The sequence below is a fragment of the Clostridium taeniosporum genome, from assembly GCF_001735765.2.
GTDB lineage: Bacteria > Bacillota > Clostridia > Clostridiales > Clostridiaceae > Clostridium > Clostridium taeniosporum.
On the sequence record NZ_CP017253.2, the window covers coordinates 1 to 115,343 of the forward strand.

Sequence of the window (115,343 nt, forward strand, 5' to 3'; positions counted from 1 at the left end):
TGTTGATAAATTTTATTAAACATAATATTTTTTGTGGATAACTTATTGAATCTGCCTATTTACTTATGTTATTATAATTACTATAACTGTGAATAACTTAATTTAATATTTTTTTATCCACAGCTGTGGATAAGATTGTGAATAACTTGTTTACTTTTAATTTTATATTTTAAAATTATTTTATATTTTTCACTATAATTCAAATTATATACTATTTATATAGCTGTTTATATATATTTTTTATAACTGTTGATAAGTATATAGTTTAATTTTTTTTCTAAATAAGTTATCCACATGTGTATAAGTTTATTCTCTTAGTCAACAATTAAAATGTATTGTTTATTATATTGTTAATATGTTGTTGATAATTTATATATATACAATGAAAAAATTTTTTTAAATAATATTTGGAGGATAAAGATGGATGCTGACCTAAATAAATTATGGGAAAAAACCTTGAATATAGTAAAAAGTGAAATGAGTGAAGTCAGTTTTAACACTTGGATTAAAAGTTGTGAACCTATTTCTATATCTGATAACAGTATAAAAATAAGCGTTCCAAATTCTTTTACTAAAGATATTTTAGATAAACGATATAAAAGTCTAGTAGCTAATTCTATAGAAGCTGTTTGTTCTAAATTATATGAAATTGAATTTTTAATAGAATCAGACATTAATAATGAAGAGGATTTAAATGATTCTGATAAAATTAGCAAAAACGTAAATAAAAATTCTAAGAAAAATATAATTGTAAATGATGAAATGTCTTCAACTTTAAATCCAAAATATACTTTTGATTCATTTGTTATAGGTAATAGTAACAGATTTGCTCATGCTGCTTCATTAGCTGTTGCTGAAGCTCCTGCTAAAGCCTACAATCCTTTATTTATATATGGAGGTGTTGGACTAGGCAAAACGCATTTAATGCATGCAATAGGACACTATATTCTACAAAATAATACTAAAGCTAAAGTCGTTTATGTTTCTTCTGAAAAGTTTACAAACGAACTAATAAACGCTATAAAGGATGACAAAAACGAAGAATTTAGAAAAAAATATAGAAATGTAGATGTCTTACTTATAGATGATATTCAATTTATAGCTGGAAAAGAACGTACTCAAGAAGAATTTTTCCATACATTCAATGAACTACACGATGCAAATAAGCAAATAATCCTATCATCTGATCGTCCACCAAAAGAAATTCCAACATTAGAAGATAGATTAAGATCTAGATTTGAATGGGGGTTAATTGCGGACATTCAAGTTCCAGATTTTGAAACTAGGATGGCAATTCTTAAGAAAAAAGCTGATGTAGAAAATTTAAAAGTGGCAAATGAAGTTATGGGATACATTGCTACAAAAATAAAATCTAATATAAGAGAATTAGAAGGAGCATTAATAAGAATAATTGCTTATTCATCTTTAACTAATAGAGAAGTTACTGTTGATTTAGCTTCAGAAGCGTTAAAAGATATAATTTCTAAAAAACAAGGAAAACACGTAACTATAGCTTCAATTCAAGAAATCGTCGCTAATTACTTTAATCTAAAAATAGATGATTTAAAATCTCAAAGAAGAACTAGAAATGTAGCTTATCCAAGACAAATAGCTATGTATCTAAGTCGAAAACTAACAGACATGTCTTTACCCAAAATAGGAGAAGAATTTGGTGGTAGAGATCATACTACTGTAATTCATGCTTATGAAAAAATATCTGAGAATCTAAAGAATGATGAGAACTTACAGCATACTGTTTCTGACATTACAAAGAAGGTTACTCAAAATTAATTAACATATGTACATAATAAGTATTGAATAACTTGTGGATAACAATATTTTAATAATATTCTGTTGAAAACTGTGGATAAGATGAGGTTTTATTTACTGACTTATCCACAATCTTTTTGCATAAAATTCTGTTGATATTACTAAGTTTCAAGTACTTATCAACAAATTAACAGTCCCTACTACTATTACTATTAAATAATATATATATCTATTCTAATTAAAATAAAAAAATATATGTGAATAATTAAGGAGGATTTTTTATGATCTTTATATGTGAAAAACATAAATTATTAGATGGTATTTCTGTAGTTCAAAAAGCTATTACAGGAAAATCAACAATGAAAGTATTAGAAGGCATTTATATAAATGCAACTAATGATGGATTAAAATTAATAGGATCAGATATGGATCTTAGTATACAAACATTAGTTAAAGCAGATGTTTTAGAAACAGGTTCAATAGTTATTGATGCTAAAATATTTGGAGAGATTATTAGAAAACTTCCAAACTCTGATATAAAAATAGAAACAATAAAAGAAGATGTAATACAAATAACTTGTGAAAAGTCAGTTTTCAATGTTGTTTGCATGAATGCTGATGAATTCCCATCTTTACCTAACATTAATGAAGATTTAAAAGTAGAAGTTAATGAAGGTATTCTAAAAAATATGATTAAAGGAACATCTTTTTCTATTGCACAAGATGAAGCAAGACCTATTTTACAAGGTATATTGTTTGAAGTTAAAGATAGAACTTTAAATTTAGTCGCACTTGATGGATATAGATTAGCTATAAGAAGTGAATTTTTAGATAATGATATTGATTTAGATGTAGTTATTCCAGGAAAAACTTTAGTTGAAGTATCAAAAATTCTAGAAGATCAAGATAAAAATATTGATATAACCTTCACTAATAATCATATATTATTTAATTTAGAAAATACTAAAATTATATCAAGATTATTAGATGGAAAATTTGTAAATTATAAATCATTACTACCTCAAGAGCATAAATTATTAGTTACTGTGAATAAAGAAGAATTTCAAAATGGTATTGAAAGAGCATCTTTAATGGCTAAAGACGGAAATAATAATTTAATTAATCTAGATATCAAAGAAGAAATGATAATAATAACTTCAAATTCTCAATTGGGAAAAGTTAGGGAAGAAGTTTTAATAAATTTGCAAGGCGATGAAATAGAAATTGCATTTAATTCAAGATATTTATTAGATGTTCTTAAAAATATGGAAAGTGATGAAGTGATTTTAGAAATGACATCAGGGGTAAGTCCATGTGTTATAAAAGAAAAAGATGGAGAAAATTCACAATATTTAGTTTTACCAGTAAGACAAATGAGATAAGGAGGAAGTAAATATTTATTAATATTTATGCAAGAAAATGAATAAAATTGAAATTAGTACTGAATTTATAAAATTAGATGCATTTCTAAAATGGAGCGGAATAGCTTCTTTAGGATCAGAAGCTAAAATTTATATACAAGAAGGTTTAATAAAAGTTAATGGAGATATATGTCTTCAAAGAGGAAAAAAATTAAAAGTTGGAGATATCGTAGAATTTGAAAATGAAAAATATGAAATAGTTTAATAGAGTTTCTTAATTTTCTTAATAAACAGGCGATAACTTTTCTATTATGATATAATTAATTATAGGTGTATTTTATGTATATAAAAACGATAATGTTAGCTAATTATAGAAATTATAATAATTTAGAGTTAAATCTTAGTGAAGGTGTTAATGTGTTTATCGGTGACAATGCTCAAGGAAAGACTAATGTTTTAGAGTCAATATATTATTGTGCATTTGCTAAATCCCATAGAACATCAAGAGATAAGGATTTAATAAATTGGAAGCAGAACGAGGCATATATAAGTTTACTTGTAGGAAAAAAAAGATTAGATAAAAGAATCGATATAAAAATTTTAAGAGATGGTAAAAAAGCTATAAAAGTTAATTCTATAAAAATAAATAAAATAGGAGAACTTTTTGGAACTTTTAACGTAGTTATGTTTTCTCCAGAGGATTTAAAGATAATAAAAGAATCACCTGGAGTAAGAAGAAAATTTTTAGATATGGAGTTATGTCAAATAAATAAAAAATATTATTTTAATCTAGTTCAATATAATAAAATATTGAATGAAAGAAATATAATTTTAAGATCAAGAGATTTTAATAAGGATATTCTAGAAATATATGATTTACAATTAATAGAATATGCTGATTATATTGTAAAAGAAAGGTTAGAATATATAAATAAGATAAATAATTATGGAAAATTTATTCACGATGAAATAACTTCAGGAAAAGAAGAAATAATCTTTAAATATGATTCAGGAATAAAATTTAAAGATAATTTTAAACATGCGTTTTTAGAAAAATTAAAAAGTAATTTATTAAGAGACAGAGAACAAGGATTAACATCAGTAGGTCCTCATAGAGACGATTTTAATGTATTAATAAATAATATAGACGTAAAAAAATTTGGTTCTCAGGGTCAACAAAGAACTGCAGTTTTAACTATGAAATTTTCTTCGCTAAAGATTATCAAAAAAATTACAGGAGAATATCCAATTTTATTACTTGATGATGTTCTTTCAGAACTCGATATAAATAGAAAGAAATATGTATTGAGCACTCTTAATGATATACAAACAATAATTACTTGTACCGGTATAAATGATTTAGAAGATTACTTAGATAATAAATCTAGAATATTTAAGGTATGCAATGGAGAAATAGTTGATTAAAAGGAGGAATATATAGTGTTTTTGCATTTAGGAGAAAATGTTGTAGTTCCTATAAAAGATATTATTGGAATATTCGATTTAGAAAATACTATGTATAGTTCAGATACTATACAATTTTTAAGATTAGCAGAAGAAGATGGATTCGTAGAAAGAATTACTAAAGAAAAACCTAAATCTTTTGTTATTGCTGAGGTTAATAAGATGAGTAAGATATACCTTTCACCTATATCATCGGGAACTTTAACTAAAAGAACTGATATAGAATATAATTCATAAATTAAAATTTTAGTTATAAATATTTTTAAAATTTAGGAGGAGTCTGTTTTGGAACAAAATAATCAAAGATATGATGAAAATCAGATTCAAGTACTTGAAGGGTTAGAAGCTGTTAGAAAAAGACCAGGAATGTACATAGGTAGTACTAGTTCTAGAGGACTACATCACTTAGTATATGAAATAGTTGATAATAGTATAGATGAAGCTTTAGCGGGTTATTGTAAAAATATAGAAGTTGAGATCAATGAAGATAATTCTATTACAGTATCTGATGATGGAAGAGGAATGCCAGTTGGTATGCATCCTAAAATGCATAAATCAACAGTAGAAGTAATAATGACAATACTTCATGCAGGTGGAAAATTTGGTGGCGGAGGATACAAGGTATCTGGTGGTTTACATGGGGTTGGTGCCTCTGTTGTTAATGCACTTTCAGAGAAATGTGTTGTTACAGTAAAAAGAGAAGGACATATATGGAAACAGGAATATAGTAAAGGTAAAGTACTTTATGACTTAGAACAAGTTGGTGACACTGAAGAAAGTGGTACAACGACATATTTTAAACCTGATGCAGAAATTTTTGATGAACTTGAATATGACTTTGATATATTATCTCAAAGATTAAGGGAATTAGCTTTTTTAAATAAAGGAATTAATATAGTGTTAATTGATTCTAGAAATAATAAAAAAGATAATTACCATTATGAAGGTGGAATAAAATCTTTTGTATCTTACTTAAATAGAAATAAAACAACACTACATCCAGAACCAATATATGTAGAAGGATTAAAAGACAAAGTAACAGTTGAATTAGCGCTTCAATATAACGATGGATTCACAGAAAATTTATTTTCTTTTGCTAATAATATTGACACAATTGAAGGTGGAACTCATTTAATTGGATTTAAGACCGCATTAACTAGAGCATTTAATGATTATGCTAAAAGATTTGGATTTATAAAGGAAAATGATAAAAATTTTGCTGGTGATGATATAAGAGAGGGTCTTACAGCAGTAGTATCTGTTAAGATTGAGGATCCCCAATTTGAAGGTCAAACTAAAACAAAATTAGGAAATAGTGAAGTTAAAGGAATAGTTGATTCTATAGTTAGTGAGTATATAGGAACATTTTTAGAAGAAAATCCAGCTATTAGTAAAATAATTATAGATAAAGCTTTAATGGCAGCTAGAGCGAGAGATGCAGCCAGGAAAGCTAGGGAATTAACTAGAAAATCTGTATTGGAGAGAACAGCATTACCTGGAAAATTGGCAGATTGTTCATCAAAAGATCCTAGAGAATGTGAAATATATATAGTCGAAGGTGACTCCGCCGGTGGATCTGCAAAACAAGGTAGAGATAGAAAATTCCAAGCTATTTTACCTTTAAGAGGTAAAATAATGAATGTTGAAAAACAAAGATTAGATAAAATACTAAATTCGGAAACTATAAGATCAATGGTTACTGCATTTGGAGCGGGAATAGGAAAAGATTTTGATATTGAAAAAATTAGATATAATAGAATAATAATTATGACTGATGCCGATGTTGATGGTGCACATATTAGAACATTATTATTAACATTTTTCTATAGATATATGAGAGAATTAGTAGAGCAAGGTCATGTATATATTGCACAACCACCTTTATTTAGAGTAAGTAAAAATAAGAAAGAATCATATGCTTATTCAGATGCTGAATTAGAAGCAGTATTACAGGATATGGGTGGAAAAGATAACTCTGTAGATATTCAAAGATACAAAGGTTTAGGAGAAATGAATGCTACTCAATTATGGGATACAACTATGGATCCTGGAAAGAGAATTTTATTAAAAGCTAATATTGAAGATGCAATGGCTGCTGATGAAATATTTACTATCTTAATGGGAGAAAAAGTTGAACCTAGAAGAGAATTTATAGAGCAAAATGCTAAAAATGTTGTTAATTTAGACATTTAGTACTTAATATGAGGTGAAGTACATGGAATTTAATGAAGGAAAAATTATACCTGTAGATATAAAAAATGAAATGAAAAAATGCTATATAGACTATGCTATGAGTGTCATAGTAGGTCGTGCATTACCAGATGTAAGAGATGGTTTAAAGCCAGTTCATAGAAGAATATTATATTCTATGCAAGGTTTAGGATTATCACCTGAAAAAGGATATAGAAAATGTGCAAGAATAGTAGGGGATGTTTTAGGTAAATATCACCCACATGGAGATAGTTCTGTTTATGATGCATTAGTTAGAATGGCTCAGGATTTCTCTATGAGATATATGTTAGTAGATGGTCATGGAAACTTTGGTTCTGTAGACGGAGATGGTGCAGCCGCAATGAGATATACAGAAGCAAAAATGAATAAAATAGCTGTTGAAATGTTAAAAGACATAAATAAAAATACAGTTAATTTTGTGCCAAACTTTGATGGTGAAGAAGAAGAACCATCAGTTTTACCATCTAGATTTCCAAATCTTTTAGTTAATGGTTCATCAGGAATAGCTGTTGGTATGGCTACTAATATACCTCCTCATAATTTAGGAGAAGTAATAGATGGTACAATAATGCTTATAGATAATCCAGAAGCTAGCGTACTAGAACTTATGACTAAAATTAAAGGACCTGATTTCCCAACTGGAGCAACTATAATGGGTCATGCGGGAATTAGATCAGCTTATGAAACTGGAAGAGGTAAAATTGTAGTTAGAGCTAAATCAGATATTGAAGAAGAAAATGGTAGACATAAAATAGTTATTACTGAAATACCGTATCAAGTCAATAAAGCTAAATTAATAGAAAATATAGCTGATTTAGTAAAAGATAAAAAAATTACTGGAATATCTGATTTAAGAGATGAATCTGATAGAGAAGGTATGAGGATTGTTATTGAATTAAAGAGGGATGCTAATCCAAATATAATATTAAACTTATTATATAAACATACAAAACTTCAAGATAGTTTTGGAGTTATTATGTTGGCTTTAGTTAATAATGAAACAAAGGTATTAAACTTAAAAGAAGTATTAGTACATTATATAAACTTCCAAAAAGAAGTTATAACTAGAAGGACTACTTTTGAATTAAATAAAGCAGAAGCAAGAGCTCATATATTAGAAGGATTAAGGATAGCCTTAGATAATATAGATAGAGTAATAAGTATAATAAGACATTCAGCTACAAGTGAAATTGCTAAGAATACTTTAATAGAAGAGTTCAATCTTTCAGAAAAACAATCTCAAGCAATTTTAGAAATGAGATTAAGAAGATTAACAGGTTTGGAAAGAGATAAAATTGAAGCTGAATATAGTGAACTATTAAAACAAATGGAGTATTTAAGATCTATATTAGCAAGTGAAGAAAAATTACTAGGAGTTATAAAAGAAGAACTTTTAGAAATAAAGAATAAATATGGAGATGAAAGAAGAACTTCTATTGAACAAGATATGAATGAAATAAATATAGAAGATCTTATCCAAGAACAAGAAGTAGTTATAACTTTAACTAAGTCTGGATATATAAAGAGAATCTCAGCAGATGCATATTCAGCCCAAAGAAGAGGGGGTAGAGGAATACAAGCAATGTCAACTAAAGAAGATGACTTTGTAGATCATGTAATGGTAACTTCTACTCATTCAGATGTATTATTCTTTACTAATAGAGGAAGAGTATATAAATTAAGAGGATATGAAATACCTGATGCTGGAAGACAAGCAAAAGGAACTAATATAATTAATTTAATAGCTATTGAACCAAATGAAAAAATACAAACAGTATTAACAATAACGGATAAACGTAGAGACGGATATTTATTTATGGGAACAAAGCAAGGAATTGTTAAAAAGACTCACTTAAATGAATTTAAGAATCTAAGAAAAAATGGATTAATAGCTCTAAATTTAAGAGAAAATGATGAGTTATTAAAAGTTAAGATTACTTATGGTGATGCTAATATAATGATTGTTACTCAAAATGGTTATGCATTAAGATTTAATGAAAAAGATGTTAGACCTATGGGTAGAACTGCTTCTGGAGTTAAAGCTATAAAACTAAAAAATGATGATGTAGCTGTATGCATGGATATTGCTGTGGATGAAGAAGAATTGTTAGTTATTAGTGAAAATGGATTTGGTAAGAGAACACCTGTAAGTGAATATAAGATTCAACATAGAGGTGGCGTTGGTCTTATAACTTATAAGATTAGTGAAAAAACAGGAAAATTAGTTGGAGCTACAATTTGTAAGGTTGATGATGAACTAATGCTTATAAATACCAATGGCGTAGCTATAAGAATAAATGTATCAGATGTATCAACAACAAGTAGAGCTGCTATGGGTGTTACTTTAATGAGGACTAATGAAAAAGAAAAAATAGTTGCTATAGCTAAAATATTAAATAGTGATGATGAAGATTTAGATGAAAATGAAATTGAATCTAATGAAAATAATTTAGTAAATGAAGATAATAGCTTAGATGAATTATTAGAAAGAGCAGAAGAAGATAGTAATAATGATACGAACATATAATAGATAGTAAATTTATTATTAATAAAAAATCATGTGTAAATTTAGTTATTTTCACATGGTTTTTTTGTTTTTTATAAATAAAAATTGTAATTATAGTGTTGTTATATATGAATGAAGTAGATAAAATAAAGTAATATTATCCAGGCGTGTCCGTATAAGAAATAGTTATAAAATTAAAGAAAAAGATAGAATTATTAATATAATTCTATTTTTCTGATATATTTATAACTAGAACAGTATATTAGATATGATAAGATAAAATACGTCGCTGAGAGATGCGGCAAACAAGTTTAAAAATTAAGTTTTAGAAATTAAATTTCAACTTAAAAAAACTTGTTGACAAGAAAGAATTTAAATGATATACTTAAGAAGTCGCTTGAGGGCGACAAGATAAAACGAAAGTTGACAAAAAGGTCAACAATGAAAAATTGGTCTTTGAAAATTGAACAGAAGAAACATTAAAATAAACCAGCAATTCTTTATTAAAGTAAGTCAAGATTAAACTTTTTATTGAGAGTTTGATCCTGGCTCAGGACGAACGCTGGCGGCGTGCCTAACACATGCAAGTCGAGCGATGAAGCTCCTTCGGGAGTGGATTAGCGGCGGACGGGTGAGTAACACGTGGGCAACCTGCCTCATAGAGAGGGATAGCCTTCCGAAAGGAAGATTAATACCTCATAAGATTGTAGTTTCGCATGAAACAGCAATAAAAGGAGTAATCCGCTATGAGATGGGCCCGCGTCGCATTAGCTAGTTGGTAAGGTAATGGCTTACCAAGGCGACGATGCGTAGCCGACCTGAGAGGGTGATCGGCCACATTGGGACTGAGACACGGCCCAGACTCCTACGGGAGGCAGCAGTGGGGAATATTGCACAATGGGGGAAACCCTGATGCAGCAACGCCGCGTGAGTGATGACGGTCTTCGGATTGTAAAACTCTGTCTTTGGGGACGATAATGACGGTACCCAAGGAGGAAGCCACGGCTAACTACGTGCCAGCAGCCGCGGTAATACGTAGGTGGCAAGCGTTGTCCGGATTTACTGGGCGTAAAGGGAGCGTAGGTGGATATTTAAGTGGGATGTGAAATACTCGGGCTTAACCTGAGTGCTGCATTCCAAACTGGATATCTAGAGTGCAGGAGAGGAAAGCGGAATTCCTAGTGTAGCGGTGAAATGCGTAGATATTAGGAAGAACACCAGTGGCGAAGGCGGCTTTCTGGACTGTAACTGACACTGAGGCTCGAAAGCGTGGGGAGCGAACAGGATTAGATACCCTGGTAGTCTACGCCGTAAACGATGAATACTAGGTGTAGGAGCTGTCATGGCTTCTGTGCCGCCGCTAACGCATTAAGTATTCCGCCTGGGGAGTACGGTCGCAAGATTAAAACTCAAAGGAATTGACGGGGGCCCGCACAAGCAGCGGAGCATGTGGTTTAATTCGAAGCAACGCGAAGAACCTTACCTAGACTTGACATCTCCTGAATTACTCTTAATCGAGGAAGTCGCTTCGGCGACAGGAAGACAGGTGGTGCATGGTTGTCGTCAGCTCGTGTCGTGAGATGTTGGGTTAAGTCCCGCAACGAGCGCAACCCTTATTGTTAGTTGCTACCATTTAGTTGAGCACTCTAGCGAGACTGCCGTGGTTAACGCGGAGGAAGGTGGGGATGACGTCAAATCATCATGCCCCTTATGTCTAGGGCTACACACGTGCTACAATGGCTGGTACAGAGAGACGCAATACCGTGAGGTGGAGCTAAACTTTAAAACCAGTCTCAGTTCGGATTGTAGGCTGAAACTCGCCTACATGAAGCTGGAGTTGCTAGTAATCGCGAATCAGAATGTCGCGGTGAATACGTTCCCGGGCCTTGTACACACCGCCCGTCACACCATGAGAGTTGGCAATACCCAAAGTTCGTAAGCTAACCCGTAAGGGAGGCAGCGACCTAAGGTAGGGTCAGCGATTGGGGTGAAGTCGTAACAAGGTAGCCGTAGGAGAACCTGCGGCTGGATCACCTCCTTTCTATGGAGAAATCTAGTTAACAAGACGTTTAACTAGTAATTAAAATGAATGCTTACTTAATATAAGAAGGTTTATTTAATGATTTCTGTTCAATTTTGAAAGACTAAGTCTTTCAAAATGTTCTTTGAAAATTGCACATAATAAATTGTATATAATACAACAAGCCAAGAATTATTCTTTGTATTTACAAGAACTATTCATTAATTGTTAAAATTAGATAAATAGGTCAAGCTACAAAGGGCGCATGGTGAATGCCTTGGCATCAGGAGCCGATGAAGGACGTGATAAGCTGCGATAAGCTTCGGGTAGGCGCACATAGCCAGAGATCCGGAGATGTCCGAATGAGGAAACTCACATGGGAAACCCCATGTATCGTAAAGTGAATACATAGCTTTATGAAGGTAAACCCAGGGAACTGAAACATCTAAGTACCTGGAGGAAGAGAAAGAAAAATCGATTTTCTTAGTAGCGGCGAGCGAAAGGGAAAGAGCCCAAACCAAAGATTTATCTTTGGGGTTGCGGACAGAACATTAACGAGAAGTTATAATTAACCGAACACAACTGGAAAGTTGGACCGTAGGAGGTAATAGTCCTGTAAGTAAAAGTTATAACAATCAAGTTCTGATCCAGAGTACCACGAGACACGTGAAACCTTGTGGGAAGCAGGGAGGACCACCTCCCAAGGCTAAATACTACCTGATGACCGATAGTGAAGCAGTACCGTGAGGGAAAGGTGAAAAGAACCCCGGGAGGGGAGTGAAATAGAACCTGAAACCATGTGCCTACAACCGATCAAAGCACCTTATGTGTGTGATGATGTGCTTTTTGTAGAACGAGCCAACGAGTTACGGTATGTAGCAAGGTTAAGTACTTAAGGTACGGAGCCGAAGGGAAACCGAGTCTTAATAGGGCGACTAGTTGCATGCTGTAGACCCGAAACCGGGTGACCTATCCATGGCCAGGTTGAAGCGAGGGTAAAACCTCGTGGAGGACCGAACCACGTTGCTGTTGAAAAAGCATGGGATGAGCTGTGGATAGCGGAGAAATTCCAATCGAACTCGGATATAGCTGGTTCTCCTCGAAATAGCTTTAGGGCTAGCGTCGGAAAATGTGAGTACTGGGGGTAGAGCACTGAATGGGCTAGGGGGCATAGCGCTTACCGAACCTTATCAAACTCCGAATACCAGATACTATCAGTCCGGCAGTCAGACTGCGAAAGATAAGTTCCGTAGTCAAAAGGGAAACAGCCCAGATCGTCAGCTAAGGTCCCAAAGTGTAAGTTAAGTGGAAAAGGATGTGGGATTTCTAAGACAACTAGGATGTTGGCTTAGAAGCAGCCACTCATTAAAAGAGTGCGTAATAGCTCACTAGTCAAGAGATCCTGCGCCGAAAATGTCCGGGGCTCAAACTTACCACCGAAGCTACGGGTTCACACTTTGTGTGAGCGGTAGAGGAGCGTCGTAATCGGGCTGAAGTCGTACCGTAAGGAGCGGTGGACTGATTACGAGTGAGAATGTTGGCATTAGTAGCGAGATGTAGGTGAGAATCCTACAGGCCGAATACCTAAGGTTTCCTCAGGAAGGTTCGTCCGCTGAGGGTTAGTCGGGACCTAAGCTGAGGCCGAAAGGCGTAGGCGATGGACAATCGGTTGATATTCCGATACCACTATTATCGTTATTATCGATGGTGTGACGGAGAAGGATAGGATGTGCTAGCTATTGGATGCTAGTCTAAGCGTTTAGGGAGTTAGAATAGGCAAATCCGTTCTAACAATCCTGAGGCGTGATGGGGAAGGTTCTACGGAACCGAAGTATCTGATTCCATGCTTCCAAGAAAAGCATCTAGAAAGAGAAGTAGTGCCCGTACCGCAAACCGACACAGGTAGGTGAGGAGAGAATCCTAAGGCCGGCGGAAGAATTGCAGTTAAGGAACTAGGCAAATTGACCCCGTAACTTCGGGAGAAGGGGTGCCTGCGAGAGCAGGCCGCAGAGAATAGGCACAAGCAACTGTTTAACAAAAACACAGGTCTCTGCTAAAGCGAAAGCTGATGTATAGGGGCTGACGCCTGCCCGGTGCTGGAAGGTTAAGGGGAACACTTAGCGTAAGCGAAGGTGTGAACTTAAGCCCCAGTAAACGGCGGCCGTAACTATAACGGTCCTAAGGTAGCGAAATTCCTTGTCAGGTAAGTTCTGACCCGCACGAATGGCGTAATGACTTGTGCACTGTCTCAACTGCAAATCCGGCGAAGTTGTAGTGCGAGTGAAGATGCTCGCTACCCGCGATTGGACGGAAAGACCCCGTAGAGCTTTACTGTAGCTTAGCATTGAATTTCGGTATTGTCTGTACAGGATAGGTGGGAGACTAGGAAATCAGAGCGTCAGCTTTGATGGAGTCATCCTTGGGATACCACCCTGATAGTACTGGAATTCTAACTGGATGCCATGAATCTGGTGACAGGACATTGTTAGGTGGGCAGTTTGACTGGGGCGGTCGCCTCCTAAAAAGTAACGGAGGCGCCCAAAGGTTCCCTCAGAACGGTCGGAAATCGTTCGTAGAGTGCAAAGGCAGAAGGGAGCCTGACTGCGAGACCTACAAGTCGAGCAGGGACGAAAGTCGGGCTTAGTGATCCGGTGGTACCTCGTGGGAGGGCCATCGCTCAACGGATAAAAGCTACCTCGGGGATAACAGGCTGATCTCCCCCAAGAGTTCACATCGACGGGGAGGTTTGGCACCTCGATGTCGGCTCGTCGCATCCTGGGGCTGAAGTAGGTCCCAAGGGTTGGGCTGTTCGCCCATTAAAGCGGCACGCGAGCTGGGTTCAGAACGTCGTGAGACAGTTCGGTCCCTATCCGTCGCGGGCGCAGGAAATTTGAGAAGAGCTGTCCTTAGTACGAGAGGACCGGGATGGACCGACCTATGGTGTACCAGTTGTTTCGCCAGAAGCATAGCTGGGTAGCTAAGTCGGGACGGGATAAACGCTGAAAGCATCTAAGCGTGAAGCCTCCTTCAAGATGAGATTTCCCATAGCGTAAGCTAGTAAGACCCCTTGAAGACTACAAGGTTGATAGGTCAGAGGTGTAAGTGTGGTAACATATTTAGCTGACTGATACTAATAGGTCGAGGGCTTGACCAATAAATATTGTATACAAATTATGTGCAATTTTGAAAGAACATTCTTTCAAAATGATCTGGTGATGATGGCATAGAAGTAACACTCCTATCCATTCCGAACAGGATAGTTAAGATCTATAGCGCCGAAGGTACTGCATGGGAGACTGTGTGGGAGATTAGGACGTTGCCAGGTAAAGGATCTTTAGCTCAGTTGGTTAGAGCAACCGGCTCATAACCGGTAGGTCCGGGGTTCGAGTCCCTGAAGGTCCACCATTATGGGGGTATAGCTCAGTTGGGAGAGCACCTGCCTTGCACGCAGGGGGTCAAGAGTTCGAATCTCTTTATCTCCACCATTTATTTAAAAGCTATGAATTAAATTCATAGCTTTTTTTGTTATAATTAAAAGTAGTTAACTTTTTATTAGGAGAAACAAAAATGTTATATAGAATAAAACAATTTATGTTAGGAATTCTTTCATATTTTGAAGATGATAATATTAATTTCATAGATAAATATTTAAGTAAAAAAGAAAAAGAATTATTTATGAAATTAAAAAAACCAGACAGAATGCATTCTCTTAGAGTATGTAAAGAAGCTATTATACTGGTAAGGGATTATAATGATTTAGATGAGTATAAAATGGCTAAATGTGCATTATTACATGATATCGGAAAAATAGAAATTTCATTAAATATAATTGAAAAAGGAATAGTAGTAATATTAAATAAAGTTACGAAAGGTTCATTTTTAAAGTATAATAAATATAGTAGAGTGACTAAATATTATGATCATCCTAAAATCGGTAAAAAATTATTAGAAAATATAAAGTTTGATGATAATGAAGTATTATATTGTATAGAAAATCATCATAATAATTTAGAATTAATTGAAAAAAATATATATTTAAGTATATTAAATATATGTGATAATCGTAACTAATTTTAATAAGAGATAATTAAAATCATATAATTATTAAGCTATGGAGGGTAAAATTTTATGAATTCTACAGAACGAAGACAAAGTATATTAAAAAGTTTAATTGAAAATGAAAAGCCATTAAAAGGAATAGAAATAGCTGATAGTTATGGTGTAACAAGACAAATAATTGTTAAAGATATAGCTATTCTTAGAGCTAAGGGTAATAATATAATGGCAACACCAGATGGGTATATTATTAATAAAGAATTAAAGAAAGTAAAAGCTATAATAGCTGTTAATCATAAAGAAGAAGAATTAATTAATGAAATGAGTATAATTATTAAGTATGGTGGTACTATTGAAGATGTTATAGTTGAGCACCCTTTATATGGAGAAATAAAAGGAATGTTGATGATTAAAAATTATAATGAATTAAATAAATTTTTAGAAAAATATAAACAACAAGAAGGTAGATTATTATCAGTATTAACTAAGGGTGTACATATTCATACTATATCAGCAGATACTCAAGAAGATATTAATTGCATTATAGATGAATTAAAAGAAAAAGGTTTTATAGTATCTGATTAGGAGGAAAGTTTATATGGATTATGATGTACTTATTTTAGGCGGAGGTATAGTAGGATGCGCTGTAGCTTATCAATTATCAAAATATAATATTAACATAGCTTTAATTGAAAAAGATTATGATGTAGCTGATGATATATCCTTCATAAATACAGCTGTTATTTATGATGGTTCAGAAACTTCTAATAGTATGATGGCAAGACTTGAGAATATAGGCAGAACGCTTATTGAAGAGCATTGTAAGAAATTTAATGTATCATATAAAAAAACAGGAGCATTAAGGATTGCATCAAATAATAGTCAAGATTATAAATTAGACATTATGTATAATAGAGCTAAAGAAAGAAATATAGAGGGAGTTCATTTAATAGAAAATGATAAAGACATACTTAATAAAATTGAACCCAATTTAAATATAGATGTAAATAAAGCTCTTTATTCTGAAAATGTAGCAGTTATTTCTCCATATGATTTAGCAATATCTTATGCAGAAGTTGCAGCTGATAATGGAGTAAACTTTAAATTAGAGGAAGAGGTAATAGATATTCAAAACCTTGTTAGTGGATTTAAAGTAACTACAAATAAAAATAAATTTACTTGTAAGGTTGTAGTTAATACAATACCTGATGAAATATCTTTTAATCATGTTGAAGAAGACTATGATTATAAAAATATGAATTATATAATGTTTGAGAATAAATCAGAAAATAAATTAAAAACTATACTTATAGATGAGATAGATGATACCACTTTTGTTATAAATAATCCTAAATTACAGAATGGAAATTTAATAGGTATAAAGAGTGATCATATTTTATCTTTAGAGGAAGGTATTGAAATGTCTACAAGTATATTTCCAGAAGCTAAAAAGGATTTTGTAAGCAATATGTTTGCAGAAGTTTATAACAAAGATATAATAATAATTGATGATAGTAAATTAGATAATGGTTATATAAAAATTACTGGTACTCATTACGGTAAAATTACTATAGCACCAGCTATTGCACTTAAGATAAAAAATACTTTAAAACATAGCTTAAATATTATTAGAAAAAAGGATTATGTAGATAAAAGAAGAGAAGTATATAGATTTAAAGACTTATCAAAAGAAGAAAGAAATGAAGTTATCTCTTTAGATAAAAGATATGGAGATATAGTTTGTGTATGTAATAATATATCAGAAGGAGAAATAATTGATAGTATCAGAAGACCATTAGGAGCTCGTACTGTTGAAGGCGTAAAAAGACGTACTGGAATTGGTAGAGGAAATTGCAATGGTGCTTATTGTGATATAAAAATAATAAAAATATTAGCAAGAGAAATGGATAAAAATATTTTAGAGATAGTTGAAGATTCTAAACATTCTAATATAGTAGCTAGTAGAATTAAGGAATTTAATGAAATATAGAATTTAGGAGATGTATTTATGAGCAGTAAGGATATTTTTACTAGTTTAGTTAGAGTAAAAGGAGATCCCAATCATAAAGTTGTTTCTGTAAAAAGTAATAATCCTATAGAAAAGGAATTATGGAGGGAATTTTCTAAAGTTCTTAGCAGAATTTATGTTAGTGCACCTATAAATATTGGTGATATAATATGTAAAAATATAATGAATACAGGAATAGATATTATATGTACTAAAAAAATTGATAATAATAGATAAAAATTTGATAATATATTGACAAATATAAGTTTTTTAATATAATATATTTAATACAAGTTAATATGCAAACCTTAGATAAGGCTAGTAGTAATATTATGATTTTTAGAGAGTTAGTGGTTGGTGTAAACTAATATTTATGTATTATGAATCCACCTTTGAGGGACTGTGAATTAAGCAGTACGGTAATATCGTTAAATTTTAAGAGTGAATAACATTTTATGTTATTAATTAGGGTGGCAACGCGGAGTTTTTCGTCCCTTTTATAGGGGAGAAAGGCTCTTTTTTTATAGAAAAAATTAAAAGGAGAGAATAATAATGTTAGATTTAAAAAGAATTAGAAATAATCCAGAAGAGATAAAAAAAGCATTATCAAATAGAGGAGAAGATTTTGACGTAGCAGTTATAGATGAAGTTGTAACATTGGATGAAGAAAGAAGAAAAATATTAGTTGAAGTTGAAAGTTTAAAGAGCAAAAGAAATCAAGTTTCATCTGAAATTCCTAAATTAAAAAAAGCTGGCGAAGATGTTACTGAAATAATGAATGATATGAGGAAACTAGGAGAAGAAATTAAAAATTTTGATGTTAGAGTAAATGAAATAGATGAAAAAATAGAATATATAATGCTTAGAATCCCTAATATTCCAAATCCGGAAGTTCCAGATGGAGAAACTGATGAAGATAATGTTGAAATTAAAAAATGGGGTGAACCTGCTAAATTTGATTTTGAACCAAAAGCCCACTGGGATTTAGGAACTGATCTTAATATTTTAGATTTTGAGAGAGGTGGAAAAGTAGCTGGTTCTAGATTTACAGTATATAAAGGTTTAGGAGCTAGATTAGAAAGAGCTGTAATAAATTATTTCTTAGATAAGCATACGATTGAAAATGGATATACAGAAGTATTACCACCTTATATGGTTAATAGAGATAGTATGACAGGAACAGGTCAATTACCTAAGTTTGAAGAAGATGCGTTTAAAGTAGAAAATAATGGATATTTCTTAATACCAACTGCAGAAGTTCCTGTTACTAATATGTATAGAAATGAAGTTTTAAGTGGTGATATATTACCAATAAAACATGCAGCTTATTCAGCCTGCTTTAGAGCAGAAGCAGGTTCAGCAGGTAGAGATACTAGAGGTCTTGTAAGACAACATCAATTTAACAAAGTAGAATTAGTTAAGTTCTGTAAACCAGAAGAATCTTATGCAGAGTTAGATAAGTTAGTAAAAGATGCAGAATCAGTATTACAAGGATTAGGATTACCTTATAGAATAGTTAGAATATGTAAAGGTGATTTAGGATTCACTGCAGCTTTAAAATATGATATCGAAGTTTGGATGCCAAGTTATAATAGATATGTAGAAATTTCAAGTTGTTCTAACTTTGAAGATTTCCAAGCTAGAAGAGCTAACATAAAATATAGAGAAACACCAAAAGATAAACCTAAATTTGTTCATACTTTAAATGGTTCAGGTGTTGCAATTGGTAGAACAGTAGCAGCAATATTAGAAAATTACCAAAAAGAAGATGGAACAGTTGAAATTCCAGAAGCAATAAGAAGATTTATGAATGTAGATGCCATAAACTAATTAATTTATAAATAATAATAGTCTATATTAGCTTATTAAGTTAGTGTGGACTATTATTTATAATATTTTTATATTTAATGAATTGATATTAATCAGTAAAATTAATCATTTAAGTATAGTTTTAAATTTGTAGATTATGATTTATGAAAAAAATTAAAATTTTTTATAAATTGTATTGACATAGTATATATATGTTGATATAATAACTCATGTAGTCACGGAGAGATGGTCGAGTTGGTTTAAGGCACCGGTCTTGAAAACCGGCGTGCGTGTGAGCGTACCTAGGGTTCGAATCCCTATCTCTCCGCCATTTTTTTTTATAAAGAATTATTTAGAAGGCACATGGAGAATTACTCAAGTGGCTGAAGAGGCGCCCCTGCTAAGGGCGTAGGTCGGGCAACTGGCGCCCGGGTTCAAATCCCGGATTCTCCGCCAAAACATCTAGTAAAATACTAGATGTTTTTTTATTTTTTAGAGGAATTTATATTTTTAAACAATATATAGATAACTTAGGTTATATTTTGTTTAAAGATTAATTTAGTTGTGTCATTATTAAAGACGTATAAAATATATTTATTATAAATAATTGTAAAATATATGATTAAATTTCAAAAAGCATATTGACATATTAAAGTTTAATTGTTATAATGAATTTCGTAAGTTATGGAGAGATGGTCGAGTTGGTTTAAGGCACCGGTCTTGAAAACCGGCGTGCGTGTGAGCGTACCTAGGGTTCGAATCCCTATCTCTCCGCCATTAATTTTGATAAAAATTAAGTTAGAAGGCATATGGAGAATTACTCAAGTGGCTGAAGAGGCGCCCCTGCTAAGGGCGTAGGTCGGGCAACTGGCGCCCGGGTTCAAATCCCGGATTCTCCGCCAAAACACCTAGTAAAAATACTAGGTGTTTTTTTGTGTACAGAAAATTATAGAATTTTTAAATATATATTTTTAGAAAATCTTTAGGATTTTCAACTAAAACTCTAAGCTTTTCAACTATCCACTTTCAACTAAAAAGCATGGAACAGCCACTTTGGTTTTATTTAGTTATAATTTTTTATTAATATAGTACTATTTGTAGATATGATGTAGCAATCTTCTTTTAAATAGTATAATAATAATATAAATAGTTCTTAAAAAGGTGAATTATGCTTAAAGGAGAAAAGGTTTATCTGAGATTAATCAAAATTAGTGATATTAAACGCTTATATGAATTAGCTAATGATTATGAGGTAAAAAAATATAATGATAAAATGCTTGAAATGCATGAAAACATTGAAATTGAAAAAAGTTCTAGTAATTTGAGCATATATAAGAGAAAAGCATTAAGTATAATTAACAAAAAGAATGTTCTAGTTGGATTTATGACTTATAAACAAAGTGCTTATAGTAAAAATGTTTATTCAATAGGTATTACTATAGGAAAAAAATACTGGAATAGAGGATATGGACAAGATTCTATAAAAACATTAATGAAATATTTATTTGAGGATTTAGATGTCAAAAGAATACAAATAGAAGTTGTGGCAGACAACTTAAGAGCTATAAGATGTTATAAAAAATGCGGATTTATTAAGGAAAAAATTAAGAAAACTAAATATTATATAGATGGAAAGTATACTGATATAATAATTATGGGTATTCTAAAGAAAGAAAAATCTTTTTAGATTATTAAATAAAAAATATAGGAGTAATTATGAGTATAAGATTTATTTATGGAAGAGCAGGAAGTGGAAAGAGCTTATTTTGTATAAATCAAATAAAGAAGTTAATCGATTCACATGAAGAGAGCAATATAATTTTATTAGTACCTGAACAATATACTTTTACTACTGAAAATAAAGTTTTAAAGAATATTGGAGAAAGAGCATTTTTAAATACTCAGGTATTAAGCTTTAAAAGCATGTGCCAAAAAGTATTTGAAGAATGTGGCGGACGAGTAAGACAGATTATAAAAGATACTGGTAAGCACATGCTAATTAATAAGGTATTAAATGAGAAATTGGATGATTTAATTTACTTTAGGAAAATGTCAAAAGAACAAGGATTTAATAAAATAATTTCTGAATTAATTACAGAGTTTAAAAAATATAATATTAATATAGAATCTTTAAGAGAGTTAATAGACAAGATAGATGATAATGAATTAATAGAAAAGATAAAAGAGTTATCTTTAATATATGAAGAATTTAATGTAAAAATGCATAATTCGTATATAGATACTGATGATGAGCTTACTTTATTAGCAAAAAAACTATTAGTTAATAATATTTATGCAGGTAGTGAAATTTGGATAGATGAATTTACTACATTTACTCCTCAACAGTTAGAAATTATAAGAATTCTTTCTAAATCATCTGTAGTTAACATAACTCTTTGTATGGATAAAACTTCAAATAGTGATGTTGAAGATATAACTAATGTATTTAGTAGTATTGAAAGTACAGAAAATAGAATTTTAAAATTAATGGAAGAGAATAATATTGGGTATTTAAATCCTATTAATTTAAATTCTAAATTGCCATATAGATTTAAAAATAGTGAAGAGCTTGCTCATATAGAAAAATACTGTATAACTTATCCTTTTAAATCTTATAAAGGAAAAAATAAGGATATAAAGTTATATAAAGCAAATAATACTTATGATGAAATTGAGAGAGTGGCTCAAGATATAATTAGATTAGTTAGAGATAAAAATTATAGATTTAGACACATATCTGTGGTTTGTAGAAATATAGAAGATTATAATAAAATAATTTCTGTTATTTTCAAAGATTATGAAATACCATTTTTTATGGATAAAAAAATAAAGTTATTGAATAATCCATTAATTGTTTTAATAACTTCTGCATTTGAGATTTTATTAAAAAATTGGTCATATGAAAGTGTATTTAAATATTTAAAAAGTGGATTAACAGGATTTGGTACTTATGATATTGACAGGTTAGAAAATTTTGTATTAGAGCACGGGATAAAGGGCTATAAATGGAATAAAGAAGAGATTAAAAAACTTAAAGATATAAGCATAAAAAATGAAGCAACAGAAGAAGAACTTAGTATATTCGATGTAATGGAAGAAGTAAAAAATTCTCTTTTGCAATTTCACAAATCTATAGAAGGTAAACATAATGTTGGAGAAGTATGTAAAGCATTATATGAATTTTTATTAAAGATTAAAGCTTTTGAAAGAATAGATGAATGGATTACTAGATTTGAAGAGTTAAAGCTTGAAGATAAGGTAAAAGAATATAAACAAGTAGAATCTATTGTAATAGATATGTTAGATCAAGCTGTAGAAGTTATGGGATCTGATATAGTAGATACATTTGAGTTTTTTAAGATATTGAATTCAGGTTTTGAAAATGAGGAAATAGGTGTTATTCCAGTAGCTTTAGATCAGGTTAATGTTGGAGATATAGCTAGAATAAAAGGTAGAGAAGTTAAGGCATTATATATAGTTGGAATTAATGATGGAGTATTGCCAGCAGCACATAAGGATGAAGGAATTTTATCTGATAGAGATAGAATTGAACTTAAAGAACTTGGGGTGTTATTAGCTGCTGATGGTAGAAGTAAGGCTTTTGAAGAACAATTTGTAGTATATACAGCATTAACTATAGCTAGTGAATATTTAATGTTATCATATCCTATGGCAGATTTTGAAGGTAAGTCATTAAGACCCTCGATAATAATATCTAGGATAAAAAAGATATTACCTAATTTGATTGAAGAAAGTTCTTTATATAATTTGAGTAAAAGAAAAGATCATTTAAATAAAGTTATTTCACCAATACCTACTTTTAATGAATTAATATTTGCACTTAGAAGAGAATTGGAAAATGAAGAAATAGATGAGGAGTATTGGGCAGAAGTATATAATTGGTTTAAGGAAAATGAAGATTTTAAGTGGAAAATAGAAAATACATTTAAGGGATTTAAATATTCTAATACAGGAGAAAAAGTATCTAGGAAAAAATTACTTTCTCTTTATAAAAATGATTTTGGAAAATTATCATTTAGTGTATCTAGACTAGAAAAATATGCAGAATGTCCATTTTCATATTTTATTCAATATGGTCTAAAGGCTAAAAATCGTAAAGTGTATGAATTTACTCCTCCTGATTTAGGCTCGTTTGTACATGACATTTTAGATTCATTCACAAATACTGTAAAAAAAGAAGGCATTGATTGGTCTGATCTTGATATTCAAAAGTGTAAAAAGATTGTATCTGAATTAATTGATATTAAGTTAAAAGAAGATAGTGGTTCAATATTAAATAGTACTAATAAATATAAATATTTTTCAAAAAGGTTTAAAAGAGTTATATCAAAATCAGTATCAATTATATCTGAGCAGATGAGAAGAGGAGAATTTGAGGTATTTAATAATGAATTTTCTTTTGGAAGTTATAATGAAGGAGAAGCTATAGTATTAAATTTACCATCTGATGAAAAAGTTTATTTAAAAGGAAGAATTGATAGAATAGATACTCTAGATTTAGATGGGAATACTTATTTGAGAATAGTAGATTATAAAACAGGAAATAAGCATTTTGATTTAACTGAATTTTATTATGGACTTCAAATGCAGTTATTAGTTTATTTAGATGCTTTATTAAAAAATTCTGAATATATATTAAAAAAGCAAGCTTTACCTGGAGCGGTATTATATTTTAGAGTTGATGATCCTATAATTAAAACTAAAGGTAGTATAACCACTGAAGAATTAGAAAAAGAAGTTTTAAGTAATTTAAAGATGAATGGATTGATATTAAAGGATGCTAAAGTAGTTAAGTCTATGGATAAAGGTATTGAAACCACAGGATATTCACTAGTTATTCCAGCTGCATTTAAAAAGGATGGAGATTTTAAAGCAGGCAGTGAAGTTGTAACTGAAGAGCAATTTAAATTGCTTAGAGATTATGTAAATAAGAAAATGATTGATCTATGTGAAGATATGTTATGTGGAGATATAAAAATACAGCCCACTAAGGATTCTAATGGTACTTATTGTGAATTTTGTGATTATTCATCTATATGTCAATTTGACAGCTGTATAGAAGATAATAAATATAAAATCATAATGAAGAAATCAAAAGATGAGATTTGGAATAATATAAGGGCTGAATTGAGTAACGATGAGAAATAAAATTAGCTATTTAGATAGGAGTTTTAATTTATGAGTGGAACAAAATGGACTGATGAACAGCTAAAAGCAATTACAACTAGAGATTGTAATTTATTAGTTGCAGCAGCAGCAGGTTCAGGAAAAACAGCTGTTTTAGTAGAAAGAATTATAAAGATAATTACTAATGAAGAAAATCCTATAGATATTGATAAACTTTTAGTTGTTACATTTACAAGTGCAGCAGCAGCAGAGATGAGAGAAAGAATAGCTAATGCAATATCAAAAAAATTAGATGAAAATCCAACATCTAAAAATCTTCAAAAACAATTAACTTTGTTAAACAGGTCTAATATTATGACTATTCACTCTTTTTGTTTAGATGTAATAAAAAATAATTTTCATAAGATAGATTTAGATCCATCATTTAGAATATGTGATCAAACTGAAGGCATACTTTTAAAGATGGAGATAATAGATGAATTATTTGATGACAAATATGATGAAGAAGATGTGGAATTTTTAAGATTTGTTGAAGCATTTAGTAATTATAAAAGTGATAATCCATTAAAAGAATTGGTTTTGAGTTTATATAATTTTACTATGGCAGGGCCATGGCCAAAGAAATGGTTAGAGGAATCGGCAGAAGAATTTGATATAGACACATTAGAAGAATTAGATAGAACTAATTGGATAACTGTATTAAAAGATAGCATAAAAATAGAGTTAGAAGGCTATATAAAGATGATGCAAAAAGCTATTGAGTTAATTGAAGAAACTGATGGTTTAGAACCTTATTTTGAAGGATTTAGTAGTGAGTTAGATTTAATAGTTAATGCTTATAACAATATAGATTCTGATTTAAGCAATTTATATAATTCATTAAATTTAATAAGTTTTAAGAGATTAAAAACTATAAAGAAAAGTACTGTAAGTGATGAAAATGTACAAAGTTTAGTTAAACAAATTAGAGATCAGGTTAAAAAGAAAATATCAGCTTTAATTGAAGGTACTTTTATAGATGCTCCAGAAAAAATGCTTGAGAATATAAAGAAATCTTATTCATATATAAAACAATTAACAAAACTTACTTCTGAGTTTATAGACAGATTTAATGCAAAGAAAAAAGAGAAGAACATACTAGATTTCAATGATTTAGAGCATTTATGCTTAAAGATTTTAATTGAAGAAAATGAGAAGCATCAGATAGTACCATCAACAATAGCTTATAAATTTAAAGATTATTTTGATGAAGTTCTTGTAGATGAATATCAAGATTCTAATAGCGTTCAAGAAGCTATAATAGAGTTAGTATCAAGAAAAAATTCAGATATTCCTAACGTGTTTATGGTTGGAGATGTAAAGCAAAGTATATATAAATTTAGGCAAGCAAAACCAGAATTATTTATAGATAAATACAATAATTATTCTTTAAATGATGGACTTAACAGAAAAATTCAACTTTATAAAAATTTTAGAAGTAGAGAAGAGGTAATAAATGGGGTTAATTATATATTTAAATCAGTTATGTCTAAAACTATAGGAGAATTAGAATATACTGATGCTGAGGCTTTAAATTTAGGTGCAAATTTTCCTGAAAATAAAAATAATGAAGAAGTAGTAGGTGGACCAATTGAGGTTCATATTTTAGATAAAAGTAATAAGGAAGAAGTTAATGAAGAACCCAAATTAAAGGAAGATGAAGAGGAAATAGGTGACATAAATTTAGAGGCTAGAATTATAGTAAACAGAATTAATGAATTAATGTCTAAAAAAGATGGAACTACATTTAGAGTTCTAGATAAAGATACAGGTGAATATAGGGACTTAAAATATAAAGATATAGTAATTCTTTTAAGAGCAACTAAAAACTGGTCAGAAGTATTATTAGATGAACTAGGATTAGCAGGAATACCAGTATATTCAGATACAGGATCAGGGTATTTTGAATCAATTGAAATAAGAACTATTATGTCATTATTAAAAGTAATAGATAACCCAATGCAAGATGTTCCTATGCTTTCATTATTAAGTTCTCCTATTATAGGGTTAAGTGCAGAAGAACTTAGTGATATTAGGCTTGTAGATAACGAAAGGTATTTTTATGAAAATATAATTAGAATTACTACTGAAAAATTAATTTCTAAAGAGTTACAAGAAAAATGCGAGTATATATTAGCTAGTATTGACAAATGGAGAAGAAAATCAATATACATGCCTATAGATGAGTTTATATGGTATCTATATATGGATACGGCTTATTATGGTTATGTAGGTGCTATGCCTAATGGAGTGCTAAGACAAGCAAATTTAAAGGTATTATTCCAAAGAGCAAGACAGTTTTCAGATACCAGCTTTAAGGGATTATTTAATTTTATCAATTTCATAAATAAGTTAACTAAATCATCAGGTGATATGGGAAGTGCTAAAATATTAGGGGAAAATGAAGATGTTGTTAGAATTATGAGTATTCATAAAAGTAAGGGATTAGAATTTCCAGTAGTATTTTTAGCTGGAACAGGTAAAAACTTTAATTTAATGGATTTAAATAATAAGATACTTTATCATGAGGAATTAGGTTTAGGTCCAGAGTATATTAATTTAGAGAATAGAACTAGTATAACCACTTTACCTAAAGAAGCAATTAAAAAACGAATGAAATTAGAAACATTATCTGAAGAAATGAGAATTTTATATGTAGCATTCACTAGAGCAAAGGAAAAATTAATTATAACTGGAGCTGTAAGAAATACAGAAAAATCTATTGAAAAATGGATTAATTCATCAGTGTTAGATAAAGAGGTTGTATTGCCATATGAAGTGTCAAAAGGAAAATCATATTTAGATTGGATTGGAATGGCTTTATGTAAGCATAAAGATGGTGAGATACTTAGAAGAAAGCTAGGATTTTCTAGTGAAATGTGTAAAGATGATTTATCAAATTGGAAGATAAGCATTTGGAATAAGAACGAATTAAATATAGATGATGAAATAGAAGAAAATAAAGATGATGATGAAATGAAAATCTCAATCTTAGATAGGGATATAGATTCTAAAATCAAAAATGAAGTTTATAGAAGATTAAGTTATGAATATGAATTTAAAGAATCTACTAAACTTACAAGTAATGTATCTGTATCAGATTTAAAAAGAAGAAATATGGAAGAAGATATAGATACTCTTGAAATTTTTGATTTCAAGGAAGATACTGATGAAAAAAAAGATGTAATTACGCCTAAATTTCTTCAAGAAGAAAAGGGGTTATCGGCAGCTGAAAGAGGAACAGCTATTCACTTTGTAATGAAAAAAATAGATTTAAATAGAGTAAATACATTAATTGAAATCAAAAAACAATTAAATGAATTATACGATGAGGAATTTATATTACAAGAAGAATATAGCTCTATTAATCCATACAGGATATTAAATTTCTTTAAGAGTGATTTAGGAAAGAAAATGTTACAAATATATAATGAAGGTGGAAAAATTTATAGAGAAGTTCCATTTTATACTGAAATAAGTAGTTTAAAAGTAGATGAGTCTTTACCAGAAAAATATTCTAAAGAAAAAATAAGATTACAAGGTATAGTAGACTGTTTCTTTAAATATGATGATAAGTTAATTTTATTAGATTATAAGACTGATTATGTAGAAAACGAGGAAGAATTTAAAGAAAAATATAAACTTCAATTAGACTATTATAGTCAGGCAATATTTAAAATGATAGGAAAAAAAGTTGATAAAAAATATCTATATTCATTCTATTTAGAAAAGGAGATCTTAATATAAAAGTATTAATATTTTTATATTAAAAATAAGTGAATGACTTAATGTATGGGTAAATTATTAAGTCACTCACTTTTTATATATTTATTGGGGGGGATAATTAGCTATTTAATTATAACTTTAGTATCTCTTGGTATATTATTATATATCCATTTAGCGTCACTTAGTGCTAATCGGATACAACCATGAGAAGATTTTTTATTTAAAGTAGTATCAACTACTGTAGTTTTATCTTTAGCATATGGAACAGAATGAAATAATATGTCACCATCTATCTGAGTCCAATACTTTCCACCTTGTTTAAACTTATTTGAAAAGAACCATTTTCCTTTTTCTTTAATAGAAAAAGCACCACAAGGAGTTGGTTCAGAATCTATTCCAGTAGAACAGGAAAATGTTTTATTTAAGCTCCATTTATTAGATTTGCCTTTATAAATATTAGTCTTTTGGGCATTTATGTCTATAAATATTAAATAAGGAGTATTACTTACTAAATTTAATTTATTTATGTTTTGTGAAGAAATATTATTTATACAATAATTTGATACTGCTTTTGAGTCAACAGTTTTATTTAAATATTCTTGTTTACTAGATTTAATTTCAGAGATTTTTGTTTTTATATCTTCATCACTATTTAAAATAGATGGAAGATTAGATAATTGTTTTAATGCTTTACTATAATAATCTTTAGAGCATAATTTATCACATTGAGCGAATAAATCTTTTTTTATTTCATCTTTAGATTTTTTTAAATAAATGAGTGATTCACTATAATTTAAGTCTAATGGAGATAATGTTGAAAAATTAGTTATAGCTTCATAATATTCTTTATTATTAAAATGTTCTATTCCATTAGAATAATTATCTATTGAATTTTGAAGTTTTTCTATGGAATTAGCGAATTCAATTACCTCCTGAGAATTAAATCCATACCTATTTATTTCATTAACTTTGATTAAAGCTTCATTAGTATTTAATTTAGAGTCATCCAAACTACTTTTTAATGTATTTATATTATCTGAAAAATAGTTTTTTAAATCTTTTTTTAACATTAGGTTTTTAATTGGATTTAGATTTTCTCTTGTTAGTAATATATTGTTAGCTTCAGAAAATTTATTAACTTCAAAGTTTATTTTAAAATCATTAACTAATTTTTTATATTCATGCACTTGTAATAGTGTAGTTAATGAAACTAAACCAAATAATAAAGTACACATTATATATTTATTTATATGAATATATTTATTTATATGGATATTTTTAATTAATTTCAAAATATACCTCCTATTCTTAGTTAATATAAAATATATTATTTTTATTATTAACATAAATAACCAATACTAAACATTTATATTTTATAAAATAGGAAGTATATGTTAATATATTTAGTAGTGACATTCTTATTAAAAAAGGATATTGGAGGAAATCATGGATAATAGGGATAATTTTTTTAAAAAGTTTATTAATTGTACTTATAATTTAAAAGCACTAATGACATATCCTAAATATGGAATAGGAAAAGCTATATTATATGTATTTTTAATTACTATTCTTTTGGGTGGACTAAGGGGAATAACAATTGGATACAGAATGGATAAGGAATTAGGTAATTTAAATTCAACACTACAAAACAGTGAATATAAATTTAATATAGAAGATGGAATACTTCATGCAGAAAATTCACCATTAAAATTAGAAGGAATATCTAGCTTAATATATATTGATGAAAATAAAAGTTTAAATGAGATTGATGATTTAAGAGATTTAACAGTACATAATGATAATAATATATTGTTTTTAAAAGATGGAGTATATTTACAAGCAGAATCTTATAAGCAACAAGCTCATTATAAAGATTTAATTGGTGATAATAGATTAGATAATAATATTTTGCTTGGAGAATTATCTTATGTGTTAAAAATATTAGTGGCTATCGTAATTTTATATACAATATTAATAACATTTATAAATACACTAATAAATTGTTTATTTGCGACTATCTTTGCATCATTTGCACTACTTATTATGAGAATGTTTATGAAGTATAGCATATTATACTCATTAACTTTATATACATGTACATTACCACTTATTTTTCAAGTTGTATTGCAAATTATTTTTCCAAACATAGACTTAGATACTATGTTTATAGTTGGAACTTTAGTATATGTAATATTTATATTAAAGTATATAAAAGGTGAAATGATAAATAACAAAATAAATAAAGATAAAATATAGAAAAGATATATCATTAGGTTTTTTAAAACTTAATGATATATCTTTTTATTAAATTTATTTATCTTTAAATTTATTTACAAAATAATCTACTATTAATGATAAAGCACCATCACCAGTAATATTAGTTGCAGTACCAAAACTGTCTTGAGCTGCATGTAATGCAATCATTATAGGTTTTTCTATATTACCAAACCCTAGCATAGATTCTAATAAACCAAGGGCAGCCATAACACCACCTCCAGGAACTCCAGGTGCAGCTACCATTGTTATTCCAAGCATTAATATAAATGGAATCATAGTATATAAAGTAGGCATTTGTCCTCTCATTAGCATTAAACCAATTGAAGTTAATACTAAAGTTATAGTGTCTCCTGCTATATGTATTGTAGCACATAAAGGGACAACTAAATCAGCAACTTCCTCAGATACATTATTTTCTCTAGTACAATTTAATGTAACTGGTATAGTAGCAGCAGATGATTGTGTTCCTACAGCTGTAAGATATGCAGGAATCATATTCTTTAATAATTTAAAAGGATTTTCTTTCTTAAGTGCACCAGCTATAGAATACTGACATAATATATATAAAAATTGTAATATAAACAATATTAAATAAATAGTAGCGAAAGATTTTATAGTAGTAAATATTTCACCACTTAAACTTAATTTAGCAAATATAGCAGCAATATAAAGTGGAACAAGTGGAATAAGAATTTTAGAAATAATCATTGAAACTATTGAGCTAAATTCATGAAATCCCTTTAATAATGAGCTATTATTTATTTTTGAAAGTCCTATACCAAAAATAAATGAAAACACTAAAGCAGACATTATATTAACTATAGGTGGTATTTCAATAGTAAAATATGGTTCAATTTTAACTGCTTCAGTTGATATTAATGTAGCTGTCTTTATTATTTTAGGAAGAAAAGATATTCCTATAAAGTAAGCAACCATACCAGATATAATAGTTGATATGTACGCTAATATTGTAGTACCTACAAGCACTTTTCCAGAATTTTTTCCAAGTGAAGCTATACCAGGTACAATAAATGCTATTATTATCAATGGTATAACAAATGATAAAAAGCTTCCGAATAAAGCACTAAAAGTAGCAAGTATTCTTATTGGAAACATTATATTTAAATTTTTACATGTTAAACCTAATATTATTCCTAAAATTAAAAATGTAAATATTCTTTTGATTAGAGATAAATTCTTCAATTATAAATCCCCCTCTTATAATTAGTGTTCATATATAAAATACAAGTGTATTTATTATAGATACAACTATATCATTAAATTATTACTTAGGTCAACAGTTATATAAAATTTTACTGAAAATAATAAAATTATTGTATATTTTACAAATAGGTTGCATAGAATTTAAAAATAATATGCATCATTATGAATTATTTTTTATAATTTTAGATTATTTTTATTATTGAAGTTATATAAAAATGTTAAAAAATGGTTGTTACTAATTATAGTATGTGATAATATAAAAGTATGAAATTCAAAAATTTGGAAAAAATATATTGATTATAAGGAGAAACTGTAAATGAGTGTAGTAAAAAAAATTACAAACAATTTCATGGAAGAAAGTGAAGAATTAAGTAGATTAGAACTTTCAAAATTAACAAAAGAAGAGCTAATTGATAAGTACATGGATATGAACAATTGTAAAAATTTACAAGAAAATCTCCTTTTAAATATTTCTCATGATTTAAGATCTCCATTAAATGTAATTTTAAGTATACTTCAATTTTATGAATCAGGTTACATAAATGGTAGTGACAATATGAATAAATATATGACTAGTATAAAGAGAAATAGTTATAGGATGTTGAAACTTATAGATAATCTTATAGATACAACACGATTAGAAAAGAAATATTATAAGATAGAAAGAAGAAATTTAGATATTGTTAAATTAATTGAAAATACTATTACTTCAATAGATAAATATGCAAAGCAAAAAAATATATCATTAATATTTGATACAAATGTTGAAAAATGTATTATGGCAATTGATCCAGAAGCAATAGATAGAATAATTATGAATCTTTTATCTAATGCTATAAAATTCTCTTATAATAATGGAAATATATATATTAATTTATGGAAGAAAAATAATGAATTAAATATATCAATAAAAGATGAAGGTATGGGGATTCCATTAAAAGAACAAAATAAAATTTTTAATAGATTTATGCAATCATCTAATCATAAAAAAATAGAGCAATCAGGAAGTGGTATAGGCTTAGCATTAGTGGAAAACTTGACTAAAGCTCACAATGGAAGAATATCATTAAAGAGTGAAGAAAATATGGGAAGTGAGTTTATAGTAAAATTACCAATAATAAAATTAAGTGAAAATAATGAAAAGAATCATGTAATTAATTCAAAAACTAATGTTGAAATGTTAGAAATAGAATTTTCGGATATTTATTTATAAACTTGCTAATTATTATTGCTTGTGATAATATATTTATTGGAAATAAAATTAATATGGAGCGTTAGTTAAACGGATATAACTTACCGCTACGGACGGTACATTAAGGGTTCGATTCCTTTACGCTCTGCCACAAAAAGACTTAGCTATATTTTAGTTAAGTCTTTTTTTATAAATAAAAATAAGAATAAACCTTACAGAAGACTTATAATAAATAAACATATTAATAAATGCTAATAATAAGAGAAATGATAGTTATAGATGTAAAGGTGGAACTTATTGATGAAAAAAGATATTTTAATTAACTTAATAGATGAGCATAATGAAGGAAATTTATTGGCTACTGATAAATTTAGACCTGATAGAGTAATTTATTTAGGAAATAGAGAAGATTTTCAGTTATATGAAAAGTTAAAGAAATATCATATAGAGATTTTTCCAAGTATTGAAATAGAAAATTATAATATAGGCGAAGGAAATATAAAAGAAATAGAAAATTTATTAAATAAATTAGATGTAGAAAAAACTATAATAAATGTGACTGGTGGAAAGAGAATAAATTCATTAATTTTAACAAATAAAGCATTACTCAAAGGATTTAAGTCTATATATATAGATATATTAAATAAAAGAATATATGAATTTGGAAATGAAACTAAAAGCAACTTAGTAGAGTTTAAAGACATATATTTAGAGGATATATTGAAAATAACTGGTGTAAATATTTTATTAGATTCCAGTAAAATAAGTAGATATTCTGATGTAATTAATATAACAAAGAAGATATATTATAATTTAGGAATATGGTATAAATATAAGAAACTTTTATATGATAATAATTTATTTATTCATGATTATTCCCAAGGAAATAAAGTAACTATAAATATACTTAATTTACATGAGAATGATGAAAAAAGAATATTAAATTCTTGTTTAAATTATTTAGAAAATATTGGTGCAATAAAATATAGAAAAAATAAAAATAATATAGAAGTTTATTTTCAAAAAGATTATTTAAAGGGATTTATATTTAAGAGTGGTACTTGGTTAGAGGTATTAACGAATATAGTTGTTAGAGAAATTAAAGAAATTGATGATGTTAAGAGTGGAGTTACATTTGTATGGAATAATACTGAAAGTAAAGTTAAAAATGAATTAGACGTATTAGCTGTAAAAGATGATGTTTTAATATGCATATCATGCAAAGATAGTGCTAAATATGATGAAGATGCATTAAATGAATTAGATGTATATAGTAAAAGATTAGGTGGAAAAAATTCAAAGAAAATATTAGTTGCAACTCAAGAACCATGTAAAAGGTGCATTAAAGAAAGAGCTGAAATGATGGGGATTAGTTTAATTATATTAGATAAAGATATAGATAAATTTAAAAATGAGTTAAAAAGAGCAATTATTAAATAATAAAAAAGACTTAGTTACTATGTGTTTGTAGCAATTAAGTCTTTTTTATTATTTAGAGATTTTAGTTCCAATCTTTTCTCCAAATAATACTTTACATTCATAGCCTTGTTTTGATTGTTCTAAAACATCAGAATCTATTTGTACTTTATCTTTTTCTAAGAATAGGATAGTTGTAGATCCACCAAATTTAAAGTATCCTTTTTCTTCACCCTTTATTACTCTTTTATTAGGTGTATATGTTTGAATTATTGAACCAACACAAGTAGCCCCTACTTCTATTGTTAATATTTCACCAAAGTTTTCTGATTTAAATAAGCACCATTCTCTTTTATTTTCACAAAATAATTTTGGAATTGAATTAAGAGCTATAGGATTTACTGAATAATAATTCCCTTTTATCTTGTGAGTTTCACAAGGAATACCAGAATCTACAAAGTGAAATCTATGATAATCAGTAGGACATAATCTTAAAATTATGCAAATTCCATTTCGATATTTTTCTGCTATTACATCATTTTTTATTAATTCTTTTAAACTATACGTTAAGCCTTTTATTTGAACAATATTATTTAAATCTATATTATCATAAATAGTAATTCTTCCATCTCCAGGAGAAATAAAAATGTCTTTATTTTGATCTATTGGTCTTGAAGTAGATGTTAAATTTCTAACAAAGAAATCATTAAATGAATTAAATTCAGAAATATCTTTTTCTGCAATACTCATATCAATATTAAAGTCTTTAACAAAGTCAGGTATTTTTTTAGCACTAAATTTTGTATCACAAAATTTACCATAAATTTTTGAGAAAATTTTTCTTTTTGTAATTAATTCTGTTATGCTTTTTCCTATTGGTGTTTCATAAGTCCATTTAATAAATTTCTTACCAGCGATATTTTCTTCTTCATATTCGTGGGTAATTCTGTTATATACTTTAATCATAAATACCTCTTCCTATTAGTTTAATATATTTATATATTATATACTGATTCTATCATATATATTTTAAATATCAAAAAAATGCAATGAAAAAGTAATAAATAGTAAAATTTTAGTGATATAATATAATTATTATCAGTTATGAAAATGAGGGATTGGTGTGAATAAAACAAAGAAATTGATTTTTGATTCTGCAATAGAAGTTTTTTCAAAATCAGGGTATAGGGGAGCAACAATGGATGAAATAGCAACCAATGCAGGGCTTGCTAAGGGAACACTATATTATAATTTTAATAGTAAGGAAGAGATATTTAATTTTATAGTTGATAACGGACTTAAAATACTTAATGATGAGATTATAGCTATAGATGAATCAAATGATGATATAATAGAAAAGTTAAAAAAAATATGTAAAATACAATTAACTTTTCTTTATGAGCATAATAGCTTTTTTAGAGTGGTAATGAGTCAATTATGGGGAGATGAAGAGAGACAAGTTATTTTACGTGAAAAGGTAAGAAGTCATATAAAGCAAATAGAACTTTATATACAAATAGGTATAAAAGAAGGCTACATTAGAAACGGTGATAGTGAAGTTATAGCTTATGAATTTTTTGGAACATTATGCTCGGCAGCTATATATGAATTAATAAATATAGACAAAGTCAGTTTAGAAGATATAATCAATAAAACTTTAGGATTTATATTTAACGGTTTAATAAGTCACATTCAAATAAATAACTAGTCAGTATGCTAGTTTATTTTGTGAACTACTTTTTACTTAGAACCTACTAATAGCACAACTATTAGCAGAACTATTAGCAGAACTAAAGTCATTGTATTTCACAAAATATCCCTGGCATTTTTGACGTGTTATTTATTTTCATATTCTTAAATAAGGAATTATAAAAAAATTTTAATTGAAATATTTATTCTAAAAGATATATAATAAATTAGTCTATCCTAAAAATTGTTTTAGGATAGTTTTTTTGGTTTAAAATAAAAAATATTTAAGTCAATAAAATACATATATTTGATTTTTTAAAAAAATATATAATTAATACATTTTTTATCCAATAAAAATTATTAATTAATACTTATTTTTAATGAACAAGTATGTTAAAATTATAACGTTAATTAAAATATGTATTAAAATATAAATACGTATAGTTAAATAAAGTATATTAAAAACGGGGAGGTTCATTTAGTGGCATACATAGTAATGAATGAAAAAGAGGTTTCTGTTAAAGAAGAAGGTAAAACTATTTTAGAAGTGGCATTAGAGAATAATATAGACATACCAACCTTATGCTATTTAAATGATTGTAGTAACACAGGAAAATGTGGAGTGTGTGCAGTTGAAATAGAAGGACAAGATGAATTAGCATTAGCTTGCGAAACAGTAGTTCAAGATAAGATGGTTATAAGAACTGATTCAGAAAAGGTACAAGAATCTGTTAAATCAAGAGTAGCTGAATTGTTAGACAAGCATGAATTTAAATGTGGTCCTTGTAAAAGAAGAGAAGATTGTGAATTTTTAAAATTAGTAATAAAAACTAAGGCTAGAGCAAACAAGCCATTTATAGTCAAAGACAAATCAGAATACATAGATGATAGAAGTAAATCAATTGTTATAGATAGAAGCAAATGTGTACTTTGTGGAAGATGTGAAGCTGCTTGTAGTGATAGAACAGCTACAAATTCTATAAAAATTGTTGATGATAATGGTAATAAGAAGATATCAGCTGTTGATGGAAAATGCTTTGATGATACAAATTGTCTATTATGCGGTCAATGTATAGCAGCATGTCCAGTAGACGCGTTATCAGAAAAATCTCATACTGAAAGAGTACAAAATGCTTTAGAAGATCCAAGTAAACATGTAATAGTTGCAATGGCTCCATCAGTTAGAGCTGCAATGGGTGAAGCATTTAAAATGGGTTACGGTGTAGATGTAACAGGTAAGATATATACTGCTTTAAGAATGTTAGGATTTGATAAAGTATTTGATATAAACTTTGGTGCAGATATGACAATAATGGAAGAAGCAACAGAACTTATCAGTAGAATAAATGAAGGTGGTCCATTCCCGATGTTTACATCTTGTTGTCCATCGTGGGTAAGAGAAGTTGAAAATTACTTCCCAGAATTTATACATAATTTATCTAGTGCAAAGTCACCACAACAAATTTTTGGTGCTGCAAGTAAAACATATTATCCAGAAATAGAAGGATTAGATCCAAAAAATGTATTTACAGTTACTATAATGCCTTGTACTTCGAAGAAATTTGAAGCTGACAGAGAAGAAATGGAAAATAACGGATTAAGAAACATAGATGCTGTACTTACAACAAGAGAATTAGCAAAAATGATTAAAAATGCAAAAATAAATTTTGCTAGTTTAGAAGATAGTGAAGTAGATCCAGCTATGGGAGAATATACTGGTGCAGGTGCTATATTTGGTGCTACTGGTGGTGTTATGGAAGCAGCTTTAAGAACTGCAAAAGACTTCGTAGAAAATAAATCATTAGAAGAAATCGAATATAAAGAAGTAAGAGGATTAGAAGGAATCAAAGAAGCTACTGTTACAATAGGTGGAAAAGAATATAATATAGCTGTAATAAATGGAGCAGATAATGTATTTGAGTTTGTTAAGAGTGGAAAAATGGAAGAAAAACAATACCACTTTATTGAAGTAATGTCTTGTCCAGGTGGATGCGTAAATGGTGGAGGACAACCTCACGTAAATTCAAAAGATAGAAGTAAGGTTGATATTAGAACAGTAAGAGCATCAGTATTATATAACCAAGATAAGGAATTAGCTAAGAGAAAATCTCATGAAAATGCATCGTTATTAAAGATGTATGAAACATATATGGGTAAACCAGGAGAAGGATTAGCTCATAAATTATTACATGTAAAATACAAGAAAAAATAAGATGTTTATTTAAACATAATACATTTATAGATTCTATAGAGATATTAATACTAAAATAAGTTAATTGTTTTAATTATATTATTTAGTATAAAATATATTCTATAGGATCTATTTTTATATATTTTTACTTAAATGTTTTAGAATGAATTAAAGAACATTAACTAAAACATTAATTATATAAATTGATTCCTTAGTTTATTAAAATTATTTTAAAAGTATATATTATAAATTTAATTGTAATATAAAATTATAGAAAAATTTAATTAAGAGTTAGAAGAGGTGTACTATGAAGCTTTTAGCAAGTGATTTAGATGGAACTTTAGTAGCTGGAAATGAGTTACGAAATGATAAGGATTTAACTTTAATAAATAAACTTAAAGAATATGGACATAAATTAATAGTATCAACAGGTAGAAGCTATGATATGGTTATACCTTTGATGGAAAAGTATAATATAGAATATGATTATTTATTGCTTTGTAATGGAGGTTTAATCATGAATAGAGACCATGATAAGGTATTTGATGAATGGGTATCTAATAAAATTTCAAATAAAATAATAAATGATTATTATAATAATGAAACTTTAGTTTATCTTGATAATTATAAAAACTCTATTTTTATAGATAATCCTGAAATTTATAAATCTAAGGTTGGAGATATGATGGATTTCTTTACAAGAAAAATATATATAGAAGAGGCTTTATCATCAAAAGATAATTATAAAATAATAAGTTTAGCTCCTATAGATAAAGATCAAGTTAAGGCTGAAAAAATAAAAAATGATATAATAGAAAATTATGGGGAATATGTAGAAGCATATAGAAATAAATTTTTTGTTGATATAGTACCAAAAGGGTGTTCAAAGGGTAATGCACTTAAGAGGATATTAGAGGTAGAAAATATTTCAAAAGATAATCTTTATGTTGTCGGTGATTCATTTAATGATGTTTCAATGTTTAACATAACTTATAATAGCTATACATTTAATGATTCGGAAGATGAGGTTAAAGAAGTGGCTAATAATAAAGTTAACTATGTATATGAAGTTATTGAAGAGCTGTTGACTAAGTAAGTATAAAATTAAGGCTATTCCAATTAAGGAGAATGTAGAATAATTTGTGTAAATTAAATATTTTAATATATTGTATAACTGGAAATTATGTTTCCAGTTATATTTTTAATATTTTTACAAATACTAAAACTACGTGGTTTCATAATTTTAGTATGCACTAAAATAAGTATTATATACTGTAATTTTCTAATAAGTACAAGCTATATTGCTAACGCTTCCTCGATTCTATCTTTGAACATTATTTCTAATTTTAAAAGAGTTATTCCCCAATTAGCTATTGGTGAAGTCCATTTTTTCATAACTTGATCTGTTGCTAAATATAATGATTTTCGCAAAGAATCATCTGTTGGAAATACTGTTCTAATTTTAGTGAATTTTCTTAATTGCCTATTAAATCCTTCTAGTGCATTAGTAGTGTAAATCATTTTTCTAATTTCTTTAGTATATGAAAAATATGTAGACAATCTATCCCAATTTTCATACCATGAATCTATTACAGTACTATAAACATCATCCCATTTATTCTTTAGCCTATCGAGCTGCGTTAGCGCTATCTCCTCTGTATCTGCTTTATACACCAGTTTTAAGTCTTTCATAAATTCTTTTCTATTTTTATATGATACATATTTCATTGAATTTCTTATTTGATGTATTATGCAATTTTGAATACATACTTTTGGAAAAACAGCTTTAATAGCATCTGGTAATCCTCTTAAACCGTCCATACATGCAATTAATATGTCTTTAACACCACGATTATTTAAATCATTACAAACGCTAAGCCAAAATTTTGCTCCTTCGGCTTCGCCAATCCATATTCCTAATATATCTTTATAGCCTTCCATATCAACACCCATGCAAATATAAGCAGCCTTTGTAACTATTCTATGTTCGTCTCTCACTTTAAAATGAATAGCATCCATATAAACTATAGGATACACAGGATCTAACATTCTATTTTGCCATTCAGCAGCTGCAATCATTACTTTATCTGTTATTTTAGATATCATTGATGGAGATACATCTATTCCATATAATTCTTCCAGTTCGGATTGAATGTCTCTTGTAGACATTCCACGAGCATATAAACCAATTATTTTTTTATCTAATTCATTACAATCAGTTTCATATTTTCTTATAGTTCTTGGTTCAAACTCTGATTTTCTATCTCTAGGAATATCTATAGGTATCTCCCCGTAGCTGCTTCTAACATCTTTTTTTGAATACCCATTTCTATAATTCTTGTCACTATCGTTATCGGTTCTCTCATATTTTTCTCTACCTAAATGTTCTTCCATTTCAGCTTCAAGTAGTTGTTGCATAACATCTTTTAATAATCTTTGCATTAACCCATTCTTACCCACAACATCGTCCATACTTTTGCATTTCTTTATTTCTTCTTGATAATTTATATCTGGTACTCTCATTTGTAATCCTCCTCTAATATTCATAAGTATATTATTCCAAATCTACCATAAAACCATTCAAAAAAAGATGTAGTAGATTTGCTTTTACACAAATCTCACTACATCCCCCAATTAAGGAATAGCCTTTTAATTATAATATGCTTTATTTATTTGATGCAGCAAATGCTAAGTATTCATCAAAACTCATAGTTCTATCAACAATAGATCCATCATCTTTGATATCAATAATTCTATTTGCTATAGTTTGAACAAATTGATGGTCATGTGAAGCAAATAGTATGTTACTATTATAATCTCTTAATCCGTTATTTACTGCAGTGATTGATTCAAGGTCTAAGTGGTTAGTAGGTTGATCTAACATTAACACATTTGCGTTAGAAAGCATCATTTTAGATAACATACATCTAACCTTTTCTCCTCCAGATAATACATCAGCTTCTTTTAATGCTTCTTCTCCAGAGAATAACATTCTTCCTAAGAAACCTCTTATATAACTTTCAGATTTTTCTTCAGAATATTGTCTAAGCCAATCAACTAAAGACAGATGACAATCATCAAAGTATTCTGAGTTATCATTTGGGAAGTAAGAGTTTGTTATAGTTATTCCCCATTTATATTCACCACTATCTGGTTCCATTTCTCCAGCTAGTATTTTAAATAATGTAGTTACAGCAATTTCATTACCTATAAGAGCAATTTTATCACCCTTATTAACTAAGAAGTTTACATTATCTAAAACCTTAACTCCATCAATAGTTTTTGAAAGATCTTTAACAGTTAATATATCATTACCAACTTCTCTTTCAGGTTTAAATCCTACGAAAGGATATTTTCTACTTGATGGTTGAATATCATCTAATGTGATTTTATCTAACAATTTCTTTCTTGAAGTAGCTTGCTTAGATTTAGAAGCATTAGCACTAAACCTTGCAATAAAGTCTTGTAATTCTTTAATTTTTTCTTCTTTTTTCTTATTTTGATCTTTTGACATTTGAAGAGCTAATTGACTTGATTCATACCAGAAATCATAGTTACCAACATAAATCTTAATTTTTCCAAAGTCAACATCAGCCATTTGAGTACAAACTGAGTTTAGGAAATGCCTATCATGTGATACAACTATAACAGTTCCATCAAAGTTTCCTAAGAATTCTTCTAACCAGTTTACAGCCTTTAAATCAAGACCGTTAGTAGGTTCGTCTAGAATTAATATTCCAGGATTTCCGAATAAAGCTTGAGCTAAAAGAACTTTAACTTTTTCAGCTTCTTTTAATTCAGACATATTTTTAAAGTGGTAGTCAGTTCCTATTCCTAAACCTTGTAAGATTGTAGATGCTTCTGATTCTGCTTCCCAACCATTAAGTTCAGCAAATTCACCTTCTAATTCAGAAGCTCTAATACCATCTTCATCAGAAAAATCAGGTTTTGCATATATCTCATCTTTTTCTTTCATGATTTGATATAATCGTTCATTACCCATTATTACAGTTTCAAGAACTTGAAATTCATCATATTTATAGTGATTTTGTTCTAAAACTGACATTCTTGTATTAGGAGCGATTATAACTTCACCAGTATTAGCTTCAACTTCACCTGATAATATTTTAAGAAATGTACTTTTACCAGCACCATTTGCTCCAATAACTCCATAACAATTTCCTGGAGTGAATTTAAGGTTTACGTCCTCAAAAAGTTTACGTCCACCAAATCTAAGACTAACATTTGATACAGTTATCAATAAATTTCCCTCATTTCATAGAATATTTATTTCGTTATTATACCATATAAATCTACATAAAGAGAACATTTAAAGGAATTAAAAGAGTATTTATTATTGACATTTTTGTAATTAAGATGATAAAATTAAGAAAATTATAAAATTGGAGAGTAATTATTATGATATGTAATAGATTTATATTATTAAAATTAAATAATGCATATTACTGTAACTATTATAGATAAAGCTTGTATTAATAATTTTATTATAGATACAAGCTAAAGTAGAAACTTGAGTTTGTATCTATGATGGTTATAGCTATTTATTATTCTCAAATTTAACCACATGGATAATCTGTGTGGACGTAGAGTATTAGTATTGTAGGCAACCACATAGTAAAACTATGTGGTTTTTTTATTCTTTAGGAAATTATATCGTTAGAAGATATGTATACAATTTATAAAACACTGTATTTTGAATATACTATAAGTATTCCTAAAGAATAAAAAATAATCATATGCCTCACCATTATTCCTGCACTAAGCTTGGAAAGGGTGTATGGCTAAAAAAAAATCGACGCTACAAATTGGCTTGACGATTTTTTTATTCATTTATTTTAGGAGGACAGTAGAAATGGCTAAAAGAGAAAATTTTAAGAGTAGGACTGGTTTTATACTTTCGTGTATAGGGGCAGCAATAGGATTAGGAAATATATGGATGTTTCCATATAGATTAGGTCAAAATGGAGGAGCAGCTTTTTTAATTCCATACTTTATTTTTGTATTGCTATTAGGTTCAACAGGATTAATAACAGAGTTTGCTTTTGGGAGAGCATTTAAAGCAGGTTCAGCAACTGGAATTATAGCTACATTCGCTGAAAAAGGAAAAAAAGGTGGAAAGTTAGTAGCGCTAATACCTGTAGTAGGATTAGCTGGAGTATTTATGTTTTATAACATAGTTGTAGGTTGGATAATAAAATATTTTTCAATGAGTATTACAGGAGAGTTGTTTTCAATAGATGTTAATAATTTCTTTAATGGATTTTCAGGAACAGGTCAAACAATATTTTGGAATTTAATGGCTATAGTTATAACATTATCTATAATTTATGTAGGGGTAGCAAAAGGCATAGAAAAAATAAATAAAATAATTATGCCTGCATTATTTGTAATATTTATTTTACTTGCAATTAGATCACTGACACTTCCAGGAGCAATGGAAGGTGTTAAATATTTATTAAATCCTAAGTGGGAATTTTTATTAAAACCTAATACATGGATAATGGCTTTAGGTCAAGCGTTCTTTACAGTATCATTAAATGGATGTGGAATGGTTGTATACGGTAGTTATATAAAAGATGATTTTGATATACCAAAATCAGCTTTAAGTACAGCAATATTAGATACAATAGCAGCGTTACTTGCTTCATTTGTTATAATGCCAGCTGTATTTGCATTCAACTTAGATCCAATGGCAGGTCCACCATTATTATTTATAACAATGCCAACTATATTTAAAGCTATGCCAGGTGGAAGATTAATAACTATAATATTTTTCTTAAGTATATTATTTGCAGCTATATCATCATCAATTAATATGTTAGAAGGTCCAGTTGAAGCAGTAATTTCACAAACAAAACTTAATAGAAAAAAGGCATCAATTTTATTGGCTATAATAGCATTTATATTGTCAATTCCTTTAAATTTAAGTATGACTAGATTTGCTGATTTTACTAATTTTATTACTATAATAGTTTCACCATTAGCAGCACTTATAGTGTTTTTAGTATTTTACTATGTAGGAGATTCTAAAAAAGCACTTATAGAGATAAATAAAGGTGCAAGTAGAAAATTGGGAAATAACTTTATATATCTTGCTAAATATGTATTTGTAATTGTAACTATAATTGTCATATTACTTGGAATTATATATGGTGGTATTGGCTAAAGTTTTAAGATTATTTAGTTAAGGAACTTAAAAAATATAAGAAAAAGCACTACTATTTTTAGTTAAATAGAGTGCTTTTTTCATATATGTTTTTATTTTAATTATTTTTAACTACTTTTTTTAGTATAAGAATAGAATAAGTAATAGTAATAAAGACTCCTAAGAAAGAAAGTATTGTTATTATTCTTGATGACCAAGAAAGTAGAAAAATGCTTATTGTATTTAAATTAGTAGGATCAAATAGTGTAAATATAGAACCTAGGATTTCATGAACTAGATTGCTATTTAAAAGAGTTAAAACTATTCCACAAACCAATCCCATTATTAAATCTGTATATTTTTGCATACATATATCCCCTTTTTTAATTTCACGATATCATAAATTTAACACATTTACAATTAAATGTATGGTAAAATAAAAATAGATTTTTATTTTTAATTTTAAGGAGAATAAAATATAATGAAAGAATTTACTTATGATAAGAAAAAATTTGAATTAGAAAATATATTATATGATTATACAGCTATGTTTAATTCTAAGGAATTTTTACCATTAGCTTATGCAGATTTAAAAAAGATAAATTCTTCATTCCCAGATATAGAAGATAAAAATTTTTATGATAAATTAAACAATGTATTTTTAGAAAATTATAATATGAATTTGAACCAATTGGAGGAATATCTAACTAAATCATCAGAAGAGGCTGATGTTTATAGACGTATACGTATTTTTGAATTTATTAGACAAAAAAATATATAAACATGTTAGATTTAATTAATTTAAATCTAGAGTATATTTAACAATAGAGCTAATAAAAAAAAGAGCTATCATTGAAATGATTTTTTAATAATCATCCAATGATAGCTCTTTTGTTTATATAAAATTTTTATATTTAAATAATATAATTAAAAACACAAATAAAGTGACATAATGTTCCTAGCATTATAAAGATATGAAAAATTTCATGGGATCCGAAGATACCTATTTTTATTTTATCTTTCTTTAAGGCATATATTACACCACCTATTGTATACATCAAGCCACCTAATATAAGTAAGCTTACACCTACTGGTGAAAGTGCTATTGAAAGTGGATAAATTGCAAAAATGGCAAACCAACCTATAGCAATATATATAACACTACTTAACCATTTAGGACATGTAACCCAACAAATTTTAAATGCTATCCCAACTAAAGCAGATGCAGCAACGGCTATAAAAAGTTTATTTCCAATAGAATCTTGTAATGCAATTAAGCAAAATGGTGCATAAGATCCTGCTATAAGTACAAAAATCATAGAGTGATCTATTTTTTTTAGGTGTTTGATTATTTTTGAATCTGCAATCACAGAATGATAAGTTGCTGAAGCACTATACAATAAAATCATACTAATTCCAAAAAGTATAATAGATACATATTCTATTAAAGTTCCACTAGACATATTTACTTTAATTATCATTAAAATTAATCCCACTAGTGATAAAATAGCTCCTATAAGATGTGTTAATCCATTAACTGGTTCTCTTAAATATTTATTCATAAATACCTCCATACTCAATACGTAGTTTTTAAAACTATATAATAATATATTGATATTATTATATATAGTTATGTAAAAGTCAAAGGCTATTAGAAGTTATTTTTAGCCTTTTAAAGTATATTTTTAGCTATTTTCTTGAATTTTATAAGTAATACTATTAAAATTGAATATGAACAATATAACAAGTAGTTTTAAAAACTAGATTAGGAAGTGAAATAATGACAAATGATATAGAAAATATAATAGAAAACTTGAGTTTAGATAAAAAAATAAATTTAGAGGATATTCCTGAATTAGATTTATATATGGATCAGGTTATCCAACTTTTTGAAAATAAATTATCAGTTCTTAAAAGAAAAGAAGAAGATAAAGTATTAACAAAGACTATGATTAATAATTATGCTAAAGCAAAACTATTAATGAGTATAAAGAATAAAAAATATTCAAAAGAACATTTAATATTAATGAGTCTAATATATGATTTAAAAGGTGCGTTATCAATAAATGATATAAAACTTACATTAGATGATATAGTTAAAAAATATGAAAATAATGAAGAATATGATTTAAGATCTCTTTATAAAACATATTTAGAAATGAACTCTGAAGATATTAATGAATTTAGAGAATATATAAATGATAAAGAAGAGAATTTGAAAAGTCTTTTAGATAAAAATAATATATCTGGAGAATTTGAAGAAAAATTCTTACTTGTATGTTCAATGATTTCTATGAGTAATATGTATAGAAGAATGGGAGAAGCATTAATAGATAAATATTTTATGGAGGATGAAAAGTAAATGAAAAATTCTAATGATTTACGTAATGAATTAATAAGTATAGATGGGAAAGGATATAAATCATATAAGCAACTTGAAGGTATTTATAAGTTTAACTATTACACGTTATCAATAGATCATGTTCAAGGGGATCCATTTGCAACGCCTTCTAGAGTAAGAATAATAATGGATAAAAAAATTTCAAGTATTCCAGAAGAATTATTAAATAAAGATTTTAAAAGAATAGCTGTTCAAGACTATTTAACTAGAACGTTTTATAAAAATATATATTCATATAGTAGTAAAGTTTTTGGATCAGGAAAAAGTGGATTAATTTCTATAAGTAAGTGTACACAAGAAATTTTAGATAGAACTTCTATCGTAATAAGTGATAAAAAAATAGAAGCTAGAATAGAAATAGGCTTTCCAGCGAGAGGAAGAAGTGTTCTTTCAAAAGAACTAGAAAAGATTTTATTTGATTTTTTACCAAAGATAGTAGATTCATCATTAATTTATAAAAACATAGATAAAAACAAACTTATAAATCAAGTAAAATTAGTTGAAGATCAAGAATTTATAAGAAATGAGTTAAAAAGTAAAGATTTAATTGCATTTATTGCAAATGGATCTATATTACCTAGAGAATCAGGAGTATCAACTAAGCCTTTAAAGAATGGAATACCATTTAATTCACCTAAAAATCTAGAAGTTAAATTTAATTTGCCTAATAAGGGTGAAATAGTAGGTATGGGAATTAAAAAAGGTATAACAATTATAGTAGGTGGAGGGTATCATGGTAAATCCACATTATTAAATTCATTAGAACTTGGAATTTATAATCATATTGAAGGCGATGGAAGAGAATTTGTAATAACAGATAATACAGCATTAAAAGTTAGAGCAGAAGATGGAAGAGTAATTCTTAAAGATGATATATCATTATTTATAAATAATTTACCTAATAAAAAGGACACTACTAAGTTTTATAGTGAAAATGCAAGTGGAAGTACATCTCAAGCAGCTAATATAATAGAAGGAATAGAAAGTGGAACTAATGTGTTTTTAATAGATGAGGATACATCAGCTACGAACTTTATGATTCGAGATGATGTAATGCAAATGTTAGTTTCTAAAGATAAAGAGCCTATAACGCCATTTATTGAAGTTGCTAAAGATTTATATAATCAAAAGGGAATATCAACAATTATTGTTGTAGGTAGTTCAGGAGATTATTTTGATATAGCTGATACTGTGATACAAATGGATTGCTATAATATGAAAGATGTAACAAAAGAAGCTAAAAGTATTAGTCAAGGAAAAATACTTTCAAAAATACAAGAAAGAAATATTGATATAAATATAAATTTAAACAGAGTTATAAAAAAAGGTAGCATAGAAAAGAGTTATAAAGGTGTAAAAATAAAGACTTTAGGTGTAGATGGATTATCTATTAACAAAGAGAATATAGACTTAAGAGCAGTTGAACAAATTGTTGATAGTGAGCAAATTAATACAATTGGAGAAATAATGAAATGGGCAGAAGATAATGTTATAGATGGTAAGAAAACATTAATAGAAATAACAGATGAAATAATGAACTATATACAAAAGAATGGAATTATAACTATTAGTAATATAAAAGGTGGTCATGGTAGATTATCAATGCCAAGAAGACAAGAAATAATGGCTACATTTAATAGATATCGTAATTTAAAAATATAAAGTGTGTTGATATATGCATAAGTAAAGTGGACTGAGTAATTGAACTTAGGAATACTAAAATGAGTATAGTCCCATTTTAGCTTGTTCCCAATATAAAATTGTGACAAGCAGTAAATGTGAATATTAAAAGGAAACTCGACTTCGCTGAGTAAGTTCAAAAAGCAAAATATAAAATTTTGATTTTCACTTAACAATTCTCAAAGTCCAATTACAATGTCACTTTACCTATTGAATATATCAACACATATTTAAAATAATAAGTTTGCTATTAATACTATGACAGGTAATGTTATAATAGTTCTTTCTAAGAATATTATAACTAAATCTTTAAATGAAACTGGTATTTTTGAACCTAAAAGTAGTCCTCCTACTTCTGACATATATATTAATTGTGTTACTGATGTACACGCTATTATAAATCTAGTCATTTCATTTTGGATTGTTGTAGCTAATACAGATGGTATAAACATGTCTGCAAAACCAACAATTAATGTTTTAGATGCTGCAACAGCTTCAGGTACTTGTAATAACTTTAAAAATGGTATAAAAGGTAATCCAAGTATTGAAAAAAAGTTAGTATATTCAGCAATCATTAGAGCAATTCCACCCATAGACATAACTACTGGTAATACACCCATCCACATATCTACTACGTTTTTTAAACCATCTTCTATAAATGAATGAAAATTAAAGTTATCTTCAGCCTTATCAATAGCATTTTTTAATCCCCATGTAAATGGATTATATCCTTTTGGAATAAGATCTACATTTTTTTCCAATTCCCTACCATCAATATAAGCATTAGGTTTCTTTGAAAGTGGTCTTATTCTTGGAAGCACTATAGCAGCCACTATACCAGCTAAAGTAACTGTTAAATAAAAAGGAACAAACATATGTGAAAGTCCAACTTGAGTTATAACCATTAAACTAAATGTTATAGAAACAGCTGAGAATGAAGTACCAATAACAGCAGCTTCCTTTTTTGTATAAAATCCTTCCTCATATTGTTTACTAGTTAATAGTATTCCAATAGTTCCATCTCCAAGCCAAGAAGTAATACAGTCTATTGAAGAACGTCCAGGAAGCCCAAATAAAGGTCTCATTACTTTAGTAAGCAATGCTCCAACAAATTCTAATAATCCGTGATTAAGTAATAATGGTAGAAATAATCCAGCAAATAGGAACACAGCCGTTAACAATGGAAGAAGACTAAATAAAATCATTCCACCAGTACTATCAGACCAGATAAATTCAGGTCCTATTTTAAAGTAAGTCATTATAACTATTATCATACCTATTATTCTGGCACTTAACCAAGAATAGTTAACATTAAATAATGAATTTAATAATTTATTTTCGGTTTTTAAAATTTTTATTAATATACTTCCAATAGCAGAAATTGATATTAATACCAGAGATATAAGTGGTAAAACATTACCTAATGTGTCCACAACTAAATTTGAAAGAAATGCTATAGGAATTGTAAATTGTCCACCTAGCATTATTGGAGTCATAAATAATAAAATTCCTATAAGTGAAGGAATTATAAATTTCAATAATGATGAGATATTTAATCTCATAGTTGTATTTGTATTTTTATTCATTTTAATCCCCTTTTTCTTTATAAATATACAATTATTATTCTAATATATAAAAGATAAAAAAGATAGTATTATTTAAAATAAAAATTTAAATTTTATTCTTAAATGAATACTTAAATAAATATATGTTTATTTAAAAATTAGAAAATAATATGTAAAAACTTGCAGTTTAATGAACGTACTTACATATAATATATAGAAGAATTTTAGCAATATACTTTTAATTAATACTAATAACTAAGGAGGAAATCTAAATGTATAGAAGGATTAAAGAAAAGTTTAAAAATTTTTCTATAAGAAAAAAAGTTCGAAGAAGCTTTTCTATAGTATTAGCATTTACTTTAACTTTTATGATTATGTCAGTATTTAGTTTACATTTTGTATCTCAAAAGATCACAAAATTATATAACGAACCATTTAGAGCTGTTGATGTAACTTGGAGTATGAAAACTGAATTTTTAAAGATGGAAAGAGATATGTATCAAGCGTTAATAGAAAATGATGAGGAAAAAATAAAAAATAATATTTCTGGTGTAAATGATCAATTAAAAGCATTAGAAAGTGATACACAAAATTTAAGAAATATATATATAGAAAATGATAATTTAAATAATGTAATTGATAAATTTGAAAAGACTATTAATGATGTTAAAGATGAGAGAGAAGATATATATTCACTACTTTTAGGAAATAAAGATTCAGAAGCTTATGAATTAATTATCGGGAAATATAATAATGAAATAGAAAATGCACGAGAGTATTTAATAGATATTGGAGAAATTACTAATAATGATGCATTGGATTTTGTAAAAGATGCAGAATCAACAAAGAACTTAATATTAATATCATCAATTATAATATTAGTATTAATGCTCGGTTCAGTTATATTAATAAGTAAAGCTATTGAGTCAACTTTACTTGAAGGAATTAATCATGTTAAAAAAGTATCTAGTGATTTATCTAATGGAAATTTAGTTATAGATAATAGTTATGTATCAGATGATGAAATGGGAGAAATGAGTAGAGATTTAAATGAAACTATTCAAAATCTTAGTGATTATGTAAATGATATATCTAGAGTCATAGAAAATATAGCTAATGAAAACTTAGATGTAAAAACATTAATAGAATATAAAGGAAATTTCAAGCCTATACAAGATTCGTTAAATAATATAATAGATTCATTTAATAGTATATTTAAAAATATACATCAAGCAGCAGATTTAGTAGCAAGCAGTTCAGAAGAAATAGCATCAACTACTCAAAGTTTATCTGATGGAGCAGTAGAACAATCAAATGCAGTAGAAGATGTATTTTCTAAATTCAACAAAGTTTTAGAAAAAATAAATAAAAATACAGAGAGTACTAAAGTTGCAGAAGAAGTTTTTGAAAATACAAGAGAAATAGTTTTACACGGAAATGAAAAGATGGATGAATTAATGAAATCAATGTATAAGGTTAATGAAATGTCAAATGAAATTGAAAAAATAACTAATACGATTGAAGAAATAGCATCTCAAACTAATTTATTAGCATTAAATGCGGCTATAGAAGCAGCAAGAGCTGGGGAAGCTGGAAAAGGATTTGCAGTTGTTGCAGATGAAGTAAAATTATTAGCAGAACAATCATCTAAAGAAGTTAAGAATACAAATCAAATAATTCAAAATTCAATGAAGTTTATTACAAATAGTAATGTATTAGCTAAAGAAACATTAGAAGCCTTAGAAGAAATAGCAAAAAATGTAGACAATACAACAGAATTAGTAAAACAAATAGCTGATTCATCTGAATATCAATCAGAAGCTTTAGGAGATATGTCAGTTAGAGTTGATCAAATATCAGAAGTAATTCAAACTAATTCAGCAACAGCAGAAGAAACAGCAGCAGCAACTGAAGAATTAGCATCCCAAGCAGAGATTTTAGAACAAGAAATATCAAAATTTAGATTAAAAAACTAAGATTAAATTTTAATAGCGAATTTATATATGAATGAAAAGAGTTAGTAGATAATTTATTATTATACAAGCTATATCTTACAAAAAAGTTAAGATATAGCTTTTTTAGTTATCTTGATAAGATAAATAAGGTATAGTAATATAAATAGCATAAGAATTTAACTTTAAGGAGAGAAAAAAATATGGGCTTTCGTAAAAAAATAATTAATGCAAATAGAATAGTTGTAAAAGTAGGAACATCAACATTAACCTATGACAATGGAAACATACATTTAAGAAGAATAGAGAAATTAACTAGAGTTTTATCTGATATTGTTAATTCAGGAAAAGAAGTTGTTTTAGTAACATCAGGAGCAATAGGTGTTGGTGTGAGTAAATTAAAGTTAAAAGAAAAGCCCAAAAGTATAAGAGAAAAACAAGCAGTTGCATCAGTAGGACAATGTGAACTTATGCATATATATAGTAAATTCTTTGGTGAATATAGTCATACTGTTGGTCAGGTTTTACTTACAAGAGATGTAATAGAAGATGATCATATAAGAGAAAATGTATGTAATACATTTGAAACATTAATTGAAAATAAAATAATTCCAATAGTTAATGAAAATGATACAGTTTCAATAGATGAGATAGAGAATATTGTTAGATTTGGAGATAATGATAATTTATCAGCTATAGTTGCAACTTTAGTAAAAGCTGATTTGTTAATAATATTATCTGATATAGATGGATTTTATGATTCGGATCCTAGAAGCAATAAGGATGCAAAATTATTAAGAATAGTAGAAAAAATAACACCAGAATTGGAAAGTTGTGCCGGGGGTGCTGGTTCAAATTTAGGGACTGGTGGAATGGTAACAAAACTTACAGCAGCTAAAACAGCAGTAGCTTCAAATGTTGATATGATTTTAGCTAATGGAAGTGATCCAAGCATTATATTAAATGTTTTAGATGGTGAAGATGTGGGAACATTATTTATAGGTAAAAATTAATTTGGGGGTATAAAAATGAAAGAATTAATTTTAAAAGGTGAAAGAGCAAAAGAAGCATCATATGTTCTTATGAATGCTACAACAACTGAAAAAAATAATGCTTTAATAAAAATGGGGCAAAAATTATTAGAGAACAAAGATTATATTCTTACTGAAAATAAGAAAGATTTAGAAAATGCCGTGTTAAAAGGTACTTCAAAAGCTATGATTGATAGACTTTCTTTAGATGAAAAAAGACTTAAAGATATGGCAGATGGATTAAATCAATTAGTTAATCTTAATGATCCAATAGGGGAAGTTATTTCAATGTGGAAAAGACCTAATGGTCTTCAAATTGGTAAGCAAAGAGTTCCAATGGGTGTTATTGGGATAATATATGAAGCTAGACCTAATGTTACTTGTGATGCGGCTGGTTTATGTTTAAAATCAGGAAATGCTGTAATATTAAGAGGTGGAAGTGAAGCTATAAATTCTAATAAAGCAATAGTTAAAGCTCTTTGCGAAGGTATAAAAGAATGTGGATTACCAGAAAGTTCACTTCAATTAATAGAAAATACAAGCAGAGAAATTGCAAATGAAATGATGAGATTAAATAAATATATAGATGTTCTTATTCCTAGAGGTGGAGCAGGTCTTATTCAAGCTGTTGTTAAAAATGCTACTGTTCCAGTAATAGAAACAGGAGTAGGAAATTGTCACGTTTATGTTGATGAATATGCTGATTTTAAAATGGCAGAAGACATAATAATAAATGCAAAAACAAGTAGACCAGCTGTTTGTAATGCAGAAGAAAAGCTATTAGTTAATGAAAAAATTGCAGAAGAATTTTTACCTAAGATTATTTTAGCATTAAGAGATAAAAATGTTGAGGTAAGAGGGGATAGTAAAGTAATGAAAATAGTTAATGATGTAAAAGAAGCAACAGCTGAGGATTGGGATAAGGAATATTTAGATTACATTATTAGCATTAAAGTCGTAAATAATATAGATGAAGCTATAAAACATATAAATAAACATGGTTCAGGACATTCAGAAGCAATAGTAACGAATAATTATGAAAATTCTCAAAAGTTTTTACAAAGAGTTGATGCAGCAGCAGTTTATGTTAATGCTTCAACAAGATTTACAGATGGATGTGAATTTGGATTTGGTGCAGAAATAGGAATAAGCACTCAAAAGCTTCATGCAAGAGGTCCAATGGGGTTAAATGAGCTTACAACTACAAAGTATATTATCTATGGAAATGGTCAAATAAGATAATATCAATGGTATTTAAAATATAAGTTCAAGTTTATAAGGTTAATATAATTAATCATGTTGGTTTTTTACTTTTGAGTATAATATTGGCATGATTAGTTTTTTTATTCTTGATGAATTAAATATTTTTAGAATTATTTTATCTATAATTTGAGTTAAGGAGGATTTTGATGGAGTGGACAATAAAAAAATTTAATGATCTTACTTTAGATGAATTATATGAAATATGTAAAGTTAGATATGAGGTTTTTGCATGTGAACAAAAAATACATAAGGAAAATGATCTTGATTATATAGATAAAGAATCATTTCATTTATTCTTGCAAAATAAAAATGAAATAGTTGCATATGCAAGACTTATTCCAAAGGGGCTATTATATAATGAAGCGTCAATAGGAAGAGTTTTAGTAGTAAATGAATACAGAAGACAAGGAATTGCTAGTAAACTTGTTAAAAAAGCTGTAGAATGTATAAAAAAAGAATTTAAAGAGGAACATATAGTATTATCATCTCAACTTTATGCAAAAGATCTTTATAAACGTCATGGTTTTAAAGTTATTTCTGATATATACAATCAAGTAGATATACCACATGTTAAAATGAAATTATTTTAAATTTATAGTCTATAAATGTATTTTTGTAAAATTTATATATTTGTTGTAAAATTTATATCATTAATTATTCTATATTTCTAAATCAAATTTATTAAATTTATCACAATAAAAGGGAAGATATTTTATATTAGTTCTTTATTGTTTTTCTCTCTTTTTAATGGGTAGTATTTAGCTTTATAAATCTTATTATATTTTTTAAAATTGAGAAGAGCAATGTTCATATAACTTAATAAATAGGTATATAAATAAAGGGGGAGTTTATGAATAAATTACACAAAAATGCTATTAAATCTTGGATGATTTCTAGATTTATTGGAACAATATTATTTTTAGCTATATCATTAATAGTGTTTTATATTATGACGTCTAAATTTGAGATTCGATGGGTAATAGAGAATGCTAATTATATTTTATTTGCAATAGGAATAATAGGATTATTATGTATTATAGATATTACTGTAAATCCAATAATAGAATATAAAACATGGGTATATGAACTTACTAATGATAAAATTGACTTTACTAAAGGGATTTTTATTAAAAAAAGAACTATTGTACCAATAATAAAAATAGAGCATATAAAAATTAATAAGGGACCTATAAATTCAAAATTAGGATTAGCTAATATTGAAATTTTCACAGCTGGAGGTGCACATGAAATTCCTAATATAGAAGTTAAAGTTGCAGAAGACATATGTGAATATTTAAATAATAAAATAAAAGAAAAGGTTAAAGAATTTAATGAAAAAAACAGAAATTTATAGAGGACATTGGAGCAATGTAATAAAAAATATATTTTCTAATATGTATTTGATATTTATAGCTCTATTTGCATTAATAAAAAATAGAGAAGACTTTAACTTTATTATTGGCATATTAATAATAGGATTTTTTATTGTGCTATATTCAATATTATTGTGGAGAAGTAGGTTCTTTTATATAGAAGATAATATGTTTGTTTATGTAAAAGGAATTATAGAGAAAACAAAAGAACAAATACCACTTAAACAAATAACAACAGTTGATATAAAGACAAGCTTATTAGATAGATTTGTAGGTTCTGTAACTCTAAAATTAAATAGTGGTAATGCAACTTTAAATGAAGCAGAGTTTGAAATGGTTGTAAAGAAAAAATATGCTTTATTAATACAAAAAGTTGTTTCAGGACAAGATATTGATAATGAAGACGTTGATAATGATAAAAATTATAATAATATTAGAGAATTAAAAGTGGAATATAGAGATATAGCAATTTATGCATTAACAAAGAATAAATTTGGATGGATTATGGGTTTGTTTTTTATATTTAATAAATTTAGAAAAATATTTAATGACGCTACAATTAATGATGTTAAAACTTATTTTTCGTCATTAAAAGATTATGTTTTGTATGGTAGTATACTTGATTTAATATTAAAAGTAGTATTTATATTTGCTTTTGTATATATTTTTTCAACAATAATTTCAATAGGAATAGAAATTTTAAGATATGGTAATTTTAAGATTTCTAAAACTAAAGATTTGTTTAATATAAGATATGGAACAATTAATTTAAAAGAATATTCTATACCATCAGAAAAAATTCAAGGTATAAAGTTTAGACAAAATTTATTACAACAATTATTGAATTTATATAAGATAGAAGCCATAGTTATAGGTGATGCTGAAATAAATACATTATTATTTCCATGTTTAAAGGATTCAAATAAAGATAAGTTTATTAATGAATTTTTACCAGAATACAATATTAATAAACAAATAGATAGGGCACCTAAAAAATCAATTTTTAGATTTATATTTAAGAGATTTTTAGTTTCTATGGTAGTTTTATTTATATTAATTTTATTAATTAAACAATTTTTACCTAAGTTATATGTGATCAGTTATTTTAAAGTTTTACTTCCATTAATTTTAGGAAGTTATCAAATTATATTAGGTTATATTGATTATTTAAATAATGGTATAGCAATAGAAAATAATAATATCTTATTAACTAATGGTTCAAGGATAAGAAACACTTATATAGTGAGAAAGTTTAAAGTTCAGTCATTGCAAATTAAGCAATCTATATTGCAAAGATATAGGAATATTTGTAGCTATGAGATAGATATTGCTACTAGTTCTTTTGGTGAAACAATAAAGATAAAAAATATAGACATAAATAAATATGAAGATGTATTATAGAGATAAAATGTGTAGATTTAATATAGATAATCTGCACATTTTTTAATATATTAGAATTATGTTATTTGATATAATTTTATTAAGAAAATTACTTTGGTAATACTAAGTTATTTTGAGGAAAGAGGATGTTAAGAATTTGAGAAAGTATGCATTAATTACTGGTGGAACAGAAGGAATAGGATTAGAACTAGCTAAATTATTTGCTAAAGATAATTGCAATTTGATTATAGTAGCAAGAAATGAAGAAAAATTATTACAAGTTAAAAATCAAATAGAAAATAATTATAAGGTTGATGTTTATATTTTATCTATAGATTTATCTATCCACAGTTCTTGTAATAAAATATTTAAATTTGTGGATAAAAAAAATATTTCTGTGGATTATTTAATAAATAATGCTGGAATTGGATCTTTTGGTTTTTTTCATGAGGATAAAGTAGGATTTGAAGAAAATTTAATAAATATAAATATAGTTGCTTTAACAAATTTAACAAAATATTTTATAAGACAAATGATAGATAAAAAAGACGGTGGAATAATGAATATAGCTTCAACAGCAGCATTTGTTGGAGGACCAAAGATGGCAATGTATTACGCTAGTAAAGCATATGTATTAACATTGACTGAAGCTTTATATGAAGAAGTAAAAAATTTAGGTATAAAAGTAAGTTGTTTATGCCCTGGACCTGTAAAAACGTCTTTTCAAAATAAGGCTGGAATAAAGAAATCTGAAAAAGCTAAAAAGTATTTAATGGATGCAGATAAAGTAGCTAGAATAGCATATGAAGAATTTTTAAAAGGAAAAGCTATTATAATACCAGGATATAAAAATAAATTATTAGTATGGGGAACAAAATTAATTCCAAGATCAATAAGTAGAAAGATAATATTAAAAAATAACACTTAGAATGTTGATATATGTATACATAAAGTAGACTAAGGCACATTCAAATAAATAACTAATTAGTATGCTAATTTATTTATTTGAATATGTCATAAGTAACTAGGGGGAGAAAATTATGGAGAAGTTTTTTTATGGATATTTGTTGGTTTCAGATATGGATGGAACATTGTTAGATAGTAATGGAAAGTTATCTAAAGAGAATAAAGAAGCTATAGATTATTTTATAAGCAAGGGCGGGAATTTTACTTTAGCTACAGGAAGAACAGTTGAATCAGTTGGTAGATTTTTAAGTGATATAAATGTTACATTACCAGTAATATTGTATAATGGAGCCAAAATTTATGATTATAAAAATAATAGAGTTATTTATGAAAAGTTTATAGAAGATGAAAGAAAAAATATAATTACTTTAGTAAAGAAGGATAAACCTTCATTGGGCATAGAGGTTTATTCAGAGGAAAAGGTATATATTTATTCTTCATGCAAATATACAAATAGATTTTCAAAACTTGGGTATGAGGTTATTTATAATTTGCCAGAAGATGTGTGGAATAAAAAGTGGACAAAGGTTCTTATTGTAGGAGAAGAAAATGAAATAGATGTACTTGAAGAAAATTTTATAAGAAACTATGGAGAAGGAAATATAATAAGAAGTGGTGCTAGATATTTAGAGATAGTATCTAATGATACGTCTAAAGGCAAGGCCATAGAAAAATTAATTCATACTTATAATATAAAATCATACAATCTTATAACTATTGGTGACAATATGAATGATATTGAAATGATTAAATTAGCTGATTATGGATTTTGTATTAAGACTGGAGCGCAAAGATTGATTAATACATCTAAATTTATAGCACCAAGTAATGACGAACATGCTATAGATTATGTTGTTAAATGGGTTAATAAAAATATAGTAAGGTAAATAAAAATATTAATATTTATCAAATCTTATAATTAATTTAAGTTTTTTTCAAAAACAGTTACAGATAGCATGAATAATTAATATGGTTTAGATAAAAATAAATATATTCGTGCTTGACAGTAATTGTATGATAAACTACAATAGTAAAAAAGATAAATAAAATAAAGATCTATCTAAAGATACACTTTAAATTGGTCCAGTGAGGCCAGAAAGGAGTCTATTTCTATGATATATTATAAGTTAGAAAAAAATAATGTAGCTTTATTGAAGGCACTTAGTATACTTAATAAATATGCACGGATAGTAAAGAGACCTCTTTTTATGGTTGTCTCTTTAGTATCCTTTTATTTTATATAAAAATATAAACTTAACATAGATTAAGGAGGACTAAGTATGAAAGCAAAGCTTATATTAGAAAATGGTATGGTTTTTGAAGGTAAAGCGTTTGGTTATTTAAAAGAGAGTATTGGAGAAGTAGTATTCACTACTGGAATGACAGGATATCAAGAAGTACTTACAGATCCGTCTTATTACGGTCAAATGGTGACTATGACTTATCCGTTAATAGGAAATTATGGGATAAATCTTGAAGACATGGAATCAGACTCAATAAAAGTTAGAGGGTTTATTGTCAGAGAAAAATGTAATTTACCAAGTAATTTTAGATGTGAATTAGAATTAGAAGATTTCTTAAAACAAGGCAAGGTTATTGGATTAGAAGGTATAGATACAAGAGCTTTAACTAAGGTTTTAAGAAACAGTGGAACTATGAGAGGAATTATTGCTCTAGAAGAATTAGATGAAAAAACTATAAAAGAAAAGATAAATAGTTTTACTAACAAAGAAGCAGTAAAGATTGTTACGACTAAAGAAAAATATGTGATTAACAATAATGATAATGGAAAACATGTAGCAATAATGGATTTTGGAATAAAACAAAATATAATAACTAACTTTAAGAAAAGAGGATGTAAATTAACAGTATTTCCTGCAACAGCAAGTGCAGAAGAAATTTTAAATGTTAATCCGGATTTAGTATTTTTATCTAATGGACCAGGAGATCCTGAAGACTTAGATTTTGTTATAAAAAATATTAAAAAAATAGTAGGTAAAAAACCTATAGTAGGTATTTGTCTAGGACACCAATTATTAGCATTAACTTTAGGTGGAAAAACTACAAAATTAAAGTTTGGACACAGAGGATGTAATCATCCAGTTAAGGATTTAGAAGAAAATATAGTTCATATAACTTCTCAAAATCATGGTTATGTAGTAGAAACATTACCAGAAGATGTTGAAGTAACTCATGTAAATATAAATGATGGAACTGTAGAAGGATTAAAGCATAAGACTTTACCAATATATTCAGTTCAATTTCATCCAGAGGCATCAGCAGGTCCTAAGGATAGTGAATATATATTTGATAAATTCTTGAAATATGCATTATAGGAGGTTAAGATAAATGCCATTAAATAAAGATATAAAAAAAGTTTTAGTTATAGGATCAGGTCCAATAGTTATAGGTCAAGCGGCAGAGTTTGATTATTCAGGAACTCAAGCATGTGAGGCATTAAAATCAGAGGGAATAGAAGTTGTTTTAATTAATTCTAATCCAGCAACAATAATGACTGATAAAGAAGTTGCAGATAAAGTATATTTAGAACCGTTAACATTAGAATTTGTAGAAAAAGTTATTGCTAAAGAAAGACCAGATAGCTTACTTGCAGGAATGGGAGGTCAAACAGGACTTAACCTTGCTGTAGAATTACATGATGCAGGTATTTTAGAAAAATATAATGTAAAAGTAATAGGAACATCTATCGAATCAATTAAAGAAGGTGAAGATAGAGAGCTATTCAGAGATATGATGAATAGAATAGAAGAGCCAGTTATAAAGAGTGAAATTGTTACTGATTTACAAGCAGGTATAGATTTTGCTAATAAGATTGGATATCCAGTTATAGTAAGACCAGCTTATACATTAGGTGGATCTGGCGGTGGTATTGCAGATGATGAAGAAGAGTTAAAAACTATATTAGAATCAGGGCTTCAATTAAGTACAATAGGTCAGGTTTTACTTGAAAAGAGTGTTAAAGGTTGGAAAGAAATAGAATATGAAGTTATGAGAGATTCATATGGAAATTGCATAACAGTATGTAATATGGAAAATATAGATCCTGTGGGAATACATACAGGTGATAGTATAGTTGTTGCACCATCACAAACACTTTCAGATAAAGAGTATCAAATGCTTAGAACAGCATCTATAAATATAATAAATGCTGTAGGAATAGAGGGTGGATGTAATGTTCAATTTTCATTAAATCCAAATACTTTTGAATATGCAGTAATAGAAATCAATCCTAGAGTTTCAAGAAGTTCAGCCTTAGCATCAAAAGCAACAGGATATCCTATTGCAAAGCTTGCAGCTAAAATTGCCCTTGGATATGGATTAGATGAAATAAAAAATGCTGTAACTCAAAAAACATATGCATGCTTTGAACCAACACTTGATTATGTAGTAGTGAAAATACCAAAATGGCCTTTTGATAAATTCTTTGGTGCTGATAGACAGCTTGGAACTAAAATGATGGCAACGGGAGAAATAATGGCTATTGGTTCTAATTTTGAGCAAGCATTTTTAAAAGGAATAAGAAGCCTAGAAATAGGTAAATATTCTTTAGATCATAAAAAGTTTAAAGAATATAGTATGTCTAAACTTAAAGAATTAGTAATGAAACCAGATGATGAGAGAATCTTTGCTCTAGCAGAAATGTTAAGACGTGATTATATGATTGAAAGAATAAACAAAATTACAGGCATAGACAAATTCTTCTTAGAAAAAATTAAATGGATAGTTGAAGAAGAACAAAGATTAAAGTTAAGTAAAATAGAAGATTTAGATAAAGAATGGTTACAAGATTTAAAGAAAAAAGGATTTTCAGACAAGGCTATAGCAGATATGCTAAAAGTTAATCCAGATGATATATATAGATTAAGAGGTATATGGGGAATAAAGCCATCTTATAAAATGGTTGATACTTGTGGAGGAGAATTTGAAGCATTATCACCTTACTATTATTCAACTTATGAACAATATGATGAAGTTGAAATATCAAATAGAAAAAAAGTAATAGTAGTAGGATCAGGTCCTATTAGAATAGGTCAAGGAATTGAATTTGATTATGCATCAGTACATTGTGTAAAGGCATTAAAGAAGCTTGATATAGAAACAATAATAGTAAATAATAATCCTGAAACAGTAAGTACTGATTTTGATATATCAGATAAATTATACTTTGAACCATTAACGGAAGAAGATGTGTTAAATATAATTGAAAAGGAAAATCCAGATGGAGTAATTCTTCAATTTGGAGGTCAAACAGCAATTAAACTTGCTAATTTCTTAAAGGAAAAAAATATTATAACTTTAGGAACTACAGCTGATCAAATAGACATGGCTGAAGATAGAGAAAAGTTTGATGAGTTATTAGAAAAATTAGAAATATCAAGACCTAAAGGAAAAGGAATATGGTCATTAGAAGAAGGATTAGAAGAAGCAGAAAGATTAGGATTTCCTGTACTTGTTAGACCATCTTATGTAATTGGAGGTCAAGGAATGGAAATAACTCATGATGAAGAGGAATTAACATTCTATTTAAAAAATGCTTTTGCAAAGGATAAAAAGAATCCAATACTTATAGATAAATATTTAATGGGAAGAGAAATTGAAGTAGATGCTATATCAGATGGAGAAAATGTTCTTATACCAGGAATAATGGAACATTTGGAAAGAGCGGGGGTCCATTCTGGAGATAGTATAACTATGTATCCAAGTCAGAATATATGTGATGAAATTAAGGGGAAAGTATTAGAATATACTAAGAAGTTGGCTTTAGCAATAGGAATAAAAGGAATGATAAATATTCAATTCATAGAGTTTGAAGGAAATTTATATGTAATTGAAGTTAATCCAAGAGCATCAAGAACTGTACCTTATATAAGTAAGGTAAGTGGAGTTCCAATAGTTGATATAGCAACACAAGTTATGCTTGGAGGTAAATTAAATGATTTAGGATATGGAGTAGATATATATAAAGAACCTGAACTTGTTTCAGTTAAAGTTCCAGTATTCTCAACTCAAAAATTACCTAATGTAGAAGTATGCTTAGGACCTGAAATGAGATCAACTGGAGAAGTTTTAGGTGTAGGTAGAAGTTTAAAAGAAGCTTTATATAAAGGATTCGTAGCAGCTAATATGTATCCATCAAAAGAAAAAGGAAAAATATTAGCAACAATTAATAAACATAATAAAGCTGAATTTTTACCAATAGCTAAAGAACTAGCTAAAATAGGATATAAGTTTATAGCAACAACAGGAACTTGTAATTTACTAAGAAGCGAAGGAATAGATGCAGAAGAAATTCGTAAAGTAAATGAGGAAAATCCAAATATTTTGGATATAGTTAAAAATAAAGAAGTTGATTTAGTTGTTAATACTCCAACTAAAGGAAATGATTCTAAAAGAGATGGATTCCTTATTAGAAGAGCAGCAGTTGAAAGGAATTTAGGAGTTATTACTGCATTAGATACACTAAGAGCTATTGCAGATGTGGAATTAGATGAATTTGATAAGAATAACAGCTTAGATGTATTTGATATAACTAGATAATATATAAATAAATATATAAATAAAAAAATGTTACAATAACAATATTGTAACATTTTTTATGCTTCATATTGTATACCTGAAATTACTAATGATAATTCATTTAATAAATTAACACTAGAACCTATAATTTGTTCATTATCACTTTTTAATATTTTAACTTGTGGTCTAAGAGGATAGTTTGGAAAAGTTTCTTCAACTATTCCTACATCTCCATTACTTAAGCATACTATAGTTCCACTAGGGAATGGTATTATAACTCTAGTAAAGACTTTAGCCATTTCGTAATCAAAGAAGGTTCCTGAATTAGACATTATGTACTCTAATGCATCACTAGGACACATTGCTCTTTTATATGGTCTATCTGAAGTTAAAGCATCATAAACATCTGCAATACTTACTATTTTAGCCATATAATTAATCTTATTTCCATTTAAACCATAAGGATATCCGAAACCATCAACTCTTTCATGATGCTGTAATATTATTAATTTACTATTAGTATTAATATCATATGAATTTTTCAAAAAATTATATCCTTTTTCAGGATGAGTTTTAATAATATTAAATTCTTCTAAATTTAATTTACTAGGTTTCAATAAAATATCTTTATCTATAAATGTTTTACCAATATCATGAAGTAATGCACCACTACACAATTGAACTAGTTTTCTCTTAGGAAGTTTTAAGCTTATTCCTAAAACTAAAGATAATACAGCTACATTTACTGAATGCTGATAAGTATAATTATCCATATTTTTTATATCTACTAACGATATTAATAAATTTTTATTAGATAATATATTGTCTAATAATTCTTCAGATATATTACTTATGTTTTCAAAATATTTTAGTTCATGTTTTGAATAATTGATTAAAGAACATTTTTCAAAGTTATGAAAGGAAGAAACTCTCTGAATATCATTAAAGGTCTCTTTAAGTATTTTAACAGCTTTTTGTCGTAGTTCTGGTTTTATTATATCTTCTATTTCGTAATCACTATATTCATCAATTATATATATTGAAAGTATATTTAACTCTTTAATTTTTTGTATTAAAAGTTGTGTTAATTTCACTCCTTTTTTCAACAAAATTCTACCTTCAGAATCATATATAGTTTTACCTAATACAGTGTCTTTTTTTACACATTCAATTGGTATTAAACGCATTATCAGCACCTCATAATTAATATCATAATACAACATTATTTTCATAAATTTAAATAAATATACGAATTATATTATAATAAATAAAAAATATTTTGTTAAACAATTACACTTCATTATATCATATATAGAATATTTAGACAAAAAATTAAGAAGAAAATGGGATATAATCTATATATTTATCCCATTTTTTTCTCAAAAAATTTGTTTTTAGAATTAATATTTAAATTTAATTTATAATATTATTACTAAGTTATATATCTAAAAGATTCTTCTTGTAAGAAGAGTATAGATCTCTAAGAAGTTTCATTTTATCTTCAAGTTCTATATACAATTCTGATGCTTTTGCATAGTCTTTATTTGAAAAGGCTTTTTTTATTTTTGTAAATAAACTTTCAGTTGTATAAGTATCCTTCATTATGTATAATCTTAAGTTATTTATTTTCATCCAATTAGATATATCTAAATCTAAAGCTTTATCTAAAGAATGAAGAGGAGAAAATGATCTTATTTCATCAATATAATTATTAATAATTCTATGAACAATTTCAGTAGTCCATCTTTGTAATGTAGCTAATTTGAAACTAGTTATTATTTCTGTTGTCATTACATCATTTTTCTTCAATATTTCAACTTTTTTAGGATATTCATCTAATTGTGATAAATTCTCATAAATAGTTGTAGGAGCTTTTCCGAAGAATTTATTTCTTTCTTCTTCTGAAAAATCTTCAAATACATCTTCTTCACTTCTATAAGCTCTTTCTTTTTCAAGATATTCTGCATCTTCACCAGGTTTCTTTGATAATTCAGCAAGTAATTCATCTTCTGTTTTATTTGAAGCATATAAAATACCATCTAACATTGACATGAAAGAAACAGCCATTGCAATATAAGTGTTTGTATGTGGATTTGGAGATCTAAGTTCAAATCTAGTAGCTAAAGGAGAATCTAAATCTCTAATTAACCCAACTAATATAGATCTATTTCTTGATGGATTTTCAGGACTCTTACCAAGAGAAGTTACTATGCATACTGGTGCTTCAAATCCAGGTTTTAATCTTTTAAGTGAATTATTTGTTGAAGAAACAAATGGATTTACAACTTCATAATTTTTAAGAATTCCCATTATAGCACCATATCCTATTACGCTTAAGAAGTGATTTTTAGGGCCATTAAATATGTTAATTATTTTTCCGTTCTTTAATTTTAAACTAATACTTAAATGAGTATGCATTCCAGATCCAGCTACTTCTTCTATTGGTTTAGCCATAAATGTTACTTCTAGACCATTTCTTCTGAAAGTTTCTTGAGCTAATATTCTTACAAATAATTCATTATCAGCAGCTTGAAGGGCATTTGAATATTTCCAATCTATTTCTATTTGTTCCATAACATGATCAAAATTACCAGATGAATTTAGTTTAGCTCTTACTCCACCAACTTCTTTATGACCCATTTCAGGTTCAAATCCGTAATGTTCCATTAAAAGAAGTGTTTCTTCAAGTGCTGTTCTGACAGCTCCTTTTGTTCTAGTCCAATAGTGCTCATGTAATACTTGAGAAGTTGATAGTTCTTCTACTTCGGCATTTTCATTAGGTGTTTTAACCCAAAACTCTAATTCAGTAGCAGAAGTAACAATTATATCATCTATATCATTTGGAGTAATTTCATATACATTTAGAAGTTCAGGTTTGTTTTTAAATAAATTAGAAAGGGTTTCTTTTACTGTAGAGACGGAGGCTTTTAAAATATGTCTAGAGTCAACAGGTTTATTATCGTGGTATAAGAAGCAAGGTATTCTTAATGTACCTACAGGTTTGTTTGTTTCAGAGTCAATAAAATTAAAGTTGTAATCAACAAACCATTTACTGTCTAAATCTGTAACCATATCTACTTTGGCATTATTTAATGTAGCAATACCGGGCAATACTACAGAAGAACCATCTGTTTGAACAGCAATTCCATTTAAATAAGAATCTATATTTTCAAGGAATAGTTTAACTGGTATTTTTTCATCAGTATCATTACCAGATAAATCAATACCAACAAATGAAATAAACTTAATTTGTTTATTTTCCATTAATATTTTATTTAGATCCTCAGCGTTATGATTTTCTTTTTTGATAATATAAAGTAAATTGTTCATAATATAAGCCATTACAGATAATTCTGCAAGTAGCTATTCACATCCTTTCAAAGTGTAGATTTAATTTCAACATATGTCGAACAAATAATTAAAAAAATATAAAAATATTCGGATTAATTAATTATAAAAATTCTATTACAAGTATAGTATACTGTCAATATTATACTGTCAATATATTTAAAGTTAAATTTAAAATTTAATAATTATAGTATAATTTTGAGAAAAACAAAGAATAAAAGTAAAGATAAAAATAATTCTGTATAGATTTATTCTTAATAAAGTAATAAAATGTTTATTAGATAATATAGGGAAATTGGAGTGTGAACACTTTGGATAATAAAAATAGGCCTATAGGATTTTTTGATTCAGGGGTAGGCGGATTAAGTGTAATGAGAGAAGCTATTCGTTTAATGCCAAATGAAGATTATATATATTTTGGTGATTCTAAAAATGCACCTTATGGAATTAAGACTGTGGATGAAGTTAGAACCCTTACAGTTGAAGCATTTGAATACTTACTTAAAAAGAATGTTAAAGCTATAGTAGTAGCTTGTAATACAGCAACTAGTGCTGCAATAGATTTAGTTAGAGATAAGTATAAAGATATTCCTATAATAGGTATAGAACCAGCTTTAAAATTAGCTGTTAAATATAACAGAAAAGGCAACATAATAATAATGGCTACACCTATGACCTTAAGAGAAAAAAAATTCAAAGCATTGATGAAAAGATATGCTAAAGATCATGACATAGTTTCATTACCATGTGCTAAATTAGTTGAATTAATAGAAAATGGAATAATAACAGGAAAAGAATTAGAAGACTATTTAAAAGAAAAATTCAAACCATATGATAATAAGGATATAGGAGTAGTTGTTTTAGGATGTACTCATTATCCATTTATAAAAGAAACTTTGCATAAATTAATTAATGAAGATATACCTATAATAGATGGTGGTTTTGGAACTTCACAAGAGTTAAAAAGAAGATTAAAAGAAAAGAATTTATTGAATACTAAAGAGAAAAAAGGTAACATAACTATAATAAACTCAAATGGAAATGAAGATATAATAGAACTTTCTAAAAGATTAATAGAAATTTCTTAATTAGCATATAAATGAATTTATGCAAATAATTTAGTTAATAATATATGTTATGAAATTATAACAAGTGAAAATATATATTTATATTATATAGATATATTTAATATATTTAATACCGTAATGTTTGAAAGGAGAATTTTTATGGCAAATCCAATTGTTACAATAAATATGAAAAATGGAGGAATAATAAAAGCTGAATTATATCCAGAGACAGCTCCAAATACAGTTAAGAATTTTATTGATTTAATAAATAGAGGATTTTATGATGGATTAATATTTCACAGAGTAATACCAGGATTCATGATACAAGGTGGATGTCCAGAAGGTACAGGAATGGGTGGTCCAGGATATGGAATAAAAGGTGAATTTACATCTAATGGATTTAAAAATGATTTAAAACATGCTAAAGGTGTATTATCTATGGCAAGAGCTATGCATCCAGATTCAGCAGGAAGTCAATTTTTTATAATGGTTGCTAATGCTCCACATTTAGATGGACAATATGCGTCATTTGGTAAAGTTATAGAAGGTATTGAAGTTGCTGATGAAATAGTTGCAACAAAAAGAGATATGCAAGATAGACCATATGAAGATCAAGTTATTGAAAAAATGACTGTTGATACTCAAGGTGAAACTTATGGAGAACCGGAAATAATTGAAGAATAGTTTATAAAATTTAAAAGGTTTTTAATTAAAATATAGGTGTTGATATATAATTATTTAAAAGTGTTTATTTAAATATATATCAACACTTTATTAAAAAATAATTTTCTAATAGGTTATTTTTGTTGATAAAAAGCGTATATGGCTAAAAAATCAACGCTCCAAAGTCGCTTAGAGATTTTTTTATATATAAGTGAAGGCGGTGATATTATGATTCCTAATATTAAATGTATATTAGCATATGGATTAGAGGATAATGAAATCAATAAGATAAAACAACGCTATGGAAAAGTTATAAAAGTTAACAAGGACATGGGCAATGTTAAGATAAAAGATTTAATATCAGGTTTAGAGCAAGTAGAAGAACCTGAAGATATGCCAGATGAAAAAATGATAATATTTAATAAATTTGCAGAAGGCGAATTAAAAGGTGCAATAAGATATATAAGAGGATTTACAAGTGATGGGGTATTAGCTGTAACAACTTCAGTTTCTTGTAATTGGTCACTGAAATACTTATTAGAACATTTAATTAAAGAGAGAGAATGGCATAAAGCAGGGCAAAAGGGGAGAGAATAAAGTGAGCCGTGTAGGAGAAAAAATAAAACAAGCAAGAGAAAAAAATGGATTATCAGCTAAAGTATTAGCGAAAAAATTAGGAGTAGCAGAAAAGTATATAAATGATATTGAATTAGGAAGAAAAGTAGCTAATGAATCATTTATAGCAAGAGCTTCTAAGTTTTTAAAAACAGATTTAAATGATATAAATATGGTTGTTACTGACGAAGAATTAATGAAAGAAAAAGAAATTTTGAGAAAGACACCTAAACCTAAGGCACAAAAATCAGAAGTATGGACTGATGCGTTTTCTTCAGTTATAAAAAATGTACCTATTTATAATTATTCTCTAACTAGTATAAAAGGCACAAAGGAATTGATTGTTCATTCTAACAAAGTTGAAGGATATCCTCAAGATAAGGTACTTTATCTTGAAATAGAAAATGATGAAATGTCTGGATTTAGAATATTAAAAGGTGATTTGGTCTTTGCACATAAGGTTAAGGAATTTAGTAATAATGGTATTTTTTTAATTGATCATAAAGGTGAAAGAAAAATAAGACAAATAAGAAGTCTTGGAAATTCTAAAGTTTTATTAATCAGTAATGGTGGTAGTTTATTTACAGAAACAACTGAAATAAAAGAAATAAATATAATAGCAAAATTAGAGAGAATTGAAATAAAGCTTTAAAATATTGGTTATTACCTAATTAAGTAGATTTAATTAGGTAATAACCTTTTATTTTAATATGCTTAAGATGATTTTAAGGTGTTTTAACTTCATGTAATAAATTTTTTAATCAATTAATTAATGTAGTAAGCATACAATTTATTATATAAAAATACTTGGAGTTGATTAAAATAGAGACCATAGAATCTAATAACATATCATCTAAACTTGGTGCTTCTATTGGTTTATTAACTAATGTACCACAAGATATATTAGATAGAATTAATAAGAAATTTTTTAAGGGGGAATTAGGAGAAAAAATTGAATTTACTATTTTGTATAGAGATACTCCACAAATATTAGAGAAATTAGCACAAGATCTAGAAGGGGAATTTGAAGATTTAGGCTTTAATTTTGGAATAATGACTATACCATTAAAAAGTGTAAATAAATTAGCTACAAGTGATAGTATTCAATATATAGAATTACCACAGAGTTTATATGAAGCAGATATGGAAGGAAATAGAGCCACTTGTGTTCCAAAAGCTGTTTCAACTTATAATTTATCAGGAAATGGTATATTAGTAGGGTTTGTTGATTCGGGAATAGATTATATGCATCCAGCATTTATGGATGTAGATGGTAAAACAAGAATAGAGTACATCTATGATTTAAGTTCAGGAAAAAAAGTTTATGATAAAGAAACAATTAATAGAGCTATAAAATCACCAAATCCATTTTCAATTGTTCCTGTTTTAGACAATACAGGTCATGGAACCCATGTAGCAGGAATTGCAAGCGCAGGTGGGAATATTAGTAGAACATATAAGGGGGCAGCGCCAGATGCATCTATAGCTATGGTAAAAGCAGCAAGAGGAGCATGGATATTAAGTTCTCAAATAATGAAAGGAATAAAATTCTTAGTAGATAAAAGTAAAGAATTAAATATGCCATTAGTAATAAATTTAAGTTTAAGTACTAATAATGGAGCACATAATGGAAGTAGTTTATTAGAACAATATATTTCAACTGTATCTAATTTAGAAAGAGTAACTATCGTTATAGCAGCAGGAAATGAAGGTGATGCATCTCATCATACAAATGGTAATTTTGATAGTGATTTAGATGAAGTTCAAATTAGAACATTTAATGTTGCTAGTGATGAAAACACAGTAGTTATAAATTTATATAAATCAATATTACCTGATGTATCTTTAAAAATAATATCACCTACTGGACAAATTAGTAGAAATATAGAGATAAGAGAAGGATATTTTAATGGAGCTATAGGGCGTGACAGATATGATATATATGTATCTGGACCAAAGCCTTTTGAATTAAATAATGAAATTAAAATAATAATATCTTCAATAGGATCAAATTATTTAATTTCAGGTGTATGGAAATTAGAAATAGTTGCTCTTAATGATTATAGGGGGAAATTTTCAATTTGGCTTCCTATATCTGAAGGCTTAAATCCTCAAACTAAATTTTTAGAACCTACTAATTATAATACATTAGGAATACCTGCAACAGTAGGAAATGTTATAGCAGTAGGAAGTTATAATTCATTAACAAATACATTATCTTCATTCAGTGGTAGAGGTCCTAGGTTGCCAGATTTATTAATAAGACCAGATGTTGTTGCACCAGGTGTTGGAATTTTAGGCCCTGTACCTAATGGTGGATATGATTCAAAGACAGGAACTTCTATGGCAGCACCTCAAGTATCTGGAATTTGTGCGTTAATTATGGAATTTGGAATAGTAAAAGGGAATGATCCTTATTTATATGGACAAAGATTGAAATATTATTTAATAAGAGGTGCGAATAGAGCAAGAACTGATATAGAATATCCTAATCCACTTTGGGGATATGGAGTAGTTTGTGCTTATGATACTCTTTATAACATTGAAATTATATTAAGTGAACTTTCAATAAGAAGTAGTATAAAATCAACTGGTTTGTCAAGAAAAATAAATAAAAATGATTTAGATAACGATTCAAATGATATAAAAAAGTATGTAAAATATAAGGACTTAAATTATGATAGAAGATATAAAAAAGCTAATGAATTTTATATAGGAAATTTATTTATTAGAATACCTAATAATTAATTTACTAAAAGGTACGAGTAACTAAATCTATTCTTATATCATATAGTATTCGTAGGAAAAATATTAAGGAGTTAGTTATGGCTGACAAAGGTAGTTTGAAAATTCAATGTTTTAATGGTGATGATTATATACCAGTAGATAATGCTAAAATAAGTATAAAGAAAAATTCTTCAAATAAAAATAATACATCAAATATAGAATTAGTTACAAATACAATTGGATTAACTGAACAAGTAGAGTTGGAGTCGCCTCCGATTGAATATTCTTTAGATGAAAATAGTAATGAAATTCCTTATAGTGTTTATGATATCTTAGTTGAGAGAGACGGATTTGAAACATTGGTAATAAATGGGTGTCAAATATTCCCTGAACAGGTGGCGTATCAAAGATGTAATTTAGTTGAACAAAAAGCTAAAGAGAGACAAAATGAAGTTATCAATATTCAACCAAATACTCTTAATGGAAATTTTCCTCCTAAAATTCCTGAAGAAGAGGAAAAACCACTACCACCACCAACTTCAGGAGTTGTATTACAAAAACCAGTAGTACCAGAATATGTAATAGTACATCAAGGAGGTCCTAATGATCCTTCAGCTCCTAATTACACAGTTCCTTTTAAGGAATATATAAAAAATGTTGCATCCTGTGAAATATATTCTACATGGTCTAGTAATGCAATAAGAGCTAATATATTTTGTATAATTTCATTTACATTAAATAGAATATATACAGAATGGTATAGAGGAAAAGGAAAGAATTTTGATATTACAAGTTCTACAGCTTATGATCATGCTTTTAATTATGGACGAAATATCTATGATAGTATAAGTGCAATAGTTGATGAAATCTTTTCTACTTATGTTAGGAGAGTAGGTAAAAAACAACCTCTTTTTACACAGTATTGTGATGGTAAAAAAGTGAGTTGCCCTCAATGGTTAAGTCAATGGGGAAGTCAAAGTTTAGGTTCTGAAGGAAAACCTCCATATGAAATATTAAAATATTATTATGGAAGTGATATTGAACTTGTAACAGCTGAAAAGGTTCAAGGAAGACCTAAATCATATCCAGACTATGATTTAACACTTGGATCAGTTGGAGAACCTGTTAAAACAATACAAAATCAATTAAATAGAATAGCTAAGAATTATCCTCTTATTCCTAAGATGGCTGAAGATGGGGTTTTTGGACAAAAAACAGTTGATGCAGTAAAAGTATTTCAAGGAATATTCAGTTTGCCAAAAACTGGAGTAGTTGATTATGCAACTTGGTATAAAATATCTGATGTATATGTTGGAGTTACAAGAATAGCAGAACTTAGAGGGGAAGACTCTAGTCAAAAGATATTTGTACCTCCAATAACTATTGAACAAGCCACTAAAGAAATTCCAAGTTTTAATTATTTTGCATAGTAAATTATAGAATTTTTTTAAGCTTGAAAAGTTTATAAAACCTAGGTTTGTGAGCAAATATTAGTTGAATATTAAGAGTGGAAAGTTTAGAGTTAAGAAAAAAATCTATATTAGAATTTTCAAAAATATATTTTTAAAAATATTTATAACTTTATACTAAAACTTTTAACTCTTATCTCTCCACTTTCAACTAAACAAGTGTTGTATAAACACTTTGTTATATTCCTTCACCATTAAAAGATGGAACAAAATCTGTTGTGTTGGTTCCTTGCTCTTGGATAAACCCATTTTTTAAACCTATATTTACAGCATAATCAATTAAACTATCATAATGCTTAGGATTTAGTGGTTTATTTATTTCAGGATAATCACAGGCTTTGAACATAGGAGTATACTGATTCATTAGACTAATATAAATTTTATCTCCATATCTATTGAATAGTAAATCTATAACTTTTTTTGAATCAAAAAGTAATCCTGGGAGAAGTAAATGCCTAACAATAACACCTTTAGTAATATGAGAATTAGAATCAAATTTAACCTCACCAGTTTGTTTTACCATTTCATCTATAATTTTTATAGCATTTATACTGTAGTTACTAGCCGTTGAATATTTAATAGAATATTTATTGTTAAAATACTTAAAATCAGGAAGATATACATCAATATATCCATCTAAAGCTTTAATTGTTTCAATTGAATCATAAGTATTTGTATTATATAGTATAGGTATATTTAGGCCCTTGTTTTTAGAAATATCTAATGCCTCAATTATTTGAGGTACATAATGAGTTGGTGTTACTAAATTTATGTTGTTAGCTCCTTTTTCCTGAAGTTCTAAAAATATTTCAGCAAGTCTTTCTATTGATATATTTATTCCTTTAAATTCTTGACTTATATCATGATTTTGACAAAATACACAGTTTAAATTACAGTGTGAAAAAAATACAGTACCAGAACCTTTGCCAGATGAAATAGGAGGTTCTTCCCACATATGCAATGCAGCTCGTGCAACCTTTATTTTTTCAGAGGCCTTACAAAAGCCTATTTCATTATTTAATCTATTAACTTTACAATTTCTATAACAAAGAGTACATTCTTTTAACATATTTGAATACTTCATAATTATCCCCTCGATATTTAAACATAAATAGAATTCTAATATTGTCTATTATATCATGAGATATTATTTAATAATTATGTTTTAAAATAATTACTTTATTAGTACATAAATATTATCTAATTTGCTTTCTATGTTTAAAGTAAAATATTATACTTTGAGATACAAATATTAAACTTAATACTCCAAAAGCAGGATATAATTTTGTTATTAAATTACTGAATCCAATTTGAGATATTGGAAGGGCTATGGCTAAAATTAAAAAGATACCTTTTTTAAAATCAATATTAAAAGCTTGTTCTAATGTTTTACTTATTGAATAGACATCAGAAACTTCAGTAGAAAACATTTCAAGCCATATAATAACCAATAATATAGCTTGTATTACACAACCAAATCTATTTGCTACAAGAAGCAATGGAATTTCAAATTTATAGATATAGGGTTGATTTACTGTTAACATAAGATTTATTGCTGAGCAAAGTAAGGTTAATCCAATAGAACCAAGAATGATTCCTATAAGCATGGTTTTAGTTTTTTTATTTTAGTACTAAGAGGAGCTAATACTCCTGTACAACAAAGGGTGTTGTAACCTGCATATAATATAGTTGATACAGCAAGTCCTTTTTTTACAGGTTTAAATTGATTCATGTTTGCTAATGAAAGGGCATCTCTAGAGAATAAAAAATATAAAATAGTTATTAAAGTAATTGTACAAATTAGAGATGGAACTATAAATGAATTTACTGCAATCAATCCATCGGTATCTCTTAATAAAAAAAATATAGCTATACAAACCATTATTATAGATCCTACTAATTTAGGAATTTCAAAAAATTGATTAATAAGAGCTCCACTTCCAGCTAAAATTATAGAAGCACTTGAAATAAGGTATAAAGTAGTTATAAAACCTGTAAATTTACCTAAATAATTAGGGCTTATTACATTAATTAAATCACTATAAGAATTTAATTCATAACTAATACTTATTTTGGAAATTATATATCCAATCACAATATAAAATATTCCACATGCCAAAATTCCAAAGAAACTTTTTAACCCAAAGGAAGTAAAAAATTCAGTAATTTCTTTTCCAGAAGCTAATCCAGCTCCAACAATTGTACCTATAAATACTACTGCAACTTGAAATATATTAACAAAATCTTTTTTCAATTCAAATTCTCCTTAACAATATTTTCACTAATAAGTATATAATGTAAACTTAATTTTTATTCTTAAATTATCTGCATAACAGTACATTTCTTAGGAAAAATAAATAAAGAGTTATATTAAGGGAGGAATTTAAATTTGAAGAAGATAATTTTAATATTAATATCTACATTGATGATTTTTATGTCTTTAGGATGTAGAAATAAAATTTCAAATAGTGAAAGCACAGATTTATATAACAGTAAGAAAGCTATTGAAACTGCTCAAAAATATTTAATGGAAGTTCAAAATGAAAATTTTGATGAGGCAAAAAAAATGTGTACTGACAGTTTTATTTCTAGCTCGAAAATAAATGATTTAGGAAATTCTAAAATACAAGTGTTTAAAATAAATAGGACAGTAGATGGCGGTGATAAAGTATCTATAATATTTGATGTACTTAGAGGGGAAGACTATTCTCCAAATAACAGTTTAGATAAATATAATATAGATGTCATAAAAGAGAATGATGATTATAAAATAAATAATTTAACTACTTCTGAAGAAGCGGAAATACATGAAATAGAAAATGAGTTAAGATTACAAACTTCAGGGATTGGTGAAAGTAAGCTTATTTTAAAACTTTTAGATATGCCTAAACAAGTATATAATAAAGATGGTAATCCATTAGAAAGAGTTAATATTCCTAATGAAAAATTTTCGAGTTGTGGATTAAATTATTTAGGAGATAAAGTAGCTTATTCAACAACTAATGGAAAAGATAGTTATATTGGAGTATTATACATAAAAACTAATGATTCAGTTGCTACAATAGGAAGTAATAAAGATGATGAGAAAAATGAAAATGAAGATAAGAGCAACGGAATAGAAAAAGTACAAACTGATAAAGTTAAAAATTTTGGAATATTAAATGATTGTCAAGTGGAGAGAATAGGCTTTAGTGCAGCAGAAGATAATGTGATTGTTTCTTACAGAAATTCTAATGGAGGGATAGGATTAAAAATATTTAATATAGAAGGTGGTAAAGAATTACCTATAAATGTAGAAAATAAATTCCCAACAGACAAATATAATGTAAGAGTTATGTATGTTAATGAAGAAGAAATTATGGTAAGAGTTACATTATTAGAAGGAGTTACTGAAGAAGATGATGACTTAACAGGTATATATTCCGTAAATACAAATAAATCTACAATTTTAAAAAAGTAATTGATATTAAAAATGTATTAAAAATGTATTATTTAAGTGTGTATGAGTAAAGTTTAGGAGGAAGAATGGATAATTTTTGGAATGGAAAGAGATATCATAGTTTGAATTATTTTTTAAGAGAAAAGTTTGGAGAAAAGGTATTTAAGATATCTTTAGATGGAGGCTTTTCATGTCCTAATAGAGATGGAAAAATAAGCAAAGGTGGATGTATATTTTGTAGTTCTAGCGGATCTGGAGATTACGCTGGAAGTAGAAAATTATCTATTACAGAACAATTTAATAATGTAAAAACTATGATGGCTAATAAATGGAAAAGTGGAAAATATATAGCTTATTTTCAGGCATATACAAATACATATGCTCCAGTAGAGGAATTAAGGAGAAAGTATGAAGAAGCTATAAATCAAGAAGGCGTTGTAGCATTATCAATAGCAACTAGACCTGATTGTTTAGAAGAGGATGTATTAGATTTAATAGAAGAATTAAGTAAGAAATTATATGTATGGGTTGAACTTGGATTACAAACTATAAATGATGATGTAGCAAAGAAGATAAATAGAGGATATGATTTAAATGTATTTGATGATGCTATGGATAGGCTTAAAAAGAGAAATATAGATGTTGTTGTACATTCTATATTAGGTTTACCAGGTGAAAGTAATGAAGATATGTTAAAAACTATAAATTATATTGCTCATTCTGGAGCAAAAGGAATTAAGCTTCATTTATTACATTTGATGAAAGATACTAAAATGGTTAAATTATATGAAAAAGGGGAACTTGAATTCTTATCACAAGAAGATTATATAAGTTTAATTTGTAAGGCAATTTCTATATTACCAAAAGAAATGGTAGTACACAGATTAACTGGTGATGCACCTAGAGATTTACTTATAGGGCCTATGTGGAGTTTGAAAAAATGGGAAGTTTTAAATGCTATTGATAAGTCATTAGAAGATAATGATATTTATCAAGGTAAGAATTTTAATGTGGGGGATATTTAAATGAAAATAGATGTTGTAATCTCAGCGGATTACTTAACTAATGATATTGTAAAAGATAGGATTGTTGTTGTTATAGACATGTTTAGAGCAACTTCCGTTATAACAACAGCAATTAATAATGGATGCAAAAAAGTGATACCATATTTAACTATAGAAGAAACTGTTGAAGAAGCAAAAAAGTATGAAAAAAGTGAAGTTGTATTAGGGGGAGAAAGAAGAGCTGTTAAGATTGAAGGGTTTGATTTAAGCAATTCACCTTTAGAATATACAGAAGAGGTAGTTAAAGATAAGACAGTTTTAATTACAACTACAAACGGAACTAGAGCATTAACTAAATGTCTATCAGGAAAGAAGATTATTATAGCAGCAATGATAAATGCAGAGGCTGTAGCTAAAAAATTATTAGAGCTTAATGAGGATATTGTTATAGTTAATGCAGGAACTAATGGGGAGTTTTCTATGGATGATTACATTTGTGGAGGATATATAATTAATACTATATTAAAAGAAAAAAGTAATATAAACCTTACAGATATAGCCAAGACTGCAAATATTATATATGAAAATAATCCAGGAATTATAGAATATGTTAAGGAAGCTAGACATTATTCAGTTATGAGGTCTTTAAATTTAGATAAAGATATAGAATATTGCGTAAAGAAAAACATAGTAGATGTAGTGCCAATTTATGATGGAAAGAAGATAGTAAAATTATAGAATTTTGAAAAGTGTATGAAAATCTAAGAGTACAAATAAATTTAGTTGAGAATTGAAAGAGAAAGTAGAGAATTAAGGTAAGAATTTCTCGATAGAATTTTAAAATATATATTTTTAGAAAAGCTTAGCTTTTTAATCCAAACTTTCAATTCTCCACTTTCAACTAATAAAGGGTGGCGTAAGCCACTTTTTATAGTTTTGTTTTATCAAATACTTGAAATATAAAGAATTTTAGATAATAACTTTCATCTGAATTCCAAAGTATTGGATGGTCACAAGACTGAGTTCTAAATTCTACTTGTCTTATAAGTTTATGAGCATCTTGGCAAGCTTCTAAAATAGTCTTTTTTAAAAGTTCTTCACTCATATAATGTGAACAAGAACAAGTTATAAAATATCCACCATGCTCAACTAGTTTTAATCCTCTTAAATTAATTTCTTTATATCCTCTTTTTGCAGAGTTAATAGTATTTCTAGACTTTGTAAATGCAGGAGGATCAAGAATTACAACATCAAATTTCTTTTCTTCTCTTGACCATGCAGGAAGAACATCAAATGCATTATGACATTCAAATTTAACTGTATCTTGAAGATTATTTAATTGAGCATTTCTATTAGCACAATCTACAGCGTGTTGTGATACATCTATTCCAAGAACTGATTTTGCTCCAGCAATACCTGCATTTAAAGCAAAAGAACCAGTGTGAGTAAAGCAATCTAGTACATCTTTACCTTTACATATTCTATGAATAGCAGCTCTATTTTCCTTTTGATCTAAGAAGAAACCAGTCTTTTGACCATTTGCTAAATCCACTATATATTTAACTCCATTTTCAATAATTTGAACATTAGTATCAAAGGCTGGAGTTAAAAATCCTTTAGTTTGTTCTAGCCCTTCAATTTCTCTAGTTGCTATATCACTTCTTTCATACACACCTTTAGCATTATACTCATTAACTAAAACCTTAACTATTAAATCTCTATATTGATCCATGCCAAGTGTAGAGATTTGAATTACATAATAATCTTCAAATTTGTCAACAGTTAGTCCAGGTAGAAAATCAGCTTCACCAAAGATAACTCTACAAGAAGAATAATCAATTATATTTCTTCTATATTCAAAAGCTGTTTTAAATCTCTTTTTAAAGAATTCGTCATCTATGTTTTCATTTATGTCTCTTGTCATTATTCTAATAGTTATTTTACTTCTATCGTTTATGTAACCTTTGCCTATGAAATAACCTTTATGATTGTAAACTTCTACTATATCACCATTTTCATATTCACCATCATATTCATTTATTTCATCAGTATAAATCCAAGGACGACCCTGTTCAGCTTTACCACTACGTCCTTTATGTAAATAAAATTTACTTGCCATACTATAAAAGACTCCCTTCAAAAATAATTATTATATTTAAATAATAGGCTTTATTTTTATAGATAAGAAAAGTCTTTTTAACAATAAATACTCAATTAAAATAAAGCCTAAAACAATTATAAACCAGAATAAAACTGGTTTATAATTGTTTCTTAAATATTCTATATGATTATAACATAATAGTCTAATTAGTATTTAATTATTTTAGTATTCCTAAGTTAACTCATTCAATTTAGTTCCACTTAAGCACATATTAGAATTTGTTCAAACATAGTAAATTAGCTTAGTTCTTTTATTAAAGTATTTATTTTTTCTGAACACCTTCTTCCTTTGCAGCATCCTGTTCCAGCACCAGTAGCTTTTTTTACGTCTTCATAAGTTGAAGCACCATTTATTATAGCTTCTTTAATTTTTGCTCTAGTTATACTTTTACAAGTACAAGTTTTTGTTATTTTATCTAAAATATCTTTATTTAAATTGTTATCCATATATACGTCTCCTTATATTTAATAGTTATTTATTAAATTAAAACACTTAAGTTTAAGATAGTCAATATTAATAGATAATTATTATCTATCATATAAAATAAAATTAAAATAGTTTTAGAAAAATATTTAGTTAAGTAAGTATTAAGAAAATTATTATATAATTAAAATATTATATTAAGTTTTAAAAATATAAGTATATTAGTTAAAGATAATGGCATAAGTACTGAGTAATATTAAAAATTAAATTTATTTTAATATTATTAACAGCATCTAAAATCAACAATATGGTTTTGTTGGTAAAAAATGTGATATAATTATATTCTAAACGGAATTTAATTGTTGTATAAAAAAGTAAGGAGGTAAATGTAAATGTTTAAACGTTTCAAAAACAAAAAAATTTTATCTGCTATAGTAGCATCTATGATGTTATTTACTTTATTTACACCAGTAAGTGTTAACGCAGATACTACAAAAGATAAAAATAAAGTAATCGATTTAACAGAAGAAAAAAATATTAATGATTCTACTAATGAATTAGGAAATAAAGGCGATAATATGACATTACAAATCTTAACAACTACTGATACTCATGGCAGATTTTCACCATATGATTATGCTATAAATATGCCTAATGAATCAGGAAGTCTTACTCAAATAGCAACTAAGGTTAATGAATTAAGAACTAAAAATCCTAATACAATATTGGTTGATGCCGGTGATATAATACAAGATAATTCAGAGTCATTATTTATAAATACTTCTGTAAATCCTATGATTTTAGCTATGAATAAAATAGGATATGACACTATGACATTAGGAAATCATGAATTTAATTATGGAATACCTGCTTTAAAGCATATAATGAAACAATTTAATGGTACTGTATTAGGCGGTAATGTATATGAAAAAGATGGCACTACAAGAATTGCAGCACCATATACAATAATAGAAAGAAATGGTGTTAAAGTTGGAATAATAGGTATGGTAACACCTAATATAAAAAAATGGGATTCAGCTAACTTAAAAGGATATAAAATTACAAATTCAGTAGATGAAACTAAGGCTGCTATTAAAGAACTTAAAAAACAAAATATAAATGTAATTATAGCTGTTGATCATATGGGAATAACAGGAGAATATGATGAACCAGGTTCAAGTGCTATTGAAGTATTAGAAGAATGTCCAGAAATAACTGCTTTTGTAGCTGCTCATTTTCATGTGAAGATTCCAGGAGATTATTATTATGATCACAAAGCATATTCTTTAAATGCTAAAAATAATACTGTTACAGCAACAACAAAAGATGGTGTTGTTACTGAAGTATCTATGAGTGAGTATGAAAAAGCCAAAGCTAATGGAACAGTAATAATTGAAGCATATAAATGGGCACAAACTTTAGGTCAAATAAACATTGATTTAACTAAAAATGCAGATGGTGAATATATAGTAGCTAATAAGGGTACTGATATTATAACAAAACTTTATGATATGGCTCCTAAAAATGGTACAGCTGTTAAAGCAAATAGTGAACTTATAAATACATTAAAACCATTTAATAAAGCTGCAATTGATGATGCAAATACACAAATTGGAGTTTTAAAAGATGGTAATTTAACTCCTCCAAATGAAGTTAAGGGAATAGATCAAGCTAAAATACAACCTACTCCTATGCTTAGTTTAATAAATAAGGTTCAAATGTATTATGGAGAAAAAGTAGCGAATCATAAAATAGATGTTTCATCAGCAGCAGTATTTAAAAATGGACAAAACATATTAGAAGGATCTATAAAGAAATGTGACACTGCTAATATATACAAGTTTGATAATACATTATATGTTCTTAAAATAACAGGAAGTCAACTTAAGAAGTATATGGAATGGTCTGTTTCTTATTACAATAAATATAATGCTGGAGATTTAACAGTTTCATTTAATCCAAACATACCAGGATATAATTTTGATATGTTTGCTGGAATAAAATACAATGTAGATATTTCAAAAGATGTAGGAAATAGAATAGTTAATTTAACAAGAATGGACGGAAGTAAGATAAATGATTCAGATGAAATGTATTTAACAGTTAATAATTATAGAGGAGCTACTCAATTATTAGCTCCGGGGGTTATCTTTAAAAACGGAGAACAACTTCCTGTACTTGTAGGAAAATCAGAAGAAACTCAAGATTTAGGTGACGGAAGAATAAGAGATTTAATTGGAAAATATATTCAAGAAGTAAAAGGTGGAACTATAACTCCTGAATGTGATAATAATTGGAGTATTATAGGAAATAATTGGGATTCGGAACAAAGAAAAAAAGCTGTTGAATGTATTAACAGTGGAAAAGTATCTTTATCTGGAATTTCAGGAGAACAAACATCTAATAATTCTAAATCTGTAACTTGGGATATGGTAAAAAATAAATAATTATTATCATATGAATTAAATTAAAAAATTTTATAATTAATTTAAATTGAAAGAAGTCATAGGGAAAATAATATTCTCTCTATGACTTTCCTTAATTAAGGCACATTCCAATAAATAACTAAGTAAGTATGTTAGTTTATTTTCATATGCCTTAAATAAAATATCTTTTAATGGTGGGAGTAACTATGAAAAAAATAGATAAAAATAGATACATATGTATAGCAGTTTTAGCTATTATGGTATTTGGATTATTTTCATTCGTATTAATACAGTCTAATAATCATAAATTAGCTGAAGAAGAACATTATTTTTTTTCAAAAGCTAGAGTAGATAAAATAACTTATGATGATACAGATAGATTAAATAATGATAAAACAGTGTTACAAACTAAACAAGAATTTGAAATTACTATACTTGATGGTAAACATAAAGGGGAAAAATATAAAATTAGGAATACTATAGAAGCAATAGATATGCATAGAATAATAGTTAATGAAAATGATGAAATAGTGATAAATTATACAATTTCGGATGAAGGGAAAATAAATTCTATACATTTATACGAAATAGTTAGAGAAAATTATTTATATCTTTTAATTGGAATATTTATAGTTTCAGTTGTATTAATATGTGGAAAAATGGGAGTTAAATCAGTATTAACCTTAGCTTTTACAAGTTTTATGATAATAAAAGTACTACTTCCTATATTAGTTAGTGGATTTAATCCATTAATAGCAACTATTTTAGTTTGTGTTGTAACAGTAGCATCTTCATTATTTTTTATTAATGGAATTAATAGAAAAACTATAATATCAGTATTAGGAACCATAGGTGGAATAGTAATTGCTACTGTAGTTGCAGTTTTTATAGGGAATATGTGTAAAATTACTGGGCTTGCAGAAACAGAATCTCAAATGATTGCATATACTAATTCAAGTTTAGGTCTTAATTTTAAACATATAATGTTTTCAGCAATTATAATAGGATCTCTTGGAGCTATTATGGATGTTAGTGTTTCAATTACTTCTGCAATGGATGAGATATTACAGGTAAAAAATAATATAAATAAAAGGAATTTTATAAAAAGTGGCATGAATGTTGGAAAAGACATAATAGGTGCTATGTCTAATACTTTGATATTAGCTTATGCAGGTGGTGCATTTAGTTTGATATTTTTACTTTATGCTCAACAAATGCCATATATAAATATAATTAATATGGAAATAATAACAACAGAAATAATAACTGCATTTTCAGGTAGCTTAGGTATTGTATGGACTGTACCTATAACGGTATTTGCAATGGCAAATTTGGTATTTAGGAATAATACAAAAAGTACAAATAAGCGTATAAAATAGAAAAATATGAATAGTGGATTTAATAATGTAAATAATAGTAATAAGCATCAATCTGACTCTCAATACAATATCTATAAAATATTTACAATAACTTTAAATGCATCAATTGACATTTAAATATGGTTAATATATAATGTTACAATAAAAGAAAAAACTATGATTAGGAAAAGTAACTTAGACTTAACTTTAAGAGAATAGCTGGTTGGTGCAAAGCTATAGGGAAGCTAAGAGAAAATCACCTAGGAGTTGGAAACTGAAAAGCTGTAGCTTATTAAGTTATCACGTTGCCTGCGTTAAAGGATAGAGTATGTTTGTACTTGAACTAAACACTATTTATGAAAGTGTTAACCTTAGGTGGTTTGCGATTTTAACTTCGTCCTGTGGGATGAAGTTTTTTTTATATTAAATTAAAATATATGAAAATTTATTAAGCTATGAAAGGGGAAAACAGAATGTACAAAAAGGTTGATTCTTCAAGAGGTTTTGTAAATATGGAAAAAGATATAGCAAAGCTTTGGAATGAAAGAAACGTTATAAAAAAGAGTTTTGATTCAAATCAAGATGGTGAATATTTTACTTTTTATGATGGCCCTCCAACAGCAAACGGAAAGCCTCATGTTGGTCATATATTAACAAGAGTTATGAAAGATATAATTCCAAGATATAAAGTTATGAAAGGTTATAGAGTAATAAGAAAAGCAGGTTGGGATACTCATGGTCTTCCAGTTGAACTTGAAATAGAAAAGAAACTTGGAATTTCAGGAAAAGAACAAATAGAAGAATATGGTGTTGAAAAGTTCGTTAAAGAATGTAAAGATAGCGTGTTTACATATGTTAGCATGTGGGAAAAGATGACTGAACAAATTGGTTATTGGGTAGATATGGAGCATCCATATGTAACTTACCATAATCCATATATTGAATCAGTATGGTGGGCTTTAAAACAAATGTGGGATAAAGAACTTTTATATGAAGGACATAAGGTAATGCCTTATTGCCCAAGATGTGGAACAGCTCTTTCATCTCATGAAGTTGCACAAGGATATAAAGATGTTAAGGATTTAACTGCTATTGCTAAGTTTAAAGTAGTAGGAGAAGAAAATAAGTTTATATTAGCTTGGACAACAACACCTTGGACATTACCATCAAATTTAGCTCTTTGTATAAATAAAGCTTATACATACATTGAGGCAAAGGTAGAAGAAGAAGTTTATATAATAGCTAAAGATTTAGCGGATAAAGTACTTGGAGAAGAATATGAAATAGTTAAAGAATTTAATGGATCAGAACTTCTTGGAACTAAATATGAACAACTAATGCCTTTTGGTAAAGTTGAAGGAAAAGCATTTGAAATAATTCATGGTGATTATGTAACATTAACAGATGGTACTGGTATAGTTCATATAGCACCAGCTTATGGTGAAGATGATAGCTTAGTTGCTAAAGCAAATGGAATAACTTTCATTAATTTAGTTGATAAAGAAGGTAAATTTGTAGAAGAAGTTACTCCATGGGCAGGTAAGTTTGTTAAGAAGTGTGATGAAAGCATTTGTAAATGGCTTGAAGAAAATAATAAGTTATTTAAAGCTGAAAGACATCTTCACTCATATCCACATTGTTGGAGATGTGATACACCACTTCTTTACTATCCAAAAGAAAGCTGGTTTGTAAGAATGACTTCTCTAAGAGATAAACTTTTAGAGAATAATAATAAAATTAACTGGTATCCTGATAACATTAGAACAGGAAGATTCGGAAAGTTCCTAGAAAATGTTATTGATTGGGGTATTTCAAGAGATAGATACTGGGGAACACCACTTCCAATTTGGGAATGTGAATGTGGACACAAAGAATGTATAGGAAGCATTGCAGAGCTTAAGGAAAAAGGAATTAATGTACCAGAAGATATTGAACTTCATAAACCTTATATAGATAATGTACATTTGAAATGTCCTCATTGTGCTAAGGAAATGACAAGAACTAGAGAAGTTATTGATTGTTGGTTTGATTCAGGATCAATGCCATTTGCTCAATTACACTATCCGTTTGAAAATAAAGAATTATTTGAAGAAAATTACCCAGCTCAATTTATATCAGAAGCTGTTGACCAAACAAGAGGTTGGTTCTATACATTATTAGCGATTTCAACTGCTGTATTTGATAGAAATCCATTTGAAAACTGTATTGTTTTAGGTCATGTTCTGGATAAGAAGGGCTTAAAGATGTCAAAATCAAAGGGGAATGTTGTAGATCCATTTGAAGTATTGGGTTCTCAAGGTGCAGATGCTACAAGATGGCATTTCTATACTGCAAGTGCTCCATGGCTTCCAACTAGATTCTCAACTGATGATGTAGGAGAATCTCAAAGAAAATTCTTAAGTACTTTATGGAATGTATATTCATTCTATGTATTATATGCAGATATAGATTCATTCAATCCACTAAATTATGCTGATTTTAAATCTGAAAATATAATGGATAAATGGATAATGTCTAAGTTAAATACATTAATTAAAAATGTTGATGAAAAATTAAATGATTATGATATAACATCAGCAGCATTAAGTATTGAAGAATTCACTGATGAATTATCTAACTGGTATGTAAGAAGAAACAGATCTAGATATTGGACTGAAACTATTACTGATGATAAAATTGGAGCATATGTAACTTTATATAGAGTTCTTGTTACTTTAGCAAAAGTTGCAGCACCATTCGTACCATTTGTAACAGAAGAAATTTATCAAAACTTAGTAGTTAATTTAGATAAGACAGTAGAAGAAAGTATTCATTTAACTAGATGGCCACAAGTTGATGAAACTGCTATAAATAAAGAACTAGAAAAGGAAATGGATTTAGCTTATACAATAGTTAAACTTGGTAGAAGTGCTAGAAATGGTGCTAATATTAAGAATAGACAGCCACTTTCAGAAATATTAGTTTCTGTAGCATCACTTCCTGAATATTATGGTGATATTATAACTAATGAGTTAAATATTAAGGAAATTAAGTTTGGTGCAGATCTTTCAGAACATGTTAACTTTGAATTAAAACCAAATCTACCTGTACTAGGTAAAACTTATGGTAAGTTAATACCTGGAATAAGAAAAGAAATTGCTGCTAAAAATCAAATGGAATTAGCTCAAAAGATTAAAGGCGGCGATGTTGAAGTTATAAATGTTAATGGAACAGAAATAGAATTAAATTCAGAAAATATTCTTGTAACTATGCAAGGCTTAGAAGGATATGCTTTTGCAGGTGAAGGTGAATTTGGGGTTGTTCTTGATACTCATATTACAGAAGAGTTGAGAGAAGAAGGTCATGTAAGAGAAATTATTTCTAAGATCCAAAACATGAGAAAAGATAAAGGTTTTGAAGTAGCTGATAAGATAAAGCTTTACGTAGCTAATAATGATTTATTATTAGGTGTAATTGAAAAGTTCTCAGAAACAATAAAGAAAGAAACTTTAACTACCGATATTGTTTATAATGAAACTTGTGATTATGCACAAACTATTATAAATGGTGAAAACTTAGATATGACAGTTGAGGTTGTTAAGTAATAATACATTTAATGGGCTAGAATCTAAGTTATACTTTTGACTCTAGCCTTTTATTAATAAATAATAGTTTTATATAATTACTTTGAAATATAAAGGAGGAAATGGTTATGGCAGCTTCTATTAAGGACGTTGCAAAAGAAGCAGGAGTTTCAATAGCAACAGTTTCTAGAGTGTTAAATGATATAGATGTAGTTAATGAAGACACTAAAAAGAAAGTATTAGACGCGATAAAATTATTAGGATATAGACCTAATATAATAGCTAGAAGTTTAAAAACACAAAAAACAAAAACTATAGGGATATTATTACCTGATGTATCAAATCAACTTTACCCAGAAATCGTAAGAGGGGCAGAAGATGTTTCTAATATATATGATTATAATGTAATCTTATGTAATTCAGATTTAGATATAGAAAAAGAAAAAGAATATTTAAGAGTTCTTAAAGAAAAAATGGTAGATGGAGTACTTTATATGAGTAGTTCACTTGAAGAGGAAATTTTAGAATTAATTAATGAATTAAATCTAAAAACTGTTCTTGTTGAAACTAAAGATAAAGAAAGTAGACTACCTAGTGTTACAATAGATAATATTAAAGGAAGTTATGATAGTACAAAATGTTTATTAGAAAAAGGTCTTAAAAATATTGCATTTATAGGAACTGAAAAGAATCATATGAATGCTTGGAGTGACAGATACATAGGATACGAAGAAGCTTTAAAAGAAGAAGGTATTGAATTAGATCAAGATTTAGTATATTTAGATACAGTAAAGGTAAAAACAGGATATGAAGCTATTGATCATTTTGTAGAAAAAAATAAGAAGTTTGATGGAATTGTATGTGCATCAGATGAAATAGCTATGGGTGCAATAAATAGATTAAGAGAAAAAGGATATGAAGTTCCTAAAGATGTTAGTGTTGTAGGATTTAATGATAATTATGCAGCTTCTATTTTCTATCCAAAGATAACAACTATTTCTCAACCAACATATGATATGGGATCAGTTGCTATGAGAATGTTAATAAAAATATTAAATGGTAATGAATTAGAAACAGCACATTATGTTTTAGAACATGAGCTAGTTGAAAGAGATAGTACAATTTAAGATAAAATGTGTATTATATAATAAGATGCAATAAAAGTATTATTTACTTTTACTGTATCTTATTTTTATATGTAAATTTATATTTAGCAAATTATTATATTTATTAAAAAGTAAATATAGTAATTTATTAAAAAAACTGATATGATTTTTACATAATAAATAGAGTTTCTAGAAGTATTATGTATAAAGGGGGAGGCTAAATGAATGAAGAAAAGAATTTTCATTTTAGTTTTTATAATAATAATTGTTTTATTATCAGTTATTTTTATAAATAAAATGAATACCAAAACGCAAGAAGAACAATTTAGCTATAGATTAGAGTATGTTAAATCACTTGATGATATAGATAAATCTAAGCCTACAGTTATATTTTTCAAAGGCTTAATAAATAAAGAAGAAAGCTTAGAATATGAAATAATGTTAAAAGAATTAAAGAATGAAATTAATTTTAATTTAGTACATATAAGCTTAGATTATGTGACTACTGATGAACAAAAAAACATTATAGATAAATATAATGTTACTAGAGTTCCAATGATAGTCGTAAAGGATAAAAATCAAAATGATGTAGAAACATATTATAATATTACATATGAAAAACTTAAAGAATTAATTAATAAGTTGAGTTAAATGTTTATATTGAGTTTAAATGAATGTAATTGGTGTAAAATCATGAATTGTAAAATTTTTTGTGAAATGTTAGAATAATTAGTATTCTAATTATACGAATTATAGGGACTATATAAATTATTGAAAAAAAGGAGGGGTTTTATTGAATAATCAAAAGAGATTAGGCGAAATAGGAATAGGAAAATTATTATTAGAATTTTCAATACCAGCTATTGTTGGAATGCTAGTAATTACTTTATATAATATAATTGATAGAATTTACATTGGTAATATTCCTGAAATAGGTAATTTAGCCATAACTGGAGTCGGGATAACATTGCCTATTATGACAATTGTTCTAGCATTTGGTATGTTAGTCGGAATAGGGACAGCTACAAGAATATCAATTAAATTAGGTGAGCATGATAAAGAAAGTGCAGAACATCACTTAGGAAATGCTTTTACATTAATAATTTTAATAAGTATATTTTTAACTGTAGTAGGATTAGTTTTTATGCGTCCACTTCTAAGTATGTTTGGAGCAAGTACAAACACTATAGGTTATGCAGTTGATTATATTAGAATAATATTTATTGGAACGATATTTAATATGATTGGTTTTGGTTTAAATCATTCTATAAGAAGTGATGGAAGCCCTAAAATTGCAATGCTTTCAATGTTGATAGGAGCAATTACGAATATAATATTAGATCCTATATTTATATTTAGCTTAAATCTTGGAGTAGCAGGTGCAGCAATTTCTACGGTAATTTCTCAAATAGTATCAACTATATGGATTTTATATTACTTTACTAAAGGCAAGGGTGTACTTAAAATAAGAAGAAAATATCTAAAGTTAAATAAGGAAGTTGTTGCTAGTATATTTTTAATTGGTATGAGTCCATTTAGTATGCAAGTTGCTCAATGTGCAGTACAAGTCGTTTCAAATAATTCTCTTCAAACGTATGGAGGAGATGCTGCAATTGGAGCTATGACAATAATAAATAGTTTAGTTATGATATTTTTAATGCCTATTTTTGGATTGAATCAAGGCATGCAACCAATTGTAGGTTATAATTTTGGAGCTAAAAAATATGATAGAGCTAAAAAGACATTAAAATATACAACAATAGTAGCTACTATAATAGTAATAATAGGATTTATAGTTGTAGAAACAATTCCTGAATTGTTAATCTCAATATTTAATAGAGATCCAGAGCTCTTAAGAATTGGTGTATCAGGAATGAGAATATTTTTAGTTATGTTACCACTAATAGGAGCACAAATAGTAATAACAAATTACTTCCAGTCAATAGGTAAAGTAAAAGTTTCAATGTTTTTAAGTTTATTAAGACAAGTGATAATTTTAATACCATTTTTAATAATAATTCCAAAATTTATTGGATTGACAGGAGTATGGGTTGCAGGATCAGCTTCTGATTTAATTTCATCATTAATAACTTTAATAGTATTTTTAAGATATAATAATAATTTAAAAAAAGATTTAATTAAACAAAATCATACTCAGATAGTAGAAGCTTAGATTAAAATAATCCCACATCTTAATTTTAAGGTGTGGGATTTTATTTTTATATTATACCTTCATTTTTTAAAATATTTTCTAAGTTTTGAACAGTTTCAGATAATTGCATAAATTTCTCTTTTATTTGTTTCTTTGAACTAGCATTTTCATTAAGAGATTTTTCCATATCTTGTACAGTCTTTAATGCAACTTCTATATCTTGTTGTACTATTTTTAAGTTTTCTTCTTTCATAAAGTTTCTCCTTTAAGTCAATTTATATTGAATACATATATCCTATCACTACTAAAAAATAAGTGCAAGGCATATATATGTAAAGAAGAATTACATTTTGGAGGAAAATATGATTAATTATATTTGGTTTGCTATGATTTTTTTTGGAATTTTGATTGGATTAATAAGTGGTAATGGAGATATAATTTCTAAATCAATAGTTAATTCATCAGGTTCAACAGTTACTTTTATAATTGAACTTACAGGAATTATGTGTTTTTGGTGTGGAGTAATGAGGGTTGCAGAGAAAAGTGGATTAACAGAAAAAATATCTAGATTATTAAAGCCTCTCTTAAAACTTATTTTTAAAGATGCAGCCAAAGATGAAAAAGCCTTAGGTGCAATAGTTATGAATCTTACAGCAAATATGATGGGGCTTTCTAATGCCGCAACACCTTTTGGAATCAAAGCTATGGAAGAAATGGATAGGTTAAATGATAAGAAGGAAAGGGCATCTAATGATATGGTGCTTTTTTTAGTTTTAAATGCAGCATGTATTCAAATAGTACCTTCAACAATTATATCTATAAGAGCAGCATGTAATTCAGCTAATCCTGGGGTTATTATAATTCCTGCCTTAATATCTACGGCAACAGCCGCAACAGTAGGAATAATATGTGCCAAAATATTACAGAAATATTTTTAAGGAGGCTAATAAGATATGCTCAATTATTTAAGTAAAAGTATAATTCCTATAATTTTTTTATTGATTATAACCTATGGGATGATAGAAGGTCGTAAAGTCTATGAATGGTTTATAGAAGGTGCAAAAGAAGGACTAAATGTATGTTTAAGAATATTCCCAGCATTATTAGCTATGATTATAGCAGTTCAAATTTTTAAAGAATCCAATTTATTAGAGGTTTTAAATAATTTAATTGCGCCAATAGGAAATTTAATAGGATTACCTAAAGAAATAATACCATTAATAATTATTAAACCACTTTCAGGTAGTGGTGCCATTGGAGTCTTTACAGATATAATAAAAAGTTTTGGACCTGATACAAAAATAGGATTAATTTCATCAGTTATAATGGGGACAACTGAAACTATTTTTTATACAATTACGGTTTACTTTGGTGCTGTAAAAGTAAAGAAAATAAGACATACATTGTGGTCAGCTATTTTTGCTGATTTAGTAGCAATAATAATGGCTGTATTTATGGTTAATTTATTTCTAATTAAATAATATTTATAAAAAAATATGTAATAACATTTAATTAATATTAATTCCCATTAGTAGAGTAATTTAATAATATATATTAAAAACAAATTTTAGGAGATGATTTTTGATGATTAAAGAAGCTAGAAATTTATTCATTGCTATGGTTGGAGCTACAACTATGACTTATGAAAAAGCTAATGAAGTTATAAATACATTAGTTGAAAAAGGAAAAGTAACAATGGAGGAAGGCAAAGAGCTTTCAGAAGAGTTGAAAAGAGAGATAAAAGAGAAAAAGGAAAATGTAAAAATATTTGCTAATGAAAAAATTAATGAAATCAAACCTATTACAAAAGATGATATATATGATATATTTAAAAAGTTTGACTTTATTACAAAAGAAGAATTCAATGAGTTAAAACAAAGAGTAGATAACATAGAAGAAAAATTAAGAGACAAGTAATTTTAAAAATAAGAAATTAGGCATATAAAAATAAATAACAAGTCAAAGATGCAACGTATATTTTGTGAAATACAATGACTTGGATTCTGCTAATAGTTGTGCTATTAATAGGTTCCAAAGAAGAAGTAGTTCACAAAATAAACTAATATACTGATTAGTTATTTATTTGAATGTGCTTTATTCTTCTAAGGAGGAGAAGGTATGTGACTAAACAATCTTCTGAAAGATTAAAAAAAATAATAAAAGTTTTTGCAAGTTATGGTTTCGGATATATATTTGATAGCAAAAAAGCTGAAGATAAAAAATCTCCTGCTAACTTAAGAAATGCCTTTGAAGAACTTGGACCAACATTTATAAAGTTAGGCCAAATAATGAGTACAAGGCCAGATATACTTCCAAAAGAATATATAGATGAATTAGTAAAATTGCAAGATTCTGCACCACAAGAAGATTTTACTATAATGAAATCTGTATTAGAAAATTCTTTAAAAATCTCTTTAGAAGAATATTTTAAATATATTGATAAATTTCCAATAGCTTCTGCATCTATAGCACAAGTTTATAAAGGTGTATTAAAAGATGGTAGGAATGTAGTTGTAAAAATACAAAGACCTAATATATATGAAGAAATACATTTGGATATAGCTATTATAATGAGAATATTTAAACTTACAAAAACAAAGATAAAACTACCAATTGATCCTATAGAAGCTTTACAAGAAATAAAAATAACGGCTGAAGAGGAATTAGATTTTATTTTAGAAGGAAAAAATGTTGAAAAGTTTAGAAATAATAATAAAAATGTAATTTCTATTTATACACCTTATGTTGTAAAAGGATTGTTAAGTAATAAAGTATTAGTATTAGAGAAAATAGATGGTTTTAAGATAAATGATTTGAAGCAAATTAAAAATAATGGATATAACCATAAAGATATTGCAAAAAAATTAGCACTATCTTATTGTAAACAAATTTTTAAAGATGGATTTTTTCATGGAGATCCTCATCCAGGAAATCTACTAATAAGTTGTGGGAAAATTTGCTTTATTGACTTTGGTATTGTAGGTCAATTAAATGAGGGAACTAAAAAAAATTTAAATTCAATGATGTTAGCAATAGCAACTAGAGATAAAGAAAAATTAATAGAATGTATATTAGCAGTTTCAATAAAAAAAGGTAAAGTAAATAGAATGCACCTATATGATGGGGTATCATATATGTTTGATACATATTTAACTACATCAATAAAAAATATAAAAATATCTGTATTAGTACAAGAAATATTTCATTTAACAAGAGAAAACAATTTACAATTACCAAGGGAATTAGTATCTCTAATAAGAGGAATAATAATACTTGAAGGTGTAATAGTTGAAATAGATCCAGAACTAGAAATTATAGATGTTATAGTATCTTTTATAAAAGAAAAAAATAAGGATATAATATTTGATACTCTAACAAGTGAAGAACTATTAGTATCATTATATTCTTTTGGAAGAGATGGAATTAGGATACCATCTAAAATGTTAGAATTATTAACTAAAATGTCTTTAGGAGAAAGTAAATTTCAATTTGTAGTTGAAGATAAGGAATATATATTTCAAGAATTGAATAAAATGATAAATAGAATAATAACAGGTTTATTAGTAGCAGCATTGATTATAGGATCATCATTAGTAATAAGTAAAAATGTAGGCCCTAAATACAATGGGGTGTCATTAATTGGTATTGTGGGATATAGTATTTCAATTATTTTTGCATTAATACTTTTAATAAACATGATAAAATATTGGTATTTTAATATAAAAAATAAAAAATAATATTTGAAAAATTTTTAATATGCTGTATAATGGATTATAAATAAAGTGAATATTTAAAAGAGGTAGAGGCGCAAAATTTAAGAGTATTATTATTGAGGTAAGCACGATGACGTAGTAAGAAAGGAAATTTTGCCGAAGCTTATAACTGATGTTTTAAGGTTATAGAGCTGGGCTTATGCAGAATATGTATAAGACTGTCACAAATTGGTTTGTGGTGAGCTATCATTCATGAAGTTTTTTAAAGTCTATTTGACTATTGTTAAACCTTGAGTGTTAATCACTTAAGGTTTTTTTATTTATAGTCAGCCTCAGCAGATGTTCACAAAACAAATGGGAGGATGTAAAATGAAAAAAATTAATAAGTATCATGTATTTTTATTAACATTTATGATGTTTTTTATGACATCAACAGTTGCTTTTGCTGAAGAGGTAGATCCTTCAGTAATTAATTCAACTAAATTTGGATGGTTTACTATATTACCACCACTTGTAGCTATAATATTAGCATTTATAACTAAGGATGTTGTAATATCACTGTTTATAGGAATTTTATCTGGATCTTTTTTATTAAATTTATCTGGAGGAAATCCATTTTATGCACTTATTCAAGCTTTCTTAGATTTTGTTCAAAGAGCATTAAATTCTTTAGCTGATCCATGGAATGCAGGGATAGTACTTCAAGTTATGGCTATTGGAGGAGTAATTAGTTTAGTTAGTAGAATGGGTGGAGCAAGGGCTATTGCAGAAGCTTTAGCAAAAAAAGCTAAAAGTCCTGTAAGTACTCAAATAATTACTTGGTTACTTGGTATTTTTGTATTTTTTGATGATTATGCAAATTCACTAATAGTTGGTCCAATAATGAAACCAGTAGCAGATAAAATGAAGATTTCTAGACAAAGATTAGCATTTATAATTGATGCAACAGCAGCTCCGGTAGCAGGAATTGCAATAATATCAACATGGATTGGTTTAGAATTAGGACTTATAAGAGATGGTTTTGCAAGTTTAGGACAACAAGTAGATGCATTTGGAGTATTTTTAAGTACAATTCCATATAGATTTTACAATATATTAATTTTAGTATTTGTTGTTGCAAGCTCTTTAATGTTAAGAGATTTTGGTCCAATGAGAAAAGCAGAAATTAAAGCAAGACAAGGAGAGTCTTTTAATAAAGAAGTTGCTTTAGATAAAGAAATGGAAGATGAAATCAAAGTAAAAGAAGGAGTAAAATTAAGTATTTGGAATGCTATTATTCCAATAGGAGCTTTAATTATTTCCGCTCTTGCAAGTTTTTATTATAGTGGTTATACAACAATAATGGGCGGCGAAGATCAAACTTTGATAAATATTATGAGTACTTCACCAGCGTCATTTGCTGCGATAAGAGAAGCTTTTGCAGCTTCAGATGCAGCTGTAGCATTATTCCAATCAGCTTTATTTGCTTCTATAGTAGCTATATTAATGGCAGTAAGTAAAAAAATATTTACATTATCAGAAGCAATAGATAATTGGATACATGGAATGAAAGGTCTTATAATAACTGGAGTTATTTTAATTCTTGCATGGTCTTTAGGATCAGTAATTAAAGAACTTGGTACAGCTGCATTTTTAGTAAGTAAGTTATCAAGTACAGTTCCAGGATTTTTATTACCAAGTATAATATTTGTTTTAGGTGCTGTAATATCATTTGCAACAGGAACAGCTTATGGAACTATGGGAATTTTAATGCCACTTGCAATTCCACTTTCATATTCAATTTCACCAGAAATGGGATATGTAGTTATGAGTGCTAGTGCAGTTCTTACTGGAGCCATATTTGGAGATCATTGTTCACCAATATCAGATACAACAATAATGTCTTCAATGGGGGCAGGATGTGATCATATAGAACATGTTAAAACTCAATTACCATATTCATTATCAGTAGCAGCAATAACAATATTATTTGGATATATACCAGTAGGACTTGGATTACCTATATGGATAGTATTACCTATTGCTATATTAGCAATAATAGGTTTGGTTTATTTTGTAGGAAAACCAGTAGAAAATTTTAATGAATAGAATTTTATAGGATTTTCAATTAAAACAATAATATTTCCAATAAAGGATTTATTTAAATTATGATATAATTAATAGGATATCAATAATAGTTGATATCCTATTTTTATTTTTGAGGAAATATATGGTTTTTAAAGCTTAAAAACTTGATAAAATCTAGATTTAAGTAAATATTAGTATAGAGTGGAGTATCCACTTTGCTCTATAAATAAAAAGGGTAAATTATAAAAAAGAAAGGTAATGAATTATATGAGAACTTCTGAAAAGCTAGAAAAATTAAGAGAAATAATGAAAAAAGAAAACATAGACTACTATGTGATTCCTAGTAGTGATTTTCATCAAAGTGAATATGTATCTGAACACTTTAAATCAAGAGCTTATATAACAGGGTTTACAGGATCAGCAGGAACTGCATTAATAGGAAAAGAAAAAGGAATTTTATGGACTGATGGTAGGTATTTTATTCAAGCTGAAAAACAATTAAAGGATTCAGGAATTGAATTATATAAAATGAGAATACCAGGATGGCCAACTTTAACTGAATGGTTAATGGATAATATGAAATCTGGAGAAACCTTAGGATTTGATGGAAGATTATTTTCTATAAAGGAATATAAAGAATTTAAAAATATAAAGAATAAAAAAGATATAAATATAGTTATGGATAAAGATCTAATTCAAGAAATTTGGAGTAATAAGCCACAACTACCTAAAGAAAAGGTTTTTTTACATGATATAAAATATTGTGGAAAATCAGCAAAAGAAAAAATTCAAGAAGTTAGAGCTGAAATGAAAAAAATGGGTGGATCTTCATATATAATATCTTCATTAGATGATATTGCTTGGCTTTATAATATAAGAGGAAATGATGTAAAAGATACTCCTGTTGCATTAGCTTATGCAATAATAAATGAAAAAAAAGCTACATTATATATAGATAAAGATAAACTATCAAATGAAGATGAAATAGAGTTAAATAAACAAGGAATTGAAGTAGAAGAATATAATAAAATATTTGATGATACCAAGCAGGTAGAAGATAGTGTTATAGTAGATTCAAATAAGGTAAGTGGATATATTTTTACATTAATAAATAGTAATGTAAAAATAATTGAAGAGGAAAATATAACAACAAAACTAAAAGCCATAAAAAATGGTGTTGAAATAGAGAATCTTAGAAATTGCCAAATAAAAGATGGCGTAGCTATGGTTAGATTATTAAAGTGGCTTAAAGAAAATGTAGGAAAAGAAAATATAACAGAACTTACTGTAGCTGATAAGTTATTAGAACTTAGAAGTAAAGGTGATCTTTTTGTAGAAGAAAGTTTTGGAACAATTGCTGGATATAAAGATCATGCTGCTATGATGCATTATTCAGCTACAAAAGAAAGTGCTTATGAATTGAAACCAGAAGGAATTCTTTTAGTTGATTCTGGTGGACAATATTTTGATGGAACTACAGATATAACTAGAAGTTTTATATTAGGAAAGTTAACAGATGAAGAAAAGAAAGACTTTACTTTAGTTTTAAAATCTCATATAAATCTTATGAAAGCAAAATTTTTAAAAGGAACAACAGGTTCAAATTTAGATATATTAGCAAGAACTATTTTATGGGATGAAGGTATAGATTATAAATGTGGAACAGGACATGGTGTAGGATTTTTCTTAAGTGTTCATGAAGGACCACAATCAATAAGACCAGTTCCTAATACTGTAATTTTAGAACCAGGAATGATATTAACAAATGAACCAGGAGTATATAAAGAAGGAAAACATGGAATACGTACTGAAAATGTAATGCTAGTAGTTAAGGATATTGAAACTGAAGAAGGTGGAGAATTTTATAAATTTGAAGTAATGTCATATTGTCCAATAGATTTAGAGGGGATAGATAAAACATTATTGACAGATGCAGAGAGAAAATGGTTAAACAATTATCATAAAGAGACTTATAAGAAATTAAGTCCTCATTTAAATGAAGAAGAAAAGAATTTTCTTAAAAATGCAACTAGGGAAATATAAATTTAAATAATTAAAAAAGAAACTGTTAATTTAGCAGTTTTTTAGGCACATTCAAATAAATAACTAGTCAGTATGATAGTTTATTTTGTGAACTACTTCTTCCTTGGAACCTACTAATAGCACAACTATTATCAGAACCCAAGTTATTGTATTTCACAAAATATTAGTTGTATCTTTGACTTGTTATTTATTTTCATATGCCTTATATAATTCAATATTATTTTTTATGTTTTTCTTTTGGAGGATGTATAAACTTATTTATAACAACAGCAACAACTATTCCAACTGTAGTATCCATACATCGTGTTACAGCATATATGTAAGAACCAGGTCCAGAAGGATGATTTACCATAATACTTATAAATACTATACAACATATAATTACTGATCCAGGTTTATTTAATAATGTACATATGTATATTGAAAAGATTATTCCAAGACCAGTAGTAATAGGAGTTATATTGTATAAAAAAGGAATTTGAATACTTGCAAATATGACAAATAGTCCAATTAATCCACCTAAGAAAGTACCTATTAACCTGTTTTTACCCATTGTAAAAGAGTTAGATACAGTATCTTTCATACAAACAACAGCGGCTATACATGCATAAAATGAATCTTGACGATGAAAAAATTCAAATATAAACATGCATAAAGAAACAGCTAATGCAGTTTTTAAGTTCCTTAGCCCTATCTTGGGAAGTTTAAAATTTTTCAAATATTAATCCCTCCTATTGTGTAATTATTATAGCATAAGAGTATTTTTATTTTCAAAATAATATAACTAGTATTACTTATAGATGAGAGGTGTATGCATGAGAATTGTTAGAGAAATAAAAATTAATAATGGTAATAAGTATTTAAATTTTAAAGCAATAGTGTCTATTATAAGAAATTTTTTTGCTTTAGAAGAAATATATAATGTTAAAATACTTCTCGATATTAAAGAAAAGGGTGAAATTCCAGCTACAATAATATTAGGTTATATACTTTTAAATATATCGAAAGTAAAAGAATTAACTTTAATAATAGATGGAAATAATGATTTAGAATTAGTATTTAAAAATATACAAGCTTTATTTCAAAATTATATTAATAAAGACAATAGTTTAAATAATATAAATGTATATAATACTTATGGCTTGGTCATTAACAATAAATCAGATGATGGTAAGATAACTAATAAAAACAATACAAATAATGCATTTAATAAATTTATAGGAAAAAGTAATAAGATTTTAGAGGTTTTAATTTTAGCCACTAAGTCAGCAAGGAGTTCTGCAACAGTACTTATAAGAGGAAAAAGCGGTACTGGTAAGGAATTAATTGCTGAAGGTATTCATAATGCAAGTGAACGCAAAAAAGGACCTTTTATACGCGTTAACTGTGCAGCTATACCAGAAAATTTAATAGAAAGTGAATTGTTTGGACATGAAAAGGGATCCTTTACAGGCGCAATAAAGAGAAAATTAGGAAAATTTGAATTGGCTAATAATGGTACAATATTTCTTGATGAAATAGGTGAAATGAATAGAAATACTCAAGCTAAAATTTTAAGGGTATTACAATATAAGGAATTTCAACGAGTTGGTGGAGAAGAAACTATAAAAGTAGATGTTAGAATTATTGCAGCTACTCATAGAAATTTAGAAGAGATGGTTAAATCGGGTGATTTTAGAGAAGATTTGTATTATAGATTAAATGTTATTCCTATATCAATTCCTTCTTTAAAGGAGAGGATAGATGATATTCCAATATTAGTAAATCATTTTATTAATAAATTTCAAAAAAAAGGAGAACACAAACAATTTTCAAAAGATGTAATGAATATTTTTATGAGTTATTCATGGAATGGAAACGTTAGGGAACTAGAAAATGTAATAGAGAGAATAATCGCATTAAATGAAAGTGATGTTATTACAATTAAAGATATACCATTATATATAAAAGAAGAAGTAAAAAAAGAAAATAAAAATAATATTAAAGTATTTACTGACAATAATATTTTAAATTCTTCTAAAAATGAAATTTTAAATATCATTCAAAATTCAGATGAAGTATTACCAATGAAGGCTTATGAAAAGATGATAATAGAAAAAGCTTTAAGAAAATATGGAAGTTTTAATGCAGCAGGAAAAGTATTAGGATTAAATCATAAAACAATAGCATCTAAAGCTAAGGAATTTGGGATTGAAAAAACTATAAATTGGAGAAGAAAATAATTGGAATGAAAATTGCTTCTAATTAAAAGTTAATTAGATAAATTAGAAGTTATATATTTAAAATAAAAATTAAGTTCTATATTTATTAATAATTAAATTTATTTAGGGGGAGTTATTTATGGGAATTAAAGAATCTAACTTTGAAATGAAAAGAGATGACGGAATAAGTATATATGTAAGAAAATTTTTAAATGAAGATGTTTGTTTAAAAGGTGCAGTTATAGTTTGTCATGGTTTAGGAGAACATGCTGGAAGGTATAAAGGATTTAATGAAATTTTGGCTAATAATGGTTTTGCAGTTTATGCACATGATTAAAGAGCACATGGGAAAACAGCAGTGAGAGAAGATGTGGTTCATTTAGATGAAAATGGATTTAATAGCACTGTAGATGATATGGAAGCTCTTTTGGAAATAGTAAAAATAGAAAATGAAAATGTACCGATATTTATATTTGCACATAGCATGGGAACTGTAATAACAAGAGAATTTATTCAAAAATATAATAATAATGAGATAAAAGGTGTTATTTTATGTGGTCCAGTATATTTTATTGACAGGGTAAATGAATTATGTGATGAATCAAAAAAGTCTATGCTTAAAAATGGATCTGATTACGTTGATTTTAATTTGATGAATTTAGCATTTGGAGACTTTAATGAGAGATTTCAGCCTAAAAGAACAGATTTTGATTGGCTTACAAGAGATGAAAAAGAGGTGGACAAATATATTAATGATCCATTTTGTGGAAAACCTCAAACGGTAGGATATTATTATGAATTTTCTTCAGGGTTTAATATATACAACCAAGAAGAAATTAATAAGATAAGAAAAGATTTAGCTGTATTCTTTATAACTGGTGGAGATGATCCAACAAGTGGATATGGAGAAGGCATTAAAGTAGCTAGCGAAAAATATAAAAAGGCAGGAATTAATGACGTTGATTCAAAAATATATTCAAAAGCAAGGCATGAATTATTAAATGAGATTAATAAAGATGAAGTTATTAATGATGTGGTTAACTGGATAAATAAGAGGGTATAAAAGAGACATATAAATTATGAAAAGATGGTTAGAGATGTTTTAAGTCTTTAATCATCTTTTTAGTACAATAAATTACTTTAAAATTAAAGTTATAAATCTTTATAAAACCTGTATTTAGAAAAAATGAACTCCAATATAAAAATAATAAATGTATTGAGATTGTAAAGATATTGTAACAATTTCCCAATAATCGTATATATAATAATTTGTATATTATAATATTATTAGTCTATAATTATTAAATTCAATGATATAAAAATAATGATATAAATGATTTTATATATTTAAAATAGATATTACAGAAATAGATATACTATATTGGTAAAAAAGCTCAATATAAACGTTTTCACTTGGTATTTTTAACCAAGAAGATAAGAAAACACCAATATATCTAAAAATGAAATATTGTGAAAAGGTACTATTTGTCCTAAATATAATAATTTGATATTTTGGCACAATTATTGCTATTAAATATTAATGTAAATAAATAATTTATAAAATGGGAGGTATTATTTATGTCAATTTTTATGTCTGAATTAATAGGGTCAATGTTACTTATCCTTCTAGGAGATGGCGTTGTTGCAAACGTTGTTTTAAAAGATTCAAAGGGTACAGCATCAGGTTGGATAGTTATTACAACTGGTTGGGCACTAGCTGTTGCTATTCCTGCACTAATATTTGGAGGATATAGTGGAGCACACTTTAATCCAGCATTAACAGTAGCTCTTGCAGCAATTGGAACTATTCCATGGTCAGCAGTTCCGGAATACTTTGCAGGTGAATTTTTAGGAGCATTTTTAGGAGCTATATTAGTATTTATTATGTATTATGATCAATTCAAAGCAACTGATGATAAAGATGGTAAATTAGGAGTATTCTGTACAGCACCAGCAATCAGAAACACAGGTATAAACTTTGTTGGCGAGGTTATTGGAACATTTATGTTAGTATTTGGTATATTAGGATTAGGTGCTGTTCAAATGGCACCAGGACTTAACACAGTATGTGTTGGTGGACTAATATTTGTAATCGGTTTAAGTTTGGGTGGTCCTACAGGATATGCTATTAATCCTTGTAGAGATTTATCACCAAGAATAGCACATGCTATTTTACCTGTACCAGATAAAAGAGATTCTGATTGGGGATATTCTTGGATTCCAGTAGTAGCTCCAATAGTTGGTGGTTTAATAGGTGCTTTCTTATGGCAAGCAATTATTTAATTAAATAGTTATTATAAAAATTAAAATAAAATTAAGGTCTTGCTAGACAACTTCTAGCAAGGCCTAAAATCATATATTTTAGGAGGCTTTTAATAATGAAGAAGTTAATAAATAATCCAGATAATGTTTTATCAGATATGCTAGAAGGTATTGTGGCAGCACATCCAGAGTATTTAAAAAAATTGGATAATGCAAATGTACTAGTAAGAAGTGAAAAGGCAGAAAATAAAGTCGCAATAGTAAGTGGTGGCGGTAGTGGACATGAGCCAGCACATGGAGGATATGTTGGCTTCGGAATGTTAGACGGTGCAGTTTGTGGAGAAGTATTTACTTCACCAACACCAGATCAAGTATATGAAGCTATTAAGGCAACAGATAATGGAAATGGAGTTCTTCTTGTTATAAAAAATTATACTGGAGATGTTATGAACTTTGAAATGGCAAAGGAAATGGCAGAAATGGAAGGTATAAATGTAGAAGAAGTAATAGTTGATGATGATGTTGCAGTTGAAAATAGTTTATATACTGCGGGAAGAAGAGGCATTGCTGGAACAGTATTTGTTCATAAAATAGCTGGAGCCAAGGCAGAAGCTGGAGGAAATTTAGAAGAAGTAAAAGGTATAGCAGAAAAAGTAATCAAAAATGTTAGAAGTATGGGAATGTCTTTATCATCTTGTATAGTACCAGCAGCAGGAAAAGCCAATTTTACTTTAGGAGAAGATGAAATAGAAATTGGTATGGGTATTCATGGAGAACCAGGTACTCATAGAGAAAAGATTTCAACTGCTGATGATGTTGCAGAACATTTATTAAGTAAGATATTAGATGATATAGAAATTTTAAGTGGTGATGAGGTAGCTGTTATGATAAATGGTTTAGGTTCAACACCATATATGGAATTATATATAGTAAATAAAAAGATAAATCAATTATTGAAAGATAAAGGAATAAGTATTCATAAAACTTTTGTAGGTGAATTTATGACTTCATTAGAAATGGCAGGATGTTCTGTTTCAGTATTAAAACTTGATAGTGAGCTTAAAGAATTACTTGATGCAAAAGCTAATACTCCAGGACTTAAGGTTATTTAGTAGCATTATATTAGAGGAGGGTTAATTATGGTAACAGTAAAAGAAGTGAAAAATATTATAATAGAAATAGGAAAAGTTATAGAAGAAAATAAACTGTATTTAAGTGAGTTAGATGCGGCTATAGGTGATGGGGATCATGGTTTAAATATGAGTAAGGGATTTAAGGCTGTTGTTGAAAAAATAAAAGATTTACCAGATGATGACCTGGGAAATATATTTAAAAATTCTGGTATGGCTTTAGTTTCTAATGTAGGAGGCGCATCAGGACCTTTATATGGAACTGCTTTTATGAAAGCTGCTATGGTGGTAAATAAAAAGAATGAAATGGATATAAATGATTTTATTAAAGTTTTAGAAGAAGCTTTAGGTGGAATAAAAATGAGGGGTAAAGGTCAAGAAGATGAAAAAACAATGATTGATACTTTATCACCATCAATAGAAGTAGCTAAGAAGTCTATAGAAGAAAATAAATCTGCTAAAGAAACATTACTTCAAATACAAGAAGCAGCTAAAAAGGGTATGGAACATACAAAGGATATAATTGCTACTAAAGGAAGAGCAAGTTATGTAGGAGAAAGAAGTATAGGACATATTGATGCTGGTGCAACTTCAATGTATTTGATTTTAAATACTATAGCAGAAGAATTAACTAAAGAGGAGAATTAATTATGGTTGGGATAGTAATAGTGTCACATAGTAGTTTTATAGCTAAAGGTGTTAAAGAAGTAGCTCTTCAAATGGCACCAGAAGTTTCAATAGTAGATGCAGGTGGGACTGGAGACGGAAGGATTGGTACAGATATTTCTAAAATAACTAATGCAATAGAATCTGTGTATAGTGATAGTGGTGTACTTGTATTATTTGATTTGGGTAGCGCATTTATGAATACAGAAATGGCTATAGAATTTTTAGATGATGATATTAGAGGAAACGTAGAAATTATAGATGCTCCTTTAGTTGAAGGGGTAATTACAGCAGCTGTTGAAGCAAGTATGGATAAATCTTTATCAGAGATTAAAGAAGTACTTAAATCTATGTCTTTAAATAAAATTTCTTAATAAAAAGGTGTACTATATCTAATTGAAATTTTATATAGTACATCTTTAAATTTTTATTATTTGACACGAAAATGTATTTATTCTATTATAATAAGTGTATAAATGCTATGAAGAGAAGAGTAGTGAAAAGGAATTCTTAAAGAGAGCTAATGTTTGGTGAAAGTTAGTAGAAGAAATTTTCATGAAGATGGACTTGGAGCATATTTCCCGAGCAATATTTGTTAAGGAATTACGGCAGCATCCGTTATAATGCAAGGTGATGATGGTCACCTAATGAGTTGTTTATTGTGAGATAAATAAGAAGTAGAGTGGTAACACGTATATACGTCTCTATATAGGTTTAATATACCTATATAGAGATTTTTTATTCTTTAGAAAATTATATTTTTTTAAATCTGTGAATAACTTAGATTATATTATTTCTTAAAGATTAAGAAATAAAACCTAAAGAATAAAAAATAATATTTATAGTATTGTTTAAAATAAGGAGGAATACAAAAAATGTGTAAAGAATGTAAAAAGCCATATTATATAACTACACCTATTTATTACCCATCAACAAAGTTACATATAGGAAATACTTATACTACAGTAGCTGCTGATGCATTAGCAAGATTTAAAAGATTAACAGGTTATGATGTGATGTTCTTAACAGGTACAGATGAACATGGTCAAAAGATTCAAAGAATAGCAGAAGAAAAAGGGATTACTCCAATAGAACATGTAGATGAAATCGTAGCTGGTATTAAAGATCTTTGGAAGATGATGAATGTAAGTTATGATAAATTTATAAGAACTACAGATGATTATCATGTAAAATCAGTTCAAGATATATTTAAAAAATTATATAACCAAGGAGATATATATAAGAGTTCTTACGAAGGATGGTATTGTACTCCATGTGAATCATTTTGGACAGATACTCAATTAGTAGATGGAAATTGCCCTGATTGTGGAAGACCAGTTGAAAAATCAAAAGAAGAAGCTTATTTCTTTAAAATGAGCAAATATGCTGATAGATTAATTAAGTATATAGAAGAAAATCCAAACTTTATTCAACCAGAATCAAGAAAGAATGAAATGTTAAATAACTTCTTAAGACCAGGTCTTCAAGATTTATGTGTTTCAAGAACTAGCTTTGATTGGGGAGTTCCAGTAACATTTGATGAAAAACATGTTGTTTATGTATGGATAGATGCTTTATCAAACTATATTACTGCACTTGGATATAGTCAAGACAATAAAGAACTATATGATAAATTTTGGCCGGCAGATGTACATTTAATAGGAAAAGATATATTAAGATTCCATACAATATATTGGCCAATAATGTTAATGGCATTAGATTTACCACTTCCAAAGCAAGTATTTGGGCATGGATGGTTACTTGTTGATGGTGGAAAAATGTCAAAATCTAAAGGTAATGTTGTAGATCCAGTTGTATTAGTTAACGAATTTGGAGTAGATCCAGTAAGATATTACTTATTAAGAGAAATTCCATTTGGTGCAGATGGTCTATTTAACAATGAAATATTCATAAAAAAGATAAATTCAGATCTTTGTAACGATTTAGGTAACCTTTTATCAAGAAGTGTCGCAATGATTGAAAAATACTTTGGAGGAGAAATTCCATCACAAGCTGAAAGTGGTGAATTTGACGAAGAATTAATAAACTTAGCATTATCTACTCCAAAGAAAGTTGAAGAAGCTATTGATGAATTAAATATTCCGTTAGCACTAGAACATGTATTTGAACTAATAGGTAGAGCTAATAAGTATATAGATGAAACAACTCCGTGGATTTTAGCTAAAGATGAAAGCAAGAAGGCTAGATTAGGAACTGTACTTTATAATCTAATTGAAAGTTTAAGATTTGCATCAGTAATGATTTCATCATTTTTACCAGATACAGCTAAGAAGATTAATAAGCAAATAAATACTGATGAAATATCATGGGAATCTTTAAAAGCATTTAATGGAACAAAAGTAGGAACTAAAGTTGTTAAGGGAGAAAATTTATTCCCTAGAATAGATGTGGAAAAGAAGCTTGAAGAATTAGAAGCTTTAAAAGCAGCACAAGCACCTGCTAAAAGAGAAATTATTCCTATAAAAGAAGAAATAACAATAGATGATTTTGAAAAAATTGATTTAAGAGTAGTTAAAGTTTTAGCTTGTGAACCGATAAAAGGAGCTAAAAAACTTTTGAAATTAAAAGTTGATTTAGGTAGCGAAGAAAGACAAGTGGTGTCAGGAATTGCAAAATACTATAAACCTGAAGAATTAGTAGGGAAAAATGTAGTTTTAGTGGCAAATTTAAAACCTGTAAAACTTAGAGGTGAATTATCACAAGGTATGATTTTATGTGCAGCAACTGATGATGATAGTGAATTAAAAGTTGTAGATCCAGGTGAAATTTTAAGTGGAAGCATTGTTAGATAAATAAAATTAAAAAAAGAACACCTCATTTAGGGGGTGAGGTGTTCTATAACCACTAATATATAATGGTTAAAAGGGGTAAATAATAATGCTTTAACTACTTTACAATTTAAATATACTATTTGAATATGTCAAATTTGTGACAATTTAAAATTAATTTAAAATTTAACATTAGATAATCAAAGTCTAAATTTAATAAATCACATATATTTAATGTTTGAAAGGATATGCTGTTATGGAAAAAATATTTAAAATAATAGATAGTCATGCTCATTATGATGATGAATCTTTTGAAATTGATCGTAAAGAAGTATTAGATGAAATTCAAAAAAGTGGTGTAATTGGAGTTTTAAATTGTGCAGCGTCTTATGAAAGTTTGAATACCACTTATGAGTTAACTAAAAATTATGATTTTATATATGGAGCATTAGGAATACATCCTGAAAATGCTAATGAATTTAAGGAAAATACATTAGATGAGATTAAAGATTATGTAAAATCTAATGAAAAAATAGTAGCTATAGGAGAAATAGGTTTAGATTATTATTGGGATGAAAATCCTTCAAAAGAGATTCAAAGAGAAATTTTTAGAAAACAAATGCAATTAGCAAAAGAGCTTAATTTACCAGTAATAATTCATGATAGAGATGCGCATCAAGATACTTTAGAAATAATAAAAGAGTTTCCTGATGTGACAGGCGTTGTACATTGCTTTTCAGGAAGTGTTGAATTTGCAAAGGAGTGCATTGAGCTTGGATATTATATAGGATTCACAGGGGTTGTAACATTTAAAAATGCAAAGAAAGTTGTTTCAGTTGCAAAAGAAATACCATTAGATAGAATGTTAGTAGAAACTGATTGCCCTTATATGGCACCTGAGCCTAATAGAGGAAAAAGAAATAAATCAGATTATATAGAATATATAATAAAAAGATTAGCTGATATTAGAGAAATTGATCCATATGAATTAAATATAAAGCTTAATGAGAACTTTTATAACTTGATTAAAAAGTAAAAATAGGGTAAAATATTAATTGGAATATTTTAACAAAAGGTTCTAATTTTATATTTTATTAAATAGTCATTTTACTAGAGATGATTTTTTAATTTAATAACATTGATAGGAAAAAATAAGCCATTAATCGCTATTATAATTATTATTTTTAATTATTTTAAAATTTTATGCACAAAGTGCATTATTATAAGGGTTTATAAGTGCAAGAGATTATCAAATTTGACAAGCATTAATGTTTAAGATATAATTCAGTATACGCTCTTGCCAAAGGAGGGAAATCAATGGTAGAAAAATTAAAAGATTATTTTAAGAAAAGTTTTTCTAACAGCAGTCCGAAGGCAAAAATTATAATAACAACGATTGCAGTGGCAATTGTTATTACAGCGACGATAATGAGTGCAAGAAAAACACTTACTATAAGTATAGACGGAAAAGAAGAAAGTTTTGTCACGTATAAATGGACTGTAAAAGATGTGTTACAAGATAATGGAATAGAGGTAACAGATAGGGATAAAGTAGAACCATCATTGGATTCTAAGGTATCTGAAAAAGAGCTAATTACAATAAAGAAAGCTATTCCAGTAAATATCACACTTAAAGATAAGACTGTAACACTAGAAACAGCAGAAGATACTATTGGAGAGATGCTACAAAAAGAATCAGGTACATTAAAAGAGCAGGGTGTAGAATTTGAAGAAGGAATAGATGAAGTATCACCTTCTTTAGACACAAAAATAGGACAAGATTTAAATGTTAAGATTGTAAATGTAGAGACTAAAGATATTGTAGAGAATAAAGATATAGAATTTGATACAGTAATACAAAAAGATTCTAGTCTTGATAGTAGCGCTCAACAAGTTAAGAATGAAGGAACTAATGGAGAAAAACAAATAACTTATAAAGTTACTTATAAAGACGGTGAAGAAGTTTCTAGAGAAATAAAAAGTACTAAAGTTATTGCAGAACCTGTAAATAAAATTATTGTTAAAGGTACAGGAAATGTATATGCAAGTAGAGGAGCAGGTAATATAACATATAAGAGAAAGTTATCTGTTTTAGCAACTGCATATAGTGGACACAGTACTACCGCTACAGGTAGAAGACCTGTTAGAAATTCTAATGGATTAAGTACAATTGCTGTTGATCCATCAGTTATTCCGTTGGGAAGTAAGGTTTATGTTGAAGGATATGGATATGCTATTGCAGCCGATACTGGTGGTGCAATAAAAGGGAATAAAATTGATTTATACTTAAATTCATCAAGTGAATGTACAAGATGGGGAAGAAGACCTGTCAATTTATTCATAGTAGCTTATCCGGGACAATGGTAGTCGATTTTTAGGAGATAACATGTAGGTTATCTCTTTTTTTTATCCGTTAAAATATGTATCATTAATCTGCTGGATTTTTTTTGTATACATTTGAAAAGGCAGATGTGTAAAAAAATTCACGATTCCATAGTTACATTGGCGATTTTTTTTATGTAAATAATATTAACTTTGATATACTATTAGTATTAGAAATACTAATCATATGGAAAAGGAAAGGAAGTAAAATAGTGATTAAAGAAGTAATTGTAGTTGAAGGAAGAGATGACGTTGATGCTGTTAAAAAAGCATTAGATGCTGAAATAATAGCTGTAGGTGGGTTTGGAATAAATGCTAAGGTTATAGACAGAATAAAGGAAGCTCAAAAAAGAAAAGGTGTAATAGTTCTTACTGATCCAGATTTTGCTGGAGAAAAAATAAGAAGAATTATTTCAAAGAGAGTTCCAGGAATAAAACATGCATATATAGCTAAAGAAGATGGATTAAAAGATGGGGATATAGGAGTAGAAAATGCTTGCCCTGAAGTAATATTAAACGCTCTTAAAAGTGCTAAAATAACTGTTGAAGAGAAAAGAAGCTTTTTTACTATGCAAGACATGTTTTATTTTAAATTAACAGGACATTCAACTTCTAAAATAAGAAGAAGTATATTAGGTAAAATTTTAGGAATAGGGTATTGTAATTCTGCTCAAATGGTTTCTAGATTAAATAATTATGGAATAACTAAAGAAGAATTTACAAATGCTATGGAGAAAATAGAAAAAGAATTGGAAGTAGGTAAAAAATAGATGGATTTAATGGATATAAAAACAAAAGATTTAGTTCAAAAATATAATTTTAAATTTTCAAAAAGTTTAGGACAAAATTTTTTACTAGATGAGTCTGTGCTTAGTGATATAGTAGAAGGCGCGGATGTTAATGAAAAAGATTTTATAATAGAAATAGGTCCGGGGGTAGGTACTTTAACAGCTAAATTATTACAAAAAGCTAAGAAAGTTACTTGTATAGAGTTAGATAATGATTTAATTCCTATTTTACAACAAGAATTAGGAGAGTATGATAAATTTCAATTAATACATAATGATGCATTGAAAGTAAATTTCAATGAAATCATGAAAGACGAGGATCATGTTAAATTAGTAGCAAATCTTCCTTATTATGTTACAACACCTATAATAATTAAATTATTAAAGGGAAATTATAAATTTCAATCTTTAACTATAATGATTCAAAAAGAAGTAGCTGAAAGAATAAATGCTAAGCCTAATTGTAAGGAATATGGAGCACTATCTGTTTTAGTTCAATATTATTGTGATACTACAATTATAAGAAAGGTATCACCAGAAAGTTTTATGCCAAGACCTAAGGTTGATTCTATAGTTATAAGACTAGATAGATTAAGTGCACCTAGAGTTAAAGTAAAAGATGAAAAACTTTTATTTGATATAGTGAGAGCGGGTTTTAATATGAGAAGAAAAACTTTATGGAATTCAGCAAAATTAACAGGAATTTCAAAAGAAAATTTACAAAAGGCTTTTGACCATTGCAATATAGATCCAAAAAGAAGAGCAGAAACATTAACAATTGAAGAATTTGCAGCATTATCAGATAGTATATATGATGTGAAGAAAAATAATTAAAATTATTTTAACATTATAGTAATTATCATAATCTATCAATAAAAGCATATACTTTATTGAATAAATATATGTGGAGGGATTATGGTAGTGGCACATAATAAGTTATATAGAAATTTTATAATTTTACAGCAAGATGAAAAAATCAACTCAGGATCTACCGAAAAAGCTTTGTCTGGATATGCCAAAGTAGAAGCAAAAGGAGATAAGTGTAAAATATCTTTTTACGCTCAAAATCTTAAGCAAGAAGAAAATTATTCTGTAGTACTTATCTGTTGTAAAAAGGACATGAAACAATTAATTAATTTAGGGTCTCTAAAAATAAATGATGTTGGAAAGGGAGATACAAGTAAAGAATACTATATAAATAACATAGCTGGTTTAGGCATATCTTATGATAAAATAAATGGCGCTGCTATTTGTAAAGCAAATTCCGGAGAAATTATCTTTATCATGTATGGTTTTATAAATGGAGAAGAACCAAAGGAAAATTGGAAGAAACTTAAAATAATAAAAGAAGATAATATCTCAGAAAAAGTTAATGTTAATGAGACTTTAAATAGGACAGATATTAAACTAGAAAATATGCAAAATAAAAAAGTAGAAGTTGATGAAACTAAGATAAAAGATAATAATACTGAGATTAAAAATGCTTCTAGTAAATCTGATAAACTAAACATAGATATAGACTTAGATAGTGATAAAGAAGACATTCGTAGTAAGGAAAAGAAATATAAAGACAAATGCGAAGATAAATGTGAAAAGAAATGTGAAGACAAATGCGAAGATAAATGTGAAGAGAAATGCAAAGACAAATGTGAAGACAAATGCAAAGACAAATGCGAAGATAAATGCAAAGACAAATGCGAAGATAAATGCAAAGACAAATGCGAAGATAAATGCGAAGATAAATGTAAAGACAAATATAAAGATAAATGTGAATACAAATATGAAGATAAATGCGAAGAAAAGTGTGAAGTAGAAAAGGAAAAGGAAAAATATAAAAAAGAAAAAGGATATTCTACTCAAACTGAAAAGTGTAAAAAGATTATTGATGAATTAAAAGATGAGTCATATTGTACAAAGACAGTAAATTACAAGAGATTAGAAGAAAATACAACAATTGATGGAGATGATTTTGAACAATATGAGAAAGATATTGAAAAATTAAAGATGGATTCATCAAATAGTTTTGGTATAAAAGGAAAAATTGGTGAATATTTTGAAAAAATTGCACAAGGATTTGAGGAGTTCAAAGAAGGACTAGATGGAATAAAATATTGTAAATGGTATAAGATACCTATAAATAGAATTGATGATCTATTTAATATATCAGATTACAATAAATATACATTAGTATATTATCCAATGCTAAATTATTATCCTTATATAAGCAAAAATAAATATTTCCTATTAGGATATAAGTGTAATTCAGCGGGAGAATTGACTCATATTGTTTATGCAATACCAGGAAGTAAAGATCTTTCACAACAACCATATGAGGGTAAAACAGGATATGTTACATGGACACATGATAATACTAGAAGTTCTGGATATTGGCTTATGTTTTATGATTTCCAAAATTCTACAGTAGTAGTTCCTATGAAGTAGAAGAGGTTATATGAATAAAAAACAGATATTAATATTATCTATTTTACTTTCATTAATGGTGGTATTAGGAATAACACAGTCATTTTTTAAGGAATCATTTACGGAAGTTGCTCTTGTAGAAAATGGGATAAACGAATTTAAGGATTATGGTTTTAATGAAGAAGGATATAAATTTTCATTACCAAGTGAATGGAGTATATCTGAAAAACAAAACAAAGGACAATATGTTAGTTATAAGGCAGATTTTAAAGATAAAAATAATAAAATTTCAGGGTACTTAGAAGTTATAAACACCAAGTCCGATTTAGGTAACTTTGCAGAAAGTGATTTAAAAAATTTACCTTTATCATATAAAAATGAGGAAATAATTCCTTTTAAATTAGAAAATATATCAGGAGTATTATCTCAATATAAAACTAAAGTAAAAAAAGGTTATACATTTGAAAATAATTGTTATTATATAAATAGTGACGATGGTAAAATTATAAAAGTTTTATTTAATATAAAAGAGGATGATTATAAAGAAAATGTAAAAACCGTTTTTAATACAATAATATCTAAGATAAACATACAAAGTTAATAAGATTTGATATTAATATGTATAAGTATTATAATTTAAGTATCATAGAGGAATTGATAATTCATCTATGATACTTAAATATTTTAAGGAGATACGCATGAAAATAATTTTATTTAAGGCGTTTGGTCTAGAAATAAAAAGTTATGGTTTAATGATTGCTATAGGTATACTTGTAGCATCCTCTTTGTTTTTAAAAAAAGGAAAAGAAAAGGGGTATGATGAAGATTCTTTATTAAATTTAATTATTTTAACTGTAGTTGGTGGAGTAATAGGTGGAAAATTACTTTTTATTATAACTGAATTTAATAGCATATTAAGTGATCCAAGTATATTGTTGAATTTTGGATATGGATTTGTAGTATATGGAGCTTTAATATTAGGAGCCGTTACAATATATTTATATTGTAAAAGAAAGAAATGGAAAGTTTTCGATGTTTTGGATTTAGTTGCACCATGTTTAGCCATTGCTCAAGGATTTGGACGCATAGGTTGTTTTTTAGCAGGATGTTGTTATGGCAAACAAACTAATCTTCCAATAGGAGTGGAATTTCCAATAAATTCACTTGCACCATCAGGTGTTCATTTACATCCAACTCAAATTTATTCATCTATATTTGATTTTTTACTAGGATTTTTTCTTTTATATTACTCTAAAAAAGGAAAGAAATCAGGTAAAGTTGTAGCTATGTATTTTATAATATATAGTATAGGAAGGTTTATGGTAGAGTTTTTTAGAAATGATCCAAGGGGAAATGTTGGTTTATTATCTACATCTCAATTTATAGCTATATTTACATTGATTCTTGGATTAATTATATTTAATTTTCATAAATTTTTTAAGGGAGCGAATAAATAAGTTGTTTAAGAAAAAAATTTTTATATTGATTTTGACTTTAATTTCTATTACCTCTATTTTAGTTGGGTGTAGTTCTTATGATAAATTGGCAATTAAATTAGGAATGAAAAATAATAATTTTGAATATATAAAACAGAATAAAGTAGATAAAATTATAATTCAAAGTGCTAGAGATACTGGGTTTAGATTTATAATTACTGAACCTAATGCAATAAATGATATGTATAAATTATTGTCAGATGGTAAAAAAGTATCTGAGAAAAGTTCAATGGATCCAGATTATTATTTTGAAATTTGCATGGGAGATGAAGTTAAAAAGTATAGTTATATAGTTGGTGCGGATGAAAGAGAAAAAGGTAATTTCTTTAGTGATGAAGAATATTTTTCAATTTCCAATCGTTTAGATGATATAATAATACAAAACTTATCATTTATAAGAAAACCTAGAAATTTTCAATAT

85 protein-coding genes, 7 tRNA genes, 3 rRNA genes, 2 pseudogenes, 1 riboswitch and 3 other annotated features (1 of these 101 running past the window's edge) are annotated in these 115,343 nt (G+C 27.6%); of the genes and pseudogenes, 81 read left to right on the plus strand and 16 right to left on the minus strand.

The features are described 5' to 3' along the window. Window positions 1–420: 420 nt before the first annotated feature. The 24 genes from dnaA (at window position 421) to addA (ending at window position 28,160) form a co-directional block, all read left to right on the plus strand. The gene (gene dnaA, locus BGI42_RS00005; RefSeq protein ID WP_069678389.1) at window positions 421–1,791 is read left to right on the plus strand and encodes a chromosomal replication initiator protein DnaA; all 1,371 of its coding nucleotides are present in this window, start codon (window positions 421–423) and stop codon (window positions 1,789–1,791) included. A gap of 260 nt (window positions 1,792–2,051) precedes the next feature. Beyond that, window positions 2,052–3,152: a DNA polymerase III subunit beta gene (gene dnaN, locus BGI42_RS00010; protein WP_069678390.1), complete on the plus strand. Its 1,101-nt coding sequence runs from the start codon at window positions 2,052–2,054 to the stop codon at window positions 3,150–3,152. 37 nt (window positions 3,153–3,189) lie between these two features. Next, entirely contained in the window at window positions 3,190–3,396 is a 207-nt protein-coding gene (locus BGI42_RS00015; RefSeq protein ID WP_069678391.1) for an RNA-binding S4 domain-containing protein, read from the plus strand. A gap of 74 nt (window positions 3,397–3,470) precedes the next feature. Then, on the plus strand, window positions 3,471–4,556 hold the full coding sequence (recF, locus tag BGI42_RS00020; RefSeq protein WP_069678392.1) for a DNA replication/repair protein RecF: 1,086 nt from the start codon (window positions 3,471–3,473) through the stop codon (window positions 4,554–4,556). A 15-nt stretch (window positions 4,557–4,571) separates the two neighbouring features. Further along, window positions 4,572–4,832 (plus strand): extracellular matrix regulator RemB, encoded by a 261-nt coding sequence (gene remB, locus BGI42_RS00025; RefSeq protein ID WP_069678393.1) that lies wholly within the window; start codon window positions 4,572–4,574, stop codon window positions 4,830–4,832. 48 nt (window positions 4,833–4,880) lie between these two features. Further along, window positions 4,881–6,788, plus strand: coding sequence for a DNA topoisomerase (ATP-hydrolyzing) subunit B (gyrB, locus tag BGI42_RS00030; RefSeq protein WP_069678394.1), 1,908 nt, complete (start codon window positions 4,881–4,883; stop codon window positions 6,786–6,788). Window positions 6,789–6,810: 22 nt separating this feature from the next. Further along, complete coding sequence (gene gyrA, locus BGI42_RS00035) at window positions 6,811–9,354, plus strand: DNA gyrase subunit A (RefSeq protein WP_069678395.1); 2,544 nt, start codon at window positions 6,811–6,813, stop codon at window positions 9,352–9,354. A gap of 506 nt (window positions 9,355–9,860) precedes the next feature. Continuing rightward, window positions 9,861–11,374, plus strand: a 16S ribosomal RNA gene (locus BGI42_RS00040). A gap of 224 nt (window positions 11,375–11,598) precedes the next feature. After that, window positions 11,599–14,507, plus strand: a 23S ribosomal RNA gene (locus BGI42_RS00045). A 54-nt stretch (window positions 14,508–14,561) separates the two neighbouring features. Continuing rightward, window positions 14,562–14,678, plus strand: a 5S ribosomal RNA gene (gene rrf / locus BGI42_RS00050). Together the 16S, 23S and 5S rRNA genes with 2 tRNA genes alongside form the textbook arrangement of a ribosomal RNA operon. A gap of 3 nt (window positions 14,679–14,681) precedes the next feature. Beyond that, window positions 14,682–14,758: transfer RNA gene (locus BGI42_RS00055), tRNA-Ile, on the plus strand. Window positions 14,759–14,762: 4 nt separating this feature from the next. After that, window positions 14,763–14,838 (plus strand) — tRNA-Ala (locus tag BGI42_RS00060). 82 nt (window positions 14,839–14,920) lie between these two features. Beyond that, window positions 14,921–15,424: an HD domain-containing protein gene (locus BGI42_RS00065; RefSeq protein WP_069678396.1), complete on the plus strand. Its 504-nt coding sequence runs from the start codon at window positions 14,921–14,923 to the stop codon at window positions 15,422–15,424. Between the two features lie 57 nt (window positions 15,425–15,481). Then, window positions 15,482–15,994, plus strand: a complete 513-nt coding sequence (locus BGI42_RS00070; RefSeq protein ID WP_069678397.1) for a transcription repressor NadR — start codon at window positions 15,482–15,484, stop codon at window positions 15,992–15,994. Between the two features lie 13 nt (window positions 15,995–16,007). Beyond that, entirely contained in the window at window positions 16,008–17,399 is a 1,392-nt protein-coding gene (locus BGI42_RS00075; protein ID WP_069678398.1) for an NAD(P)/FAD-dependent oxidoreductase, read from the plus strand. An 18-nt stretch (window positions 17,400–17,417) separates the two neighbouring features. Next, window positions 17,418–17,654, plus strand: a complete 237-nt coding sequence (locus tag BGI42_RS00080; RefSeq protein ID WP_069678399.1) for a DUF1667 domain-containing protein — start codon at window positions 17,418–17,420, stop codon at window positions 17,652–17,654. Between the two features lie 63 nt (window positions 17,655–17,717). Then, window positions 17,718–17,916: a binding site (T-box leader), on the plus strand. Between the two features lie 53 nt (window positions 17,917–17,969). Then, window positions 17,970–19,247 (plus strand): serine--tRNA ligase, encoded by a 1,278-nt coding sequence (gene serS, locus BGI42_RS00085; protein ID WP_069678400.1) that lies wholly within the window; start codon window positions 17,970–17,972, stop codon window positions 19,245–19,247. Window positions 19,248–19,466: 219 nt separating this feature from the next. After that, window positions 19,467–19,557: transfer RNA gene (locus tag BGI42_RS00090), tRNA-Ser, on the plus strand. A gap of 34 nt (window positions 19,558–19,591) precedes the next feature. Further along, window positions 19,592–19,682, plus strand: a tRNA-Ser gene (locus tag BGI42_RS00095). 230 nt (window positions 19,683–19,912) lie between these two features. Next, window positions 19,913–20,003, plus strand: a tRNA-Ser gene (locus BGI42_RS00100). A 34-nt stretch (window positions 20,004–20,037) separates the two neighbouring features. Continuing rightward, a tRNA-Ser gene (locus BGI42_RS00105) sits at window positions 20,038–20,128 on the plus strand. A gap of 266 nt (window positions 20,129–20,394) precedes the next feature. After that, window positions 20,395–20,913, plus strand: a complete 519-nt coding sequence (locus BGI42_RS00110) for a GNAT family N-acetyltransferase (RefSeq protein WP_069678401.1) — start codon at window positions 20,395–20,397, stop codon at window positions 20,911–20,913. A gap of 29 nt (window positions 20,914–20,942) precedes the next feature. After that, window positions 20,943–24,395 carry a helicase-exonuclease AddAB subunit AddB gene (addB, locus tag BGI42_RS00115; RefSeq protein WP_069678402.1) on the plus strand — a complete coding sequence of 1,151 codons (3,453 nt, stop codon included), beginning with the start codon at window positions 20,943–20,945 and terminating at the stop codon, window positions 24,393–24,395. A 30-nt stretch (window positions 24,396–24,425) separates the two neighbouring features. Further along, complete coding sequence (gene addA, locus BGI42_RS00120) at window positions 24,426–28,160, plus strand: helicase-exonuclease AddAB subunit AddA (protein WP_069678403.1); 3,735 nt, start codon at window positions 24,426–24,428, stop codon at window positions 28,158–28,160. A 101-nt stretch (window positions 28,161–28,261) separates the two neighbouring features. Here the strand turns inward: addA and BGI42_RS00125 are convergent, their stop codons facing one another. Continuing rightward, on the minus strand, window positions 28,262–29,431 hold the full coding sequence (locus tag BGI42_RS00125) for a L,D-transpeptidase (RefSeq protein ID WP_242984734.1): 1,170 nt from the start codon (window positions 29,429–29,431) through the stop codon (window positions 28,262–28,264). Between the two features lie 154 nt (window positions 29,432–29,585). Here BGI42_RS00125 and BGI42_RS00130 point away from each other — a divergent pair, with 154 nt between their 5' ends. Then, a complete protein-coding gene (locus BGI42_RS00130; protein ID WP_069678404.1) occupies window positions 29,586–30,395 on the plus strand; it encodes a DUF1189 domain-containing protein in 810 nt (269 codons plus the stop codon). 54 nt (window positions 30,396–30,449) lie between these two features. Here BGI42_RS00130 and BGI42_RS00135 read toward each other — a convergent pair whose 3' ends face one another. Beyond that, complete coding sequence (locus tag BGI42_RS00135) at window positions 30,450–31,619, minus strand: dicarboxylate/amino acid:cation symporter (protein ID WP_069678405.1); 1,170 nt, start codon at window positions 31,617–31,619, stop codon at window positions 30,450–30,452. 337 nt (window positions 31,620–31,956) lie between these two features. On the opposite strand from BGI42_RS00135, the gene BGI42_RS00140 reads away from it, so the two are divergent. The 3 genes from BGI42_RS00140 to BGI42_RS00150 all read left to right on the plus strand — a co-directional run bounded on the left by BGI42_RS00140 (window position 31,957) and on the right by BGI42_RS00150 (window position 34,272). Continuing rightward, window positions 31,957–32,853 carry a sensor histidine kinase gene (locus BGI42_RS00140; protein ID WP_069678406.1) on the plus strand — a complete coding sequence of 299 codons (897 nt, stop codon included), beginning with the start codon at window positions 31,957–31,959 and terminating at the stop codon, window positions 32,851–32,853. A 55-nt stretch (window positions 32,854–32,908) separates the two neighbouring features. Continuing rightward, window positions 32,909–32,983, plus strand: a tRNA-Arg gene (locus tag BGI42_RS00145). A gap of 149 nt (window positions 32,984–33,132) precedes the next feature. Further along, complete coding sequence (locus tag BGI42_RS00150) at window positions 33,133–34,272, plus strand: Card1-like endonuclease domain-containing protein (RefSeq protein WP_069678407.1); 1,140 nt, start codon at window positions 33,133–33,135, stop codon at window positions 34,270–34,272. 48 nt (window positions 34,273–34,320) lie between these two features. On the opposite strand, the gene BGI42_RS00155 is transcribed toward BGI42_RS00150, so the two are convergent. Beyond that, window positions 34,321–35,214, minus strand: a complete 894-nt coding sequence (locus BGI42_RS00155) for a phosphatidylserine decarboxylase (RefSeq protein ID WP_069678408.1) — start codon at window positions 35,212–35,214, stop codon at window positions 34,321–34,323. A gap of 157 nt (window positions 35,215–35,371) precedes the next feature. Between BGI42_RS00155 and BGI42_RS00160 the strand changes: the two genes are divergently transcribed. The 3 genes from BGI42_RS00160 to BGI42_RS00170 all read left to right on the plus strand — a co-directional run bounded on the left by BGI42_RS00160 (window position 35,372) and on the right by BGI42_RS00170 (window position 39,224). After that, window positions 35,372–35,956: a TetR/AcrR family transcriptional regulator gene (locus BGI42_RS00160; RefSeq protein ID WP_069678409.1), complete on the plus strand. Its 585-nt coding sequence runs from the start codon at window positions 35,372–35,374 to the stop codon at window positions 35,954–35,956. 477 nt (window positions 35,957–36,433) lie between these two features. Next, the gene (locus tag BGI42_RS00165) at window positions 36,434–38,149 is read left to right on the plus strand and encodes a ferredoxin hydrogenase (protein WP_069681006.1); all 1,716 of its coding nucleotides are present in this window, start codon (window positions 36,434–36,436) and stop codon (window positions 38,147–38,149) included. Between the two features lie 286 nt (window positions 38,150–38,435). Next, window positions 38,436–39,224, plus strand: a complete 789-nt coding sequence (locus BGI42_RS00170; protein ID WP_069678410.1) for an HAD-IIB family hydrolase — start codon at window positions 38,436–38,438, stop codon at window positions 39,222–39,224. Between the two features lie 200 nt (window positions 39,225–39,424). On the opposite strand, the gene BGI42_RS00175 is transcribed toward BGI42_RS00170, so the two are convergent. Both BGI42_RS00175 and BGI42_RS00180 read right to left on the minus strand, forming a co-directional pair. Continuing rightward, the gene (locus tag BGI42_RS00175) at window positions 39,425–40,651 is read right to left on the minus strand and encodes an IS256 family transposase (RefSeq protein WP_069678411.1); all 1,227 of its coding nucleotides are present in this window, start codon (window positions 40,649–40,651) and stop codon (window positions 39,425–39,427) included. Between the two features lie 142 nt (window positions 40,652–40,793). Further along, complete coding sequence (locus BGI42_RS00180) at window positions 40,794–42,389, minus strand: ABC-F family ATP-binding cassette domain-containing protein (RefSeq protein ID WP_069678412.1); 1,596 nt, start codon at window positions 42,387–42,389, stop codon at window positions 40,794–40,796. A gap of 612 nt (window positions 42,390–43,001) precedes the next feature. On the opposite strand from BGI42_RS00180, the gene BGI42_RS00185 reads away from it, so the two are divergent. After that, a complete protein-coding gene (locus BGI42_RS00185; protein WP_069678413.1) occupies window positions 43,002–44,315 on the plus strand; it encodes a sodium-dependent transporter in 1,314 nt (437 codons plus the stop codon). A gap of 97 nt (window positions 44,316–44,412) precedes the next feature. Here the strand turns inward: BGI42_RS00185 and BGI42_RS00190 are convergent, their stop codons facing one another. Beyond that, window positions 44,413–44,661: a hypothetical protein gene (locus BGI42_RS00190; RefSeq protein ID WP_069678414.1), complete on the minus strand. Its 249-nt coding sequence runs from the start codon at window positions 44,659–44,661 to the stop codon at window positions 44,413–44,415. Between the two features lie 114 nt (window positions 44,662–44,775). On the opposite strand from BGI42_RS00190, the gene BGI42_RS00195 reads away from it, so the two are divergent. After that, window positions 44,776–45,075, plus strand: a complete 300-nt coding sequence (locus BGI42_RS00195; protein ID WP_069678415.1) for a hypothetical protein — start codon at window positions 44,776–44,778, stop codon at window positions 45,073–45,075. Window positions 45,076–45,208: 133 nt separating this feature from the next. On the opposite strand, the gene trhA is transcribed toward BGI42_RS00195, so the two are convergent. Next, the gene (gene trhA / locus BGI42_RS00200) at window positions 45,209–45,856 is read right to left on the minus strand and encodes a PAQR family membrane homeostasis protein TrhA (RefSeq protein ID WP_069678416.1); all 648 of its coding nucleotides are present in this window, start codon (window positions 45,854–45,856) and stop codon (window positions 45,209–45,211) included. Between the two features lie 218 nt (window positions 45,857–46,074). Here trhA and BGI42_RS00205 point away from each other — a divergent pair, with 218 nt between their 5' ends. Beyond that, on the plus strand, window positions 46,075–46,656 hold the full coding sequence (locus BGI42_RS00205) for a DUF1836 domain-containing protein (RefSeq protein WP_069678417.1): 582 nt from the start codon (window positions 46,075–46,077) through the stop codon (window positions 46,654–46,656). Continuing rightward, on the plus strand, window positions 46,657–48,357 hold the full coding sequence (locus BGI42_RS00210; protein ID WP_069678418.1) for an ABC-ATPase domain-containing protein: 1,701 nt from the start codon (window positions 46,657–46,659) through the stop codon (window positions 48,355–48,357). It abuts the gene before it with no gap. A gap of 248 nt (window positions 48,358–48,605) precedes the next feature. On the opposite strand, the gene BGI42_RS00215 is transcribed toward BGI42_RS00210, so the two are convergent. Then, window positions 48,606–49,961: a YjiH family protein gene (locus tag BGI42_RS00215; RefSeq protein WP_069678419.1), complete on the minus strand. Its 1,356-nt coding sequence runs from the start codon at window positions 49,959–49,961 to the stop codon at window positions 48,606–48,608. 251 nt (window positions 49,962–50,212) lie between these two features. Here BGI42_RS00215 and BGI42_RS00220 point away from each other — a divergent pair, with 251 nt between their 5' ends. The 10 genes from BGI42_RS00220 (at window position 50,213) to carB (ending at window position 63,464) form a co-directional block, all read left to right on the plus strand. Further along, on the plus strand, window positions 50,213–51,916 hold the full coding sequence (locus BGI42_RS00220; protein ID WP_069678420.1) for a methyl-accepting chemotaxis protein: 1,704 nt from the start codon (window positions 50,213–50,215) through the stop codon (window positions 51,914–51,916). A gap of 179 nt (window positions 51,917–52,095) precedes the next feature. After that, window positions 52,096–52,905, plus strand: coding sequence for a glutamate 5-kinase (gene proB, locus BGI42_RS00225; protein WP_069678421.1), 810 nt, complete (start codon window positions 52,096–52,098; stop codon window positions 52,903–52,905). 15 nt (window positions 52,906–52,920) lie between these two features. Beyond that, window positions 52,921–54,165 carry a glutamate-5-semialdehyde dehydrogenase gene (locus BGI42_RS00230; RefSeq protein WP_069678422.1) on the plus strand — a complete coding sequence of 415 codons (1,245 nt, stop codon included), beginning with the start codon at window positions 52,921–52,923 and terminating at the stop codon, window positions 54,163–54,165. A 167-nt stretch (window positions 54,166–54,332) separates the two neighbouring features. Beyond that, entirely contained in the window at window positions 54,333–54,776 is a 444-nt protein-coding gene (locus tag BGI42_RS00235) for a GNAT family N-acetyltransferase (RefSeq protein WP_069678423.1), read from the plus strand. Between the two features lie 260 nt (window positions 54,777–55,036). Further along, window positions 55,037–55,540: a PH domain-containing protein gene (locus BGI42_RS00240; RefSeq protein ID WP_069678424.1), complete on the plus strand. Its 504-nt coding sequence runs from the start codon at window positions 55,037–55,039 to the stop codon at window positions 55,538–55,540. Beyond that, complete coding sequence (locus BGI42_RS00245) at window positions 55,518–56,960, plus strand: PH domain-containing protein (protein ID WP_069678425.1); 1,443 nt, start codon at window positions 55,518–55,520, stop codon at window positions 56,958–56,960. The genes BGI42_RS00240 and BGI42_RS00245 overlap by 23 nt, the downstream gene beginning before the upstream one ends. Before the next feature lie 136 nt (window positions 56,961–57,096). Beyond that, the gene (locus BGI42_RS00250) at window positions 57,097–57,867 is read left to right on the plus strand and encodes an SDR family NAD(P)-dependent oxidoreductase (protein ID WP_069678426.1); all 771 of its coding nucleotides are present in this window, start codon (window positions 57,097–57,099) and stop codon (window positions 57,865–57,867) included. A 112-nt stretch (window positions 57,868–57,979) separates the two neighbouring features. Next, window positions 57,980–58,792 (plus strand): Cof-type HAD-IIB family hydrolase, encoded by an 813-nt coding sequence (locus BGI42_RS00255; protein WP_069678427.1) that lies wholly within the window; start codon window positions 57,980–57,982, stop codon window positions 58,790–58,792. Window positions 58,793–59,185: 393 nt separating this feature from the next. Beyond that, window positions 59,186–60,241, plus strand: a complete 1,056-nt coding sequence (carA, locus tag BGI42_RS00260; RefSeq protein WP_069678428.1) for a glutamine-hydrolyzing carbamoyl-phosphate synthase small subunit — start codon at window positions 59,186–59,188, stop codon at window positions 60,239–60,241. A gap of 13 nt (window positions 60,242–60,254) precedes the next feature. Further along, entirely contained in the window at window positions 60,255–63,464 is a 3,210-nt protein-coding gene (carB, locus tag BGI42_RS00265; RefSeq protein WP_069678429.1) for a carbamoyl-phosphate synthase large subunit, read from the plus strand. 56 nt (window positions 63,465–63,520) lie between these two features. Here carB and BGI42_RS00270 read toward each other — a convergent pair whose 3' ends face one another. Both BGI42_RS00270 and BGI42_RS00275 read right to left on the minus strand, forming a co-directional pair. Continuing rightward, window positions 63,521–64,630: an HD-GYP domain-containing protein gene (locus BGI42_RS00270; RefSeq protein WP_069678430.1), complete on the minus strand. Its 1,110-nt coding sequence runs from the start codon at window positions 64,628–64,630 to the stop codon at window positions 63,521–63,523. A gap of 250 nt (window positions 64,631–64,880) precedes the next feature. Continuing rightward, on the minus strand, window positions 64,881–66,773 hold the full coding sequence (locus BGI42_RS00275; RefSeq protein ID WP_069681007.1) for a glutamine synthetase: 1,893 nt from the start codon (window positions 66,771–66,773) through the stop codon (window positions 64,881–64,883). A gap of 329 nt (window positions 66,774–67,102) precedes the next feature. Between BGI42_RS00275 and murI the strand changes: the two genes are divergently transcribed. The 6 genes from murI (at window position 67,103) to BGI42_RS16560 (ending at window position 73,293) form a co-directional block, all read left to right on the plus strand. Beyond that, a complete protein-coding gene (gene murI, locus BGI42_RS00280) occupies window positions 67,103–67,879 on the plus strand; it encodes a glutamate racemase (RefSeq protein WP_069678431.1) in 777 nt (258 codons plus the stop codon). 138 nt (window positions 67,880–68,017) lie between these two features. After that, the gene (locus tag BGI42_RS00285; RefSeq protein WP_069678432.1) at window positions 68,018–68,542 is read left to right on the plus strand and encodes a peptidylprolyl isomerase; all 525 of its coding nucleotides are present in this window, start codon (window positions 68,018–68,020) and stop codon (window positions 68,540–68,542) included. A 207-nt stretch (window positions 68,543–68,749) separates the two neighbouring features. Then, window positions 68,750–69,118, plus strand: a complete 369-nt coding sequence (locus tag BGI42_RS00290; protein WP_069678433.1) for a DUF3783 domain-containing protein — start codon at window positions 68,750–68,752, stop codon at window positions 69,116–69,118. Between the two features lies 1 nt (window position 69,119). Continuing rightward, window positions 69,120–69,788 carry a helix-turn-helix domain-containing protein gene (locus tag BGI42_RS00295; protein WP_069678434.1) on the plus strand — a complete coding sequence of 223 codons (669 nt, stop codon included), beginning with the start codon at window positions 69,120–69,122 and terminating at the stop codon, window positions 69,786–69,788. 161 nt (window positions 69,789–69,949) lie between these two features. Next, window positions 69,950–71,884, plus strand: a complete 1,935-nt coding sequence (locus BGI42_RS16555; protein ID WP_084023817.1) for a S8 family peptidase — start codon at window positions 69,950–69,952, stop codon at window positions 71,882–71,884. A gap of 77 nt (window positions 71,885–71,961) precedes the next feature. Next, window positions 71,962–73,293 carry a peptidoglycan-binding domain-containing protein gene (locus tag BGI42_RS16560; protein ID WP_069678435.1) on the plus strand — a complete coding sequence of 444 codons (1,332 nt, stop codon included), beginning with the start codon at window positions 71,962–71,964 and terminating at the stop codon, window positions 73,291–73,293. Between the two features lie 217 nt (window positions 73,294–73,510). Here the strand turns inward: BGI42_RS16560 and BGI42_RS00310 are convergent, their stop codons facing one another. After that, the gene (locus BGI42_RS00310; protein WP_069678436.1) at window positions 73,511–74,416 is read right to left on the minus strand and encodes a radical SAM protein; all 906 of its coding nucleotides are present in this window, start codon (window positions 74,414–74,416) and stop codon (window positions 73,511–73,513) included. Between the two features lie 112 nt (window positions 74,417–74,528). Next, window positions 74,529–75,586, minus strand: a pseudogene (locus BGI42_RS00315) (YkvI family membrane protein). Between the two features lie 135 nt (window positions 75,587–75,721). Between BGI42_RS00315 and BGI42_RS00320 the strand changes: the two are divergent. The 3 genes from BGI42_RS00320 (at window position 75,722) to BGI42_RS00330 (ending at window position 78,513) form a co-directional block, all read left to right on the plus strand. Next, window positions 75,722–76,792, plus strand: a complete 1,071-nt coding sequence (locus tag BGI42_RS00320) for a hypothetical protein (protein WP_069678437.1) — start codon at window positions 75,722–75,724, stop codon at window positions 76,790–76,792. 65 nt (window positions 76,793–76,857) lie between these two features. Then, window positions 76,858–77,796: a tRNA modification radical SAM protein MnmL/YtqA gene (gene mnmL / locus BGI42_RS00325; protein WP_069678438.1), complete on the plus strand. Its 939-nt coding sequence runs from the start codon at window positions 76,858–76,860 to the stop codon at window positions 77,794–77,796. Beyond that, window positions 77,797–78,513, plus strand: coding sequence for a 2-phosphosulfolactate phosphatase family protein (locus BGI42_RS00330; protein WP_069678439.1), 717 nt, complete (start codon window positions 77,797–77,799; stop codon window positions 78,511–78,513). 190 nt (window positions 78,514–78,703) lie between these two features. On the opposite strand, the gene BGI42_RS00335 is transcribed toward BGI42_RS00330, so the two are convergent. After that, complete coding sequence (locus BGI42_RS00335) at window positions 78,704–79,894, minus strand: class I SAM-dependent rRNA methyltransferase (protein WP_069678440.1); 1,191 nt, start codon at window positions 79,892–79,894, stop codon at window positions 78,704–78,706. 278 nt (window positions 79,895–80,172) lie between these two features. Beyond that, complete coding sequence (locus tag BGI42_RS00340; RefSeq protein ID WP_069678441.1) at window positions 80,173–80,382, minus strand: (2Fe-2S)-binding protein; 210 nt, start codon at window positions 80,380–80,382, stop codon at window positions 80,173–80,175. 369 nt (window positions 80,383–80,751) lie between these two features. Here BGI42_RS00340 and BGI42_RS00345 point away from each other — a divergent pair, with 369 nt between their 5' ends. The 6 genes from BGI42_RS00345 to BGI42_RS00370 all read left to right on the plus strand — a co-directional run bounded on the left by BGI42_RS00345 (window position 80,752) and on the right by BGI42_RS00370 (window position 90,985). Beyond that, entirely contained in the window at window positions 80,752–82,806 is a 2,055-nt protein-coding gene (locus BGI42_RS00345; RefSeq protein ID WP_069678442.1) for a 5'-nucleotidase C-terminal domain-containing protein, read from the plus strand. Between the two features lie 185 nt (window positions 82,807–82,991). Beyond that, the gene (locus BGI42_RS00350) at window positions 82,992–84,164 is read left to right on the plus strand and encodes a YibE/F family protein (protein WP_069678443.1); all 1,173 of its coding nucleotides are present in this window, start codon (window positions 82,992–82,994) and stop codon (window positions 84,162–84,164) included. Between the two features lie 147 nt (window positions 84,165–84,311). Then, window positions 84,312–84,548: a binding site (T-box leader), on the plus strand. A gap of 68 nt (window positions 84,549–84,616) precedes the next feature. Next, window positions 84,617–87,727, plus strand: coding sequence for an isoleucine--tRNA ligase (gene ileS, locus BGI42_RS00355; RefSeq protein ID WP_069678444.1), 3,111 nt, complete (start codon window positions 84,617–84,619; stop codon window positions 87,725–87,727). 107 nt (window positions 87,728–87,834) lie between these two features. Further along, window positions 87,835–88,833 carry a LacI family DNA-binding transcriptional regulator gene (locus BGI42_RS00360; RefSeq protein ID WP_069678445.1) on the plus strand — a complete coding sequence of 333 codons (999 nt, stop codon included), beginning with the start codon at window positions 87,835–87,837 and terminating at the stop codon, window positions 88,831–88,833. A gap of 204 nt (window positions 88,834–89,037) precedes the next feature. Next, entirely contained in the window at window positions 89,038–89,463 is a 426-nt protein-coding gene (locus BGI42_RS00365) for a viral A-type inclusion protein (protein ID WP_069678446.1), read from the plus strand. Between the two features lie 142 nt (window positions 89,464–89,605). Continuing rightward, window positions 89,606–90,985: an MATE family efflux transporter gene (locus tag BGI42_RS00370; RefSeq protein WP_069678447.1), complete on the plus strand. Its 1,380-nt coding sequence runs from the start codon at window positions 89,606–89,608 to the stop codon at window positions 90,983–90,985. Window positions 90,986–91,031: 46 nt separating this feature from the next. Here BGI42_RS00370 and BGI42_RS00375 read toward each other — a convergent pair whose 3' ends face one another. Beyond that, the gene (locus tag BGI42_RS00375) at window positions 91,032–91,217 is read right to left on the minus strand and encodes a hypothetical protein (RefSeq protein ID WP_069678448.1); all 186 of its coding nucleotides are present in this window, start codon (window positions 91,215–91,217) and stop codon (window positions 91,032–91,034) included. Between the two features lie 109 nt (window positions 91,218–91,326). Between BGI42_RS00375 and BGI42_RS00380 the strand changes: the two genes are divergently transcribed. The 6 genes from BGI42_RS00380 to BGI42_RS00405 all read left to right on the plus strand — a co-directional run bounded on the left by BGI42_RS00380 (window position 91,327) and on the right by BGI42_RS00405 (window position 98,787). Then, the gene (locus BGI42_RS00380) at window positions 91,327–91,902 is read left to right on the plus strand and encodes a nucleoside recognition domain-containing protein (protein ID WP_069678449.1); all 576 of its coding nucleotides are present in this window, start codon (window positions 91,327–91,329) and stop codon (window positions 91,900–91,902) included. A 15-nt stretch (window positions 91,903–91,917) separates the two neighbouring features. After that, window positions 91,918–92,445, plus strand: coding sequence for a nucleoside recognition domain-containing protein (locus tag BGI42_RS00385; protein ID WP_069678450.1), 528 nt, complete (start codon window positions 91,918–91,920; stop codon window positions 92,443–92,445). A 103-nt stretch (window positions 92,446–92,548) separates the two neighbouring features. Further along, on the plus strand, window positions 92,549–92,881 hold the full coding sequence (locus tag BGI42_RS00390) for a phasin family protein (RefSeq protein ID WP_069678451.1): 333 nt from the start codon (window positions 92,549–92,551) through the stop codon (window positions 92,879–92,881). A gap of 203 nt (window positions 92,882–93,084) precedes the next feature. Continuing rightward, a complete protein-coding gene (locus tag BGI42_RS00395) occupies window positions 93,085–94,701 on the plus strand; it encodes an ABC1 kinase family protein (protein WP_069678452.1) in 1,617 nt (538 codons plus the stop codon). Window positions 94,702–94,756: 55 nt separating this feature from the next. After that, window positions 94,757–94,931: riboswitch (Lysine riboswitch) on the plus strand. A 115-nt stretch (window positions 94,932–95,046) separates the two neighbouring features. Then, window positions 95,047–96,765 carry a Na+/H+ antiporter NhaC family protein gene (locus tag BGI42_RS00400; RefSeq protein WP_069678453.1) on the plus strand — a complete coding sequence of 573 codons (1,719 nt, stop codon included), beginning with the start codon at window positions 95,047–95,049 and terminating at the stop codon, window positions 96,763–96,765. A gap of 246 nt (window positions 96,766–97,011) precedes the next feature. Beyond that, complete coding sequence (locus tag BGI42_RS00405) at window positions 97,012–98,787, plus strand: aminopeptidase P family protein (RefSeq protein ID WP_069678454.1); 1,776 nt, start codon at window positions 97,012–97,014, stop codon at window positions 98,785–98,787. A gap of 217 nt (window positions 98,788–99,004) precedes the next feature. Here the strand turns inward: BGI42_RS00405 and BGI42_RS00410 are convergent, their stop codons facing one another. Next, window positions 99,005–99,505, minus strand: coding sequence for an FUSC family protein (locus BGI42_RS00410; RefSeq protein ID WP_069678455.1), 501 nt, complete (start codon window positions 99,503–99,505; stop codon window positions 99,005–99,007). Between the two features lie 97 nt (window positions 99,506–99,602). Here BGI42_RS00410 and BGI42_RS00415 point away from each other — a divergent pair, with 97 nt between their 5' ends. The 15 genes and pseudogenes from BGI42_RS00415 to BGI42_RS00485 form a co-directional block, all read left to right on the plus strand. Beyond that, window positions 99,603–101,009, plus strand: coding sequence for a sigma-54 interaction domain-containing protein (locus BGI42_RS00415; protein ID WP_069678456.1), 1,407 nt, complete (start codon window positions 99,603–99,605; stop codon window positions 101,007–101,009). A 145-nt stretch (window positions 101,010–101,154) separates the two neighbouring features. Continuing rightward, window positions 101,155–102,051 (plus strand): annotated as a pseudogene (locus BGI42_RS00420) (alpha/beta fold hydrolase). Window positions 102,052–102,566: 515 nt separating this feature from the next. After that, window positions 102,567–103,271: an MIP/aquaporin family protein gene (locus tag BGI42_RS00425; protein ID WP_069678457.1), complete on the plus strand. Its 705-nt coding sequence runs from the start codon at window positions 102,567–102,569 to the stop codon at window positions 103,269–103,271. Window positions 103,272–103,366: 95 nt separating this feature from the next. Next, entirely contained in the window at window positions 103,367–104,362 is a 996-nt protein-coding gene (gene dhaK / locus BGI42_RS00430) for a dihydroxyacetone kinase subunit DhaK (RefSeq protein ID WP_069678458.1), read from the plus strand. A 27-nt stretch (window positions 104,363–104,389) separates the two neighbouring features. Next, a complete protein-coding gene (gene dhaL, locus BGI42_RS00435; protein WP_069678459.1) occupies window positions 104,390–105,028 on the plus strand; it encodes a dihydroxyacetone kinase subunit DhaL in 639 nt (212 codons plus the stop codon). Window positions 105,029–105,030: 2 nt separating this feature from the next. Continuing rightward, window positions 105,031–105,420 (plus strand): dihydroxyacetone kinase phosphoryl donor subunit DhaM, encoded by a 390-nt coding sequence (gene dhaM / locus BGI42_RS00440; protein WP_069678460.1) that lies wholly within the window; start codon window positions 105,031–105,033, stop codon window positions 105,418–105,420. A gap of 98 nt (window positions 105,421–105,518) precedes the next feature. Further along, window positions 105,519–105,755, plus strand: a binding site (T-box leader). 166 nt (window positions 105,756–105,921) lie between these two features. Further along, the gene (gene metG / locus BGI42_RS00445) at window positions 105,922–107,859 is read left to right on the plus strand and encodes a methionine--tRNA ligase (protein WP_069678461.1); all 1,938 of its coding nucleotides are present in this window, start codon (window positions 105,922–105,924) and stop codon (window positions 107,857–107,859) included. Between the two features lie 232 nt (window positions 107,860–108,091). Then, complete coding sequence (locus BGI42_RS00450; protein WP_069678462.1) at window positions 108,092–108,871, plus strand: TatD family hydrolase; 780 nt, start codon at window positions 108,092–108,094, stop codon at window positions 108,869–108,871. Window positions 108,872–109,152: 281 nt separating this feature from the next. Beyond that, window positions 109,153–110,202 carry a 3D domain-containing protein gene (locus tag BGI42_RS00455; RefSeq protein WP_069678463.1) on the plus strand — a complete coding sequence of 350 codons (1,050 nt, stop codon included), beginning with the start codon at window positions 109,153–109,155 and terminating at the stop codon, window positions 110,200–110,202. A 227-nt stretch (window positions 110,203–110,429) separates the two neighbouring features. After that, on the plus strand, window positions 110,430–110,987 hold the full coding sequence (gene rnmV, locus BGI42_RS00460; protein ID WP_069678464.1) for a ribonuclease M5: 558 nt from the start codon (window positions 110,430–110,432) through the stop codon (window positions 110,985–110,987). Continuing rightward, window positions 110,988–111,839, plus strand: a complete 852-nt coding sequence (gene rsmA / locus BGI42_RS00465) for a 16S rRNA (adenine(1518)-N(6)/adenine(1519)-N(6))-dimethyltransferase RsmA (protein WP_069678465.1) — start codon at window positions 110,988–110,990, stop codon at window positions 111,837–111,839. Between the two features lie 81 nt (window positions 111,840–111,920). Continuing rightward, the gene (locus tag BGI42_RS00470; protein ID WP_069678466.1) at window positions 111,921–113,447 is read left to right on the plus strand and encodes a DUF7922 domain-containing protein; all 1,527 of its coding nucleotides are present in this window, start codon (window positions 111,921–111,923) and stop codon (window positions 113,445–113,447) included. Window positions 113,448–113,457: 10 nt separating this feature from the next. Next, on the plus strand, window positions 113,458–114,027 hold the full coding sequence (locus BGI42_RS00475; protein ID WP_069678467.1) for a PsbP-related protein: 570 nt from the start codon (window positions 113,458–113,460) through the stop codon (window positions 114,025–114,027). A gap of 97 nt (window positions 114,028–114,124) precedes the next feature. After that, the gene (locus BGI42_RS00480; protein WP_069678468.1) at window positions 114,125–114,883 is read left to right on the plus strand and encodes a prolipoprotein diacylglyceryl transferase; all 759 of its coding nucleotides are present in this window, start codon (window positions 114,125–114,127) and stop codon (window positions 114,881–114,883) included. A gap of 1 nt (window position 114,884) precedes the next feature. Then, window positions 114,885–115,343, plus strand: partial view of a YhfM domain-containing protein gene (locus tag BGI42_RS00485; protein WP_069678469.1) — the 5' portion only. 375 nt of this gene lie beyond the right edge of the window; only the first 459 of its 834 coding nucleotides appear in the window; it begins with the start codon at window positions 114,885–114,887; the stop codon falls past the right edge of the window.

Excerpts from the sequence above, each read along its gene's own strand:
- dnaA (WP_069678389.1), top strand. The coding sequence starts at position 421 with ATGGATGCTGACCTAAATAAATTATGGGAAAAAACCTTGAATATAGTA.
- dnaN (WP_069678390.1), top strand. The coding sequence starts at position 2,052 with ATGATCTTTATATGTGAAAAACATAAATTATTAGATGGTATTTCTGTA.
- BGI42_RS00015 (WP_069678391.1), top strand. The coding sequence starts at position 3,190 with ATGAATAAAATTGAAATTAGTACTGAATTTATAAAATTAGATGCATTT.
- recF (WP_069678392.1), top strand. The coding sequence starts at position 3,471 with ATGTATATAAAAACGATAATGTTAGCTAATTATAGAAATTATAATAAT.
- gyrA (WP_069678395.1), top strand. The coding sequence starts at position 6,811 with ATGGAATTTAATGAAGGAAAAATTATACCTGTAGATATAAAAAATGAA.
- BGI42_RS00065 (WP_069678396.1), top strand. The coding sequence starts at position 14,921 with ATGTTATATAGAATAAAACAATTTATGTTAGGAATTCTTTCATATTTT.
- BGI42_RS00070 (WP_069678397.1), top strand. The coding sequence starts at position 15,482 with ATGAATTCTACAGAACGAAGACAAAGTATATTAAAAAGTTTAATTGAA.
- BGI42_RS00075 (WP_069678398.1), top strand. The coding sequence starts at position 16,008 with ATGGATTATGATGTACTTATTTTAGGCGGAGGTATAGTAGGATGCGCT.
- BGI42_RS00080 (WP_069678399.1), top strand. The coding sequence starts at position 17,418 with ATGAGCAGTAAGGATATTTTTACTAGTTTAGTTAGAGTAAAAGGAGAT.
- serS (WP_069678400.1), top strand. The coding sequence starts at position 17,970 with ATGTTAGATTTAAAAAGAATTAGAAATAATCCAGAAGAGATAAAAAAA.
- BGI42_RS00110 (WP_069678401.1), top strand. The coding sequence starts at position 20,395 with ATGCTTAAAGGAGAAAAGGTTTATCTGAGATTAATCAAAATTAGTGAT.
- addB (WP_069678402.1), top strand. The coding sequence starts at position 20,943 with ATGAGTATAAGATTTATTTATGGAAGAGCAGGAAGTGGAAAGAGCTTA.
- addA (WP_069678403.1), top strand. The coding sequence starts at position 24,426 with ATGAGTGGAACAAAATGGACTGATGAACAGCTAAAAGCAATTACAACT.
- BGI42_RS00130 (WP_069678404.1), top strand. The coding sequence starts at position 29,586 with ATGGATAATAGGGATAATTTTTTTAAAAAGTTTATTAATTGTACTTAT.
- BGI42_RS00140 (WP_069678406.1), top strand. The coding sequence starts at position 31,957 with ATGAGTGTAGTAAAAAAAATTACAAACAATTTCATGGAAGAAAGTGAA.
- BGI42_RS00150 (WP_069678407.1), top strand. The coding sequence starts at position 33,133 with ATGAAAAAAGATATTTTAATTAACTTAATAGATGAGCATAATGAAGGA.
- BGI42_RS00155 (WP_069678408.1), bottom strand. The coding sequence starts at position 35,214 with ATGATTAAAGTATATAACAGAATTACCCACGAATATGAAGAAGAAAAT.
- BGI42_RS00165 (WP_069681006.1), top strand. The coding sequence starts at position 36,434 with ATGAATGAAAAAGAGGTTTCTGTTAAAGAAGAAGGTAAAACTATTTTA.
- BGI42_RS00170 (WP_069678410.1), top strand. The coding sequence starts at position 38,436 with ATGAAGCTTTTAGCAAGTGATTTAGATGGAACTTTAGTAGCTGGAAAT.
- BGI42_RS00175 (WP_069678411.1), bottom strand. The coding sequence starts at position 40,651 with ATGAGAGTACCAGATATAAATTATCAAGAAGAAATAAAGAAATGCAAA.
- BGI42_RS00185 (WP_069678413.1), top strand. The coding sequence starts at position 43,002 with ATGGCTAAAAGAGAAAATTTTAAGAGTAGGACTGGTTTTATACTTTCG.
- BGI42_RS00190 (WP_069678414.1), bottom strand. The coding sequence starts at position 44,661 with ATGCAAAAATATACAGATTTAATAATGGGATTGGTTTGTGGAATAGTT.
- BGI42_RS00195 (WP_069678415.1), top strand. The coding sequence starts at position 44,776 with ATGAAAGAATTTACTTATGATAAGAAAAAATTTGAATTAGAAAATATA.
- trhA (WP_069678416.1), bottom strand. The coding sequence starts at position 45,856 with ATGAATAAATATTTAAGAGAACCAGTTAATGGATTAACACATCTTATA.
- BGI42_RS00205 (WP_069678417.1), top strand. The coding sequence starts at position 46,075 with ATGACAAATGATATAGAAAATATAATAGAAAACTTGAGTTTAGATAAA.
- BGI42_RS00210 (WP_069678418.1), top strand. The coding sequence starts at position 46,657 with ATGAAAAATTCTAATGATTTACGTAATGAATTAATAAGTATAGATGGG.
- BGI42_RS00215 (WP_069678419.1), bottom strand. The coding sequence starts at position 49,961 with ATGAATAAAAATACAAATACAACTATGAGATTAAATATCTCATCATTA.
- BGI42_RS00220 (WP_069678420.1), top strand. The coding sequence starts at position 50,213 with ATGTATAGAAGGATTAAAGAAAAGTTTAAAAATTTTTCTATAAGAAAA.
- proB (WP_069678421.1), top strand. The coding sequence starts at position 52,096 with ATGGGCTTTCGTAAAAAAATAATTAATGCAAATAGAATAGTTGTAAAA.
- BGI42_RS00230 (WP_069678422.1), top strand. The coding sequence starts at position 52,921 with ATGAAAGAATTAATTTTAAAAGGTGAAAGAGCAAAAGAAGCATCATAT.
- BGI42_RS00235 (WP_069678423.1), top strand. The coding sequence starts at position 54,333 with ATGGAGTGGACAATAAAAAAATTTAATGATCTTACTTTAGATGAATTA.
- BGI42_RS00240 (WP_069678424.1), top strand. The coding sequence starts at position 55,037 with ATGAATAAATTACACAAAAATGCTATTAAATCTTGGATGATTTCTAGA.
- BGI42_RS00245 (WP_069678425.1), top strand. The coding sequence starts at position 55,518 with ATGAAAAAAACAGAAATTTATAGAGGACATTGGAGCAATGTAATAAAA.
- BGI42_RS00255 (WP_069678427.1), top strand. The coding sequence starts at position 57,980 with ATGGAGAAGTTTTTTTATGGATATTTGTTGGTTTCAGATATGGATGGA.
- carA (WP_069678428.1), top strand. The coding sequence starts at position 59,186 with ATGAAAGCAAAGCTTATATTAGAAAATGGTATGGTTTTTGAAGGTAAA.
- carB (WP_069678429.1), top strand. The coding sequence starts at position 60,255 with ATGCCATTAAATAAAGATATAAAAAAAGTTTTAGTTATAGGATCAGGT.
- BGI42_RS00270 (WP_069678430.1), bottom strand. The coding sequence starts at position 64,630 with ATGCGTTTAATACCAATTGAATGTGTAAAAAAAGACACTGTATTAGGT.
- BGI42_RS00275 (WP_069681007.1), bottom strand. The coding sequence starts at position 66,773 with ATGAACAATTTACTTTATATTATCAAAAAAGAAAATCATAACGCTGAG.
- BGI42_RS00285 (WP_069678432.1), top strand. The coding sequence starts at position 68,018 with ATGGCAAATCCAATTGTTACAATAAATATGAAAAATGGAGGAATAATA.
- BGI42_RS00290 (WP_069678433.1), top strand. The coding sequence starts at position 68,750 with ATGATTCCTAATATTAAATGTATATTAGCATATGGATTAGAGGATAAT.
- BGI42_RS16560 (WP_069678435.1), top strand. The coding sequence starts at position 71,962 with ATGGCTGACAAAGGTAGTTTGAAAATTCAATGTTTTAATGGTGATGAT.
- BGI42_RS00310 (WP_069678436.1), bottom strand. The coding sequence starts at position 74,416 with ATGAAGTATTCAAATATGTTAAAAGAATGTACTCTTTGTTATAGAAAT.
- mnmL (WP_069678438.1), top strand. The coding sequence starts at position 76,858 with ATGGATAATTTTTGGAATGGAAAGAGATATCATAGTTTGAATTATTTT.
- BGI42_RS00330 (WP_069678439.1), top strand. The coding sequence starts at position 77,797 with ATGAAAATAGATGTTGTAATCTCAGCGGATTACTTAACTAATGATATT.
- BGI42_RS00335 (WP_069678440.1), bottom strand. The coding sequence starts at position 79,894 with ATGGCAAGTAAATTTTATTTACATAAAGGACGTAGTGGTAAAGCTGAA.
- BGI42_RS00340 (WP_069678441.1), bottom strand. The coding sequence starts at position 80,382 with ATGGATAACAATTTAAATAAAGATATTTTAGATAAAATAACAAAAACT.
- BGI42_RS00345 (WP_069678442.1), top strand. The coding sequence starts at position 80,752 with ATGTTTAAACGTTTCAAAAACAAAAAAATTTTATCTGCTATAGTAGCA.
- BGI42_RS00350 (WP_069678443.1), top strand. The coding sequence starts at position 82,992 with ATGAAAAAAATAGATAAAAATAGATACATATGTATAGCAGTTTTAGCT.
- ileS (WP_069678444.1), top strand. The coding sequence starts at position 84,617 with ATGTACAAAAAGGTTGATTCTTCAAGAGGTTTTGTAAATATGGAAAAA.
- BGI42_RS00360 (WP_069678445.1), top strand. The coding sequence starts at position 87,835 with ATGGCAGCTTCTATTAAGGACGTTGCAAAAGAAGCAGGAGTTTCAATA.
- BGI42_RS00365 (WP_069678446.1), top strand. The coding sequence starts at position 89,038 with ATGAAGAAAAGAATTTTCATTTTAGTTTTTATAATAATAATTGTTTTA.
- BGI42_RS00375 (WP_069678448.1), bottom strand. The coding sequence starts at position 91,217 with ATGAAAGAAGAAAACTTAAAAATAGTACAACAAGATATAGAAGTTGCA.
- BGI42_RS00380 (WP_069678449.1), top strand. The coding sequence starts at position 91,327 with ATGATTAATTATATTTGGTTTGCTATGATTTTTTTTGGAATTTTGATT.
- BGI42_RS00385 (WP_069678450.1), top strand. The coding sequence starts at position 91,918 with ATGCTCAATTATTTAAGTAAAAGTATAATTCCTATAATTTTTTTATTG.
- BGI42_RS00390 (WP_069678451.1), top strand. The coding sequence starts at position 92,549 with ATGATTAAAGAAGCTAGAAATTTATTCATTGCTATGGTTGGAGCTACA.
- BGI42_RS00400 (WP_069678453.1), top strand. The coding sequence starts at position 95,047 with ATGAAAAAAATTAATAAGTATCATGTATTTTTATTAACATTTATGATG.
- BGI42_RS00405 (WP_069678454.1), top strand. The coding sequence starts at position 97,012 with ATGAGAACTTCTGAAAAGCTAGAAAAATTAAGAGAAATAATGAAAAAA.
- BGI42_RS00415 (WP_069678456.1), top strand. The coding sequence starts at position 99,603 with ATGAGAATTGTTAGAGAAATAAAAATTAATAATGGTAATAAGTATTTA.
- BGI42_RS00425 (WP_069678457.1), top strand. The coding sequence starts at position 102,567 with ATGTCAATTTTTATGTCTGAATTAATAGGGTCAATGTTACTTATCCTT.
- dhaK (WP_069678458.1), top strand. The coding sequence starts at position 103,367 with ATGAAGAAGTTAATAAATAATCCAGATAATGTTTTATCAGATATGCTA.
- dhaL (WP_069678459.1), top strand. The coding sequence starts at position 104,390 with ATGGTAACAGTAAAAGAAGTGAAAAATATTATAATAGAAATAGGAAAA.
- dhaM (WP_069678460.1), top strand. The coding sequence starts at position 105,031 with ATGGTTGGGATAGTAATAGTGTCACATAGTAGTTTTATAGCTAAAGGT.
- metG (WP_069678461.1), top strand. The coding sequence starts at position 105,922 with ATGTGTAAAGAATGTAAAAAGCCATATTATATAACTACACCTATTTAT.
- BGI42_RS00450 (WP_069678462.1), top strand. The coding sequence starts at position 108,092 with ATGGAAAAAATATTTAAAATAATAGATAGTCATGCTCATTATGATGAT.
- BGI42_RS00455 (WP_069678463.1), top strand. The coding sequence starts at position 109,153 with ATGGTAGAAAAATTAAAAGATTATTTTAAGAAAAGTTTTTCTAACAGC.
- rsmA (WP_069678465.1), top strand. The coding sequence starts at position 110,988 with ATGGATTTAATGGATATAAAAACAAAAGATTTAGTTCAAAAATATAAT.
- BGI42_RS00470 (WP_069678466.1), top strand. The coding sequence starts at position 111,921 with ATGGTAGTGGCACATAATAAGTTATATAGAAATTTTATAATTTTACAG.
- BGI42_RS00475 (WP_069678467.1), top strand. The coding sequence starts at position 113,458 with ATGAATAAAAAACAGATATTAATATTATCTATTTTACTTTCATTAATG.
- BGI42_RS00480 (WP_069678468.1), top strand. The coding sequence starts at position 114,125 with ATGAAAATAATTTTATTTAAGGCGTTTGGTCTAGAAATAAAAAGTTAT.